Raw genomic sequence first — 108,855 nt, 5'->3', positions numbered from 1 at the left:
GTTCGTGGTGCACGAGCCGTTCGACACGACATGGTGGTCGGTCTTCAGTTCGCGGTGGTTCACGCCATAGACGATGGTCTTGTCGGCGTTCTTGGCCGGGGCCGAGACCAGCACGCGCTTGGCACCGCGGCCCAGGTGGACGGCGGCCTTGGCGCGGTCATTGAACTTGCCGGTGCATTCCAGCACGACGTCAACACCATCCCAGTCCAACTCGTCCGGATTGTAGGTGGACATCACTTCGATCGGGCCGTGGCCGAGGTCAAGCGTCTTGCCTTCGACCTTCACCGGACCACCGAAACGGCCGTGAACCGAGTCGTATTTCAGCAGGTGGGCGTTGGTCTCGATCGGGCCGGTCGCGTTGATCTTGACCACCTGCACGTCATTGCGCGCGGCTTCCGCGATATGGGCGAGGGTGCAGCGGCCGATACGACCAAAGCCGTTGATCCCGATGGTGACGGTCATAGCGCTCTCCTGAACTGGCGAAATGAGGCGGCCTTCGTGCGATGAGTGCCGATCGCATGGCGATACCACGCTCTGTGCCCTCGGAAAACCCGGCGTTTCTGGATGATAGCGGAAACATGCGCTGATGGCGGTAACGTTAGCGATGGTAATTGGCCCGGATTGCAGACCAGTTGTGCATTTGGCGCGGCAATGGCGGGGCCGAGCCAAGCGCTGAGTCGGGAGCTCACGCGGCGCAATGGCCGCTGAACGGCGCCTGCGGCGCGGGTCGTACGGGTGCGCCCGCGGGCGCGTGTCATTCCTCCTCCGGGGTGATCAGAGTGATCTCGCCTGCCATCTGCAACGTGCGGATTGCGGCGACCACCGCGGCCATGGCCTCCTCGGCATCGCGCGGTTTGACCGACCCGCGCGCCTCGATCTCTTCGCGCAGTGTTGCGGCCATGCGCTGCGAGATATTCGCCAGAATGAAGGCGGCGGACGGATCCTCAGCCCCGGCGGCGGTCAGGGCCGTCACGAGGCGCGGCTGCTCGACCGCGCGCAGGATCTTGGGGATGTCGCGCGGCTCGATCCGGGCGGGGATATTAGCGAAGGTGAAGATCGCCTTGCGCACCTGCTCGGCGAAGGCGGCATCCTGTTCGTCCAGACCGCTCAGCACATCGTCGCGTGTCCCCGCTGCGGCATGGTTGAGGATGGCGCCGACCCGCTCGACCGGGCCGCTGACGAAGGCCTTCGGCGGCACGGCATCAAGCTGTTGGATCAGCGCAAGCCCGATCCGTCGCACGGTTTCGGGCGCCACGTTTCCGGTCAGCGACACGAGATAGGCCACCCGCCGCGCCTTGTCGCCGGGCAGCTTGCCAAGCACCTTGGCGGCCTTCGCTACCGAAAGCTTGGACAGGACAACGGCGCAGACCTCGGCGCTTTCGGCTTGCAAGAGCGGCTCGATTGCCTCGGAGGGCAGCGCCGCGATCCGCTCCCACGGGTCGGCCGAGGGGCTGGCGGCGGCGATCCGGCGCAGGCGGCTGGCGGCAGAAACCGAGATTTGCCCGTCGAGGAGCGAAAGCGCGCCCTCGAGCCCACCCGGAAAGGCAAGGCCGATCGCGCCGATCTCGGCGCAGAATTCTTCGACCACCTCGCGCAGCGTGTCCTTGCCGATCAGGCTGAGCGCGGCGATCTGTTCGGTCAGAATGGTTTGCTGATCTTCGCTTAGCTGCGCGAGGGGCAGGCGCGCCCCCTCGGACGACAGAAGGCGCACGATGATCGCTGCCTTCTGCTGCTTGCTCAGCTTGACTGCCCCGGCGCGCGCCTTTTCGGGCGCAGCCGTCGGCTCGATCTGTGCGATCGCGTTCACCCCAACCTCCGATTCCTGCTTGTGGCAGGCTGGCATGGGGCGGGTTAAGGGCCGGTTACGCCGGCCCTGTTTCGCTTAGCTCGACTGGATCACACAGGCCTTGGCCTGCGCATCCCATGCCTGCCCCTGCGGGCAGCTCATCGCGGTCTTGTCTTTCCAGGGGCACTCGGCCAGTGCCGCGACCGGCAGAAGGGCCAAAGCGATGGAAGCGAGGATCGTCTTCATGGTCGGCTCCTTTCCTTAAAGGAACAGCAGACCACGAATCAGGCCGATCCCCGCTTCACGGATGCGTGATCACTCGCCGAAGACGCGGCGGAAGATCGTGTCCACGTGCTTGGTGTGGTAGCCGAGGTCGAACTTTTCCTCGATCTCCGCCTGGGAAAGCGCGGCGGTCACTTCGGCGTCTTTCAGGAGCTCTTCCTTGAAATCCGCGCCCTGTTCCCAGACTTTCATCGCGTTGCGTTGAACCAGACGATAGGAGTCCTCACGCGACACACCGGCTTGGGTCAGCGCCAGAAGAACCCGCTGCGACATGACCAGGCCTTTAAACTTGTTCATGTTGCGCAGCATGTTCTCGGGGTAGATCACCAGGTTCTCGATCACGCCGGCCAGACGGTTCAGCGCGAAGTCGAGGGTAATGGTCGCGTCGGGGCCGATGCCACGCTCGACCGAGCTGTGCGAGATGTCGCGCTCATGCCAGAGCGCCACGTTCTCCATCGCGGGCACGACGCACATGCGCACGAGGCGGGCGAGGCCGGTGAGGTTCTCGGTCAGCACCGGGTTGCGCTTGTGCGGCATCGCCGACGAGCCCTTCTGGCCCTTCGAGAAGAACTCTTCGGCCTCAAGAACCTCGGTGCGCTGCATGTGGCGGATCTCGATGGCGACGTTCTCGATCGACGAGGCGATGACGCCGAGCGTGGCGAAGAACATCGCGTGACGGTCGCGCGGGATCACCTGCGTGCTGATCGGCTCGGGGCGCAGGCCCAGTTTCTCGCAGACATGCTCTTCGACCGCCGGGTCGATGTTGGCGAAGGTGCCGACCGCGCCCGAGATCGCGCCGGTGGCGATTTCCCAACGGGCTTTTTCGAGGCGGTTCTTGTTGCGATCCATTTCGGCGTAGAAGCGCGCGAAGGTCAGGCCCATGGTGGTCGGCTCGGCGTGGATGCCGTGCGAGCGGCCGATGCGGACGGTGTCCTTGTGCTCGTAGGCGCGCTTCTTCAGCGCGGCCAGAACGCGGTCCATGTCCTTCAGCAGGATGTCGGCAGCGCGCACCAGTTGCACGTTCAGCGTGGTGTCGAGCACGTCCGACGAGGTCATGCCCTGGTGGACAAAGCGCGCCTCGGTCGAGCCGATGTGTTCAGCCAGGTGGGTCAGGAAGGCGATGACGTCATGCTTGGTGACGGCCTCGATCTCGTCGATGCGGGCAACGTCGAATTCCACGTCCTTGGCGGTCCAGACCGCCTCGGCGCTGGCCTTCGGGATCACGCCCAGTTCGGCCTGCGCGTCGCAGGCATGGGCCTCGATTTCGTACCAGATCTTGAACTTGGTGGCGGGTTCCCAGATGTCGACCATCTCTTTGCGGGCATAACGCGGGATCATCGGAGGCCTCTTGCTTGTGACGGGTTTGGCGGGCTTCTAGACTGCGGGGGCCTGTGGGGCAAGGCGGAGGGAAGCGCGATGGCGCCAAAACTGGTGGATTTTGAGGGAGAATGGCGCATCGAGCGTATCATTCGCGCGGTCGGCCAGCCCGAGGCGCGGTTTTCCGGCCATGCGGTCTTTCGCCCCGAAGGCGCGGGGCTGCTTTACCGCGAGGAGGGGGAGCTGACCATGCCCGGAGCGCCCTCGATGCGAGCCGAGCGCGTCTATCGCTGGTCCGAAGGTGGGGCAGGGATTGTCGTGACCTTCTCCGATGGGCGCGCGTTTCACGATTTCGATCCCGCTGCGCCCAGGGCCACACATTGGTGCGACCCCGATGACTACCGCGTGGCCTATGATTTCTCGGGCTGGCCGGTGTGGCGGGCCGAGTGGCGGGTACGCGGCCCGCGCAAGGATTACGTGATGGTCTCCGACTACCGCCGTTCCTGAGGTGCAATGTGCCGCAGTGCGGGGGCTTGCTTTGGCGTATGAACAGCGGCAGCGTGACACCATGAGCGATATCCGTCAGAAAAGCCTGCCCTTCGCCCCCTGGGTCGATCCGCGCACCCGGCGCCTGCCGGGGATCATGCCGATTTCCATGGAGGACTGGCTGCAGATCGACGACGCCTATGCCGCGCAGATGGCGCTGCGCGAACGGCTGATCTCGGAAAGCCCCGAACGGGTTCTGGCCCTGTCCGAGGCCGCGCGCCCTGCGGCGGAAGAGCTTTACGATCTGGTGCTGCCTCTTCTGCCAGCTATGGGCTTCACGATCACGGCGACAGAGGCCACGCGTCCTGATGGGGTGAGCGTGGTGCTGGACTGCGCAAATCCGCTCGCCACGCTTGGGCGGCTTGTGCAGGAAGACCTGTGCCTGATGGAGGATGGCCCCGATGGCCATATCCTGACCGGCGCGGTGCTGTGCTTCCCCGCAGGCTGGACGCTGACCGAGAAATTCGGCCGCGCGATGTTCGGCATTCACAAGCCGGTCAAGGTCTACACCGAGGATATTGGCAGCCGGGTCCAGCGCTTGATGGATGGTGTGCAGCCCGGACGCCCGCTGATGCGCGGCACGGCGCACCACTCGAACGCGCCGCTGTTCAATCCGCGCCGGGAAGAGCAGGGCCGCGCGCCCGAGGGCGAGTTGCCCTTCATCCGGGTTGAGCGGCAGGGCCTCGTGCGCCTGCCGCAGACACGCGCCGTGGCCTTCTCGATCCATACCTATGTGGTGGAGCCCTCGGCGCTCAGCCCCGAACAGGCGGAGTTGCTGGCCGAGTTCCCGATCCGCGATGCCGCCTGATCAGGGCAGTTCGCGCGCCAGTTGCCAGCGCAGGTCGTCGTTGTCGCGCTCGATCATGCCGGGGATCAGGAAGGCGTCGATCAGCCACCACAGGCCCACAACCGCCAGCGGCAGGTAGCCCACAAGGATGACGCTTAGCGCCGAGCCGATCCCGAACAGGATCAGCATCAGCAGGGCCGAACTCCACCGCCCCAGATAGAAGCGGTGCGCGCCGAGCATGCCGAGGAAGAACCACAGCAGATAGGCAACGAAGGGGGAGCTTGCCTCGTTCGCGACGCGTTGCTCAATGTAAAGGGCGCGGGTATCTGTCATGTTAACCTCCATAACATGACGCGATATGGGAGTTGCTGCGCGCCGTTCAAGGGGCTCAGAACAGCTTCTTGTCGAGCCGCAGCCAGATCAGCGCCTGCGTAACCAGTAAAGCGCCGATGACCGCGATCAGGAAGACCTCGGCGCGGGGTAGGGTGAAGTGCTTGCTGAGCGTGATGACAAAGCCGACATGGATGAAGTAGATGCCGGTCGAGTAGGTGCCAAGCGGCAGTCGTGCAACCCAGCCGGGCAGGGCGGCCTTGACTGCGGCGATGATCAGCATCGGGCAGGCAAGCAACGCGGCGATCAGCGTCTCGGGCGCCAGCGGGAATTGCGGGTGCGCGAACTGGCGCAGCGTCCAGGATTCGAGCATCGCAAGGCCAAGCCCGGCAAGGCCAAGCGTCAGTGCCGTGCCAAAGCCCACCCGCGCGGTCAGGCCCGCGCGGCGCACGACGTAGCCCAGTAGGAAGAAGGGCAGCCCCAGAAGGATGCCGTTGCGCACCTCGGCGGGCCAGTAGCCGCGCGGGATGATGCGCAGCATGATCGCCTCCTGAATGCCGTAGCCGATCAGGAAGGTGGCCGCGCTAAGCGCGATGATTGACCCCAGCCGCCAGCGCCACACCAGCGAGGCGGCCAGCACCGTCACCGCCAGCCCGGTCAGGAACCATAGGTGCCACCAGCCGAAGATCCACCAGTTCAGGTATTGCTTCAGCCCGCCCGCCGCGACCGAGGGCCACCAGAAATAGATATAAAGCGTCAGCCAGATCAGGTGCAGCTTGAGATAGCGCCAGACCAGCTGCATTGAGCGACCCGGAACCTCGGGGCGGAAGTTGAACCCGGCGATCACGAAAAAGCCGGGCACCGCGACCCGCGCGACGCCGTTCCCGAGCAGCCAGGTGCCGATCTCGGACACATCCCTGAGCGGGTTTGCGTGGATCGTCACGACCAGCAGAGCAAGGCAGAACTTGAGCAGATCCAACGCGACCAGGCGCTTGCCGGGATCGTTCGGGGGGAGATGGGACGACATGGCCGCCACGATGCACCTGAGAGTACGGCCCGCGGGCCATTGCGAGAAACGTGAGGGGGATCCCCTACGAAAAAGGCCCCGCCAGAACGGGGCCTTTTCCTTATATGTCAGTTGATTATGATTTGGCGAGATTGCGCAGCACGTAGTGCAGAACGCCCCCGTTCTTGAGGTATTCGATCTCAACCTCGGTATCGATGCGCGACTTGATCTGGATGGTCTTCCTCGAGCCGTCCTTGTACTCGATGGTGCAGGGCACGAGGCTGAGCGGCGTGATGTCGCCTTCCAGACCTTCGATGGTCACCACCTCGTCACCGGTCAGGCCGAGCGTCTTGCGGTTGTCGCCGCCGGTGAACTCGAACGGAACGACGCCCATGCCGATCAGGTTCGAGCGGTGGATGCGCTCGAAGCTCTCGGCGATCACGCCCTTGACGCCGAGCAGGTTGGTGCCCTTGGCCGCCCAGTCACGCGACGAACCCGCGCCGTATTCGATGCCACCGAAGATGACGAGCGGAGTGCCCGCCGCCTGATATTCCATCGAGGCGTCGTAGATTGAGGTTTGCTCGCCGTTCGGGCCCTTGGTGTAGCCGCCTTCGACGCCGTCCAGCATCTCGTTCTTGATGCGGATGTTGGCGAAGGTGCCGCGCATCATGACTTCGTGGTTGCCGCGGCGCGAGCCATAGCTGTTGAAGTCCTTCGGTGCGACCTGGCGCTCGGTCAGGTATTTGCCGGCCGGGGTGGTCGGTTTGAACGAACCCGCGGGCGAGATGTGGTCGGTGGTGATCATGTCACCCAGCACGGCCAGAACGCGGGCCGAGTTGATGTTCGAGATCACGCCCGGCTCGGCCGACATGCCGCGGAAGTAGGGCGGGTTCTGGATATAGGTCGACGAGGCCGGCCAGTCGTAGGTTTCCCCTTCCGAGGTCTCCACGCCCTGCCATTTTTCGTCGCCTTTGAACACGTCCGCATATTTGCGGATGAAGGCTTCGCGGATCACGGTCTTCTCGACCAGCTCGGCGATCTCGGAGTTGGTCGGCCAGATGTCCTTGAGATACACCGGCTTGCCGTCTTTCGAGGTGCCGATCGCATCCTTGGTGATGTCGATGTTCATATCGCCAGCCAGCGCATAGGCCACCACGAGCGGCGGCGAGGCGAGGTAGTTGGCACGAACGTCGGGCGAGATACGGCCTTCGAAGTTGCGGTTGCCCGACAGGACTGCGGCTGCGATCAGATCGTTCTCGTTGATCGCCTTCGAGATTTCCGGCTGGAGCGGGCCCGAGTTGCCGATACAGGTGGTGCAACCGTAACCGACCAGGTTGAAGCCGATCGCATCCAGGTCTTCCTGAAGGCCTGCGGCCTCAAGGTATTCCGAGACGACCTGCGAGCCGGGCGCCAACGAGGTTTTGACCCAGGGCTTGCGGTTCAGGCCAAGCGCTCGCGCCTTGCGGGCCACGAGACCCGCGCCGATCATCACGTAGGGGTTCGAGGTATTGGTGCAGGACGTGATCGAGGCGATCACGACCGAACCGTCGCGGATCTCGTAGCTTTCACCCTCAACCTTGGCCGACTTGCGGATCTCGACCGGCTTGGTGGTGGTGTTGCCTTCCTCGGCCATGTCCGATGCGGCGGCCGAGATGTCTATGCCACGATAGCCCGCAACGACCTTGGCGAAGGACGGGGCGGCGTCGGTCAGCGGCAGATAGTCCTGCGGGCGCTTCGGACCCGAAATCGCCGGAACGATCGAACCCATGTCGAGTTCGAGCTGCGACGAGTAGATCGGCGCGTAATCCGCACCGCGCCACAAGCCGTTTTCCTTGGCGTAGGCTTCAACGAGGGCGATGCGATCCTCGTCACGGCCGGTCTGACGCAGGTAGCGCAGGGTCTCGCCATCGATCGGGAAGAAGCCGCAGGTCGCGCCGTATTCCGGGGCCATGTTGGCGATGGTCGAGCGCTGCGCGATCGGCAGATTGTCGAGGCCGTCGCCATAGAATTCGACGAACTTGCCCACAACGCCATGCTTGCGCAGCATCTGCACGACCTTGAGCACGAGGTCGGTGCCCGTCGTGCCTTCGACCAGCTCGCCGGTCAGCTTGAAGCCGACGACTTCCGGGATCAGCATCGAGATCGGCTGGCCCAGCATCGCGGCCTCGGCCTCGATACCGCCCACACCCCAGCCCAGAACCGCAAGGCCGTTGACCATGGTGGTGTGGCTGTCGGTGCCAACAAGGGTATCCGGGTAGGCCACGGTTTCTCCGGTCTGGTCGGTGTCGGTCCAGACGGTCTGCGCCAGATACTCGATGTTCACCTGGTGGCAGATGCCGGTGCCCGGGGGAACCACGCGGAAGTTGTCGAACGCGCCCTGACCCCACTTGAGGAACTGGTAACGCTCCATGTTGCGCTCATATTCGAGGTCAACGTTCTTCTGGAAGGCGCGCGGGTTGCCGAACTCGTCGATCATGACCGAGTGATCGATCACGAGGTCAACCGGAACCAGCGGGTTGATCTTCTTGGCGTCGCCGCCAAGCGCCTTGATGCCATCGCGCATCGCGGCAAGGTCAACTACGGCCGGAACGCCGGTGAAATCCTGCATCAGCACGCGGGCCGGTCGGTAGGCGATCTCGCGCGGGTTCTTGCCGTCGTTGGCGCCCCATTCGGCGAAGGCCTTGATGTCATCGACTGAGACGGTGAAGCCGCCATCCTCGAAACGCAGCATGTTTTCCAGAACGACTTTCAGCGAAGCGGGCAATCTTGAGAAATCGCCCAAGCCCGCCTGTTGCGCAGCGGGGATCGAATAGTAGGAAACAGTCTTGCCGCCAGCTGTCAGTTGACGACGGGTGCTGGCGGTGTCCTTGCCGGTAACAATGGGCATCAGATGGCCTCCCTTTGGCTGTGTCGGGTGTCGCTGGCCAGTTCTTGCCCCATCGAAAAGAGTCGATCAAGGTCGGGAAGGCACCTAGTGTATACTGTGGTATACAAATCTCCGTGTCTTTCCACGCGTCCGGCTTCCTTGGGGCCCGAGTTCGGGCGCAAACATGGCCAAGATCGCAAAACCTTGATTGGCAAAGGCAGGGATCGCGTCATAGGAAAGAAAGGAACCTGGACGGGGCGGCATGACACCGACGATCATCAGCATATCACGCGCGGCGACTTTGAGCATGGTGTTTAGCCTTGCACTGTCGTCTTTTTCCTTCGCGCAGGTGGTGCCCGGCGAGGCTGCCGACCCGGGGCTTGCAGGGGCTGCTGGTGCCCGTATCCAGTCTTTTGCCGCGACCGCTCAGAATGGGGCTACCGATATCGCCGAGGCAGCGCGCGTCGGCGCCGAGGCTCTGGCGGGGGCGCTGGCGGCTGAAACGGCATCGGTTCTCAAGGCGAACCCGGCTGCGGCTGCCGCGACAGCGCAACCCAGCCCGGTCGTGATCGAGCTTTTCACCTCGCAGGGCTGTTCGTCATGCCCTCCGGCGGATGAGCTGCTGGCGCAGATCGCGCCGCGTCAGGATATCATCGCGCTCGCTCTGCATGTGGATTACTGGGACTACCTGGGTTGGGAAGACCCGTTCGCGCAGCCCGCCTTCACCGCCCGCCAAAAGGCCTATGCCCGCGCTGCGGGGGAGCGGATGATCTACACCCCTCAAATGATCATCGGCGGAAGCGAGACGCTTGTGGGTCCGTCCGCCGAGGCGCTTGAAGCAGCTATCGCCAGCCAGGCATCGGTCAAGCAGCCGGTCGCCATGACGATCAGCGGTGGCGGTGGGCAGTATGAGATAGAACTGCACGCCGATCCGCCGCTGGAGCAGGGCACCATCGTGCAGATCGTGCGTTATGCCCCGCAGGCCCGTGTCGAGATCCTGCGCGGCGAGAATGCCGGGCTTGAGATGGACTACGCCAATGTGGTCACGGCCTGGCATGCGGTCGCCGAGTGGGACGGTCGCAAGCCGACCCGTCTGACCGCGAAGATCCAGGGTGAGGAGCCCGCCGTGGTGATCGTGCAATCCGCTCGCCCCTCCAAATCCGCACCTCTGCCCGGTACGATCCTTGCTGCGGGACGTCTGAACTGATCAGCCGCGCGGCGCGCGCTTCTTCCAGCGGCGGTGGATCCAGAACCACTGATCCATATGTGCGCGCACCTTGCGCTCAAGCGCATCGTTGAAGAGCTGAGACATGGTTTCGGCGTCCGACGGGGGGATCGCTTCCTCAACCTCGATGGAGAACGACAGGCCGTCCTCTCGCCGCACGGCGAAGATCGGGATCATCGGCACATCGTATTTCAGCGCAAGCTCGGCCGCGGAGAGCGGTGTCCTGGCCTCCAGCCCGAAAAAGGTGCAAGGGGCGCCTGCCTTGAAATACTGATCGATGGCAAGGCCGACCATCCCGCCATCGCGCAGGTAGCGCAGCATCCGCGCCATGCCGCGCTTGTCGCGGGAGAAAAGCGGCTCGGCGATCCCCTCGATCGCCTCCACATATTGCGCATTGAAGGCGCGGTTATTCATTGGCCGATAAAGCGCGCCGATGCGGTAGCCCCGTGCATGGAGCGCGCCGCGCCAGGCGTCGTAGTTTCCGAAATGCCCGGTCACCAGAACGGCCGACTTGCCCTCGGCGCGCAGGGCCTCGAGATGCGCGGCGCCTGGCCCGGTCAGGGGCAGGTCCCGCACACGTTCAAGAAACTCATCGCCCGAGTAAATCTCGGCCAGCGAGCGGCCGATGTTGTCGGGAACCCGACGGATCAGGCGTTCGACCTCGGAAGCGGGAAGATCGGGGCAGGCCATGCCAAGGTTGACGCGAACGCGCCTCCTCCAGCCGGCAAGCGGCGCGATCACGCCCGACATCGCCCGACCTGCCAGAGCAACGCGCCGCTCATAGGGCAGGGCGCGCAATACGCGCATCAACCCGGAGAAGACCGAGGCGCTGATACGGTCGGAGAGGGTCGGGCTTTCTTCGGTGTCGTTCATTGGATCGGTTCGGATTTCGCCGCCGCGCGGTGTTCTCTGGCCCAGACATAAAGCCCGGCCGCCACGATCACAAGCGCGCCGCTGATCGTCCAGCGATCGGGAAGCTGGTCAAAGAACAGCCAGCCCCAGATGCTTGAGAAGATCAGACCGAGATAACCGAAGGGCGCAAGGGTGCCGGCCTCGGCCATGCTGAAGGCGCGGATCAGCAGCGCCTGGCCAACGGTGCCAAGCGCGCCGCAGGCGACGAAGGCCCAAAGATCCTGCACCTCGATCGGGGTCCAGACGAAGGGCAGGGCGAGTGAGGTGACGATGCTGCCAACCAGCGCAGACCAGATCAGCGAGGTCGCCGTGCTGTCGAACCGCACGGCGCGGGTCAGCAACGCACCGCCGGCATAGGTGAAGGCCGCAGCCAGCGCCAGAAGCGCGGCAGGCTCGAACACGCCCGCGCCGGGGCGGATGATGATCATCGCGCCGACGAACGAGACGGCGATGCCGATCAGGCGGCGCGGGCCGAGCTTTTCGCCCAAGAAAAGCGCCGCGCCGAGGGTGATCAGAACGGGGTTGAGGTCGGTTAGTGCAGCAGCCTCGGCCAGGCCGATGTGGCGGATGGCCCAGAAGAACAGGATCACCGTGGCCAGCTGCATCAGGGCGCGGGCCAGTTGCAGCCCCGGCTGGCGCGCGCGGATCAGGCGCGGCAGGCGCGCACGGAAGATCAGCGCCAGCAAGGCCGCGTTGACGACGAAGCGCGCCCAGACGACCTGCGCCGGGTGATAGCCCGTGCCCAGATGCTTGGCTGCCGCATCCATCAGCGTGAAGAACCCGAGCGCACCGATCAGCAGCGCGATCCCGAGGCCCGGCCGGTTGACCGGAATGACAGAGGGGGCCGCGACCGGCCCCCCCTCGATAATCTGGCTGGTCTCCCGCCTCACAGCAGGCTCTTGACCTTCTCGGCGACCGCCTCGGGGGTGATGCCGAACTCGGCATAAAGCCGCTCGGCCGGGGCCGAGGCGCCGAAGCTGTCCATGCCGACGAAGCCCGCTTTCTTCTCGGTGCCGCGCTCGCCCAGAAGCCAGCGATCCCAGGGCTGACGCACGGCGGCCTCGACGGCCACGCGCACCGCGCCGGGCGGCAGGATCTTGCGGCGGTAGGCCTCGTCCTGCGCTGCGAACAGCTCCATGCAGGGCATGGAAACCACGCGCGTGCCGATGGCCTGAGCTTGCAGGATGTCGCGGGCCTTGAGCGCGATCTCGACCTCGGAACCGGTGGCCATGATGATCGCCTGACGCTTGCCCGCGGCCTCTTCGATCACATATGCGCCCTTGGCGACCATGTTCGTGTTGGTGTGGGTCTTGCGCAGCGTCGGCAGGTTCTGACGGCTAAGCGCCAGCACCGAGGGGGTCTTCTCGGCCGAGATGGCCAGCTCCCACGCCTCGGCGGTTTCGATCACGTCGGCGGGGCGGAAGGTCCAGGTGTTGGGTGTCGCGCGGCAGATCGCCAGATGCTCGACCGGCTGGTGCGTCGGGCCGTCTTCGCCCAGACCGATCGAGTCATGGGTCATGACATAGACCGCCGGAACGCCCATCAGCGCCGACAGGCGCATCGCGCCGCGGGCGTAATCGGTGAAGCAGAAGAAGGTGCCGCCATAGGGGCGCGCGCCACCGTGCAGCCACAGCCCGTTCATCGCCGCGGCCATGCCATGCTCTCGGATCCCGTAGCGCAGGTAGCGGCCCTTGCGGTTGTCGGGCATGAAGTCCGACATATCGGCAGTCTTGGTCAGGTTCGAACCGGTCAGGTCAGCAGAGCCGCCGATGGTTTCCGGCACGACCGGGTTGATCGCCGCCAGCACCATTTCCGAGGCCTTGCGGGTCGCAACCTTCGGCGCGGCTTCCGAGTTGGCCTTCTTGAAGGCGCGGATCGCCGAGGCGAGCTTTTTCGGCACACCGCCCGCCATCTGGCGCTCGAACTCGACCTTCTTGGCAGCCGAAAGGCCGTTCAGACGGGCTTCCCACTCGGCGCGATCGGAAGCGCCCTTGGAACCGATGGCTTCCCACTCGGCCTTGATTTCCGCCGGGATCTCGAACGGGCCATAGCCCCAGCCATAAACCTCGCGGGTCAGCGCGATCTCGGCGTCGCCAAGCGGCGAGCCGTGGACCGAGTAGCTGTCGGCCTTGTTGGGCGAGCCGAAGCCAATGATGGTCTTGCAGTCCACCAGAACCGGGCCCTTGGCCTTCTTGGCCTCGGTCAGCGCGCGGTCGATATCGGCGGGGTCGTGACCGTCGCAAGCAAGCGTGGTCCAGCCCGAGGCCTCGAAACGCTTGTGCTGGTCGGTGATGTCCGAAACCGTCACGCGTCCGTCGATGGTGATGTTGTTGTTGTCCCAAAGGACGATCAGGTTATCGAGTTCCTGCTTGCCCGCCAGGCCGATCGCCTCTTGGCTGATGCCTTCCATCAGGCAGCCGTCGCCCGCGATGACCCAGATCTTGTGATCGACGACCTTCTTGCCGAAGCGCGCGGCCATCGACTTTTCGGCAATCGCCATGCCGACGGCGGTCGAGATACCCTGACCGAGCGGGCCGGTGGTGGTCTCGACGCCCTCGAGGTGGCCGTATTCCGGGTGACCCGCCATGCGCGAGCCCCACTGGCGGAAGTTCTTCACTTCGTCCAGCGTCGCCTGTTTGTAGCCGGTCAGGTGCAGCAGCGCGTAAAGCAGCATCGAGCCATGGCCCGCCGAGAGGATGAAACGGTCACGGTCGGCCCAGTTCGGCGCCGAGGCGTCGAATTTCAGGTGGTTGCGATAAAGGACGGTTGCCACGTCGGCCATGCCCATCGGCATCCCGGGGTGGCCCGAATTTGCCGCCTGCACGGCGTCCATCGCCAGCGCGCGGATCGCGGTGGCAAGCTTCCAGTGGTCGGGGTGATTGGCGCGCAGCGTAGCGATGTCCAAGGCTCTGTCCTCTTCGCTATTGATAACGGTAACTTGCGCCCCTGATAGCAGGGATCGGGGCAAGATCAAGCGCAGCACCCAAGTCATTGATGCAAAAGGGTGGGCTATCCCCCCGTATGTTGGGTAAACTTGCGCAATAAGGGCAGGCGCGCGATTCGGTCGCGCAGACGATTTCATCAGGGACTTACGGACGGGGCGGGCAGATGACAGATATTGCCGAGTATGAACGCCGGATCAGTTTCGCGCTGGAGCGGATCGCGCGCGGGGTCGAGACTTTGACGGCGGGCGGCGGTGTCTCGATCAGCGAAAGCCTTGTGGTCGAAGTTCCCGAAGACGATGCCAGCGCCGCCCAGATCGCGGAACTGCGCGACGCGTTGGAGGCCGAGCGCACCGCCAATGCGCAACTGTCCGAGCGCGTGCGCGCGATCCGCGAAAAGCAGGAAACCACGCTTTCGACGATGGAAAAGCGTTTGGCGCAGGCCACGCGCAGCTATGAAGGCGCGCAGGTTGAATTGGCGCGGCTCAAGCGGGCCAATGCCGATCTGGCCGAAGCCAATCGCGCGTTGATCGAGGCGGGCAACGATCTTGCCCCGCATCTGATCAACCGCGCGCTTCAGGCCGAGCTGGAATCGCTGCGTGCCGCGCGCGCGGCCGAAGTGGCGGAGCTTGGCGACATTCTCGACAGCATCGAGCCGCTAATCGAGGCGCAGGAACAGATGGGGGCCGGGGACCATGCCTGAGATGAAAGTTACCATCGGGGGGCGCGAGTTCGACGTGGCCTGCCAGCCCGGAGAGGAACATTTCCTGAGCGCTGCGGCGTCGCTGCTCGACGCAGAGGCCAGCGTTCTGATCAACCAGATCGGCCGGATGCCTGAGGCGCGGATGCTGCTGATGTCGGGCCTCATGCTGGCCGACAAGACGGCGGGGGTCGAGGATCAGTTGCGCGCAGCGCTCGCACGCGTGGCCGAACTGGAGGTCGAGATTGCTGAGGCGCGCGAAAACCCGGCCATGGTCGAGGTGCCGGTGATTCCGACCGCCGTGTCGGATACGCTGGCCGAGATCGCCGCGCGCGCCGAGGCGCTGGCCGACAAGGTCGAAGAGACGCTGTGAAACGGGTCGCGGCCCTGATGGCGTCGGGCGCACTTGCCGCGGGAGCCTGGGCGCAGGAGCCTGCGACGGTTCCCCTTGATTACCAATGCGAGAACGGGGCGCGCTTTGCCCTTGCGCTGGATCGACAGGGCGACCTGATTTACGGCGCGATCCTCGGGCGCCCGGTGCTGCTGGAGCATGTCATCTCGGGCTCGGGTGCGCGCTACGCCGAGCGCGATGCCGCTGATCGCGGCGGACGATACGAGTTGTGGATGAAGGGCGATGAGGCGATGCTGAACTGGACGACCGAGGAAGACAGCCTCACCTTGCTCAGCGGCTGCCGGATCATCGAATAAGGCTCATCAACGCAAAACGCGCGGACAGTGCCGCGCGTTTTCATTCTTTGTCAGAGCCTTACTCGGCGGCTTTCATCTCGAAGCCCTGCGCAATCTTGTCCGAAGGGGCAATCGGATACTCGCCCGAGAAGCAGGCGTCGCAATACTGCGGGCAGCTCTTGTCGCGCCCCTGCGCCTCGCCGGCCGCGCGGTACAGGCCGTCGAGCGAGATGAACTTGAGGCTGTCCACCCCGATCCAGTCGCGCATCTCTTCTTCGCTCATGCGCGCGGCCAGCAGTTTCTCGCGGTCGGGCGTATCGACACCGTAGAAGCACGGCCAGGCGGTCGGCGGGGAGGCGATGCGGAAGTGCACCTCGGCGGCGCCCGCATCGAGGATCATCTCCTTGATCTTGCGCGAGGTGGTCCCGCGTACGACCGAGTCATCGACCAGGATCACGCGCTTGCCCTTGATCAGGCCTTTGTTGACGTTGAGCTTGAGGCGCACGCCCATGTTGCGGATCTGCTCGGTCGGCTCGATGAAGGTGCGACCCATGTATTGGTTGCGCGTGATGCCAAGCGCGAAGGGGATGCCCGAGGCATGGCTGTAACCGATGGCCGCGGGCGTGCCCGAATCCGGCACCGGACAGACGAGATCGGCCTCGACCGGTGCTTCGGCGGCCAGTTCCACGCCGATCTGATAGCGCGTCTCATAGACCGAGCGGCCGCCGATGATGCTGTCGGGGCGCGAGAAATAGACATGCTCGAAAATGCAGAAGCGGCCTTTCGACGGGCCGAAGGGGCGCGAGCTTTCGATCTTGCCAGCCTGAATGACGACCATTTCGCCCGGCTCGATCTCGCGCACGAAATCGGCGCCGATGATGTCGAGGCCACAGGTCTCGGACGACAGCACGTAACCATTGTCGCCCAGACGGCCGAGCACCAGCGGGCGCACGCCAAGCGGGTCGCGGACACCGATCAGCTTGGTGCGCGTCATCGCCACCACAGAGAATGCGCCCTCGACGCGGCGCAGCGCATCGGCGATCCGGTCGGCGTGGTGCTTCTGGATCGAGCGGGCCATGAGGTGGATGATGCATTCCGAATCCGAGCTGGACTGGAAGATCGCGCCGCGTTCGATCAGTTCCATCCGCAGCGCGTCGGCATTGGTCAGGTTGCCGTTATGCGCAATCGCCGCGCCACCCATCGAGAACTCGCCGAAGAAGGGCTGCACGTCGCGGATCACGGCGGCCTTCGAACCAGCGGTCGAGTAGCGCACATGGCCGATCGCCAGCGGACCCGGCAGGGTCTCCATCAGCGAGGCTTTGGTGAAATTGTCGCGCACATAGCCGAAACGATGGGCCGAGTTGAAACCCTTCTCGGGGTGGTGGGCAACGATGCCGCCCGCCTCTTGCCCGCGATGTTGTAGCGCGTGCAGGCCAAGGGCCACGAAGTTCGCGGCATCCGCCACGCCGATCACGCCGAAAACGCCGCATTCTTCCTTGAGCTTGTCGTCGTCGAACGGATGCGAAAGGAAGGGCTTGGCCGGTTGGGTCATGGGAGGTGTCCTTGGTCCGGTGGGGCTTGCGTGGCCCATTTACTGCGAAACGGGAGGGGTGTTAAGCCCTCCCGTCCCGAAAACCGTCATCTGGATGTCACTATTTCGAATAGTGATCAGTTCGACGCTGCCGCAGGGGCAGGCGCGGCGGCCGGTGCCTCGCCCGTGGCCGAGCATTTCGCCACCAGTTCCTCGTAGCGGGCGACAATCCAGCCGGGCGCATCGGCGGGCATGGTTTCGTCCATCTGGCCGCTCAGGCGCTGGAAGACCGAGGCCGAGCGCGAGCTGTCGATCATCGGCATCGAGTCGTCCACCATCACGCGGTCATAGACCACGAATGCGACGGCCACGATCACGATGCCGCGCAGCACCCCGAACAGGAAGCCCAGGCCCTGGTCGATCCCGCCAAGCGCCGAGCGTTGCACGGCCGACGAAAACAGCGGCGTGATTATCGAGAACACAATCAGCGCCAGCGCGAAGACCGCTGCGAATCCGGCGATCGTTGCCAGTTCGCAGCTATCGGCCAGAAACTTGTTGAGCACCGGCAGCTGCGCGATCAGCGGGCGCGCGGCATCGGCGAAGATATAGGCGACGACCGCCGAGGCGATCCAACCCGCGATTGCAAGCCCCTCGCGGACAAAGCCGCGGCTATAGGCGAGAATTGCCGACAGAATAATGACGGCCGCCACAATGGCATCTACGATGGTAAAACCTTCCATGCGTTCCTGCGTCCCTTTGTGGCGCTAGCCTGCGCCGAACATGTCCCCAACGAATGTCACAAGATCAGGCAGCTTGCGCAACCGCATCCCGGCGCCGCCCTCGACCTTGGTCCCTTGCGGCGCGATCGCCTGTGAGAAACCAAGTTTCTCTGCCTCTTTCAACCTGTTTTCCGCCTGACCTACGGGCCGCAGCGCCGCAGACAGGCTGATTTCGCCGAAAATCACCAGATCGGGCGGAAGTGCCACATCTTCGCGTGCCGAAAGCAGGGCGGCGGCCAGCGCCAGATCGGCTGCGGGTTCCAGAACCTTCATGCCGCCCGCGACGTTAAGGAAGACATCGAGCCCGGTGAAGGGAATCCCACAGCGGCTTTCAAGCACGGCAAGGATCGTGGACACGCGCCCCGAGTCGAGGCCTACCACCGTGCGCCGCGGGCTTGCTAGCGACGAGGGCGCGACCAGCGCCTGGATCTCGGTCAGAACGGGCCGGGTACCCTCGATCCCGGCGAAAACGGCCGAGCCGGGCGCGGCCTGTCCGCGCTCGGACAGGAACAGCGCCGATGGGTTCGCGACCTCGGCCAGACCCGCGCCGGTCATCTCGAAGACGCCGATCTCGGAGGCCGGGCCGAAGCGGTTCTTAACCGCGCGCAGGATGCGGAATTGGTGGCCGCGCTCGCCCTCGAAATAGAGAACGGTATCGACCATGTGCTCGACCACGCGAGGGCCGGCGATCTGGCCTTCCTTGGTGACGTGCCCCACGAGGATGACCGAGACGCCACGGGTCTTGGCGAAGGTCACCAACTCATGCGCGGCGGCCCGCACCTGACTGACCGAGCCGGGCGCGGCCTCGACCATATCCGCCCACATCGTCTGGATCGAATCGATGACCACAAGGTCGGGCCGCTCGGCTTCCAGCGTGGTCAGGATATTGCGCAGGTTCGTTTCGGCGCCCAGTTGCACGGGGGCCTCAGACAGGCCAAGTCGCCCGGCGCGCATCCGTACCTGCGCCGAGGCTTCCTCGCCAGAGATATACAGGCATTTCAATCCACTACGGGCGAAATTTGCCACGGCCTGCAGCAGCAGCGTGGATTTGCCGATGCCCGGATCGCCGCCGACAAGAATGGCCGAAGCCGGAACCAGCCCGCCGCCCAGAACCCGGTCGAACTCGATCATCCCCGAGCGCGTGCGCGGCGGCGGCGCCTCATCCGCTGCCAGTGTGCTCAGCTCAATCCGGCGGCCCTTGGCCGCGCCGAGCGTTTTCGACGCCGGGCCGGTGGACAGCGGCGCTTCCTCGACGATCGAATTCCACGCCCCGCAGGCATCGCATTTGCCCGCCCATTTCTTGTGGGCGGCGCCGCATTCGGTGCAGGTGAATTGGGGGGATGCTTTGGCCATGGCTCTTTGTGTCAGAGCTTGCCGCGCGCGACAAGGGCGCCCGCTCAGCGCCCGCGTTCGGCCCTGTGGGAAAGGGCCAGCGAGGCGAGAATGCAGAAGGTGAAGAGGTAAAGCCCCCAGCCAGTCTCAACCCGCCCGAGGCCGACGCCCTTGGCCAGCACGATGTAAAGTGCGATCAGGAAGATATCGGCCATTGCAAGGCGGCCCATGGCCTTAAGTACGGGCAGATAGCGCGCCGAGGTCACGCCAAACTGGATCAGCGCCAGCCCGGCGATCTTCGCGAGCGGCGCGACAAGGGCGAAGAAGGTCACAAGGGCGGCAAGGAAGATGTCCTTCTCCCACAGCGCCACAAGGCCGGACATGACCGAGATCGCATCGAGATCGAAGAAGGGCAGCAGACCGGCACGCAGAAGCGGCGCGAACCACGACACCGGCAGCAGGACCAGCAGCACGAGGTTGGCGTATTTCAGCATCTGTCGGCTCATACCGCCCCCGATTCAGCGCAGCGCCGCAATCGGCCCCTCGGCGCGGCCGTGGATGAACTGCTGCACGTAAGGATCTGATGTTGTGTCCATTTCAGCGATGCTGCCCGCCCATTGCACACGTCCGTCATGCAGCATGGCGACCTGATCGGCAATCGCCCGGACCGAGGTCATGTCGTGCGTGATCGTGATGGCGGTCGCGCCCATCTCGGTCACGATCTCGCGGATAAGCTGGTTGATCACCCCGGCCATGATCGGGTCGAGACCCGTTGTCGGCTCATCGAAAAAGATCACCTCTGGGTCGGCGGCGATGGCGCGGGCAAGGCTGACTCGCTTTTGCATCCCGCCCGAAAGCTCGGCGGGGTAGAGATCTAGAACCTCCTCGCCCAAGCCGACCCGGCGCAGCTTTTCAAGCGCGATCTCGCGCGCCTCGGCGCGGGGGCGCTTGAGCGAGCCGCGCAGCAGGCGGAAGGCGACGTTTTGCCAGACCGGCAGGCTGTCGAACAGCGCGCCGCCCTGAAACAGCATCCCGAAGCGCGCCAGAAAGGCATCGCGCGGGGCCTCGCGCACGTCCTGTCCGTCAAGGCGGATCACCCCATCGTCGGGTTGAATAAGGCCGAGTATGCATTTGAGAAGAACAGATTTTCCGGTGCCGGATCCGCCGATCACGACAAGGCTCTGGCCGCGCCCGACCGACAGGTTCACGCCGCGCAGAACCTGCTTCCTGCCGAATGCCTTGGTGATGCCCTCTAGCTCGATCATGCGCTGAAGAATGCCTCCGTCAGCAGGTAGTTCGCGGCAAGGATGGCGATCGAGGCGGCGACTACGGCGGATTTGGTCGCGCGACCCACACCCTGCGCGCCGCGCTCGGAGTTCATGCCGTAATAGCAGCCCATCAGCGCGATGATGAAGCCGAAGGCCGCGCCCTTCACGAGGCCCGAGCCGACGTCCCAGAACTCAAGATACTCCCAGGTGTTCTTCAGATACGTGGTCGAGTTAAACCCGAGGCGCCCAGTGCCGACCATCCAGCCGCCCATGATCCCGATGATATCGCCCACGCCGACCAGTATCGGCACGCTGAGCGTCGCGGCCAGCAGGCGCGGCGCGGTCAGGTATTTCATCGGATGGGTCGAAAGGGTCACCAACGCGTCGATCTGCTCGGTCACCTTCATCGTGCCGACCTCGGCCGCGATGGAGGAGGCTACGCGCGCTGCCACCATTAGTCCGCCCAGAACCGGACCCAACTCGCGCACCATGCCGATCGCGGTGATCGAGGGCACCACGGATTCCGCCGAGAAGCGGCTTGAGCCGGCATAGATCTGCAAGGCAAGCGCAGCGCCGGTGAAAACGGCGGTCAGGCCGACGACGGGCAGCGAGAGCCAGCCGATTTGCAGCAGGGCCTGAAGGAACTCACGCGGGTAGTAGGGCGGGCGCAGCAGATGCGCCACGCCCGAGCCAGCATAAAGCGCGATGCGCCCGATGCCCGCCAGCGCCGCCAGCGCGCCGCGCCCGAGGGCTGCAAGCGCGTGCGTGATCATCAGGCCGTCCCCTCGATATACTGGCGCTGATAGCGCTGGCCGAGCGAGGTGAGGATCTCGTACCCGATGGTGCCTGCCACATCGGCGAGGTCATCGACGCCCTGATGCGGGCCAAGAATATCCAGCGCGACGGGCGCCTCAGGCAGGTGCGTCACGTCAACGGTGATTAGGTCCATCGAGACGCGGCCAATGACCGGGCAGGGTGTGTCGCCAGCCCAGAGCGTCGCCTTGGAGCTGAGCGTGCGCATCAGCCCGTCGGCATATCCGGCGGCGATGGTCGCAATACGCGTCTCGGTCTCGGCCTGCCAGGTGTTGGAATAGCCGACGGTTTCGCCCGGCGCGACATCGCGCACCTGAACCACCGGCAGCGAGAGGCGCACGACGGGGCGGGCGTCTTCGAACGGCAACCCGCCATAGAGGCCGATCCCCGGCCGCGTGACGTCGAAATGATATTCGGGGCCAAGCAGGATGCCGCCGGTCGCCGAGAACGAGCGTGCCACGCCACAGCCATCGGTCATGCGCCGGAACTCGGCCCGTTGCCGGGCGTTCATCGGATGCGCAGGCTCGTCAGCGCAGGCAAGGTGGCTCATGATCAGATGCGGGTTGGCGCCCAGAACGATCGGCGCCACGGCCTCCCATTCGGCGGTTTCCATGCCCAGACGGTTCATGCCCGTATCAAGCTGCACGCCAAAGGGCGCGCCGGGCAGGGCCTCGAAATGCCGGGTGACCTGCTCAAGCGAGTTGAGCATCGGCGTCAGGCCGCGTTCGGCGATCATCTGCGTGTCGCCAGCCATATGGCCGGAAAAGACGAAGATCTGCGGCCCCACGCCAAGCGCCTGACGCACGGCGGCGCCTTCCTCGGCGGCAGCAACGAAGAACTTGCGCACGCCTGCCCGGGCAAGTGCCTGCGCGACGCGCTCCGCCCCCAGCCCGTAGCTGTTTGCCTTGACCACGGCGCCGGTTTCCGTGGAGGGGCCAGAGAGTGCGTCCAGCGCCCGCCAGTTGGCGAGCACGGCGTCGATGTCGATACGAAGAGATGCAGTAGCCATGGCCGAGTTCTTGAACCCCGCGCCGCCAAGGTCAAGCGCAATCTGGCCAGGTGCCGGGCGCCTAAGCGAAAAGTGGCGCTGCGGGCAAGGAAAAGGGGGCCGAAGCCCCCCTTAGAACCCTTCTTCCCCTTCGCCCTGCCAAGGCCGGGCGAGGTCGGAGAAGCGGGTGAAGCGGCTCTCGAACGCCACTTCGACCGTGCCGATCGGACCATGGCGCTGCTTGCCGAGGATAACCTCGGCCTTGCCATGGACACGTTCGGCCTTCTGGATCCACTCGGCGAACTTCGGGTCGTCCTCCGGTGGTTTTAGGCGTTCGTGGTAATATTCGTCGCGATAGACGAACATCACCACGTCGGCGTCCTGCTCGATAGAGCCCGATTCCCGCAGGTCCGAAAGCTGGGGCCGCTTGTCTTCTCGGCTTTCCACCGTCCGGCTGAGCTGCGAGAGCGCAATAACAGGGATATTCAATTCCTTTGCGATGGCCTTGAGACCCATCGAGATCTCGCCGATCTCCTGCACGCGGTTGTCAGTGCGGCCGGTGCCACGCAAAAGCTGAAGGTAGTCGACGATCACCACATCAAGCCCATGCGTGCGCTTGAGGCGGCGGCAACGCGCGGCCACCTGGCTGATCGGCAGGGCCGGGGTGTCGTCGATATAAAGGGGGCAGGTTTCGAGCGACTTCGCGGCCTCGACGAAGCGGCGGAACTCGGTCTCGGTCATGTCGCCGCGGCGGATCTGTTCCGAGGGCACCTCGGAGGCTTCCGACAGGATACGCGCGGCCAGCTGTTCGGCCGACATTTCCAGCGAAAAGAAGCCCACGACGCCGCCCTCGACCGCGCCTTCCACGCCGTCATGGCGCATCCCGCGCTTGTAGGCCTTGGCGACGTTGAAGGCGATGTTCGTCGCGAGCGAGGTTTTCCCCATCGAGGGACGCCCGGCGAGGATCAGAAGGTCGGACGGATGCAGCCCGCCCAGCTTCTTGTCGAGATCGCGCAGCCCGGTCGAAACGCCGGCCAGCCCGCCATCACGCTGATAGGCCGCGTTGGCCGATTGAACTGCCTCAGTTACGGCCTTGAGAAAGCTCACAAAACCCTTCTCGGCGGTGCCAGTCTCGGCCAGCTTGTAAAGCGCGCCCTCAGTGCGCACGATCAGCTCTTCGGGTTCGGTGCCGACATCAAGCTTGGTGGCCGAGGCCGACAGATCCTTGCCCAGACGGATCAGCTCGCGCCGCAGGGCGAGGTCATGGATCATCTGCGCATAGTCCCGTGCCGCATAGGCCGAGATCGCAGCGCCCGCGAGGCGCGCGAGGTAGGCCGGGCCGCCCAGTTCCTTCAGCCCCGGATCGTCCTCAAGATAGCCCTTAAGCGTGACCGGCGAGGCCAGCGCGTTCTTCTGGATCCGCGCAATCGCGGTTTCATAGATGCGCCGGTGAACGGGTTCGTAGAAATGCTCGGCCCGCACGATCGAGGCGATGCGGTCGTAGATGTCGTTATTGGTCAGGATTGCGCCAAGCAGTTGTTGCTCGGCCTCGATATTGTGCGGGTCGTTGTCTTCCGCGCCTGCCGCTGGTTCGGCAGTGTCGTTCTGGATCGCTGCGACGCTGTTCATCTCTGCCTCTTCCCCCACAAAGCGCGCTCATAACCGATCTGAGCGGCGCAAAGCTATCGGGATAATTATGTGGATAACCGCAGCCTTCCAGCTACGGTTAGCGCCTTCTTGGTGTCGGGCTTTGACTAAGCCTACCACATGTTGCGATGCCAAGGGAGGGGGCGCGATTCGACGCGCCAATTGCCCCCAAGCCGCCCACAGGCTTATCCACAGAAATCTGAAAAGGGCTCAGCCCTTCTTGCGCGCTTCCTGCCAGGGGCGCGGATTGGTCAAGAAGGCCTCGACCTCGTCCAGCGTCTCTTTCGAGAAGTGCCCCTGTTCGCGCGCCTCGGCCAGAACGTCCCACCAGGTGCACAGGTAATGCAGCTTGACGCCATGCGCGTCGAGGTTCGGGACGGTTTCCGGGAAGATGCCGTAATAGAAGATCACGGCGGTATGGCCGCAGCTGGCGCCGGTGTCGCGGATCGCATCGACGAAGCTCAGCTTCGAGCCGCCGTCGGTCGTCAGATCCTCGACCAAGAGGACGCGCTGGCCCTCGGTCATGGCGCCCTCGATGCGGGCGTTGCGACCGTAGCCCTTGGGCTTCTTGCGCACATAGGTCATCGGCAGAGCCAGACGCTCGGCCACCATGGCGGCGAAGGGGATGCCCGCAGTCTCACCGCCCGCGATATTATCAAAGGCCTCGAAGCCTGCCTCGCGCATCACGGTGACCGACAGGAAATCCATCAGGGTCGAGCGGATGCGCGGGTAGCTGATCAGCTTGCGGCAATCGATATAGGTCGGCGAGGGCAGGCCCGAGGCCAGCGTGAAGGGCTCGTCGGCATTGAAATGCACGGCCTTGATTTCCAGAAGCATCCGCGCAGTGAGGCGGGCGATTTCTTCTTTCGAGGGGAAGCTGGAAGGGATCATGTCTCGCGTCCTTTCTTGCTCTCACCCACCCGCTGGCCCGGCGTTCGATCGCGCGCGGCCGCGGGTCGGCGACAAGCTTAGTTTTTCACATGCCAGTGGACCGGGAAGCCCGGGTTGAAAACGGTGACGGGGCCGGCGCCGGTGATGATCTTCTCGGGCCAAAGCGCGGGCTCGTCGCTCTTGACCAGCGTCATCTGCTCGGCGTTGACCGGCAGGCGGTAGAAGCGCGGGCCGTTTTGCGACGCGAAGGCCGCCAGATTGTCCAGCTTGCCCTCTTCCTCGAAGACATGCGCGAGCAGTTGCATGGTGTTCGTGGCGGTGAAGCACCCCGCACAACCGCAGGCGTTTTCCTTGAGGTGATCGGCATGGGGCGCCGAGTCGGTGCCCAGGAAGAACCGTGCCTCGCCGCTGGTGGCGGCTTCGCGCAGGGCCAGGCGGTGCTCTTCGCGCTTGGCGACGGGCAGGCAGTAGTAATGCGGCTTAATCCCGCCCACGAGGATGTGGTTGCGGTTGATGATCAGGTGGTGCGTGGTGATCGTCGCGCCCAGATCGTCACCTTGCGAGCGCGCGTATTCTGCGCCGTCGCGGGTCGTGATGTGCTCCATCACCACGCGCAGGCCGGGGGTGGCGCGGCGGATCGGGTCGAGCACGGTCTCGATGAACACGGCTTCGCGGTCGAAGATATCGACCGAGGCGGTCGTGACCTCGCCATGCACGCAGAGCGGCAGGCCGATCTCGGCCATCTTTTCCAGCACGCCGCGCACCTTGTCGAAATCGCGCACGCCCGAGTTCGAGTTGGTCGTGGCACCCGCCGGATAAAGCTTGACCGCCTTCACCAGACCCGAGGCATGGGCGGCCGCGACATCTGCCGGGTCGGTGTCCTCGGTCAGATATAGCGTCATCAGCGGGTCGAACTGCGCACCCTCGGGCAGGGCCGCCAGAATACGCTCGCGGTAAGCTGCGGCCTGAGCGCCCGTCACGACCGGCGGCACCAGGTTCGGCATGATGATCGCGCGCGCGAAATGGCGCGTGGTTTCGGGCAGGACACCTTGCAGCATCGCGCCATCGCGCAGATGCAGGTGCCAATCGTCGGGGCGGGGCAGCGTGATCTGGGTCATGTGCTTGCCCTACACCGGCTTCGGGGCCAAATCCAGTGGCATGATCGCGCCGATGTGACGCCTTGCCCGTTGCGGGCGGCGCGCGGGCGCGGCAGCATTGTAAAAACCCCTGAGGAGAGCAGTCGATGAAACCCCTTATGCCACTCGCCGCGGTGCTGGTGCTGGCGGCCTGTAACGATCCGGGCTTTCGCGGCGTGCCCGAAGTACGCACCGCCCGTGCCAACGAGGTCGCCGCGTGCCAGTTGGTGTCGAACATCTCGATGGAGCCCGGGGTTTATGGCCCCGTTCTGGCCGAGCAGGGGCTGCGCTATGCGCGCAACAAGGTCATGGAAACCGCCCGTCAGGATGGCGCGAATACCGTTGTCTTCGAGCAAGTCGAGCCGGGTAGCGATGTTTATTTGGTGCGCGCTCAGGCCTATCGCTGCTGAGGCCCCGCGTTGATCTTTCCGCAAGGGCGGTATGCGGCAGGTGGGCTAGCTAAGTCAGTATAGCTGACGTAAGTAGGGGGCATGGGAGGAAACAGACCTGAACCGAAATCAGGAGGTTTCCATGGCTTACACGATCAACGCAAACGCACGCCCGGCAGGTTTTCTGCGCGCTTTGACCCCGGTTTTCGCCTCACTTGGTGAGGCGCTGGTGGCCTATATGGAGCGCAACACCCGTCTGGACGAAATCCGCCGCCTTGAGGCGCTGAGCGACAGCGAACTGGCGGCGCGTGGGATCGCGCGCGATCGGATCGCGCATCACGTCTTCCGCGACAAGTTCTACGTCTGAGCGACCCGAAGCGCGGCGATCGCTATGACCGATTGCCGCGCTTGCGCTTGGTGCTTGCGGTAACGGGGCAGGGGCTAGATACTCGGGGTGCAATCCGTCACTTCGCAGACCCGAGGAACTCTCATGCCCCACAGAACCCACGACACGACCCTGATCGAAGTGCGCGGTGACCTGGTGCTTGCCGCGCTCTGCGTGGGTCAGTTTCGCGCGCCCTGCCAGATCGAGGCCGACCGGCTGATCGTGCGCGCGGGCGAACCGCTGACGCAGGCCCTGAACGCCTTGGGTCTTGTGCTGAGTGCGGCCGAGGCCGATCCCTTCACGCCCGCACCGCTCTTCGCCCCCGAAAGCGGTCATGCGGGGCGGCATGTGCATACCCATATTTCGCGCTATCACGATGACGAGGCCGCCGATGAGGATGACTCGCGCGGCTCGAACGCCTGAGGCGCTGATCAGGCGTGAATACGTCTAAGGCCCGGCAGGTCCACGCCTTTCGCGCGCAGCCCGTCTTCAAGGCTTGTCAGGCGCGCACGGATCCGCAGCCCCTCGAACCGATCAAGCGCATGGCGGCAGACTAGGGCCTCAAGGTAGGGGCGCTCCTCGGCCTCTAGCCGCGCGATCAATGCGCGCAGGTAGCGCGGCATGTCGCGGCGCGCGCGGTAGAGCCGCCAGAAGGCCTGCGCGTCGAACTCCCCTCGGCAGGCGAGCGTCAGGATCTGGTGCAGGATATCCATCTCGCGCAGCATCCAGCCGACATGGCCGCCAAGATTGCGGCAGGGCAGCAGCGTGACATGCGGGCGCGCGAACATCGCGGCATGCATGGCGTCGAGCGTCTCATGCGGGTCGAACAGGATATAGGCCGCGCCGGCGCCGTCGATCATATCCGGGGCAAAGCCGTAACGGTCGGTGAAACTTGTGCGCCGCATCCGGGGAAAGCGCGTATCCCATCCGGTCAGGCGCGGCGAGAGCGTCGCCTGCGGCTGGATCGCGATCACGGTCGCGCCGGGGGCGGCAACCGCGAAGGCGGCGGCGGCATATCCGCCTGAGCCCTCGCCGTAAAACACGACCCGGTCGAAATCCTCGAAGAACGCCTCATCCACCAGCCGGTCCACATAGGCATAGACCGATGGGTCGCGAAACCAGCTTTCCTCGTCCGAAATCAGCGTCAGGCTCGACCAGCCTTGCGCGCGCGCGACGCGGTAGCCGAGTGGTAGTTCGTCAGGCGCTCCGGTGCGGATCGAGGCGCGGGTCTCGAACGTCACCAGCAGGACCGGGCCTTCATCAGACAGCATCGCGTGATGACGCTTGCCCAACGGCTCGTAGTATCCGGCCTCTTCGCCGAGTTCCTCGATCCGTTGCAGCCACTCGCCATCTGTCAAATCGCGCATGGGTGAATGCATGTCCAATACCGTCATCCTGCGCGCCTCCCTTGGCCGTTTTGCCAAAGGTGGCGCACCTTCCTTAATCTAACACTATCACGCGGCGGGGCCAGACGAAGAAAATCCTTGTGATCAAGGGGATTGTGCGGGTGGCCTCGGCAATGTCACGCGCCGTCACGCATTGTTTCCCGGCCCCGCTCGTGTCGCACGCCACGCAGGCCCAGGGTGACCATCCGGCGCGCCAAATGTGGCGAAAGCGGCTGTGAGGGGGGGGTGATCAGCAGTCTTCCAAACAGCGCACGGTAGTCTTCGCTCAGTAACAATTCCTCGATCCGGGCCTTGCGCCAGACAACCGCCTGCGCGTGAAGGGCGCCAAGGGCCGGATCGGCCATCAATTTGCGCAGGATCGGGGCCACGCGCGAATCATGGCGCAGGATCGACTCGTCGGTTTCGGCGCAGAAATTGCGCTCCACCCAATAGCCCATGTCGAAGGCCGCGCCCTCGCGGTTGGCGCGACCGCGCGCGCATTTGAGCAGATAGCTCTGCATCGCGCCAAGCGCGTAGTGGTTCAACTGGACCAGTTCGTGATTGTTCTGACCAAGGGGCGTGAAGATGCGCCCGCGCCGGTAGCTGGCGGGCAGCTCGCGCCCCGATCCGTCGAACCAGCGGCTTGCGTCAATGCGCTTCGGGTCGGGCTGGCGGGGGCGATGGACGCCCAGTTTTCCGTAGCTGCCATTGTTGCGAAACAGCGTCTTGAACAGGCCCGACCGCCAGGGCCAGGCCATGACCGAGGGGGCGGCAAGCCGGAACTGATCGCGCAGCGGGCGATCTTCATAGTCGATCACGCCGGCATTGCCGAAAAGCCGCCATGTCAGCGTGATCGCGGTGGCCTCGGGCAGAGTGTCGGTCAGTGCCGTCAGCGTGCCGTCGCCCGTGTGAATGTTGACGAACTCGTCGATGTCGAGCACCGCGATCCAGTCGGCGGTTTGGCGCAGCGGGTGCTTGTCAGCGGCCTTCAGCGCGGCCCATTGCGGCCCCTCGCGCCACGGGCCCGGATTGCGCACATGCGTCAGCCATCCCAACTGCGCCAGCCGGTCCAGCATCGCATCCGTTCCGTCGTCGCAATCGTTGGAAAACACGAGGAAATCGGTGAACCCCACCGCACGGTGGTGGGCCAGCCATTCCAGCAGGAAGGCTGCCTCGTTCTTGACGGTCAGGATTGCCAGAAAACGCATGGCACACCCTTGCACCCTTGGGCAGGGATTCGCAAATGCGCGGAGACATCAAGCTGCGCTCGCCAAAATGTCGCAGGCACCGCCGCAGCGCAATTGACCTAAGTCAAAGAGAATGGACAAAGCCAGTCGTATCAGAAGGCTATCAGGTTCCTGATCTCCCTGAACCGCGGCCTAGCCGCACGAACCTGATAAGCGGACCTAGGACGTTCTCCCTCGTCCCGTCCCTAAAATGCGCTGCGGGCCTCCCTCCCGCAGCGCTTTAATTTTTTGCGGTGCCCGCGCAATTTTCACTGCCGGTCCGTGCGCTTGTCCTGAGCCATCAACTGGCTGACAAGCGCATCGGGAAGGGCGTCTTGGGCATAATCGAAGGTGCCAGAGTCGCGCACCTCCTGTGCGGCGCGCATCAGGGCGCCAAGTGCCGCGCGGGCGAAGGAACCGCCGACGCTGATCCGCCGAACGCCCGCTTCGGAAAGCTCTTGCACCGTGTAGCTCCGGCCTTTCAGGCCCATCACCACGTTTACGGGTTTGTCCACCGCACGGCACACAGTTCTGATCGCTTCAATGTCCGGCAGACCCGGTGCGTAAAGCACATCCGCCCCGGCCTCGGAGAAGGCTTGCAGGCGCTTGATCGTGTCGGACAGATCCGGTCGCCCCCAGAGGTAGTTCTCGGCCCGTGCCGTCAGCAGGAACGGCAGGTCGCGCGCGGCCTCTGCAGCGGCCTGAATGCGCTCAACCGCTTGGGAAAGATCGCAAATCGGCGCGTCGTCGTCGCCGGTTGCATCCTCGATCGAGCCTCCGACGAGGCCGGCCTCGCAAGCCATCCGGATCGTCTCGGCGCAGATCTCGGGCTGCGCGCCGAAACCGTCCTCAAGATCGGCCGACACGGGCAGGTCGGTCGCGACGACGATCTCGGCCGCGTTCGCGATAATCTCGTCGCGCGTCAGGGCAGAGAAGGAATCCCGCTTGCCTTTTGAGAAGGCATATCCGGCGCTGGTGGTCGCAAGCGCTTCAAAGCCCAAACTGGCCAGCAACCGCGCAGAGCCCGCGTCCCAAGGGTTGGGAATAACGAACGCGGTGTCGCGGTGATGCAGTGCTTTCAGGCGTTCGAACTTTGTGCGCTGATCCGGCATGACATACTCCGAGGCTGAATTCCTCAGAGTATAGCCAGTTCAGAACATAACGCGAACAAATTTTCCCGCTCAGGGACAAGCCGCTAGATGATCTTGACCTGCGTGCCTGTCGGGCAAAGGGCGTAGAGCTCTTCGATCTGCTCATTGAAAAGACCGATGCAGCCTGACGAGCTCTTGCGGCCGATCTTGCGGGTGTCGTGGGTGCCGTGGATGATATAGGCGGGCCAGCTTAGATAGAGCGCATGGGTGCCAAGCGGATTGTCGGGGCCGGGCGGCATGTAGCGCAGGCTCGGGTCGCGTTCGAGCATCGAGGGCGTGGGCGTCCAGTCGGGGCCGATGCGCTTGCGCACGATCTCGGTATAGCCGCGCTTGGTCAGGTCCTCGCTCATCGGGACCGAGGTCGGGTAGAGGCGGTAATCCAACCCATCCTTGGCCCAATAGTGCAGCGCGCGCGAACTCGTGTCGGCGATCAGGGTGGCGCGGTCGAGCTGCTCGAAGTGATCGCGCCAATCGACCAGCCGAAAGGCCGAGATGTTGCGCCGTTCGGACGGGGCCACGATGGCGGGTTGCAGGGCCATGGGCGTGTCTTGCGTCGCCGCACGGGCCAGGGCGGGGCTGAGCAGGGCGGCCCCGCCGGCAAATATCGCGGCGCGTCGGCTCAGCATCGGTGCGCGTGGGGTGGTCATCGGGTCGGCTCCTGTTTCCTGTTCGCGGCAGAATCCCATCCCGATGCCGCAGGTGCAAATCACGGCTGCTCACGCTTGGGCGAGCGCGTAACAAAAAACCCTCCCGCAGGGGGAGGGTTTTGAAATCTCGACTGTCGGCCGATTACTTCGGCGCGATCATCATGATCATCTGGCGGCCTTCGAGCTTGGGCATCGACTCGATCTTGCCGGCATCGCCCACGTCATCCTTGACGCGGTTGAGCAGTTCCAAGCCAAGCTGCTGGTGCGCCATCTCGCGGCCGCGGAAGCGCAGGGTGATCTTGACCTTGTCGCCGCCCTCAAGGAACTTCATGACCGAGCGCATCTTGACCTCATAGTCATGTGTGTCGGTGCCGGGGCGGAATTTGACTTCCTTGATCTCGATGATGTGCTGCTTCTTGCGGGCCTCAGCCTCGCGCTTCTGCTGCTCATATTTGAACTTGCCATAGTCCATGATCTTGCAGACCGGCGGCACGGCCGTCGGCGAGATCTCCACGAGGTCCAGCCCGGCCTCATCGGCCATCATCATCGCGCGCGCGGGGGTCACGACTCCGACGTTCTCACCATCCGCGCCGATCAGACGGATCTCGGGGGCACGGATACGGTCATTGACGCGGGGGCCGGTGTCGCGTTGCGGCGGGGCGTTGTGCGGTCTGCGGGCTATGGCTGTGTTCCTTCTGTGGCCATCTCTGATTGGCGCGCAAAATAGTTCCGGGTTTCTCAGCTTTCAACCGGAATCGCGGGGTGCGGGGGCGCATCCGGTGGCAATCTTGCCGATTAGGGGGAAAAGCCGGGCTTTCTACACCTTCCATCTGGCGCAGATCCCTCCCATATGGTGGCCACGAGCACGATCCGTGCCGACATTGGGAGAAAAAGTATGAACAACAAGGTTCTTGGTCTGGTCGTCGCCATCGCTGCCGTTGCGGCCGGGGCGTGGTATTTCACTCGCTCGCCCGAAGTGCAGCCCGAGGCAACCGCCACCACCGAGGCGCCCGCCGCCGAGACGAGCGCCACCGATGCCGCGGCGCAAGCCGCCGCCGAGGCTGCCGCCGCAGCCACCGAGGCTGCGCAGGCTGCCGGTGAAGCCGCGAAGGCCGCGGCCGATGCTGCCGCAGAGGCGGTGAACCAGGCCGCGACCGATGCGGCTGCCGCTGCGGCCGAAGCCGTCAACAACGCGGCCGCCGCCGCGTCCGATGCCGCCAATGCTGCCGTCGAAGGCGCAGGCGAGATGATGGACTCCACCAAGGCGCTGACGGTCGAAAGCTTCGACGCCGACAAGGTGATCGAGATGATCGAGACCTCGACGCTGGCCGAGGAAAGCAAGGCCGCGCTCAAGGCCGTGGTCGAAGGCGCGCGCGCCAATCCGGGCCTGGTCTCGGGTGCGATCGAGCAGGTCAAGGCGGCGCTTGGCCACTGACGCCGGGCCGATCAGCCAAAACGACAAAAGGCCGCGATCGCTCGCGGCCTTTTTCATTTGCTGTGCAGCAGGTCTTAGATGCCGTCGCCGACGAAGGCTTTCTCGACCACGTATTCGCGCGGCTCCGAGTTCGCGCCTTCGCGCAGGCCAAAGCTTTCCAGCACCGCCATCACGTCCTTGTTGAACGCAAGCGAGCCGCAGACCATGGCGCGGTCATGCTCGGCGTCCATCGGCGCGATGCCCAGATCCTCGAACACCTTGCCCGAGCTGAGGTTGTCGGTGATCCGGCCCATGTGGTGGAACTCTTCGCGCGTGGTGGTGGGGTAGTATTTCAGCTTGCCCTCGACCATCTCGCCGATCAGCGGGTCGTTCACCAGATCCTCCACCAGTTTGCGGCCGTATTCGAGTTCCTCGACGGTGCGGCAGGTGTGCATCATGATGACCTCTTCGAATTTCTCGTAGGTCTCGGGTTCGCGCATCAGCGAGGCGAAGGGCGCGATGCCGGTGCCGGTGGCCAGGAACCACACGCGCTTGCCGGGTAGGAGCGCGTCGATCACCAGCGTGCCGACGGGCTTGGGACGCAGGATGATCTCGTCGCCCACCTCGATGTGCTGAAGGCGCGAGGTCAGCGGGCCGTCAGGCACCTTGATCGAGTAGAACTCAAGCTCTTCGTCCCAGGCGGGCGAGGCGATCGAATAGGCGCGCAGCAGCGGTTTGCCCCTGTCGTCCAGCAGACCGATCATCACGAACTCGCCCGAGCGGAAGCGCAGGGTTTGCGGGCGGGTCACGCGGAACGAAAACAGCCGGTCGGTCCAGTGCTTGACCTCGGTCACGGTCTGCGCGTCGGGCAGGTGCTTGGGGGCAGGGATGGTGGCGGTCTGGGTCACGTCGATCTCGTTTTGTCAAAGGCCCCGGAGAGGGGGGCGATGCGGGCCCGGCGAAGGGGCGGCGTAAATATGCACCGCAAATACCTCTTCGCCGAGCGCAGATTCCTTGATTTGGCTCAAGTCGGCTTGGATTTGGGTTCTAAGCCGGTTCGTCCGGGCTGAAAAGCGACAATCAGCCGCGCAGGCGGGCGCGATATTCATGCGCCTGCCAGTCGGCACGGGCTTTCCACTGCGCCTCGGGCTGGCGCGCGGCCAGCTCGTCCGAGATCTCGACCTCGTCGAAGCCCGAGCGGCGCGCCATCGCGTATTGATCCGCGATGACGTGGCCCGCGGCGCGCAGGCGCCCGGTGAAGCCAAGCGCGCGCAGGCGCCGCCCAAGTGTAAAGCCGCGCCCGTCCGAGAAGGCCGGGAAGGCCACGCGCACCAGATCCGCACCCGCCGTCAGCGCGGCCAGCTCGCCGGCATCGGTATCGGGCGCAAGCTCGACCACCGCGCCTGCCCAGTCCTCGGCATGAAAGCCGTCGTCACGCACGATCACGCTCATGCCACTTTCTCCTCGGTCTCGATGTCGGTCTTCACGCGCACCGGCTTGCCGCCGATGAAGTGGATGCCGCATTCGGTCTTGGTCTGGCCGCGCCAGCGGCCCGCGCGGGGGTCCTCGCCGGGTTTCACGGGGCTGGTGCAGGGGGCGCAGCCGATCGACGGATAGCCCTTGGCCACCAGCGGGTGACGGGGCAGGCGGTTCTGGACGATGTATTCCTCCAGATCCTCGCGGCCCCAATGCGCCAGCGGGTTGATCTTCATGCGGGTGGGGGTCTCCACCTCGAAGAAGTCGATGGTCGAGCGGGTGTCGCCCTGATACCGCTTGCGGCCCGTGATCCAGGCGTCATAGCCCGAGAGCGCGGTTTCCAGCGGCACCGTCTTGCGCAGGTTGCAGCAGGCGTCGGTGTTGAACTGGTGCAGCGTCCCGTCCGGGTCGTCGAGCTTCAGCGCAGCCTCGCTGGCGGTGATGTTGCGCACATTGGTCAGGCCCAGCTTGGCGGCCACATCGCGCTGATAGTCGAGCGTTTCCTGGAACAGCAACAGCGTGTCGATGAACAGCACCGGCGTGCCCGGCGCGATGATCGAGACCATGTGCAGCAGCACGACCGATTCCGCCCCGAAGGACGAAACCAGCGCAACTTCGCCCGTATCGGCGTCTTTCAGGGCCTTTTCCATGACCGAGACCGCCGCGTGGTGGCGGTAGCGATCATTCAGCGCGGCAACCCGCAGTTCGATATCAGGCAGCATCACGGGCCTCGCCATAGAGCGCTTCCTTGAACGGCGCGGGGCCGAGGCGGCGGAAGGTCTCGATAAAGGTTTCCTCGCGGCCCGCGCGGATCGCCAGATAGGCGCGCAGGATGCGCTCGATCGCCGGGACGACCTCGTCATAGGCAAAGCCGGGGCCCGCGCGCTCGCCGATGGCGGCCAGCGGACCGGCGTCACCACCGAGCGTGATCTGGTAGTTCTCGACGCCAGCGCGGTCGAGCCCGAGAATGCCGATATGGCCCACGTGGTGGTGGCCGCAGGCGTTGATGCAGCCCGAGATCTTGATCTTGATCCCGCCGATCTCTTCCTCAAGGCCAAGCGCCTTGAAATGGGTAGCGATCTCCTGCGCGACCGGGATCGCGCGGGCTGTTGCCAGCGCGCAGTAATCCATGCCGGGGCAGGCGATGATGTCGGAGATCAGTCCGACATTCGCGGTGGCAAGGCCGGCGCGCAGCAACTCGGCATGGATCGCGGGCAGGTCGGCCTTGGCGACATGCGGCAGCACGACGTTCTGCTCGTGGCTGATGCGCAGCTCGCCATAGCCGTAGCGGTCCGCCAGATCGGCCAGCAGGCGCATCTGATCGGCCGAGGCGTCACCCGGCGTCGCGCCATGCTCCTTGATCGAGACGGTGACGATGGCGTGGTTCTCGACCTTGTGGGCGGCCAGGTTCTGCTTGGCCCAGGTCTTGAAAAGGGGATCGACCTCAAGGCTCTTTTCATAGAACTCGACAGGCGTGTTCTTGAAGGCGGGCGGCGCGAATTGCGCCTCGATCCCGGCCAGAACCTCCTGGTCCACGCCTGAGAACGCGGGGCGGATGCGGGCGAATTCTTCCTCGACCGCGGCGCGGAAGGTGTCGAGACCGTTCTCGAAGACGGTGATCTTGATACGCGCCTTGTACTTGTTGTCGCGGCGGCCCATCAGGTTGTAGGTCGAGACGATCGCCTCAAGGTAGGGCAGCAGGTCGGCCTTGGGCAGGAACTCGCGGATCACCGGGGCCAGCATGGGCGTGCGGCCAAGACCACCGCCGACAAGCACCTTGAAGCCGATCTCGTCGCCGCGCTTGACCAGTTCGAGGCCCACGTCATGGGCGCGGATCACCGCGCGATCCTCGGCCGAGCCGGTGATCGCGATCTTGAACTTGCGCGGCAGGAACTGGAACTCGGCATGGTCGGTGGACCACTGGCGGATCAGTTCGGCCACCGGGCGCGGGTCGGCGACCTCATCGGCGGCGGCACCGGCGAAAGCGTCGGTGGTCACGTTGCGGATCGTGTTGCCCGAGGTCTGGATCGCGTGCATCTGCACATCGGCCAGCGCGTCGATGATGTCCGGAATATCGGTCAGCTTCGGCCAGTTGAACTGGATGTTCTGGCGCGTGGTGAAGTGGCCGTAGCCCTTGTCATAGGTCTCGGCGATATGGGCGAGCTGGCGCATCTGGTCGGCGCGCAGCGTGCCGTAGGGGATGGCCACGCGCAGCATGTAGGCGTGCAGCTGCAGATAGACGCCGTTCATCAGGCGCAGCGGGCGGAATTCGTCTTCCGTCAGCGAGCCGTCCAGACGGCGCTCGACCTGCGCGCGGAACTGCGCGGCACGGGTGCGGACAAAAGCCTCATCGAAGTCGGAATAGTTATACATTTGCCGCCTCCTGCTTGCCGTGGGCGTAGTTGGACGGGCCGCGGGTGCGGAACACCTCGCGGAAGTGGATGGGTTCAGGGCCTTTGAGGCCGGGCTTCGCATCGGCCAGATAGGCGCCAACGATGCGGTCGCCTTGGCCAAGCGCCTTGAGCAGGCGCAACTCGGCAATCGCCTCGTCTTCGATCAACTCGGCCTCATGGTGATGCATCGACCAGGAGCCGGTCTCGGTCATGTAAATCACGCAGCCCTCGCGCAGATCATTCGCGGTAACGACTTTGGGCGTGAACTTGCGGCTCATGGCGGCCTCCGGCAGGTGATTTCTGTTCTGTAATATAGGAAATTTTCCCCTGTTTTCGCCATACACCCTTGCGAATAAGGATCATTGTTCTATCCTGCCCGAGCTTTGGAGCGATTTTCCCGCCAAGAGGAGGAAATGCGGATGGCTGTCCGTCTTGATGATATGGATCGAAAAATCCTCTCCCATCTGCAAGAGGATGCCAGCCAGTCGCTGGACGAGATCGCGCGCAAGGTGGGCTCGTCCAAGACCCCGGTCTGGAACCGAATCCGCAAGATGAAAGACCTTGGCGTGATCGGCCGTCAGACCGTTCTGCTCGATGCAGAATCACTGGGGCTGGAGGCCTGTTTCTTCGTGCTGATCCGTACCTCCGAGCACGAGGCCGAATGGCAGCAGAAATTCCTTGCCACGCTGCGCGCCCGTCCCGAGGTGCTAGAAGCGCACAGGCTGGCCGGCGACATCGACTATATCCTCAAGGTCCGGGTCAAGAACGCCCGCGCCTACGATCAGTTCTACCAGGCGCTGATTTCAGAGGTGAAGATCCACAACGTCACCGCGCTTTTGTCGATGGAAGAGATCAAATCGACGACGCTGCTGCCGCTCTGAGGCGCTCAGTAGCGGACCAGCAGCCGCTCCAACCCGTGGAAGTGATAGAGGTTCGCGTAGCGCGGGGCCTCGGCGAGGCGCAGCTCTGGTAGGCGCTGGAACAGGATCGGCAAGCTGGCGGCCAGCTCCAGCCGCGCAAGCGGTGCGCCGATGCAGAAATGAGCGCCCGCCCCGAATGCGAAATGCGTCTGCACCGGGCGGGCAGGGTTGAAGCGCGCGGGTTCCTCCCAGGGGCCGGGGTCGCGATTGGCGCCAGCCAGTAGCAGCCCCACGCGATCGCCGCGCTTGAATTCGGTTCCGGCAAGGCTGAGGTCTTCATAGACCCACCGGGTGAACAGGTGCAGCGGCGGGTCGTGGCGCAGGATTTCCTCGACCGTGCCATCGACGCGGCTTTTCGTCAGCCAGTAGCCGCCGAAGCCGCCTTCGAGCAAGGTCTTGATCCCGTTACCAATCGTATGCACCGTCGCTTCGTGCCCGGCATTGAGCAACAGGATGCAGGTGGTGATCATCTCGTCTGTGCTCAGATGCTCACCCGCCTCTTCCACCGCGATCAGATGCGAGATGAGATCATCGGCGGGGCGCGAGCGGCGCTCGGCGATATATCCGCGCAGGAAATCCACGAACTCCTCGGTGGCGCGGACGGCGGCGTCCTCGGTCGCGCGGGTGCGGCCCGCCTGATACATGCCGACCATGGCGTTCGACCAGCGCAGCAGGTCCGGTGCGCGGTCCTCGGGCACGCCCAGAAGCCGCGCGATGATGATGACGGGCAGAGGTTTGGCGAAATACTCCAGCAGGTCGCAGCCGCCGGGGGGCATGCGGTCTATGAGGGTGTTTGTCAGTTCGGCGATCTCGGGGGCGAGGGCGGTAATCCGGGCAGATGTGAAGGCGCGTAGCACCAGCCGCCGCAGGCGGGTGTGGCGTGGGGCCTCCAGTTCCAGCATCGAGTGTTTCTCGACCGCGTAGAAGGGGGCAAGATGCGGCGGGATCGCGGGGGCGAACTCGGGCGGGGCCTCGCGGCCAAGGCGCCGGTCGCGCAGCGCCGCGCCGACAACGGTCGCACGTGCGGTGACGGGGATGCCGTATTCCTCCCACAGGACAAAGGCGCCCTCGGCCCGCACCGCGTCGTAAAACGGGTAGGGGTTCTGTACGAAGCCAGCTTCGGTCGGCGATTGGGAAAGGCGGCGCATCGGGTCACTCCTCCGTCACGCCCAGAAAAGAACGAGAGTTCAGGTGCTTGCAAGCCCCCGCTTGATTTATCCCGCCGATTGCTGTGCTACTGGCTCAAAGGAGTTCGCCGATGAGCATCACAATCCGTCCGGTCTCGCCCTCCGCTCGCGCCGCCTGGGAGGCCCTGTTTCGTGGCTATGCCGCCTTCTACCGGACCGATCCGGCCCCGGCGATCGAGAAGGTCTGGGCCTGGATCAACGACGCTAACGAGGACTACTGGGCCGATATCGCCTGGGGGGCGGATGGCATGGCGCTTGGCCTGGTGCAGTATTCGCTGATGCACCGCTCGCTTTCGGGTGCGCAGGTGGTTTACCTCTCCGACCTCTTCACCGTGCCCGAGGCGCGTGGGCAGGGCGTAGGCCGCGCGCTGATAGAGCATGTGCGCGCCTTCGCACGTGCGCGGGGCTATAGTTCGGTGCGCTGGCTCACCGCCGAGACGAACGAGGCCGCGCGCAAGCTCTACGATACTTATACCCCAGCCAGTGGGTTCATCCTTTATGCCATCAGCCCCTGATAACGCGCGCACGTCAGAACCAATCGTCCAGCGCCTGCTCGTCCTGGTGCTGGCGCTTGGTGCGATCCTGTGGGTGGCGGTCGTGGTATGGCAATCGGCCTTGCACACGGGGCTTGCGCAACTGGCCGAGCGCGGGCGGGCAGACCTGCGGTTAGCCTCGGACCGAATGGTATCCTCGATGCTCAGCTTCCGCGAAGCAGCGGTGATGACGGCGGACCATCCCTTTGTCGTTGCGCTCGCACAGGGTAGCGACGGCGCCGATCCGCCCGCTGTGTCAGAGGTTTTGCGGCGGATTTCGGATCTGACGGGTGTGCAGGAGTTGACGCTGGTGGATCGCGCGGGCCGCGTTTTGGCCAGCTCGACCGAGCGGCTGGGGGTTCTTGATCCGGCCCCTGATCTGGACCGCGCGGCACGGGGGGCCACGGGGTCGTTTCATCTGATCGACCGGCAGACGGGCGAACGGATGTTCCGCTACGCCGCGCCGGTCTTTGCCTCCGACGGCCCGGTGATCGGCGCCATCGTACTCAGCTTCGATGCCGAAAAGGTCGAGGCTCCGGGGCGCGGCGATCCGGTCCCGGTCTGGTTCGTCGATGACGATCTCGTCGTTTTTGTCGCCAACCGCTCCGAGATGGTTTTCGAGACCACCACGGGCGCCACACCCGACAGCCGGATCTATCCTGCCGGCACCGACCTGCATCCCGGCCGTATTCGCCCCTCCAATCTGGGGTCCGGGCTTGTGCGCGGCGGCGCCTATCTGCCCGAGATCGGGCTGCCCGTCACGCTCCCTCTGCCGGTGATCGGCATGACCGGCCATGCGCTGGTCGATGCCGGGCCAGTCCTGCGGATCGCGCGCGCACAGGCGGTTTCCGTGGCGCTTGCGCTTATCGGGTTCGGCGCGGTCATCCTGGCGCTGTGGGAGCGGCGGCGCACCCTGGCAGATCAACTCGCCGCCGAAGCGCGTGCCAATGCCGAACTTGAGCACCGCGTGGCCGAGCGCACCACCGAACTGCGCGAGACCAACGAACAGCTGCGCCGCACGCAGGCCGAACTGGTGCAGGCGGGCAAGATGTCTGCGCTTGGCCAGATGTCGGCGGGCATCAGCCATGAGCTGAACCAGCCGCTGATGGCGATCCGCTCTTTTGCCGATAACGCCGAGTTGCTACTGGAACGCGGCCGGACCGAGGAGGCTGGGCAGACCCTCGGGCGGATCTCGGAGATGGCGCGGCGCATGGGGCGCATCATCAAGAACCTCCGCGCCTTCGCCCGTGCGGAGACCGAACCCGCCAGCCGCGTGGGCCTTGCCTCGGTCGTCGAGCAGGCGCTGGAGCTGCTGGAGGCGCGCATCGCGCAAGAGCATGTGACGATCGACTGGCAGCGCCCCGAAGCTCCGGCGATCGTGATGGGCGGCGAGGTGCGACTGGCGCAGGTGGTGGTCAACCTGCTCTCGAACGCGATCGACGCGATGGAGGGGCAGGAACGTAAGCGCATCACCATCCGCATTCACCCCGAGGGCGCGCGCACCGTGCTGACCTTGCAAGACACCGGCCCCGGCATCGCCGAGCCTGACCGGATTTTCGACCCGTTCTACTCGACCAAGGAGGTCGGCAGCGCCGAGGGCATGGGCCTTGGCTTGTCGATTTCCTATGGACTGGTGCAAGGCTTCGGCGGCACCCTGAGTGGCGGCAACGCCCCCGAGGGCGGCGCCATTTTCACCGTCGCGCTGCGCGCGGCGCCCCAGCCCGGAAACGGAGGCAAGGTTTGATCCGCAAGGTGCTCTTGGTCGATGATGATCGCGCGGTGCGCGAGGCTTTGGGGCAGACGCTCGATCTGGCCGGGTTCTCGCCCATTCTGGCCTCAAGCTATATCGAGGCCAAAGATCATGTCGGCCTGGATTTTCCCGGTGTCGTCGTGTCGGATATCCGGATGCCGGGCAAGGATGGTTTTGCCCTTCTGGATCTGGTGCGAAAGCGCGACCCGGAGCTGCCGGTGATCTTGCTGACCGGCGAGGGCGATGTGCCCATGGCGGTGCGCGGAATGGCGGGCGGAGCCTTTGATTTTCTAGAGAAACCCTGCGGCCCCAAAGAGTTGCTGGCTGTTGTTGAGAAGGCGTTGCAAACGCGCGCCTGGGTGATGGAGAATCGCGCCCTGCGCCGGGAGGCCAAGCGCGGCGATGCGGCGACACGGCTTCTGGTGGGCGCTTCGCCCGTGGCCGAAGCGCTGCGCGAGTCCGCGCGGGCAGCGGCGCGCTCGGGTGCCGAGGTTCTGATCACCGGGGCGCCGGGTGCGGGCAATTCCAAGGTGGCCGAGGTGATCCACCTTCTGTCGGCCGCCGCACCGCGCGCCTTCGTCAAGCTGCCCGCGGCAGGGCTGACGCCAGAGGCGCTAGAGCAGGGGTTCGCGCGCGCTGATGGCGGGACGCTTTATCTCGACGAGGTTGCCGACCTGCCGCAACCGGCGCAGTTTGCGCTGATCGAATTGCTCGAGGCACTCCCCTCGACCCGGCTGATCGCCGGCACCTATCGCGATCTGGCTGCCGAGGCGCGCGCGGGCCGCTTCCATCCGGATCTTTACTGGAAGCTTGAGGGGGTCAAGCTGCGCATCCCCTCGCTGTCCGAGCGGCCCGAAGACATTCCGATACTGTTTCGCCACTACGTTCAGCTTGTCTGCGAACAGTCGAACCTCCCGATGCCCGAGATCACCCCCGCCGTCGCTGCACGCCTTATGGCGCGCGAATGGCCGGGCAATGCGCGGGCGCTGATGTCCGAGGCCCTGCGTTTCGCCACCGGGATGGGTGCAGAGCCGGAAGAAGAAAGCCTCGGTCTGGCGGAACGCATGGCGCGGGTCGAGCGGTCGCTTCTGGCCGAGGCGCTCCAGCGCGCCGGGGGCAACGCGACCGAGGCCGCGGCGCAACTCAAGCTGCCGCGCAAGACCTTCTACGACAAGCTCGCGCGCCACGGCCTGCGCCCCGAGGATTTCCGCGACGCCTGAGGCACTGAGTCCATTTCCAACGTGCGACATTTCGCCCGAATGGCGCTAACAGCTGTGCGGATTTTCGCACAGCAAGAACTTATCCGTCTGATCAAGAAATCTATAATGCATTGTAATATAGTAATAAAATAGGCATTTTCGCGAGCTATCACGAAATTGTTGATCGGGTATGCGTTAAGCGGTTGGCTTGTTCTGGGCGCCCGAGGGGGGCGCGGATACCGGGAGGACATCCATGAAACGCTTTACCGCCGCTATGACGGCTCTTGCCCTTGTAACCTCGGCCAGCGCCGCGATGGCGCAGTGCGACGAAGGTGAGATGGTCGTCAAGTTCGCGCATGTGACGAACGCCGACAAGCATCCCAAGGGGATTGCCGCCAGCCTCTTCGCCGAGCGCGTCAACACCGAGATGAACGGCAAGGTCTGTGTCGAGGTCTATCCGAACTCGACCCTTTATGATGATGACCAGGTGCTGGAAGCGATGCTTCAGGGCGACGTGCAGATGGCCGCGCCTTCGCTGTCGAAGTTTGAGGCCTTCACCAAGGTCTTCAACATTTTCGACCTTCCGTTCATGTTCAAGAACATGGCCGCGGTCGATGCCTTCCAGAACTCGGACACCGGTCAGGCGATGAAGGGCTCGATGGAGCGCCGCGGCCTGAAAGGGCTAGAGTTCTGGCATTCGGGTATGAAGCAGTTCTCGGCCAAGAAGCCGTTGCTGATGCCGGAAGACGCCAAGGGCCTGAAGTTCCGCGTTCAGCCTTCCGACGTGCTCGTTGCGCAGATGCAGGCGCTCGGCGCCTCGCCGCAGCCGATGGCCTTCTCGGAAGTTTACGGCGCGCTGCAGACTGGCGTTGTCGACGGTCAGGAAAACACCTGGTCGAACTCCTACGGTCAGAAATACTACGAGGTGCAGGACTCGATCACCGAGACCAACCACGGTGTGCTTGACTACCTTGTCGTCACTTCGACCGACTGGTGGGACAGCCTCGACCCGGCAGTCGCCGAGCAACTGGCAACCATCATGCACGAAGTCTCTGTCGAGCGGAACGCCGCCGTCAGCGACGTCGAGATGCAGGCGCGTCAATCGATCCTCGACGCGGGCGGCAAGATCAACGAGCTGACCCCCGAGCAGCGCGAAGCCTGGGTCACCGCGATGAAGCCGGTCTGGGCACAGTTCGTGGATGGTATTGGCCAAGAGAACATCGACGCGGCGCAGGCGATCAACGCCCAAAACTGATCGTCTGATCCCGTGTGCGCGCGCGGAAGCCCATATCTGCGCGCGCATCCATTCAACCATGTAGAGGGACTGACCATGAGCGCGAAATATGCGCCGAAAACAGCCTTTGGCTGGGCTGTCCATCACGCCGAGGAGACTGCGATTGCAGTGACGCTCGGGGTGATGACGCTGATTACCTTCGTGAACGTGGTGCTGCGCTACGTCTTCGCCCACTCGATGATCTGGGGGCTCGAGGCGACGCTGATCCTGTTCGCGTGGCTTGTGCTGCTTGGCATGTCCTACGCCGTCAAGGTGACCGCCCATCTGGGCGTCGACGCGGTTCTGGGCTTGGTGGGGCCGGGGATGCGCCGCATCCTGGCAATCGCCTCGGCGGTGCTTTGTCTCATCTATGCGTTCCTTCTTCTGAAAGGCGCATGGGATTACTGGGCCCCCTTTGGCGGGTTCGAGCAGACCGGCGGGCGCTGGTTCCCCGAGGGTTTCATCAAGACCCGGGATCAGGCCTGGTATGAGACCGAGACCATCCCGATGCCGGACTGGCTGCGCTTCATCGAAGGCCCGATGAACCAGGGAGAGGCCTACAACAAGCTTCCGCGCTTCATCCCTTACTTCATCCTGCCGTTCGGTACGGCGCTGCTGTTCTTCCGGATTGCCCAGGCAAGCTGGGACATCCTGCGCGGCCGCCGTGAAGCGCTGATCGTCAGCCACGAAGCCGAAGAAGCCGTCGCCGAAGTGCGCCACATGAACGCCGAGGACTGATCCATGGAAACCGTCATTCTATTCACCATGGTGGTCGGCTTCATGCTGATCGGCGTTCCGATCGCCATCTCGCTCGGCCTCAGCTCGATCCTGTTCCTCCTGTGGTATTCTGATACCTCGCTGGCCTCGGTCGCGCAAACGCTTTACCAGTCGATGGAAGGGCACGCGACGCTGCTGGCCATTCCGTTCTTCATCCTGGCCTCCAGCTTCATGTCCACCGGGGGCGTGGCGAAACGGATCATCCGCTTTGCGATCGCCTGCGTCGGGCACCTGCCGGGCGGCCTGGCCATCGCGGGCGTCTTCGCCTGTATGCTCTTCGCGGCGCTTTCTGGTTCGTCGCCCGCGACCGTGGTTGCCATCGGTTCCATCGTCATCGCGGCAATGCGTCAGGTGGGCTACTCCAAGGACTTCGCGGCAGGCGTGATCTGTAACGCCGGTACGCTCGGCATCCTGATCCCGCCCTCGATCGTGATGGTGGTCTATGCCTCGGCCACTGACGTTTCGGTCGGGCGCATGTTCCTTGCCGGCGTCATTCCGGGCCTTCTCGCGGGCTTCATGCTGATGGCGACGATCCTGATCATCGCGATCCGCAAGAACCTGCCCAAGGGCGAGTGGCAGGGCTGGGGCGAGATATTCGACTCGTTCAAGGATGCCTTCTGGGGCCTGATGCTGATCGTCATCATCATGGTGGGCCTCTACGGCATCCCGGGCATCACCGCGGGTATCTTCACTCCGACCGAGGCCGCCGCCGTCGCCGCCGTCTACGCCTTCTTCGTCGCGAACTTCATCTACCGCGACATGGGGCCGCTGGACGAGGGCGAACAGAAACTGCCGCTGTGGAGAAAACCGCAGGCGATCATCACCGCCTTTTTCCACCCGGCAACCAAGGCGACCCTGTTCGAGGCCGGCAAGCTGACCGTCACCTTGATGTTCATCATCGCCAACGCCCTGATCCTCAAGCACGTCCTGACCGACGAGCAGATCCCGCAAAAGATCACCGAGGCGCTTCTGGGCGCGGGCTTGGGTAAGATCATGTTCCTCGTGATCGTCAACGTGATCCTGCTGATCGGCGGGCAGTTCATGGAACCCTCGGGGCTGATCCTGATCGTCGCGCCGCTGGTCTTCCCGATTGCGATCGAACTGGGCGTGGACCCGATTCACCTCGGCATCATCATGGTGGTGAACATGGAGATCGGGATGATTACCCCGCCCGTGGGCCTCAACCTCTTCGTGACCTCGGGCGTGGCCGGCATGCCGATCATGCGGGTCGTGAAGGCGGCGCTGCCCTTCCTTGCGGTGCTCTTCGTCTTCCTGATCCTGATCACCTATGTACCCTGGCTCAGCACGGTGCTGCCGACGGCCGTCATGGGACCCGAAGTGATCGTGAAATAAGGCTCCGCACCCGCGAGCTTCAAGAAAAGGAAAGGGCCCCGGCGCGAAACCGGGGCCCTTTCTCCTTGTCCAAATACCTCGGGGGTGAGGCCCGCAGGGCCGAGGGGGCAGCGCCCCCTTTCCCTCAGGCGCGCTCCAGCGCGCCGATGATCGCCCCGAAATCGGCAGCCTTCAGCGAGGCGCCGCCCACCAGCGCCCCATCGACATTCGAGGTTGCAAAGATTTCGGCCGCGTTCGAGGGCTTGACCGAACCGCCATAGAGCAGCCGGATCTGCGCGCCTTCCGACCCGAAACGACCGTTCAACTCCGAGCGCATGAAATCATGCACCTCGGCGATCTGCTCCAGCGTCGGCGTGCGGCCGGTTCCGATCGCCCAGACGGGTTCATAGGCAATGACAGTATTGACCCCGGTCGCCCCGTCGGGGGTCGAGCCGAACAGCTGCCGCCCGATCACTTCAAGCGTGGTTCCCGCGTCGCGCTCGGCCTCGGTCTCGCCAATGCAGATCACGGCTACCAGCCCTTGGGCGCGCGCGGCCTCGGCCTTGGCGCGGATCATCGCGTCGCTCTCGCCATGATCGGCGCGGCGCTCGGAATGGCCAACGATCACATGGCTTGCACCCGCATCGGCCAGCATCTGCGCCGAGATGTCGCCAGTATGCGCGCCGGTCAGTTCCATGTGGCAATCCTGCCCACCAACCGCAATGCGCCCCGCCGCAGTCGCGGCCATCGCCGAAACGAGCGTCGCCGGGGGACAGAGCAGCACGTCACAGCCGGGATTGGGATGCGCTCCGATCAGCGCCTCGACCTCGGACAGGCTGGCGGCCAGCCCGTTCATCTTCCAGTTGCCCGCCGCGAGTTTCTTGCGCATGTGCCCCCTCCCATGAGTTTGCGCCACATTAGGGCAGGGCGCGGGCGGGCGCAAAGGGCAATTGGATCAGCCCGCCTCGGGCATGTCCTTGAACTTGATGGATTCCCCGCACCCGCAGGCCTCGGCCACATTCGGGTTGCGGAACTTGAAGCCGGATTCGAGCAGGCCGACCTCATAGTCGATCTCGGTGCCCAGAAGGAACATCTGCGCCATGGGCGCGATCAGAACGCGCGCCGGGCCTTCCTCGACCACCATATCCATGGGGCCAGCCTCTTGCGCGACTTCCATGGTATATTCCATGCCCGCACAGCCGCCCTTCTTGACGCCGATGCGGAAGCCCGCGGCGTGCTCGCGCTCCATCAGCCGGGCAATTTGCTGCACGGCGGCCGAGGTGAGCGTAACGGGCGGTTTGCCGGGAATGGCGAACATGGCGGTCTCCTGAGGTCCAGCGCCAAAGATAGGGGCCGGGGTGGGGCGCGGCAAGGTGCGCGCCCGGATGCGCTTACATGAAGCCCAGTTCCAGCCGCGCTTCGTCGGACATCATGTCCATGCCCCATTGCGGGTCGAAGGTCATCTCGACATCGACGGACTTGATACCATCGACACATTCGACCGCATCCTGCACCCAAGTCGGCATCTCGCCGGCCACCGGGCAGCCGGGCGCCGTCAGCGTCATAATGATCTTCACATCGTTCTCGCCGCTGATCTCGATCGTGTAGATCAGCCCGAGGTCATAGATGTTCACCGGAATCTCGGGGTCGAAGACCGAGCGGCAAGCCTCGACCACGCTATCGTGCAGCGGGTGCTCGGTCGTCGAAGGCTTGATCAGAGGAGTGCCTTCAAGGGGGGGCTGGGCATCGGTTGTCATGGAAAAGTCCGGTTCTCGCGAAAGTCGAGAGTTTATATAGGGAATGGCGCGGCCAAGGTAAAGGCAGCGATTGCCGCAGGCTTGACCGCAGCGCACTTCCGCGCCAAACCGCTGGCATGGTTCCGTTCGACAAACTCGCCCAGATCACGCAGCGCTTCGAGTATCTCGAGGCCAGGCTGAACTCATCCGCAGCGCCCGCTGAGATCGCGGCGCTGTCGCGCGAATATTCCGAACTGCGCCCCGTGGTCGAGGAAATCGCCGCCTACCGGCAGGCGCTTGACGACGTGCGCGAGGCCGAGGGCTGGCTGTGCGACCCTGAGATGAAGGATCTGGCCGAGGAAGAACTGCCGCGCCTGCGCGCCCGCATCCCGGAGATGGAGCAGGCCCTGCGCCTGGCCCTTCTGCCCAAGGATGCCGCCGACGCGCGCCCCGCGATCTTGGAAATCCGCCCCGGCACCGGCGGCGAAGAGGCCGCGCTGTTCGCAGGCGACTTGCTGCGGATGTATCAGCGCCACGCCGAAAGCCACGGCTGGCGGTTCGAACTCATGGACTTCACCGAGACCGAACTTGGCGGCGTCAAGGAGGCCGTCGCGCGGATTGAGGGCGAGGGGGTCTTTGCCCGCCTGAAATACGAATCCGGCGTCCACCGCGTACAGCGCGTCCCCGAGACCGAAGCCGGCGGGCGCATCCATACCTCGGCCGCGACTGTCGCCGTGCTGCCCGAGGCCGCCGATGTGGACATCGACATTCCCGCCTCGGACATCCGGATCGACACGATGCGCAGCTCGGGCGCGGGCGGGCAGCACGTCAACACCACCGACTCGGCCGTGCGCATCACCCATATCCCGACCGGGATCGTCGTGACCTCGTCCGAGAAATCCCAACACCAGAACCGTGCCAATGCCATGGCCGTTCTGCGTGCCCGGCTTTATGAGGCCGAGCGCGAACGGTTGGCGACCGAGCGTGCGGCCGACCGCAAGGCGCAGGTCGGCTCGGGCGACCGGTCCGAACGGATCCGCACCTACAACTTCCCGCAGGGCCGGATGACCGATCACCGCATCAACCTGACGCTTTATGCGCTGGCCCAGATCATGAACGGCGACCTCGATGAGGTGATCGACGCGCTGACCGCGCATGATCAGGCCGAGAAGCTGGCGGAGATGGAAGCGTGAAGGCGCAGGCCGCCCTTGTTCATGGCACCCGGCGGCTTGTCGCAGCGGGGATTGAGGGAGCGGCGCTCGATGCGCGCCGCCTGATGGCCCATGCTCTGAATGAGGCACCCGACCGGCTGACGCTGCGCCTTCAGGACGATCTGACCGAGACCGAGCGAGCGGCCTTTGACCGCGCCATCACCGCGCGCGAGGCCCGTCAGCCGGTCGCGCAGATCACCGGGCGGCGGCTTTTCTGGGGGCAGGAGTTTCGCGTGACGCGCGACACGCTCGACCCGCGCCCCGAGACCGAGATCCTCGTGGCCGCGGCCCTTGAAGAGCCTTTCGCCAAGGTGCTCGACCTTGGCACCGGGACCGGCTGCATCCTGATCTCCTGCCTGAAGGGGATGCCCTTCGCCGTCGGCACCGGCACCGATGTCTCGCCCGGAGCACTTGCTGTCGCACAAGACAACGCTACCCGGCTTGGTGTCGAGAAACGCACACGTTTCGCGGTGTCCGACTGGTTCGCGGCGATCAATGGGGTCTTCGACCTGATCGTCTCGAACCCGCCCTATATCGCGCAAGACGAGATGGCGGGCCTGTCGGTCGATGTGCGCGAATGGGAGCCCCTTGGCGCGCTGACCCCCGGCGGCGATGGGCTTGATGCCTACCGCGCTATCGCGCGTGGCGCCGCGCCGCGCCTGATGCCGGGCGGGCGGGTCTTGCTGGAGATCGGCCCGACACAGGCGCAGCAGGTCAGCGATCTGCTGGCCGCGCAGGGGCTTGAGCGGGTCGAGGTGCGCCAGGATCTCGATGGCCGCGATCGCGTGGTGATCGCGCGCAAGCCTCTCGAGGACGGGGGCTGCGGCTGCGCCTGATCGGCCGGCTGTGGCACGTCTGCGCATATCGGCGGGAAAAACCCGCCAATTCGCGTCCTCGGTGCAGATTTTTGCTTGCGAGTCCTGCCATCCCATGATTAGTCAAACTTGTGCAGGGCGGATGTCGATCCACCGCACGGCTCAGCTTCACACTGCGGGTCACTTGGTTTCAGGCGGGCACTTGCCCGGTTTCCGAAGGACCAGCCCGCAAGGAACGGCCAGTATCCGCTTTCCGGATCGCAGCCCAGACGTCAGCAGCCCCACGGGGCAAAACGAACGAAAGCTCATGAGATCTTCGAAATCCCGTTCGCGCAACAAGTCGAACCGCCAACGCTCGATCGGCAATATCATCAACCGGGTTTTTGATAGCTCGGGCCCCGAGGGCAAGGTGCGCGGCACGCCGCAGCAGATCATCGACAAGTATCTGATGCTTGCTCGCGATGCGCAGCTGTCGAACGACCGCGTGGCCGAACAGAACTTCCTTCAGCACGCCGAGCATTACACCCGTATGCTGGGCGAGGCGCAGCGCGAAATGGCGCGCGAGCAGGAAGAGCGTCAGCGTCAGAACCAGCAAAACGGCCATGGCCAGCGCGAGCGCGGTGAGAACCGCAGCGACGATCAGCCGCGCGACGATCAGCCCGAGCCGCAGCCCGCCGCAACGCCCGAACCGCAGGAGCAACCGGACGAAGGCTCGACCCTGGTCGAAACGCCGGAGATGCGCGCCGAGGCGGTGATTGCGGCGGCGCCTCCTGCCGCCGAGGGCAAACCGGCCAAGCCGCGCAACCGTCGTGCGCCTCGCAAGCCGCGCGAGCCGAAGGGTGAGGATGCGCCCACGCCCGACGCGCCGAGCGAAGCCCCGATCGAAGAATGAATGCCAGAACCGCGCCCCAACCGGCGCGGTTCGCATTTTCAGGGTGCTCAGCTGCGCGCCGCTGCGACCAGGCGCGCGAGGTGGCAGAACTGCGCAAGGCTGACCCGCTCCGCGCGTTCCGTCGGCGCGATACCTGCCTCTTCCAGCAAACTCTCGATTTGCGGATGAATACCCTTCAGCGAGGCGCGCAGCATCTTGCGGCGCTGGTTGAAGCCCGCCGCGACCACCCGTTCCAACACCTTCGGATCGGCCGGAAAACGCGGTTCGGGCAGGGCGCGCAGATGCACGACGGCGGAATGAACCTTGGGCGCGGGCGTGAAAGCCTCCGGCGGCAGGATCATCACGATCTTCGCCTCACAGCGCCACTGCGCCAGAAGCGCGAGGCGCCCGTAATGGTTCGAGCCGGGCTTGGCCACGATCCGCTGGGCCACTTCTTTCTGGAACATGAGCGTCAGGCTCTCCCAGAACGGCGGCCATTCCTTGGGCGTGAGCCAGCGCACCAGAAGCTCGGTCCCGACATTATAGGGCAGGTTGGCCGCAATCCGGATCGGCGGGGTCAGATGCGCGCGCACATCGACTTCCAGCGCGTCTCCGTTGATCACCTCCAGCCGCCCGGGATAATGCGCGGCAATCTCGGCCAGCGCTGGCAGGCAGCGCGCATCCTTCTCGACGGCGAGCACCTTGCGCGCCCCTTCCGCGAGCAATCCGCGCGTCAGCCCGCCCGGTCCCGGCCCGACCTCCAGCACATCATGCCCGGTCAGATCCCCAGCCGAGCGCGCGATCTTAGCCGTCAGGTTCAAATCCAGCAGAAAGTTCTGCCCAAGGCTCTTCTTCGCAACCAGCTCGTGATCGCGAATGACCTCGCGCAGCGGAGGAAGCCCGTCGATAGCCGCCATCTGTGCCTCCTGCCTTCAATGTGGTCCAAATATCCTCGGGGGTCCGGGGGCAGACAGCCCCCGGCCTCATCATTGCGCCGGGGATAGGGCATTCGCGCCGCACGGGCAAGATCAGCCCGCGCGCGCCGCCCCCATCTGCGCCGCCAGCTTCAGCGCGGCAATCAGGCTTGAGGGATTGGCGCGCCCGGTCCCGGCGATATCGTAGGCGGTGCCGTGATCGGGCGAGGTGCGCACGAAGGGCAGGCCAAGCGTGACGTTTACCCCCTCGTCAAAGGCCAGCGTCTTGATCGGGATCAGCGCCTGATCGTGATAGGCGCAAATCGCGGCGTCGTAACGCGCGCGCGCGGCGGCATGAAACATTGTATCGGCAGGCAGGGGGCCGGAGAGCGCAAAGCCCTCGGCGCGCAAGGCCTCCACCTCCTCCCGCATCCAGTCGATCTCTTCACGGCCCATCGCGCCGCCTTCGCCCGCGTGCGGGTTCAGCCCGGCAATCGCGATGCGCGGATTGTCGATCCCGAAATCGAGCCTCAGCCCCTCGGCGGTGATCCGCACCGTCTCGCGCAAAACGGCCGGAGTGAAGGCGCGCGGCACATCCGACAGCGCAATATGGATCGTTGCGGGCACGACGCGCAGCGCGGGCGCAGCCAGCATCATCACGACCTTGGCGCCCCCGGCCAGATGCGCGAGGTATTCGGTATGGCCGGGAAAGGCAAATCCGGCCCCGTCTTTGAGCGCCTTCTTGTGGATGGGTGCGGTGGTCAGCGCCAGCCCCTCGCCGCGCATCACCAGATCGACACCCTTTGCGATCACGTCGATGACGCCCTTGGCATTGGCAGGATCGGGCTTGCCCGGAAGGGCCGCCGCCTCGAACGGATGCGGCAGCACCGGCAGGGCGCTGCCCGCATGTGTCATTGCCTCGGAAAGCTCCGAGACTTCGCGCACACGGGTGCCGCGCGGAAGATGTGCCGGGTCGCCGATCCAGACGAAAGGCAGGCTTGCCCCAAGGGCCTCCCAAGCCTTGGCGGCGATCTCGGGCCCGATGCCCGAGGGGTCGCCGCAGCTCAGGATGACGGGCCGGTCGCTCATGGGCGAACGATCACCGCGCCCGCAAGCAGATCCGCCATGTCGGATTCGGAATAGGCGTTGAGGCGCTCGTTGCTCAGGCGCTGGCCGATCTCTTCACGGCTCGGCGCGGTCTCACCCTCGGCCACGGTCTTCTCACGCTTGCACAGCATCACGAGTTCGGTGTTGGCGCCGCGTTGGAGTGCGCGGGTCTCGTTTATATCCATGCTCGCCAGCGCGATGGCGATATCTTGCGGGATGGCGCCCTGCGGTTGGGTTTCCCGGATCAGCCGATCCTCGGGCAGCCCCTTGGCGACCCCGTAAAGGTCATCGCACCGATCGATGCGCGCCTCGATCTCGGCCACCTGACGCGCGCTGTCTGCGATGCCCGCAGGCTCCACGACAAAACGCGCGTATTCCAGCGTCTGCGCGCTCGCAGGCGCTTTGCCGCCCTCATCGATCGAGCGCAGCATGAAGACCGCGACAGCGTTGGGGATCTCCATCGGCGCACTCGCCTGACCGGGCTTGAGGCCCAGGATCACCGAGCGCAGTGCGGGCGGCATGTTTGAGATCTCCATCCAGTCGAGATGGCCTCCACGCGGCGCAGATTCGGTCGCCGAAAGCTCGCGCGCAAGCGCGCTGAAGCTTGCATCGCCCGAGGCCGTCGAGGCGCGTCGGGCGGCAGCCATCGCCTCGGCTTCCTGGCCGGGCGGGGCGGGAATGATGATCTCCGAGATCAGCACGCGCGTGGTCTGCCCACGAGCGCTTTCGACGAGCATGGCGCGGTCGATATCGGTGGCCGTGATGCGGATGCGGTTGGCGTATTTCGCCCGAATGGTTTCGCGCCACAGCAGGCCCGCGCGCACGAAATCGCGGAATGTCTGCGCCTCGACGCCGCCCTTGCCAAGTTCCTGCACGAACTGCTCTGTGGTCATCTTGCCGCGGCTGGCAAACTCGGCCATGCCCTGCTCAAGCCCCTCTTGCGAGACGGTGATGCCTGCCTGACGCGCGGCGCTTTCGCGCAGGCGATCCTCGATCAGGGCCTTCTCCGCCTCGGCCCGCAGATCGCCGGACTGGCGCAGCAGGGCCAAGAACTTCATGCGCTGTTCAATTTCGAAGGCAGTGATGCCGAGATCGTTGACCATGATCACCGGCGCGAAGGGTGAAGTCGACTGCGCATGTGCCGCGCCATGTCCGGGCTCTTGCATCAGAACAGAGCCACAAACCATGGCAAGGATGGGAAGAATTCGCTTCATCGTTCAATCCGTCGTCTGCCTGTTTCGTTCATCGGGCTATGGGGGCGATCAGCGCGTGCAGACCCGGCGCTCGGCCCCCGAGGCCGCTTTCGCGCCGAAACCCGCAAGCTGCACGGACAGCCCGATCCCGGTTTCGGGCTTCACACTAGAGGAGGAAGTGAATCTGCGCGAGAGGGAAAGATCGACCGTCACGCATTCGGTGGCATATTGCAGCCCAAGTGAGGCCCGGCTTGCCCGGTCGGCCGTGAAATCGTAGCGCGCGTCAAACTTGCCTGACCATCCGCGACCCAAGCCCCAACCGCTTTCGAGTTGCAGCTCCGAGATTGCGTCATCGCGCCCCTCGTCGGGGTTTTCCTCCATCCAGAGGTAACCGGCGCCGATCTGGTAGCGATCGGCGGCATAGGCCAGCCGCAACTCGTCGCGCGAGAAATTCAGATCGTCGTCGAACAGCGCGCGGTTCGACAGCATCAATCCGTTGGCCCCGCTCAGATGCGCGGCCACAAGCCAGTCCGAGCGTGTGCCCGACAGCCCCGATCCGGTCGAGAACTGCCCGAGATCCTCGGCATGGAACACCCGCCCCGCCGTCACCCCGAGCGACCAGCCCGCCGCGTCGTTGCGCGTCCAGCTTAGGCCCAGGTTGGCGCGCAGTCCGCGTTCACGCATGTCACCACCCGGAAAGCGCGAGAAGGCGAACAGGTTGCCCTCGTCGAACTCGGTCAGCCAGCTGTCCTCGTTGGGCAACTCGTCAAGCGAGTCGCGGCTCCAGATCAGCTGAGCCACGGGTTCGATGACATGGGCCGCGGCACCAGAGGTCTTGACCCAGGGCCAACGCAATTCAAGCCCAAGTGAGGGCAGGGCGCGCAGGTTGGTCGTCTCGTAGTTCGGGTCCTGGTTGACCACCGCCGCATCAAAGGCAAGCTCCGCCTCGGTCGAGGCCAGGATGCCACCGCTCAGCAGCCAGTTGCGGCGCCAGTCGGCGACCAGCGAGGCGCGCACCCGGTCGCGGCCGTCCGGTATCAAATCGAGATCACCGCCGTCCAACTCGGAATCGGCGGCACGCCGCAGCGCGCTGAGCTGCCATTCAAGCGTCGCTTCGCCGCCGATCAGGCCGGGACGGAACATCTGTATCCATTGCGCATCGCCCGCCAGCATCGGCTCGGTCGAGTTGCTTTCCCCTTCGCGCAGCGAGTGGGTGTTGCCGATGCGCGCCCAGATCAGCTCATCCCGGCGCACGCGATCGAGCGTGACGCCTGACCAGAGGCGGTCGTCATCGGTGATGTCGTAATCGACCAGATAGGCATCGTCGCTGGTCAGGCGCAGCTGGAGACCCAGGTTGAAATCGTCGGGCAGCGCAAAGCGGCTGTCGATAAACAGGTAGCCGCGGTCTTCGTCTTTCAGAATATCGTCGCGTGAGAAGGCTCCGTTGACCTCAAGCGTGCCGTCGTCGAACGCCCGGCGATACCGCATCCCCAGCGTCACCGTTTCCGAGGTGGACAGATAGGGCTCGACCGTCAGGTCGGCGCTGTCGCCAAGCGTGAAGAAATAGGGAACTTTGATCCCTGTGCCGAGGTTCGAGGTTGTCCGGACGCTCGACATCAGGAATCCCGACATGCGCTCGACCGTCGGGTCGGGCATCCGCATATGCGGGAAGTAGAAGACGGGCGCCCCCATGACGCGGAACTGCGCCCCGTCGAAAACCAGCTGGCGCGCTTCGGCATCATGGGTGATCTGGCGCGCGCGGATCTCCCACAGCGGCGTCGGATCGGTGACGCAAATCTCGCAAGATGAGGCTACGACCTGGCTGAAGGTGGTGATCCGGCCGTCCTTGCGCTCAATCCGCGCGGCGGCCAGTTGCAACTCGCGCGCCATGACCATGCGCGCGCCCACCATGATGCCGTTTTGCAGATCGCGTGACAGCTCGGCCTGATCGGCCAGAAGCACGTTTCCGGCCTCGCCGGGTTCGATCAGGCGGATCGGGCCTTCGATGGTCAGCCGGTCGGCCTTCTTGTCGTAGATCAAGCGAGAGGCACTGAGCCGGTTCGAGCGATAGTAGATCTCGACCGCGCCCTCGGCGATCAGCTGATCGCTTGCGGTCAGCAGAATGCGGTCGGCCAGTAGCGTCGCGGCCTCATCGACGGCGGTCGCCGCGGTTGCACTCTGCGCGAAGGCGCGCGGCACATAAACGCCGCCAAGCGCGGTGCCAAGCGCAAGCACGGCAAGAAGCGTAACGGGGGCGCTGCGGAAAAAGCCCATCAGCCGTCCTCCAGGTGAAGAATGAGCGCCGTGGACAGCATCAGCGCGATGGCAGGCGGCGCCCAGGCCGAGAGGATCACCGGGATCTGGCCGTTATCGCCCAGGACCTGCGCGATATTGCGCAGGAAAAACACCGCAAGCCCCGCTGAAAGCGCCAGCAGAACCATCGTTCCGCTCCGCCCGAAACGGACATGCCGCATGGTGAACCCCGCTCCGATCAGAACCATCGCCGCCAGAATCAGCGGCTGCGCCAGCTCCATGTTGAACCAGACCTGATGGCGGCGCGCGGAAAATCCGGCGTTCTCGAGCGAGGCGATGAATTTGGGTAGATCCCAGATTGGCACGGCCGAGGGGGTGCCGAAGCTGTCGCGGATGCGCGCGGCGGTCAGATCGGTGGCGATGCTCAGGCTTTCTGCGCTTGTGGCGTCACGCTCGGGGTTGGTCGAGGCGCCGATCGGCCAGTCCTTGGCTTGCGTCAGTTGCCATGCGCCGGGGGTCAGTAATGCGCTTGTGGCGTCGATGCGCCGGATCGGGCCGCGGTCGGGGGCCACGATCAGGAAGGTCACGTCGTAAAGTTCGGTTGCGTCGAGGTTGGCTCGCGCGGCACGGATCACCGCCTGACCGCCGGGGATCTCCTCGGTGCCCTGGCGCATCCATACGCCTTCCCGCCCGATCGAGACCGTGTCCGCCCCGGTCTGGCGGTAGCGGTTCGCGAGTTCCTCATAGCGTTTGGATGTGGCCGAAACGATGGGGTTTCCGACTGCAACCATCAGCGCGCCGAACAACAGCGCGACGACGACAGGGGTTGCCAGCATCCGCATCGCAGAGAGGCCCGAGGCGCGGATCACCACCAGCTCGGACGAGCGCGCGAGGCCAAGAAACAGTACCACCGCGGCAAGGATCACGATAAGCGGCAGGATGGTATAGACCGAGGCCGGGACGCTGAGCGCCGACAGCAGGGCTGCCTCTTTCAGGCCGACCTGCTCGGCGCTGAAGCTGCGGATCTTCTCGACCATCTCGATCAGGAAAAGAATACCCCAGAACGCGCCCAAGACCATCAGCAAGGCGCGCAGGAAACGGCGGGCGAGGTAGATGGACAGCGTCATGCCGAGGCGCCCTCCGCCAGCAGCGTGGCCGAACGGGGGCGACGGCGAGGCCGCCCCGACCACCACAGCAAGAGCCCCGTCACGCAAAGGGCCGTGGCCGCGGGCAGGTAATTCAGCCACCAAGCCTCGGGCGCCGATTTGGTGGCGCTGTCAACGGCGTTGGTCAGGAACTGCAACATGATCAATCCAAAGATGGCCCCGCCGATCTGGCGCCAGAGACCAAAGCGGGAATAGCCGCCAAGCATCAGGAACGCGAAGCCCAGCAATGTCGCCGCCGGAGCCAGCAGGGGTTGCGCAAATCGCTGGTGGACGACGCGCGTCAACCCGGCGGCATCCTGATGGGTTTGCTCCATCACGGCTTCGGGGGTGCGCAGGATTGGGATGGTCATGATCTCCTCGATGCTGCGGCGCGTACGCGCGCTGACCGCCATCAAGGCACCGATATCATAGGTAAAATCGGCAAAGCGCATCGTTGCGAGGCTTTGGTCGGAGAGCCGAAGCGTCTGCGCCATGCCGTCGAACATCACCAGCTTGGGGCCGCTTTCAGAGGGCACGATCAGCGCCCGCTCGGCGGTGTAGGTGGTGCGGGTGCTGCCGGCACGCGCATCCGACAGGAAGATGTCCAGCAACTCGCCCAGTTCCGAGATCTGACGGATGTAGATGGTCACGCCGTTTGCCGGGTGCTGGAACGACCCCTCGACCAGGAAACGCGCGGTGACGTTCTCGGTCACTTGTTGCTGGCGCTCGGCCATCTGCGCGCGCGAGGCAGGGACAAGGAAATGCACCAGCAAGGTCATCATCACGGCGACGATCAGCCCGAAGACGGCCACCGGCCAGGCAAGCCGCCAGGGCGAGGCGCCCGTGGCCTGCATCACCACCAACTCACTATCCTGGCTGGCACGGTTGACGGCATAGACCCCGGCTGCGAAAGCCGCGACCGGCAACACCACGCGCACAACATTGGGAAGGGTGAGGGCGGTGAACTCAAGCACGACCCATGCGGTCTGGCCATCGGAAATGAGCCGGTCGAAGAGCCGGACCGCCTGGTTGACCCAGTAAACCGACACCAGAACCAGCGCGAAAAAGCCGAATAATGCCATCAGCTGAGAAAGCAGATATCGGTCCAGACGCGTCAAACTCGCTCATCCCCCGGGATGTTTCACCCTCTCTAGCGCGTCGGGGCGGCGCGCGAAAGGCCCCGGAGCGGGGCGCTTTTCATTTTCGCGCGTGCACCGTAGGCTCGGCGCGGAAACCCGCCGGTGCAATCCGGCCGCAAGAACTCCGAGGACCGCCATGACCCATCCCGTCGCCATCCGCTTCGTCGAAACCGAGCTTGATGATCTTGCCGCGCGCGAGGGGCGCATCGCGGTGCTGATCACGCCCGAAGGCAAGCTTACGGCGGCGTCGCGGCGGCTCGACCGGCTGACGCGCGGGGCGGTGGCGCGGGCAGTGGGCTCGCCCGCCTGGGGCAAGCTCAAACCCGGCGAGGGCATGGTCATCGGCTGGCCCGGCGGGCTGGCCGCTGAGGCGATGGTGCTGATCTCGCTGCCGCGCAAGGCTTCGCTGGCCGAGGCGCGCAAGGCGGGGGCCACCGTCGGCAAGGCGCTCGACGAAAAAGGCGCGCTGGTGATCGCCGAAAACCACCCCTCGGCCGCCGAGATCGCCTTTGGTCTTGCGCTGCGGGCTTACCGTTTCGACTATCTGAGCGAAGAGAAAAAGCCCTTCGGCCCGGTGTCGATGATGGTCGCCCACCCCGAGGAGGTCGCCGCCAAGGCCGCCCCCCATGCCGCCCTGGCCGAGGGCGTGTTCTTCACCCGCGATCTGGTGAATGAACCCGCCAACATCCTGACCACCGACGATTTCGCCGCGCGTCTGGCGGCGATGCACGAGTTGGGGCTGGACGTGCAGATCCTTGAGGAAGACGAGTTGAAGGATCTGGGGATGCGCGCGCTTCTGGGCGTGGGGCAGGGCTCGGAAAGCCCCTCGAAGGTCGTGGTGATGCAGTGGAACGGACTTTCTAAGCCCGCCAATGGCGACGCCGAGGAAGAACCGCCGCTGGCGCTCGTGGGCAAGGGGGTGTGCTTCGACACCGGCGGCATCTCGATCAAGCCCGCTGCGGGGATGGAAGAGATGACCATGGACATGGGCGGCGCGGCCGTGGTGGCGGGCGTGATGCGCACGCTTGCGCTGCGCAATGCGCCGGTGAATGTCGTGGGCCTTGTCGGGCTGGTCGAGAACATGCCCGACGGCAAGGCACAGCGCCCCGGTGATATCGTCAAGTCGATGAAGGGTGACACGATCGAGGTGATCAATACCGACGCCGAGGGGCGTCTCGTGCTGGCCGACGTGCTCTGGTATGCGCAGCAGAAGTTCCGCCCGCGCGCAGTGATCGATCTTGCAACCCTGACCGGCGCGATCATCGTGGCGCTTGGGCACGAAAACGCGGGCGTATTCGCCAATGACGACGGCTTCGCGCAGGATGTCGTGCAAGCTGCGCGGGCCGAGGGCGAGGGCGCCTGGCATATGCCGCTGCAACCCGCCTATGACAGCCTGATCAAGTCGCGCCTTGCCGATATCAAGAACACCGGCGGGCGTTGGGCAGGGGCGATCACCGCGGCGGCCTTCCTGAACAAATTCGTCAACTCCGAAACGCCCTGGTGCCATATCGACATCGCGGGCGTGGCCCTTCCGCCCGGCGAAACGGCGCTGTCGCCGAAGGGCGCCAGCGGCTGGGGCGTGATGACGCTCGACCGCCTGATCCGCGACAAGTTCGAGGCCTGATCGCGTGCCCGCGCTGTTCTATCATGTCACCCAATCCCCGGTGGAGGAGGTCGTCGCAAGCCTTCTCCAACGCGCCTTGGGGCAGGGCTGGCGGGTGGAGTTGCGCGGCACCGACGCGGCGCGGATGGACTGGTATGACCAGCGCCTCTGGCTAGGGGGCGACGAGGCCTTCCTCCCCCATGGTCTCGCGGGCGGGCCGCATGACGATCTGCAACCCGTCCTCCTGACCACCTCGCCCAAACCCGAGGGGATGCAGGCGATCATGGCGCTTGAAGGTGCCGAGGTCAGTGTGGACGAGATCGCGCAGAAGGAACGCGTCTGGATCCTGTTCGACGGCCGCGATCAGCAGGCGCTGGAGCGGGCCCGCGCGCAATGGCGCGACCTGACCGGCGCCGGGGCCAGTGCGCAATACTGGAGCGAGGAAGGCGGCCGGTGGGAGAAGAAGGCCGAGAAGTGACCGGCGCATCCGCCAATCGGTTCTTCCCATCCGCCCCCATACGCGCTACATGCCCGCCCTGATCCAGGGGAGCACCCTCATGACCCAGAAATTCGGCTTCACGCTTCACGCCACCGACGGCAAGGCTCGCACCGGTGTGATCCACACCCCGCGTGGCGAAATCCGCACGCCCGCCTTCATGCCAGTGGGCACCGCCGCGACCGTCAAGGCGATGATGCCCGAAAGCGTGGCCGCGACCGGCGCGGACATCCTTCTGGGCAACACCTACCACCTGATGCTGCGCCCCACGGCCGAACGGATCGACCGCCTCGGCGGGCTGCACAAGTTCATGAATTGGCAAAAGCCGATCCTGACCGACTCGGGCGGTTTTCAGGTCATGAGCCTTGCGAGCCTGCGCAAGTTGACCGAGGAGGGGGTGCGCTTCGCCTCGCATATCGACGGCTCGAAGCACATGCTGACGCCCGAACGCTCGATGGAAATCCAGAAGCTGCTCGGCTCGGATATTGTGATGGCCTTTGACGAATGCCCGGCGCTGCCCGCGACCGATGAGGAGGTCGCGAAATCCATGCGCCTGTCGATGCGGTGGGCGCAGCGGTCACGCGATGCGTTTGGCGACCGGCCGGGCCACGCGCTTTTCGGCATCATGCAGGGCGGCGTCACGCGCGATCTGCGCGAGGAAAGCGCCGAGGCGCTGAAGAAGATCGGCTTCGAGGGCTATGCTGTCGGCGGCCTCGCCGTGGGCGAGGGGCAAGAGGCGATGTTCGGCGTGCTCGATTACGCGCCGGGTTTCCTGCCCGAGGACAAGCCGCGCTATCTGATGGGCGTGGGCAAGCCCGACGATATCGTCGGCGCGGTCGAGCGCGGCATCGACATGATGGATTGCGTGCTGCCCTCACGCTCGGGGCGCACGGGGCAGGCCTGGACCCGCCGCGGGCAGGTCAATATCAAGAACGCCCGCCACATGGACGACCCGCGCCCGCTGGACGAGCATTGCACCTGCCCGGCCTGCCGCAACTACTCGCGCGCATACCTGCACCACGTCTTCAAGGCGAGTGAGATGATCTCGGGGATGCTGCTGACCTGGCACAACCTGCATTACTATCAAGAGCTTATGCAGGGTCTGCGCGACGCGATCGCGGGGCAGCGGCTGGCGGCCTTCGTGGCCGAGTTTCATGCGCAGCGCGCCGAGGGCGATATCGAGCCGCTCTGAGCCTTTGGCTCAGGCGCCGAATACCACGAAATCGGCCGCGCGGTTTTCCCTGCGGATCAGGCGGCCGTTGGGCAGATCGTTTTCCTCGATCTTGCGGCGGGCCTCCTCGGCCGGCAGATCCTTCCAGCGTCGGGCAAGGCGCGCGCGCAGTTCGTCCTCGGGCACCTCTAGGCGGATCGACAGGTCGTAAAGCGGGAAGAGGTCGCGCCACTCAGGTCGCGTCAAAAGCAGGTAGTTGCCCTCAATCAGCACATAGCGCGTCGCGGCGGGCACAAGGCCGCCATGCGGGTTGGGCTCGTCAACCTCTCGGTCGAAGGTCGGCACCGTCACATCGGCGCGGGCCGCGCGCAAAGTTGTCAGAAGGTCGTTCAGCCCGGCGACATCGAATGTCTCGGGCGCGCCTTTGTGGGCCAGCAGGCCAAGCTCCTCGAGTTCGGCATTGCTGCGGTGAAAGCCGTCCATGCCGACCACGGCGGCCGAGCCGGGCGTATGCGCGTTCAGTTGCGCGGCCAGTTCCTCGGCCAGATGCGATTTGCCAGACCCCGGAGCGCCCACGATCGCGATCAGGTTTCGCGCGCCGTCCAACTGGCGGATATGGGCGGCAAGATCGGCGCGGTCCACACGCAGCTCGCTGTCCATGAAGGCGCCCACATCGCCCATTGGGCCGTTGGAATCGCCTAGCCAGAACTCGGCCATCAGCCCATCGCCGCGATCAGGCGGCCAAGGGCGGCGGCCGGATCGTCTTGCGACCAGATCTCTTCGCCGCCGCCGAAGAAGTCGGTGACGGGCGCAAGCTCGCGCACGAGATCAAGCGTCAGCGCGCCCTCGGCGACGACGGGCACCTCGATCATCTCGGACCACCAGGCGAACAGATCGCGCTCGGCGCGCTCGCCGCTGCCAAGGCCGGTTTCGCCGACGGGGCCAAAGCTGACGTAATCGGCGCCGGCTTCGCCCGCGTTCATGCCGTCATGGCGCGAGGTGCCGCAGAAGGCGCCCACGATGGCATCCTGCCCAAGCGCCTTGCGCGCCGCGCGAACCGAGCGCGCGCCATCCGTCAGGTGCACACCGTCAAGGCCGTGACGCTCGACCAGCTGGACGTGGTTCTCGATCACCAGCGCCACGTCATGCTCATGCGCCACCAGACGCACGGCATCCGCCGCGCGCATCACCGCATCCTCATCGCGCGTGGCCAGGGCCAGGCGGATACAGGCCACCTCATGCGCGCCCAGAACACTGCCAAGCAGGTTGGGGAACACGTCCAGATCGAAGCTCGGGGGCGTGACGAGGTAAAGCTGCGGGCGGTCCTGATCGGGCATCGGGCATCCTTGCGTTTCGGGGCCCGGCTGCCCGGGCAATGGTTGGATGCGTCATAGCGCATGGGGCGCAGCCTTGCCAGAGGGGCCGTGCACGCGTATGGGGGCGGGGAAAGGACCAGCCATGACAGAAACCCCCGTTTTCATCCTCGTTCGGCCCCAGATGGGCGAGAATATCGGCGCTGCCGCGCGCGCGATGCTGAACTTCGGCCTGACGCGGATGCGGCTGGTGGCACCGCGCGATGGCTGGCCTAACCCCAAGGCGGTGGCCATGGCCTCGGGCGCGGCGGGCGAGGTGCTGGAATATGCGGGTGTCTTTCCGAGCGTTCCTGACGCGATCAGCGATTGCGACTTTGTCTTTGCCACGACCGCGCGCGGGCGCGAGCTGACGAAGCCGATCTACACCCCGGAGACCGCGATGGACGAGGCACGCAAGCGCATCGCCGCCGGGCAGAAGGTTGGGGTGCTGTTCGGACCCGAGCGGACCGGGCTTGAGAATGACGATGTCAGCCGGGCAAACGCGATCATCACCGTTCCGGTCAACCCGGCGTTCCCTTCGCTCAACCTTGCGCAGGCAGTGCTGCTGACGGGCTACGAGTTCATGCGCCAAGAGGTCGGGGCCGTCCCGGTCGACCCGGGTCTTGCCGGCGCGGATGTCGCGAGCCGGATCGAGATCGAGAAACTCGGCGATCACTTCGAGGAACGCCTTGAAGAGGTTGGTTTCTTCTTCCCGCCTGCGAAGGCGCCGAACATGAAACTCAACCTGCGCAACCTGTGGTCGCGGATGCCCTTTACCCGTGCCGATGTGCAGACGCTGCACGGGATGCTGCGGCAAATCACCCGCCAGCGCCGCTGAGACTTGCCCGGCCCGCGCGTCCTGACCAGAGTGGGCAAATGATGCGGCCTTTGCGGACAGTCCTGATCGCCTTGCTGAGCGGCGCGGCCCTCGGGCTGCTGGCGCTTATGTGGTTTTTCCCAGTGCTGCGCGGCGCGGCCTGCCCACCCTGCGCGGGGCTTGAGCGCGCAGAGGCGGGCCTTTGGGTCGAGGCCGAGATGCCCGAACATGCGCGCGCGGCGCTGGCCGCGCAGATCCGGGCCGCGCGCGGGCGGGTCGCGACCTTTTACGGTGCACCGCAGGCCCGGCTGATCGTTCTGGCCTGTATGAGCGAAGCTTGCGACCGGCGCCTTGGCGGGCGCGGGGCTGCGGCGGTGACCTACTCGCTCGGCGCGCGCTCGGTCGTGCGTATCGCGCCAAGCGGGCTGTCGCCAGTCGTGCTGACCCATGAATTCGCCCATACCGAGACCCACGCGCGCCTTGGTATCTTTGCGCAGATCACCGGTCGCATGGCGACCTGGTTCGATGAGGGGCTCTCGGTCCTGATCTCGAACGATCCGCAGTATCTGCACCCGGGTTTCGGGCGAGGCCGCTGCCTTGTTCCTCCAGCCGCCGATCTGCCAAGAACCCCACGTTCATGGGCGCGTCAGGCGGCCCGCGACCCGACGCTTTATGCGCAGGCCGCTTGCGCCGTCCTGCTTTGGGCCGAAGCGAATGGCGGGCTTGCGCAGATCCGCTCCGAACTGGCGGCGGGGCGGCGGCTTCCCTGAGGCCGCAAAGCCTGCTTCGGGCGGCCCGCTCCCTCTTGCTCCTGCCCCGGCAGCGGCCTAGGTTCGGCCTGAGCCAGAGGGAGGCACGGATGAGCCAGAAGCGCAGCATTTTCGAAGAGGTGGGGCAGGCCGGTGCCGCGCCCGCGCCACGCGGCGGCATGATCGACCAGCGTCCCAAGGGCGCGCGCGCGGCGATCCGACTGTGGCTCTTCGTGCTGTTTGCGCTGGTGGTGGTGATGATCGGCGTTGGTGGGGCTACGCGCCTGTCGGACGCCGGGTTGTCGATCACCGAATGGAAGCCCGTGACCGGCGCCCTGCCGCCGATGTCCGAGGCGGACTGGCAGGCGGAATTCCAAAAATATCAGCAGATTCCGCAATTTACCCTGCAAAACCCGAATATGACCCTACCCGAGTTCAAGGGTATCTACTGGTGGGAATGGGGCCATCGTCAGCTCGGTCGCGTGATCGGGCTGGTCTGGGCGGCGGGCTTCCTTGGCTTCTGGGTGACCAAACGCATCCCCAAGGGATGGGCACCGCGCCTGCTTGGGCTTGGCGTTCTGGGCGGGCTGCAAGGCGCGATTGGCTGGTGGATGGTGGCCTCGGGGCTGGAAGGCAAGATGACCTCGGTCGCCTCTTATCGCCTCGCGATCCATCTGGGGCTTGCCTTCGCCATCCTTGGGCTGATCGCCTCTTACGCCTTCACCCTAGCGCGCAGCGAGTCCGACCTGATGCAATCGCGCCGCGTGGGCGAGCCGGCGCTGGCCGGTCTTGCCACCGGGGTGCGGCATCTTGCCTTCGTTCAGATCCTTCTGGGGGCGCTGACCGCCGGGATCGACGCCGGGCGTGGCTATATCGACTGGCCGCTGATGGGGGGAGAGTTCTTCCCGTCCGAGGCGTTCGCCTATACGCCGCTCTGGACGAATTTCTTTGAAAATCCGGCCCTTGTGCAGTTCATTCACCGCATGGCGGGCTATTTGCTGCTGGCCTTCGGGCTGTTCGTGGCATTTCGCGGGCGCCGCTCGGCTCATGCCGTCACGCAAACCGCCTTCGCCTGGGTCGGCGCGATGCTGCTGTTGCAAGTTGCGCTTGGCATCGTCACGGTGATGCATGCAGCGCCGATGGGGCTGGGGCTGGCGCATCAATTGGGTGCGGTCGTCCTGTGGGTGCTGACCATCCGCGCCCAACACCTTGCCCGCACGCCTGTCGTGCAATCAATCCGGGGGTCGAAATGACAGCTTTTCAGGAACTCATCGCCTATCAACGCGAGACCGAGGCGCTGTCGCATATCTCGGAGCGTCTTGGCTGGGACCAGGAAACCATGATGCCGCGCGGCTCTGTCGAACAGCGCGCCGAAGAAATGGCCGCGCTTGAATCGGTTCTGCACGCGCGCCGGACCAATCCGCGGATCGAGGTTTGGCTAACCCGCGCCGAGGCGAAAACCCCCGAAGAGGCGCGTTTCATCGACCTTGTGGCGCGCAGCTACAACCGAGAGACCCGCATCCCCGCGCGACTGGCCAGCGAGCTTGCGCGCCTGACCTCGCTCAGTCAGGGGATCTGGGCCGAGGCCCGCGCCGCCGAAGACCCCTCGGCCTTCCTGCCCACGCTCGAAGAGGTCGTGCGCCTCAAGCGCGAGCAAGCCGCCTGCCTCTCCGAAGGCGATCTCTACGACGCGCTGGTCGATGATTACGAGCCGGGTGTGACGCATGGCGAGCTTGGCGAGATGTTCGACCGGATGCGTCCGCGTCTGGTGGCCCTGCGCGAAAAGGTGCTTGGCGCCGATCGCAAGGTGGCCAAGCTTGACCACGTCTTCCCCGAGGCCACGCAACTGCGCCTTGCGCGCACGGCGGCGGCGGCTTTTGGTTATGACTGGACGCGCGGGCGCCTTGATATGGCGGTGCATCCGTTCTGCTCCGGCTCGGGCAACGATGTGCGTATCACCACCCGCGTCGTCGAGAGCGACCCGTTCAACTGCATCTATTCGACCATCCACGAAACCGGCCATGCCTGCTACGAGCAGGGTATCGACCGGCAGCACCTGTTCTCGCCGCTCGGGCGTGGGGTGTCGATGGGGGTTCACGAAAGCCAGAGCCGGATCTACGAGAACCAACTGGGCCGCTCGGCCGCGTTCGCGGGTTGGCTGTACACGCGCATGGTCGATGCCTTCGGCGATTTCGGCGTCGATAGCCCCGACGCGTTCTACGCCTGCGTGAACCGGGTCAATCCGGGTTACATCCGCACCGAGGCGGATGAGCTGCACTATAACCTGCACATCATGATGCGCTTTGATCTGGAGCGTGAACTGATCGCCGGAAATCTTGAGGTCGCGGATCTCGAAGAGGCCTGGAATGCCCGGTTCGAGGCCGATTTCGGCGTCAAGGTTGACCGGCCCTCGCACGGGTTCTTGCAGGATGTGCATTGGTCGGTGGGCCTGTTTGGCTATTTCCCGACCTATAGCCTTGGCAATGTCTATGCGGGCTGCCTCAACAAGGCGATGCGCAGCGCGGTTCAGGGGATCGACGCGGCGCTGGCCGAAGGCTCGGCCAAGCCCGCTACCGACTGGCTGCGCGACAATCTGCAGTGCTTCGGCGGCCTGCGCCCGCCGCGCGAGACGATCGAGCACGCCTGCGGCTTCGCCCCACGCGAAGAGCCGCTGCTGGACTACCTCGAAGAGAAGTTCGGCGCGATCTACGGCCTCTGAGCACGGCGCGGCGTCAGCCGCAGCCATATCCCGTCCTTGCCGCGCACCGTGAGTTGCGCGATGGGGACGGGGGTGCGTCCCGCGACCGGCTCCAGCACGAAATCCCGCGCGATCATCGACAGTAGCAGCGGCCCCTCGGCCATGGCAAAGCCCGCGCCGGGGCAGACGCGCGGGCCAGTGGAAAACGGCAGATAGGCGCAGCGTGCGGCGGTCCGGGCGTTCTCGGTCTCCCACCGGGTGGGGTCGAAGGCGTCGGGCGCGTCCCAGATGCGTTCGTGGCGGTGCAGGTGCCAAGGGCTGATGACGATCTGGTCGCCGGGGCGGATCGGACGTTCGCGGAAGGTCTCGGGGCAGGTGGCCTCACGCACGAGCATCGGCACGGGCGGGTAGAGGCGCAGCGCCTCGCGAAACACCGCTCGGCTCAGGCGTAGCGCGCCAAAGACGGCGAAGTCGCCCGGCGCGGTGTCGAGCGCGCTTGCTTCTTCGGCGACGCGCTCCTGCCATTCCGGGTAAAGCGCCAGCAAGTAAAGCGCCCAGGCCAGCGCCGAGGCCGAGGTCTCATGCCCCGCCAGAAAGAAGATCGCGACCTGATCGACCATATCATCTGTGTCGAAGCCGCGCCCGGTCTCGGGGTCGGGCGTTGTCATGATCTTGGTGGCCAGATCCTCGGGGGCGGTGCCTTCGGTGATCTGCTGCGCGCGTTCGGCGGTCAGGTGGGTGATGAGGCGGCGAATGTGCTGCGCGGTGGCCTTGGTCTTGTGTGCGTGAAAGCGCGGAAACCAGCGCGGCAGCGGGAAAAATGCCCCGAGGTTCAGCACCGGCGCGGTGCGCTGATGCGCGCGGAAGGCGTGAAAGACCGCCGAGGCGGTTTCATCCTCGATCGGGATCGAGAACAGAGTGCGAAAGATCACATCTGCCGCGACGTGCGATGTTTCCTCTTCAATATCAATCGCCTGCTTGTCGATCTTAAGGTGCAGTCGCGCGACGCTGGCCGCGCCTGCTTGCCACATCGCGGGGAAGCTGTCGCGCAGCTTGCCGCCCTCGAAGGCCGGGTCGATGATGCGGCGCTGGCGCGCCCATGTCTCGCCATTGGTCAGGAAGACGCTGTTGCCCAGAAGCGGCCGGAGCCCCTCACGGATCCGGTTCGACTTGGGGAAGTCCTGCGGGCGGTCCTTGAGGACGCGGGAGACAAGCTCGGGGTCGTTGCACAGGTAGGAGCGGAAGAAGGGGGTGCGGAACTCGGCCATCCATGCGCGGTAAAGGCGCGCGGGCTGTGCCGAGAGGATGTCTTGCCGAAACAGCCGCAGGTAGCGCCAGAGCGAGACGCGATCGGGGCGGGCGGCGGGTTTGGGCGGCAGGGTCATGCGAGCGAGGTATGGCGGTTAACGGGATGCTCGATCCGGCTTTTCGAAGGCGCGCGACCGGCGAAGCGATCCCCGAGGGTTTCTGGGCCTGCGGTGATACGGAAATAGTCGTAGTCGTGCGGCTGCTCAAAAGCGCAAAGATACTGAAAATGCAGCCGGAAAAAGCGCCAGCGCAGACGGGCCCATGTCTCGGGCGCAAGCGTCTGCGTGAAGGCCGCCGACAGGATCAGCGGCCAGCGCTGATCTTCGGGCACGACGCCCGATACCTTGACTGGATCGCAGAGCGCAAAGGCGCAGCCATCGCCTGGCGCGGTGACGTCGACCCAGGCGATATCCTTGTGTGCTGACAGAAAGGCTAGGTCGCGCCGCAGACGCTGCGCATCGGGCAGGAAGGAAATCATCGGCACGACTTGGCCGAGTGTCAGCAGCGACAGACCGGTGGGCTTACCGTCCGCGCGCAGAAGGTCGGACAGGATCGACACGGCCAGATGCGCGCCCGAGCTGTGGCCGACCACAAGCACCTCGTCCCAATCCTCAAGCAGGGCGCGGGCGATGGTGTCGCGGAATAGCGCCATCCGGGCCTCAAGCTCGGGCGGGTAGGCACCGCGCCAGCGCGCCGAGAAGGCGAAGTCATGCATGAGGTAATAGGCGAAGACATGGCGATCCATCGCGCGGAACCATCTCAGGAGAAGCGCCGCAGCCGCAAGGCCAATGAGAGCGGCGGGGATCGCGCCAAGCAGACCGCACGTCAGTGCCGCCGCAGCCCAACCAAGCGCCATGGCGATCATGGCCTGCAACAGCAGGGCCGCCACCGGATAAAGCGCCGCGATGATCGGCCCCTTGCGCAGCCGCATCAGGCGAAACAGCGCGCCGCTCGTGGTGTAGATCCAAGCGGTGCGCAGCAACTGCCCGTAGGTTGCCGGGATCGAGGCACCCATCGAGCCACGCACGATATCGGACCACAGCAGCACCTCGAACTCGGTCTCGACCGTGTTGCCGTCTTGCGTCGATTGCACCTGCCAGCCATGCGATCCGCCCTCGCGCGCGGGCGAAAGCGCGATCTGGTAGCCCGAGATCGCGGCCTGCCGGGCGCTTTCGCTGCGGTAAAGCTCGCGGTAGCGGCGCGGGGGAAAGGGGTCGTAGCCGGGGATGTAGAACACCCGGCGCCGGCGCACGCGTTTGGGGGCGGTTTCACTCATGACGGCCTCGTTTCGCGGGACCGTAGCGGAAGCGCGCGGCGAAGGTAAGCCGTTACGCGGCACCCCACCGCTGCGCATTGGCCTTGATCGCCGCGACGCGTCGTGGCGTCTTGGGGTGGGTCAGAAGCCAGGCGGGGACGCCCTCTCCGGGGTTCTTGGTCAGTGCGTCGAGTTTCTCGAACAGCGAGATCTGCGGCTCGACTCCGATCCCGGCCTTGATTAGCAGGGCCGAGGCGAACTCGTCCGCCTCGAATTCATCGCGCTGGCTGAGGCGCGCGGCCAAGGCTGTCGTCAGCACATTGGCGATCCAGATACCGATGAAGGGCAGCAAGCGGCCAAGCAGCGTCATCAGCAAGATGCGCAGGGCGTTCTGGCCGGAAAAATCGATCATCCGCCGCCGCGAATGGCCGCGGGCGACGTGACCCAACTCATGCGCCACGACCGAGCCGATCTCTTCGGGGGTCACCTCGCCTGCGCGGTATTTCTCCATGAAGCCTTCGGTCAGGAAGATCCGCCCGTCGGGCGCGGCAAGCCCGTTCACAGGGGCGATCTGAAAGACGTGGACGGGCAGGTCGGGCACACCAAGCGCCTCGGCCAGCCGGTCGAGCACCGGCTGCAGCCGCGTGTCGCGCAGGCGGCGTGAGTTTTGATCCAGCTGGCGCTTGAGCGACCAAGCCGAGAAGTGCCACAGCGCCAGGCCGTAGGCGATCAGCAGGATGAAGGGAAGAAAGCGGAGCATGGGCAGAATATGGGGCGCGGGGGCGATGCGGTCAACGATGCCGCCAGAGCCACCAGCCAAGCGCCACGGCCAGCGCGCCCGCTGCGAGGAAGCCAAGCGCGTTCGCCGCCAGATCCGCTGCGGCATCCAGATTGGCACCGAAGACGATCCCAAGCCCCACGTAAAGCGAGACCCAGACGGCCTCGCCCAGGGCGCCAGCAAGGCTGAAGCGGGGATGGGCATAACCCGAGGCCCCGGCTGCCAGATTGACCCAGGGGCCGAGCGCAGAGAACATCCAGCGCGAGAGGAAAACCGCAATGGCACCTTTCTTCTCAAGCTGGTTGAGCGCGCTCGCTACCAGCTTGCCGCGCTTGGTCTCGGGGCTTGGCAGCACCCTCTGCGCGCGCCGCCCGACCCAGAAGCCAGCCTGATCGCCGACGACCGCCCCAACGTAGGCCGCCCCCGCCACGCTAGCCAGTTGCAGATCGCCCGAGGCAACGAAGGCGCCCGAGGTGATCATCATCAGCGAAGACGGAACCGGGATCGCAAGGCAGCTGAGGAAGGTTGTGATGCCAAGCAGCCAAGGCCCATAGACCGGAAGCTGCGCCATCAGCCAGTCGGTGACGCCCACACCTGTCATCGATCCGGCGTCGCCAGTTGGGGCAGGGCCGTGTCGAGCTTTTCAATCAGCTCCGCAACGGGCACGTTCAGCACTTCGGCGATATGCTCCAAGGTGGGCGGACCTGAGCCGACAAGCTCGGGGCCATTGCTGATGCCGATGACGGCGTCGACCTGATCGACCTGCAGATGCCAGCTTCGGGCGATGTAGCGAGGAGTCATCCAGGCTTCGGGGTGCTGCTGGCGATGCTCCGGGTCGGCCCAGTAGATCGCGCGCGCCACCATCCGGCCACCGAAGAACAGCGTCAGCCCGACCGCGAGCGCGAAAACGATCACAACAAGGCGCTGTTCGTGCCAGAGGCGGCGCAGGCGCCTCATCCCAACACCTTCATCGCCCGGGTGATCCCCTCAAGGGTCAGCGGATACATGCGGTTCTCGAATATTTCGCGGATGAGTCCGATGGACTGGGTATAGTTCCACAGCCGCTCCGGCTCGGGGTTGAGCCAGACATTGTCGGGCCATTGCTCGCGCGCACGGGTCAGCCACAGATGCCCTGCCTCCTGGTTCCAGTGCTCGTTGGCGCCACCTGCGTGGGTGATCTCATAGGGGCTCATCGAGGCATCGCCCACGAAGATGCATTTGTAGTCAGGGCCATAGCGATGCAGCACGTCCCAGGTGGGCGTAACCTCATCCCAACGGCGGCGGTTGGATTTCCAGACGCCCTCGTAGAGGCAATTGTGGAAATACCAGTATTCGAGGTGCTTGAACTCGGCCTTGGTGGCCGAGAACAGCTCTTCGACCAGCTTCACATGGGCATCCATCGAGCCGCCGACATCGAGAAACAGCACCACCTTCACGGCGTTGTGCCGCTCGGGCCGGGTCTTGACGTCGATATATCCCGCCTCGGCCGAGGCGCGGATCGTGCCGGGCAGGTCGAGTTCCTCCGCCGCGCCGTGGCGCGCCCATTGCCGCAGCCGCTTGAGCGCGACCTTGATGTTGCGGGTTCCAAGCTCGATGTTGTCGTCGAAATCGCGGAACTCTCTTTTGTCCCAGACCTTTACGGCGCGCTTGTGACGTGACTCGTGCTGCCCGATGCGGATGCCTTCGGGGTTGTAGCCATAGGCACCGAAGGGCGAGGTTCCGGCCGTGCCGATCCACTTGTTGCCGCCCTGATGGCGGCCCTTCTGCTCTTCGAGGCGCTGCTTGAGCGTCTCCATCAGCTTGTCGAACCCACCAAGCGCCTCGATCTGCGCTTTTTCTTCCTCGGTCATGTGGCGCTCGGCCAGCTTGCGCAGCCAGTCTTCGGGCAGATCGACGGCATTCAGGACGTCATCTGAGCTTATGGCTTCAAGGCCCTGGAATGACTCGGAAAATGCGCGGTCGAAGCGGTCCAGGTAACGCTCGTCCTTGACCAGCGCGGCGCGGGCGAAATAGTAGAACTCATCGACGTCATAGGTGCAAAGACCGGCTGCCAACCCTTCGAGAAAGCTGAGATATTCGCGCAGGGAGACCGGCACCCCCGCGCGTCTGAGCGTATCGAAAAACGGCAGGAACATCTCAGATCGCCCGGTCGATCAGGATTGTGACAATAACGCCCAGGGCGCCAAGCGCAATCGCGTGGACGGCAGCATATTGCGCCTTGTCGAACCCGTTTCCGCCCGCGCGGGCCGCCTTGCGGTAGCCCCAGATCGCGCCGATCAGAACCGCTGCGATAACAATCATTCCGCCTCCTAGCGGGCGCCAAGCGCCGCTCAATTCACCTGCGCGCCGGCCTTGGCCAGTAGCGCGATTTCGGTCGCCCGGGCACGTGCCGCTGCATCCGAACCAAAGCCATAGCGCGCCCAGTTGGCCGAGTCGAGCCGCGCCTGCCGCGACGCCTCGGGTTGTCCAAGGCGCGCAAGTGCCTCGGCCCGGATCAGCTGGATGGTCGCAATCAGTGCGCCATTCTGCGCAGCCTGAACCGCCGGAAGGGAACGATCGGCGAGCGTCAGCGCCTGCTCCGCGCGCCCGGTGCCAAGCGCCACGGCGGCAAGCTGCACATCGACATGGGCGATATGGATCGCGGTGCCCGGAATGCCTGCGTAGACCGAGCGGGCGTTCGACAGCGCCTGCACCGCCCCCTGCGGATCGTCGCGCATCGCGAGGCGCCCAAGCGCGAACCAGGCGAAGGCCGCGCGCGTATCGTGCCAGCCCTCGGCCCGGGCGATGCGGAGCGCCTCCTGTGCCGAACCAAGGCGCCGCGAGGGGTTCGACTGAGCACCCAGTGCAGCCTCGATGGCGCTGATATAGGCGCGTGGGGTAGGGCTTGAGTAAGTCTCGAACACCGGCCCGCCGCCGGGGTTGATGCGGGCCAGAACCGTGGGAAGTTGCGCGGCCACCGCGCCTTCGGTCATACCGGAGCGCAGTTCGGGGGCGTTGTAGGCGCGCAGGATCAGCATATCAAAGCGCGTCAGCACAGTGTGGAAGTTGTCGTCATTCCACACCGAATAGGGCAGCCGATAGAGATCGTTCAGCGGGCCGAGGGCCTGGCTGAGCTCTTCATGCAGGCAATCGCGGATCTCTTGCTGCGGCGCGTTGGCGGGGATGAACACGCTGGCGAGGCGCCGCGTCGTAACCTGAGTCCAGTCGGTGCTTCCGCCGCGCCGGTTGCGGCGGAAATCGTCCCAGCCATCGACATTGGGCGCGACGAAACAGGCCGCGTTCGGGACGCTCGATTGCAGCTGGCGCTCCGAGACGAAGGCCACCGTGATGCGGTTGGCCTGACCGGGTGCGGTGGTCACGCTCAGCCCGGCTTCGTTGCGCAGTCGCGCGATCAGACGCTCCAACTCTTCGCGCGCGCCAGAGGGGGCGCCGGGGGCGAGGGTGATCGACACGGGCCCCTCGAAGCGGCTGAAATAGGTCAGATCGCGGCCGGTTTCGAGCGCGAAGGTCAGGTCAAGGAAATCGCGCGCCAGTTGGGCATTGGAAGGCATCGCCGCGCGTGGCGCAGCGGGCGCGGCCATCAGATCCGCTCCGATCTCGGGGATGACATGGCGCGGCTGACTGGCGCGGGTTGAGGGCTGCCTGTCGCCCTGCGGCACGCAGGCGGCAAGCGTGATCGCAATTGCTGCGAGCTGCAAGAACCTTGGGAAGCTGCGCTGGATCACTGAACTGCCATGCGATTCAATCCCGCCCGGATCTGAGTTTCGGTTTAATTGCGACCCGTAACACGCTGATAAATCGTGATTGGTTGCGTCGGGGGCTGTCCTTGCCCCGATCCTCCCACCATCGCATTGCCATCGTCAAGCCTGACACATCGGATCGGTGTGCACAAAAGCACGACGCCCCGAGGTTATCCTCGGGGCGTCGTGTTCGATTCATGAAGAACGCGAGGGATCAGCCCCGTGCGCGGCGCCGACCGCGGCCACCGCCAGCCGCCGCTGCTGCGGCCGAGGCTTCGGCGAAGCTCGCACCTTCCTTCATGGCTTCAAGCACCTTGGCCAGCTTGATCCAGTCGGTGCCGTTGGCGTCGTGATCCATCAGCAGGTTGGCGGCGCGGATGGCCTCCATCTCCTGGCTGCGGACCGGGTTCATGATGGCCGAGGTCATGCCCGCGCCAATCGCCATGGGCAGGAAGGCCGCGTTGACGCCGTGACGGTTGGGCAAGCCGAACGAGATGTTCGAAGCGCCGCAGGTGGTGTTCACGCCCAGTTCGGTGCGCAGGCGCTGCACCAGCGTGAAGACCTGACGGCCCGCCGTGGCCATCGCACCCACTGGCATCACCAGCGGGTCAACCACGATGTCATGCGCGGGAATGCCGAAATCGGCGGCGCGCTCAACGATCTTCTTGGCGACGGCAAAGCGCACGTCGGGGTCTTCCGAAATGCCGGTATCGTCGTTCGAGATCGCCACGACCGGAACGTTGTATTTCTTGACCAGCGGAAGAACCAGTTCCAGACGCTCTTCCTCGCCGGTGACCGAGTTCAGCAGCGGGCGGCCCTCGGCGGCCTCTAGGCCCGCGGCCAGCGCGGCGGGGACTGAGCTGTCGATGCACAGCGGCACGTCGGTGATCGCCTGAACGCGGGCGATCAGTTCGGCCATCAGCGGCGGCTCGACAAAGTTGTTGTCGGCATAGCGCGGGTCTTCGGCCATCTTGTTCGAGAATACCGCACCCGAGTTGATGTCGAGCACCGTCGCACCGCAGGCAACCTGCTCCAGCGCGTCCTTTTCGACGGTCGTGAAGTCGCCCATTTCCAGCTCGGCGGCCAGCTTCTTGCGGCCGGTGGGGTTGATCCGCTCACCGATGACGCAGAAGGGCTCGTCAAAGCCGATCACGACAGTCTTGGTTTTGGACTCGATTACGGTGCGGGTCATGATCAGCCTTTCGTGTGGTCCGCGATCCAGGTCGCGTTGGTCGTGATACCCCCGAGGGGGAAGAAATGCACGGCCTCAATACCGAAGTTCGGATTGGCGGCCTTGTGGGCGGCAAGTTCGGCCACCAGTTCGGTCGGCTCGAAGGGCATGAGCAGCTTGGTCACGTCCTTGGCGCGCTTCTGCAGCACGCGCAGCGAGGGGCCGACGCCGCAGGCGATGGCGAATTTGAGCAGCGTTTGCAGCTTGGCCGGGCCCGCGACGCCGATATGGATCGGCATGTGGATGCCATTGGCGGCCAGGTGGTCGGCCCAGGCGATGATCGGCTTGGCCTCGAAGGCGAATTGCGTGACGATCGCCATGTCGGCATCGGTGCGCTCGGAATAGGCCTGCTTCCAGCGCAGGGCCTCCATCACCACGCGGTCGCCGCCATCGGCGTCGATGTCGCGGTTGCCTTCCGGGTGGCCGGCGATGTGCAGGCGCGAGAAGCCGTTGAAGGCGCCGCTTTCGATCAACTGCATCGAGTTGTCGAAACTGCCCGCCGGATTCTTGACGCCGCCACCGAGCAGAAGCGCCTGATGCACACCAGCCTCGCCCTTGTAGCGGGTGACCCAGTCGTTCAGCGTGGCCTCGTCCTTGATGATGCGCGCCGGGAAATGCGGCATCGGCTCGAAGCCTTCCTCGCGCAGGCGCTTGGCCGTGGCGAGCATCTCTTCGATCGGCGTGCCTTCGATATGCGCGATATAGACGCGCGTGCCCTTGGGCAGGAGCGGCCGGAAATCGTCGATCTTGGACGCGGTGCGCGGCATTACCTCGATCGAGAAGCCTTCCAGGAAGGCGGTCACGACCCCGTTGGTGGGGGCTTCGGGCTCGCGGCGGAAGTTCAAAAGCGCCATTCCTCTCTCCGTCAGGCAGGCGGGGAAGCTTCCCAGCCGTCGTTGTTGATCAGCGCGGCGATGCGCGCCGCGTCGTAGTCAGAGAGAATCCGGGCGAGCTCGGCCTCGGCGGCCTCTTCGTCCGAGCCTTCGCGCAGCCCCATGACGACTTTGCGCCACTCGGCCAGATAGGCGTCGCTATCACGGGCGCCGATCTTCATTGCGCAGCGGTCGATAGCCTGTTCGAAGCGCTCGGGCAGGGGCTTCTTGACCCCGCGCCGCCCTTTCCCGGCGATGATCTGTGCCGGGATGTCGCGCCAGAAGACGATCGTGATCTCTGCCATGATGATTCCCTCTCTCTCAACAGATACGCCCGGATGCGACGCGCCCGATGACGGATTTCGACATTTGACGAGGGGTTGGCGACCTCGCTGCATTTGCTTAGCCAAAGCGCGGCTTTCTTGCCACCGCAGGGGATCGGAAAAATTCGCATCATAAAGATGAGGATGCCTCATGGCGTGAAAGGGCGCCGACACGGATACGACACCTTGAACCGTGACGTGCAAGCCGCTACCTTGAGGGTAACTTGAAATCGGAGGGCGTGAATAATGGCGCCCAGGCGTCCCCGGTCCGCGGGCGCGTTCCCGAAAACGGTTGAGCCGACCGCGACCCAAACCGCCGAGAAGGGCGAGCTTTATGCTGCGCTCGATCTTGGCACCAACAGTTGCCGGATGCTGATCGCCCGACCGAAGGGCAATCAGTTTCAGGTCATCGACAGCTTCTCGAAAGCTGTTCAGCTGGGTCAGGGCCTTGAGGCCTCGGGCCGGCTTTCGCGCAGTTCTATGGCGCGCACGGTTCAGGCCCTGCAAATCTGCCGTCGCAAGATCGAGTCACATGGCGTCAAGCGGATGCGCCTTGTCGCGACCGAGGCGTGCCGCCGTGCCGGTAACGCGCGTGATTTCATCCGCTTCGTGCGGCGTGAAACCAGCCTGCCGCTGGAAATCATCCCGCCTGAAGAAGAGGCGCGGCTTGCGGTGATCTCCTGCGCTTCGCTGGTCAATGCGCGCACCGAGCAGCTTCTGGTCGTGGATATCGGCGGCGGCTCGACCGAACTGGTGTGGATCGACATCTCGCATGTGCCACCGGTCGAGCGCGCGCGGGCCATCATGCGCCTGTCGGGCGGCTTCAATCAGCCCGAGGGCCCCGAGCCTGCCGCCCGCGTGGTCGACTGGATCTCGGTTCCGCTTGGCGTGGCGACACTCAAGGACCAGTTCGGCGATGTCGAGGATGACGCCGCGCGCTTTGCCCTGATGAGCTGGTTCTTCGAGGAGAAGCTTGCCGATTTCTCGCCCTACAGCCTTGGCAGCCCGCATGAGGGCTTTCAGATCATCGGTACCTCGGGAACCGTGACAACGGTGGCCGCCTGCCATCTGGGGCTGAAACGCTACGACCGCACGCGGGTCGATGGTCTGACGATGACCTCGGACCAGATCGACACCGTGATCCGCAGCTTCCTTTCGCTCGGCCCCGAGGGGCGCCGGGCCGACCCGCGCATCGGGCGTGACCGGCACACGCTGATCATGTCGGGCGCGGCAATCTTGCAAGCCCTGATGCGGGTCTGGCCGACCAACCGGATGTCGGTGGCCGACCGCGGACTGCGCGAAGGGCTGCTTTACGCACAAATGGCCGCCGATGGCGTGCTCGAAGAATTGGGACCGATCAAATGACCAAGACCCCCACCGGCAAGAATACCTCTGGCCGTGGCCAGCGCGACCTGCGGGTGCGCGTCAAGACCGCCAAGGGGCGCAAGCTCAGCTCGACGCTCTGGCTGGAGCGGCAACTGAACGACCCCTATGTGGTGCGCGCCAAGAAAGAGGGCTATCGCGGCCGCGCCGCCTACAAGATCCTTGAACTGGACGAGAAATACCGCTTCCTCGTGCCCGGCGCGCGGGTGGTGGACCTTGGCTGTGCGCCCGGCGGCTGGTGCCAGGTCGCGGTCAAGCGGGTGAATGCTCTGGGCGAGAAGTCGGGCAAGAAGGTCGGGACCGTGCTGGGGGTGGACCTGCAAGAGGTCACGCCGATCGCCGGTGCCGAGATCCATCAGCTCGATTTTCTTGAAGAGGGGGCCGAGCAGCGCGTCAAGGATTGGCTGGGCGGCAAGGCCGATGTGGTGATGTCGGACATGGCGGCTTCGGCCTCGGGCAACCAACAGGTCGATCACCTGCGCATCATCTCGCTCTGCGAGGCCGCCGCCTATTTCGCCTTCGACGTGCTGGAAGAGGGCGGCACCTTCGTCGCCAAGGTTCTGGCGGGCGGGGCTGAGCAGGAATTGCTGACCGTTCTCAAGAAGAACTTCGACAAGGTCGCCAACGTCAAGCCGCCGGCCTCGCGCAAGGATAGTTCCGAGAAATTCGTCGTTGCGCAGGGTTTCCGTGGCAAGCGCCACGAGGAAGGCGCCCCGAGTGCCGAGGACTAAGGTCTAACACGATCTGCGACCTACGGCGTTGCGCCGCGGCTGGAACTGGCTAATCTCTGGTCCGGGACGGGTCAGAGAGAGGGGAGGCTTTCGCCATGACGTCGCATAATCGGAACGCGGCACGTAATCACGTCGAGATCGTGCGCTCGGTCGTTGCCTCCTCCGCCGCCCTCGGGCGCGCGGGTTTTGCGGCAAGCTGGCGCCGCTCGATGATCCATCACAAGCTCGACCCCGGTCAGCACCGCGCGCTGGAGCGCCTCTCGCAGCCCGAAATGCGCGCGCGGCGCGAGGAGTCGGGCCTGCTGGTGCAGATTGCGGCACCGGTGCTGGACCGGCTGGCCCGCGCGGCCTGCGATGCGGGGTGCTCGGTGCTGCTGTCGGATGCGGACGGGCTGGTGCTGGATGAACGGGTGCGCGACGGCGACCGCGGGCATTTCCATGCGTCGAACCTCGTGCCGGGGTCGGACTGGTCCGAAGGGGCCGAGGGCACGAACGGTATCGGCACCTGTCTGGCCGAGGGGCGGCCTGTCGTCGTCTGGCGCGACCAGCATTTCCGCTCGACCAACACCGGGTTGACCTGCATGGGTGCGCCGGTCTTCGGGGCCTCGGGCGAGTTGGCTGGCGTGATCGACGTAAGCTCCGCCCGCGCGGATATGACCGAGGGCTATGCGCGCCTTGTCGCGCTGACGGTGCAGGACGCGGCGCAGCGCATCGAAGCCGATCTGTTCCGCGCGTCTTACGAGGGGGCGCGAATCCTCTCGACCGGCGCGGGTGAAAGCGCGCCGCAGGGGGTGATGCTCTTGGCGCTGGACCGCGACGATCTGGTGATCGGCGCCACCCGCGCGGCGCGGCGCCATCTGGGGATCGAGGAGAACCAGATCGGTCGTCTTCCCGCGAACGACCTTTTCGATCTTGGACGTCGCGAGACGCTGAGCGGCCTGGACGAGGCGCAGCGGGCCGCGATGGCACGGGCCTTGGCGCGCAATGGCGGCAATGTCTCGGCGGCTGCGCGCGATCTGGGGATTGGCCGCGCGACCTTCTATCGCAAGGCCAAGGCGCTTGGGCTCGAGGTCTAGAGCGCCAGAACCAGCCCGAGCCCCGTCACCGAGACGAAGACCCAAGCCAGCGCACCCAGTGCCAGCGGCCGCAGGCCCTTGAGGCGCAGCTTGCCAATATCGGTTTCCAGCCCCATCGCGGCCAGCGCAGTGGTCAGTAGGAAGGCAGAGGTGCTGGCAATCGGGCCGTGCAGCGCGTCGGGCAGGATCGCGGCGGAGTTCAGCGCGACCGCGCCCACGAAGCCCAGAACGAACCACGGCATCGGTGCGCGCCCCGTGGCCTCGCAGCGCCCCGAGCGACGCGCGAGCGCGCCAAGGCTGAGGATCAGGGGCGCGAGCAGCATCACCCGGCTCAGCTTGGCGACGGTTCCGGCCTGACCCGCAGCCTCTCCCTGCGCGAAGGCAGCGCCGACCGCCTGCGCGACCTCGTGGATGCTGGCGCCCGCCCAGAGGCCATAGGGTTCGGCGGCCAGATGCAACACTCCTGCGAGCAGCGGAAAGCCCAACATCGAAAGCGTGCCGAAGACGGTGACACAGGCGATGGCATAGGCCGCGTCCTCATCGCGCGCGCGGGTGACGGTGTTCACCGCCAGCACCGCGGAGGCGCCGCAGACGGCGCTGCCCGCGGCGATCAGCTCGGACAACTTCCGATCCACGCCAAGCACATGGCCAGCCGCCTTGGTGAACAGGAAGGTCGCAACCAGCGTCAGGGCAATGGCCATTAGCCCCGGGACGCCGACCTCGACCAGTTGTTCAAGCGTCAGGCGAAAGCCGAGCAGCACGATCCCGGCGCGCAACACGGGCCGCAGCGCGAAGGCGATGCCGGGTGCCGCCGCGCCGGGCACACCGCGCGCATTGCGGATAAGGATGCCCGCCAGCATCGCCAGTACCATCGGGTTCAGCGCCGCGATGCCAGAGGCCTGCTGCGCCAGTGTTGCAACCGCAGCGATTCCGGCAGCAAGCGCCAAGCCCGGCGCGAGCCGGGAAAGCAGAGGGGCGGGAAGGGCGGTGGTCTGGGACATGATCGGCTCCGTCAGGGTAGAGCCATCATGGTGCAGGCATGGTCATTCAATCCAATTTATTATTCTTGCTTAATTAATCGGAATTGTGAATGAATTACGTATGACCCTTGATCAACTTCGCATCTTCCTGGCGGTGGCCGAGCGCGGACATATGACCCGCGCGGCTCAGGCGCTTGGCCTGACGCAGTCCGCCGTCTCTGCGGCTATTGCCGCGCTTGAGGCGCAGCACGGGGTGCGGCTGTTCGACCGTGTCGGGCGCGGGATCGAGCTGACCGAAGAAGGCCGCAGCTTCATTCCCGCCGCGCGTGCGGTGCTCAGTCAGGCGGAATCGGCGCGGCTGATGCTGGACGATCTGGCCAGCCAGACGCGCGGGCATCTGCGCATCTTCGCCAGCCAGTCGGTCGCAAGCTACTGGCTGCCCGCGCGCCTTGTGGCGCTGCGCGAACGCCATCCGGGGATCGAGGTCACGCTGAGCGTCGGCAACACGCATCAGGCCGCGCAGGCCGTGACCGAGGGGGCAGCCGATCTGGGCTTTGTTGAGGGGGATCTTCCGCCAAGCGATCTGCGCCGTCAGGTGGTTGCGCGCGATGAACTGGTGCTGATCATGGCGCAGGACAATCCGCTTGCCACCCGCCCGGCGCCCGGCGCGTCAGATTATCCGGCGCTGCGCTGGATCCTGCGCGAGACGGGCTCGGGCACGCGCTCGGTCTTCGAGGCGCATCTGGCGACCCTTGGGCTGACGGTCGCGCAGCTTGAGGTCGTGCTGGAACTCCCCTCGAACGAGGCCGTTCTGGCCGCCGTCGCCGCAAGCCGCTCGGTCGCTGTTGTCTCGGCGCGGGCGGTGGGGGCCGGGCGCGGGCAGGGGCTGGCGGTGCATCGACTGGCGGGAGATGCGCGCCCCGAGCGGCCCTTCGTTGTCCTCTCGCACCCCGAGCGCCACCGGACCCGCGCGGTCAGCGCGATGCTCACGTTGATCGACGAGATGCGCGAAACCCGCGCCTGATCCCGCGACTAAAGATGAATCCCCTGCAGAATTCCGGGTTTCTGCGGCTGCAACTGTCTCGCCCCTGAGACAGTCGGGCCATGCCGCAGGTGCAGCCCTGCTATTCAGATTGGGCCCGATGCCACAGCCTCAACTCGTCCCGGGCCCATGGAGGGTCCGTCACTGAGGGAGGATAAAACCATGGCCAATGATATGGCTTCCGAATTCCAGGGCGTTCATGTTTCGCCGTTCAAGGCGCGTTACGACAACTTCATCGGCGGCAAGTTCGTGGCGCCGGTCAACGGCCGCTACTTCGACAACGTCACCCCGATCTCGGGCGAGAAGGTCTGCGAAGTCGCCCGTTCCGACGCGGCCGATGTCGAGCTGGCGCTCGATGCCGCCCATGCCGCGAAAGAGGGCTGGGGCACCACCTCGGCCGCGCATCGATCGAGCGTCCTGCTGAAGATCGCCGATGTGCTTGAGGCGAACCTCGACCTGCTCGCCGCCGCCGAGACCTGGGACAACGGCAAGCCGATCCGCGAAACCACCTTCGCCGACATCCCGCTGTCGGTTGACCACTTCCGCTACTTCGCGGGCGTGCTGCGCAGCCAGGAAGGCTCGATGTCGGAAATCGACAACGACACCGTTGCCTATCACTACCACGAGCCGCTCGGCGTCGTTGGCCAGATCATCCCGTGGAACTTCTCGATCCTGATGGCGGCGTGGAAACTTGCCCCGGCGCTGGCCGCCGGTAACTGCATCGTGCTGAAGCCCGCCGAGCAGACCCCGGCCGCGATCATGGTTCTGGTCGAGCTGATCGCCGACCTGCTGCCCCCGGGCGTGCTGAACGTCGTCAACGGCTATGGCGCCGAGGTTGGCGCGCCGCTGGCCAAATCGTCGCGCATCGCCAAGATCGCCTTCACCGGCTCGACCGCGACCGGCCGCAAGATCATGCAAGCCGCGACCGAGAACCTGATCCCGGTCACGCTGGAACTGGGCGGCAAGTCGCCGAACATCTTCTTCTCGGACGTGATGGCCAAGGACGATGCGTTCCTTGACAAGGCGGTCGAAGGCTTCGTTCTGTTCGCCTTCAACCAGGGCGAGGTCTGCACCTGCCCGTCGCGCGCGCTGATCCAGGAAGACATCTACGAAGCCTTCATGGAGCGCGCCATTGCCCGCGTGAACGCCATCAAGCAGGGCGATCCGCGCCTGATGGAAACCATGGTCGGCGCGCAGGCCAGCCAGGAGCAGCAAGACAAGATCCTGTCCTACCTGCAGATCGGCAAGGAGGAAGGTGCCGAGGTTCTTTGCGGCGGTGATGCGGCGCGCTTCAACGGCGATCTGGCGAACGGCTTCTACATCCAGCCGACGATCCTCAAGGGCCACAACAAGATGCGCGTGTTCCAGGAAGAGATCTTCGGGCCGGTCGTCTCGGTGACCACCTTCAAGGACGAGGAAGAGGCGCTGCACATCGCCAACGACACCATGTATGGCCTGGGCGCTGGCGTGTGGTCGCGCGATATCAACACCTGCTACCGCTTCGGCCGTCACATCCAGGCCGGTCGTGTCTGGGTGAACAACTACCACGCCTATCCGGCACACGCGGCTTTCGGCGGCTACAAGCAGTCGGGCATCGGTCGTGAGACCCACAAGATGATGCTCGACCACTACCAGCAGACCAAGAACATGCTGGTCAGCTACAACCCGAACAAGCTGGGCTTCTTCTAATACCTCCTCGCCCGGCTACTGGGCCGTCCCTTACGGGGCGGCCCTTTTGCTTGGCAAGGCGGAAGAAAGAAGGGGTTAACCCGTGCGGCGGAACTGCGAGGGCGTCTTGCCGATCTTGGTCTGGAAGGCGCGGGTGAAATAGGCCGGGCTGGTGAAGCCGAGCGAATTCGAGATCTCCTTGACCGGCAGGCGCGTGTCGACCAACAGGCGGCGGGCCTCGAACATCTTGCGGTCTTGCAGCAGGTCAGAGGCCGCGCGTCCGCAGGTGGCCCGGCACGAGCGCGTCAGATGCGTCGGAGTCACCCCCAGTTCGGCGGCGAAATCGGCCACTCCGTGACCCGTGCGGAAATCGCGTTCCAGCAGGGCGGCGTAGCGCGCCACCAGCCGCTTGGCAGCCGAGGGTTTCGGCGCCTCGTCCGCCGCGGTGCCCAACTGCCGCTCAAGCCAGACGCTGAGCAAGCCAAGATAGTGCTTGGCCGCGCGGTCTGATCCGGGGCTGTCGCTGTTCATCTCACGCTGGACCGAGTCGAGAATGCCCGATAGCTCAACCTGGCGCGAGTTCTCGCGGATGCGCAGGTGATGCGTCGCATGGGGCAGGGTGACGCCATGGTCGCGCCCGAAGAACAGCGCCACGCCATGGGTCTGCTGGCTGATCTCGAAGCCATGCATGACCCCGGCGGGGATGAAGATCGCGTTGTGCGGGCCATAGCCGCGCGTGACGCCGCCAATGGTGATGCGGCCCTGACCACGGGTGAACCACAGCAGGCACGGCTCGGAAAGCGCGCGCATCGCCTCGACCCGCCAGCGCCCACCATGGGCAAGGCGCGTGATCGGCATGACGCGGATGTCCGAGGGCGTCTCGGGCAGGGTAGTGGCGCGCGCCGTGGGTGCGGTCGCTGCCTGCGTCTTGGGTTTCGCAAATTGCGACAGGGGCGGTGCGCTGAACAGTTTCAACGGTCGGACTTTCGCTGGGGCCGGTCTGGCGTGCTCGATTTTTTCTGAAGAATAGGCGCGAAGCCCCTTATTTCCAACAGATTTCGCCAAGCATTGGCGGAGCGTTGCCGGTTCTCCTCAGGGTCGCACGATCTTGTGCCAGTCCCGCATTCGGGCACGAAACCAAGTACGCTGGCGCTTGGCATATTGGCGCGAAGCGGCCTGCGCACGGGCGCGAGCCTCGTCAAGATCGCAGTCGCCGCGCAGATAGTCGACCAGTTCAGGCGCGCCGATCGCCTTTGCCCAAAGCGCCTCCCGGTCCCAGATCGGCAGGATCGCGCGGACCTCGTCCAAGGCGCCTTGCTCCAGCATCAGATCGAAGCGGCAGTCGATCCGCTCGGCCAGCCAGTCGCGGTCAGCCTCGATCACCAGCGGCACGCAATCGGACAGCGGCAACAGCGGCGGCGGCGTGTCGTCCTGCCATGCGGCCAGTCCGCGCCCGGTCGCGCGCATCACCTCCCATGCGCGCTGAACCCGCATCGGGTTGAGCGGATCAACCCGGCCTCGCGTCTCGGGGTCCAGTTCAGCCAGCATCGCCTCGTGACCCTCACGGGTACGGCGCGCGTCCGCCTCGGCGCGCACCTCTGGCGGCGTGGCGGGAATGTCCGCCAGCCCCTCGGTCAGCGCGGTCAGGTAAAGCCCGGTGCCGCCCACGATGATCGGTCGCGGCCCACCCGCGCGATGCGCCGCGATCAGGGGCTGCGCCTCGCGTAGCCAGTGCCCGACCGAACAGTCCTCGCCCGGCTGCTTATGGCCATAAAGCACATGCGGCGCGCTGGTTTCGTCCTCGACCGAGGGGCGGGCCGAAAGCACCCGCCAGCAGGACCAGATCTGAAGCGCATCGGCATTGACGATCACCCCGCCGCCGTCCCGCGCGATCTCCAACGCCAGAGCGGATTTGCCGCTGGCAGTGGCGCCGGCGATCAATACCGGCGCATCGGAGCGGATCTGGGGCAGGTTGTCGTTCATATCCTTACGTCTTTTCAGTGGGTTGTGCAGGCTGCGTCAAAATCCCCGGGTCATGCCGCAATCCCGAGGTTGAACCTGCCCGTCATTTGCGACATTTTGCGCGGCAATGACAACCTGCAGATTTGGGGGCCCGGGATGACTGTCGATGCAGAGCCGACGGTGAAATACAAGCGTGTGCTGTTGAAGATCTCGGGCGAGGCATTGATGGGCGATCAGGGCTATGGCCTGCATCCGCCGACCGTTGCCCGCATCGCGCGCGAGGTCAAAACCGTCCATGACATGGGCGTCGAGATCTGCATGGTGATCGGCGGCGGCAATATCTTCCGCGGCCTCGCAGGCTCCGCCCAGGGGATGGAGCGCACGACCGCGGACTACATGGGGATGCTCGCCACCGTCATGAATGCTCTTGGCATGCAGGCGCAGCTTGAGGCGCTTGGTATCCACACCCGCGTGATCTCGGCGATCCCGATGGATCAGGTTTGCGAGCCCTATATCCGCCGCCGCGCCGTCCGCCACCTCGAGAAGAAGCGGATCTGCATCTTCGCGGCGGGCACCGGCAACCCCTATTTCACCACCGATACGGCCGCCACCCTGCGCGCCAATGAGATGAACTGCGAAGCCATCTTTAAGGGCACCAAGGTGGACGGGGTCTATGACAAGGACCCGAAGAAATTCTCCGACGCCAAGCGCTACGATACCGTCAGCTATGACGAGGTGCTGCAAAAGAACCTCGGGGTGATGGATGCTTCGGCCATCGCGCTCGCCCGCGACAACAACCTGCCGATCATCGTCTTCTCGCTCGACGAGCCGGGCGGCTTCCGCGGCATTCTGGCCGGTCAGGGCACCTACACGCGGGTTCAGGGCTAACTATCCCGTTCTTCTTGGCCAAAATACCTCGGGGGTTCGGGGGCGGCGCCCCCGTTCTACCCCTACCCATCGGGCGTAAAGCCCGCTAAAAAGACACACGATCAAAGACCCGGGAGGACCCATGTCCGACGATATCGAAATCGACACCGACGACCTTGAACGCCGCATGGATGGCGCGATGGCCGCGCTCAAACACGAATTTGGCACCCTGCGCACCGGTCGCGCCTCGGCCTCGATGGTTGAGCCGATCATGGTCGACGCCTACGGCTCGCTCGTCCCGATCAACCAGGTGGGCACGATCAACGTTCCCGAACCGCGCATGGTCACCGTGAACGTCTGGGACAAGGGCCTGATCAACAAGGTGGAAAAGGCGATCCGCGAGTCGGGTCTGGGGATCAACCCGCAGACCAACGGCCCGATCATCATGCTGCCGATCCCCGAACTGAACGAAGAACGCCGCCGCGAGCTGACCAAGGTCGCCGCGCAATACGCCGAGCAGGCCCGCATCGCCATCCGCAACGTGCGCCGCGACGGCATGGACCAGATCAAGAAGGCCAAGGGCAACGGCATGTCGGAAGACGACGTGAAGTTCTGGGAATCCGAGGTCGAAGATCTGACCAAGAAGCACATCGGGGTTGTCGATAAGGCGCTCGAGGCGAAACAAGCCGAGATCATGCAGGTCTGACCCCCGGGTCCGACCGTCGATCCGCAGCGAAAGGCGGCCCCATGGTGCTCAGCGCCTCCGACCAGCCAGATCCGGGTACGCCGGCCGCCATCAGCGGCGTCGATTATGGCGTTTCCCATGTGGCGATCATCATGGATGGCAACGGGCGGTGGGCCGTCAACCGCGGCTGGCCCCGTCTGGCGGGGCACCGCCGTGGCGCCGAGCGCGTGAAGGAAATCGTCCGCGCCGCGCCCGAGATGGGGGTCAAATACCTCACCGTCTATGCCTTCTCCACCGAGAACTGGAAACGCTCGACCGAGGAAGTTCTGGGTCTGATGGCGCTGTTCGGGCGCTACATCGAGAAAGAGGCCGACGGTCTCTCGCGAGAGGGGGTCCGTCTGCGGTTCATCGGCGAGCGTGGGCGCCTCGACAAGCGGCTCGTGAAGCTGATGGAGGGGATCGAGGAGCGCACGCGCGCCAATACCCGCCTGACACTGACCGTTGCTATCAATTATGGCGGGCGCAACGAGCTGGCCCGCGCGGCTGCGCAACTGGCGCGCGACCATGCCGAGGGCCGCATCGGCGCCGAGGGCCTGACCGAGGCGGCGCTGGCCGAGCGTCTCGATACCGCAGGTCTGCCCGACCCCGATCTGGTGATCCGCACATCGGGTGAGACGCGCACATCGAATTTCCTGCCCTGGCAGGCGGCCTATTCCGAATATGAATTCACCCCGACCCTGTGGCCCGATTTCAGCCCGCAGGAGCTTGCCGCGATTCTGAGCCGTTTCGGCGCGCGCGAACGGCGCTTTGGTGGAGCCACCGCATGAGTGCACCGCAGGCGACAAATGGCGGTGGGCGTTGGGGCGATCTGCGGGCGCGGGTGCTTTCGGCCGTTGCGATGCTGGTACTTGGCGCTGGCGCGATCTGGTGGGGCGGGCTGGTCTTCGCCGAGCTGGCCATCGTCGTTTCGGGCCTGATGATCTGGGAACTCAGCGCCATGACCGCGCCCGAGCGCAAGTTCGAGGCGCGCCTTCTTGGGGTTCTGGCGTCGCTCATCCTTGCTGCGGTGCTTTGGCTGCACTCGCCGCTGGCGCTGGTTCTGCTGATCCTGCCCTCGGTGATCGGGGCGCTGACACAGCGGCGCGACCGGGCGATCTATGCCGTTTATGCGCTGGCGGTGATGTTGACCGGTTACGGTCTGGTCGCCTTGCGCGCAGGACACGGGCTTGGCGCGATTACCTGGATCATCGCGATCGTGGTGGTGTCTGATATTTCGGGTTACTTCGCCGGGCGCACGCTTGGAGGTCCGAAGTTCTGGCCCCGCATCAGCCCGAAAAAGACCTGGTCGGGCACCGTTGCGGGCTGGATCGGTGCGGCCATCGTTGGCTGGATCTTTGTTTTGTTCGGCGGGGGGCACGGCCTTATCTGGCTCTCGCCGCTGCTGGCTTTCGCCGGTCAGATGGGCGATATCGCCGAAAGCTGGATCAAGCGGCGCGCGAGCATCAAGGACAGCTCGCACCTGATCCCGGGGCATGGCGGCGTGATGGATCGCTTCGACGCGCTGATCGGCGCGGTACTGATGCTGCTCCTGATTGCACAGATCATGCCGCTGCCGCTGTCAGAAGGGTAAGGGATGCGCAGGGTTTCGGTTTTCGGCTCCACCGGCTCGATCGGGGTCAATACGCTTGATCTGCTGACGCGGCAGGGCGGGGCCGAGGCCTATCAGGTTGTCGCGCTTAGCGGCGGGCGCAATGTCGATCTGCTGGCCTCGCAGGCGCGTTCGCTTCGCGCCGAACTGGCTGTCACCGCGCATGAAGACTGCCTTCCGGCGCTGCGCGCGGCGCTGCATGGCTCGAGTATCGAGGCGGCGGCGGGGCAGGCGGCACTGGTCGAGGCCGCCGCGCGCCCGACCGATTGGATCATGAGCGCAATCGTCGGCGCGGCGGGCCTTGCGCCGGGCTTTGAGGCGCTGCGCCATGGCACGACGCTGGCACTGGCCAACAAGGAAAGCCTTGTAACGGCAGGCCCGCTTCTGCTGGCCGAGGCCGAGCGTCACGGCGCGCGCATCCTGCCCGTAGACAGTGAGCATTCGGCGGTATTCCAGGCGCTTGTCGGCGAAGAGATGGAGGCGGTCGAGCGCATCATCATCACCGCCTCGGGCGGCGCCTTCCGCGACTGGCCGCTGGATCGTCTGGCTACGGCAAGCGTGGCCGAGGCGTCGAGCCACCCGAACTGGGCGATGGGCCAGCGGATCACCATCGACTCGGCTTCCATGTTCAACAAGGCATTGGAAGTCATTGAAACTAAGGAATACTTCCGCGTCGACCCTGAGATGATCGAGGTGCTGGTGCATCCCGAAAGCCTGGTGCATGCGCTGGTCGGTTTCCGCGACGGCGCGCTGATGGCGCATCTGGGCGCGCCGGACATGCGCCACGCCATCGGCTATGCGCTGAACTGGCCCGAGCGGGCCGAACTGCCGGTCGCGCGGCTCGATCTGGCGCAGATCGGTAGGCTGAGCTTCCGCGCCCCCGATCTGGCGCGTTTCCCGGCCCTGCGGCTGGCGCGCGAGGTGATGGAGATCGGCGGCACGGCGGGCGCCGCGTTCAACGCCGCCAAGGAGGCCGCGCTTGATGCCTTCATCGACGAGCGCATCGGATTTCTCGACATGGCACATCTGGTCGAGCGGGTGCTCGCGCAGATGTCAACGCGTCAGGGCCTTGGAAATATTACCGTCAGCCTCGATAACGTCATGGCGACGGATGCGGAGGCCCGCGCCCTTGCCAGTGAATTTATTTCGACCGGAAGGATCTGAGTATTGGATTTCCTGAGCAGCATCCTCGGAGCGGGCTATACCATCGCCTCGTTCGTCATCGCGCTTTCGATCATCGTCGCGGTGCATGAGTTCGGCCATTACATCGTCGGGCGCTGGTCGGGCATCAAGGCCGAGGTCTTCTCGCTTGGCTTCGGGCCCAAGCTGATCTCGCGCGTGGACAAGCGCGGCACGCGCTGGCAGATCGCGGCGATCCCGCTTGGGGGTTATGTGAAGTTTCTGGGCGACGCGAATGCGGCCTCGGCCGGTGTCGATCAGGAAGAGATTGCGCAGCTAAGCCCCGAAGAGCGCCGCCACACGATGCATGGCGCACCGCTTTGGGCGCGCGCGGCGACGGTGGCTGCGGGGCCGATCTTCAATTTCATCCTGTCGATCGGCGTGATCTCGGGGTTGATGCTGTGGTCCGGAACGGCGACCGAGCAACCGACCATCGGCGAGGTCGTGGCCCTGCCGCAAGGCACCGGAGCGCTGCAGACGGGGGATCGCCTGCTTGCGGTCGAAGGAATCGAGACGCCCGATTATCTCTCGCTTGACGCGGCATCGAAGTCGGTGCCCGCGCGCGAGTGGCTGAATTACGTGGTCGAGCGCGACGGCGCTCAGTTGGAGCTTTCGGGGCCGCAGCTGCTGCCGACGCGGATGGCTGGGGTGGCCGCGCAATCGGCCGCCTACGAGGCGGGGCTCGAGGCGGGCGATGTGATCGAGACGGTCAACGGAGCGCCGGTCTGGCAGTTCCGCGAGTTGCAGGACGCGGTGAAAGCCGCCGATGGCGCTCCACTGACCATTGGCATCTGGCGTCCGGCCAAGGATGGGCAGGGCACGCGATTCGAGGTGACGCTGTCGCCCAAGCGCACCGATCTTCCGTTGCCCGAGGGCGGGTTCGAGACGCGCTGGTTGATTGGTGCGAGCGGGTCGTTCTTCTTCACCCCGGAAACCCGACCCACGTCGATCACCGAGGCATTGCGCGGCGGCGCGACCCAGACCTGGGGGATCATCTCGCAATCGGTCTCGGGGCTGTGGCATATGGTCACCGGGCAGATTTCCTCGTGCAACCTGCGCGGCGCCATCGGGATTGCCGAGGGATCGGCCGCGGCGGCAAAATCGGGGATGCCTGATTTCATCTGGTTCATCGCGCTTCTGTCCACGGCGGTCGGATTTCTCAACCTGTTTCCGATCCCCGTGCTCGACGGCGGGCACCTCGTTTTCCACGTCTGGGAAGCTGTTGCGGGCAAGCCGCCTTCGGATCGTGTGCTGAACGGGCTGATGGCCGTGGGCATGGCGCTTGTGCTGACGCTGATGCTGTTTGGCCTGTCGAACGACCTCTTCTGTCCTTGACGGATTGCGCCACGCGAGGGCCGCATTTCAGCCATATTGGCGGGCTAGTTTCTATCCGTGAACCTTTTGGAGGAGGTCCGGAGATGCAACTCGTTCTGTCCCACGGATATCGCAGCCTGTCGATGATCTATGATCTGGCCATCGACCGTGTTTTGCCTCCGCTCGTGATCATTCTGGCTCTGGCAGCAGCCGGGGTGATCGGGGTTCATCTGGTGGAATATTTTGACGCCGGAGCCATTCCCGGCCGGATTTGACGCGGGCACCCCATCCCAAGTGAAATTCTGACAGGGCGCAGGTCAATCCTGCGCCCTGTGCTTTTGACAAGATCGGGCTTTCCCGATAGTCACTTTGGGGAAGAGAAATGCCAAGGGGCGGGGTGAGGGCAATGAACAACTGGCTGCAACGTGGGGTCGGGCTGTCTGCTGCTAAGACGCTTTCCAAGAAAGCGGCAATTTTGCTTTCCGTTGCAATGGTTTGGACGGCTGCGCCGCAGTTCGCCACCGCGCAGGATTACCAGTTCAGCAAGCTTGTGATCGAGGGGAATGAGCGGATCGAGCCGCAGACGATCATCACCTTCGCCGGAATCGGTAAGGGGCAGGCGGTCTCGGCCGGTGGGCTGAACGATGCCTATCAGCGCCTGCAGGCCTCGGGCCTGTTCGAAAAGGTCGAGTTGGTGCCGCAAGGCAACACCCTTGTCATCCGCGTTCAGGAATACCCGACGGTCAATATCGTCAACTTCGAAGGCAACAAGCGCCTGAAGGACGAGGATCTCGCGCAGATCGTTTCCACCCAGTCGCGCAAAGTCTATTCGCCTGCCACGGTGGAGGCCGATGCGAACAAGATCGTTGAGGCATATTCGCAGGCTGGCCGTTTCGCCGCGCGTGTCGATCCCAAGGTAATCCGCCGTGACGGCAACCGCGTGGATGTGGCCTTCGAGATCAAGGAGGGTAAGGTCTCCGAGGTCGAGCGCATCTCGTTCACCGGCAACCGCGCCTACTCCGACCGCAAGCTGCGCAACATCCTGTCGACCAAGCAGGCGGGCCTGTTCCGCCAGATCATCCAGCGCGACACGTTCATCGCCGATCGCGTGGAATATGACCGTCAGCTGCTGACCGATTTCTACCGCTCGCGCGGCTATGTCGATGTGCAGATCACCGGCGTTTCCTCCGAGATGACACGCGAGCGTGACGGCTTCTTCATGACCTTTAACGTGCGCGAAGGTCAGCAGTTCAAGTTCGGCAGCATCTCTACCGTTTCCGAGGTCGGAGAACTCGACGCCGAGGAATTCCAGAAACAGGCCAAGATCCGCTCGGGTGTCGTCTATTCGCCCAATGCCGTGGATCTCGCCATTACGCGGATGGAAGAGCTGGCGCTGCGCAAGGGTGCGCAATTCGTCCGCGTCGAGCCCCGCGTGACCCGCAATGACCGCGATCAGACGCTGGATATTGAGTTTGCGCTGGTGCGCGGCCCGCGCATCTTCGTTGAACGGATCGACATTGAGGGCAATACGACCACCCTCGACCAGGTGGTCCGGCGCGAGTTCCGCACCGTCGAAGGCGACCCCTTCAACCCGCGCGAGATTCGCAACTCGGCCGAGCGTATCCGTGCGCTTGGGTTCTTCTCGAACGCCGATGTGAACTCGCGTCAGGGTTCGTCCTCCGACCAGGTGATCGTGGATGTGAACGTGCAAGAGCAGCCCACCGGCTCGTTCGGGATCGGCGCAAGCTACGGCGTCGAGGCGGGCTTTGGCGTGACGCTGGATCTGCAGGAATCGAACTTCCTCGGTCGCGGCCAGTATCTGGGGTTCTCGCTTAGCACCAGCTCGGACAACCAGCAAAACCGCCTGACCTTCGTCGAGCCCTATCTCTTCGGGCGCGACCTCAAGGGCCGGTTCAGCGCCTGGTACACGACGTCGGAAAACGACAACAGCTACTTCTCGACCAGGCGCATGGGCATCACTCCGGCGATCGAGTTCCCGATTTCGCGCAACGGCCGGCTTGAGACGCGCTATACCTATTCGCGCGACAAGCTCTATGACATCACCACCGAGTCGTCCGAGATCCTGCAGCGCGAGGCCGGAGAGCGCGACCGCTCGTCCTTCGGCTATACCTATACCTACGATACCCGGACGAGTTCGATCGACCCGCGGTGGGGTATGACCTTCCGCTTCAGTCAGGATCTTGCGGGCTTTGGCGGCGATGTCGAAGCACTGTCGACGAACGCGCTGGCGCGGGTTGAGCGCAAGGTGCTCCAGGAAGAGGTCACCCTGCGTGCCGAGCTGGAAGGCGGGGCGATCCATGCGCGCGGCAAGACCGACCTGACGATTCTCGACCGTTTCTCGGGCAACGGGAAAGTGCGCGGTTTCGAAAGCTGGGGCTATGGTCCGCGCGACGTCAATGCAGAGAATGAAGATGCACTGGGCGGCAAATACTATGCCGCGATGCGCGTTGAGTCCGAGTTCCCCCTGGGGCTGCCCGAGGAATATGGGATCACGGGCGGTCTGTTCTGGGATGTCGGTTCGGTCTGGGGGCTTGACGATACGCTCGGGACGGGCGGAAACGAGGTGGATGATAGCTTGAATTGGCGCTCCTCGATCGGCCTGTCTGTGTTCTGGACGACGCCCATCGGTCCGCTGCGCTTCAACATCGCCAAGGCGCTCAAGAAAGAAGATTACGACGAAGAGCAGGTGTTCGACCTGACGATCTCGACCAAGTTCTGAGGTCGGACGTGGGTCTGATCACCGTACAGTCGGTACTGCGAGCGGCGCTTCTGGCGGCGCTCGTTGCCGTTTCCGGGGGCGCGTCGGCGCAGCAGGCCCCGGTGCCGACGTCTCAGCAGATCGTCACGCTGGATTGGGAGCGCCTGTTCGAAGGCTCGAAATGGGGTTCGCGCGTGAAGAGCGATCTGGCCGAGGCTTCGGCAAAGCTGAACGCCGAGAATAGCCGCATCGCCGAGGAACTGATTGCAGAAGAGCGCGCCCTGACCGATCAGCGCGCGACAATGCAGCCGGAAGCCTTCCGCGCGGCCGCAGAGGCTTTCGACAAGCGCACGACCGATATTCGCAATGAGCAGCGCAACAAGGCGCAGGCGCTCTCGCGGTTGCTGGAAGACGAACGGCAGGCGTTCACCGCGCAGGTGCTGCCCTTGCTCGACGAATACCTCGAAGGCAATGGCGGCGGGATCGTCATCGACACCCGCGCCGTGATCCGCGCGCTTTCGCGGCTCGATGTTACCGACGAGATGATTGCGCTTGTCGATGCGCGTCTTGGCGCGGGCGCGCCGCCGCCTGCCTCGGGGTCCGAGACAACCACCCGCCCGTCGTCCGAGTAAGCGCCCGATCCTTGCCAAGGGGGCGCGCGATTGCTAGCAAAGTCAGCGACGTGCCATTCCGGCCAACTGTATTCGAAGGAGGTCTCATGACCGAACCCGCCCCCCATACCTCGGCCGATCTGGACCTGATCAAGCAGATCATTCCGCACCGCTACCCGTTCCTGATGATCGACAAGGTGCGCGATATCGTGCCGAACGAGACCGCGGTCGGGATCAAGATGGTGACCTGCAATGAGCCGCATTTCGAGGGGCATTTCCCGTCGAAGCCGATCATGCCGGGCGTGCTGATCGTCGAGGCGCTGGCGCAGACGGCGGCGGTTCTGGTGGGCGTGTCGATGGATGTCATCGGCAAGGATCTGCTGACTTATTTCATGGGCATCGACAAGGCCAAGTTCCGACGCATGGTGGTGCCGGGCGACTGCCTTGAGCTGCACGTCAAGGCGCTGCGCGGCGGCGGCAAGATCTGGAAATTCGAAGGCATCGCCAAGGTCGGCGACGAACTTGCCGCCTCGGCGGAATTTACCGCGATGATGGACCTGAAGGGGTAAGCGCATGGCCATTGACCACAGCGCGGTCATCCATCCCTCCGCGGTGATCGAGGAAGGGGCGGTCATCGGCGCGGGCTGCCATATCGGACCGTTTTGCCATATCGGCCCCGAGGTGGTGCTTGCCGCCGGGGTCGAGCTGAAATCGCATGTCGTCATCACGGGCTGGACCGAGATTGGCGAGGGCACGACCGTGTTTCCCTTCGCCTCGCTCGGGCAGATCCCACAGGATCTGAAGTTCAAGGGCGAACGCACCCGCTTGGTGATCGGCGCGCGCAACCGTATTCGCGAATATGTCACGATGAATGCCGGGACCGAGGGCGGCGGCGGGTTGACCAGTGTTGGCGACGACTGCCTGTTCATGGCCAACAGCCACGTGGCGCATGACGTGCAGATCGGCAATCGTGTGATCCTGGTGAACTCGGTCGCGATTGCAGGGCATTGCCATCTTGAGGATGACGTGATCGTCGGCGGTCTGTCGGGCGTGCACCAGTGGGTGCGCATCGGGCGCGGCGCGATCATCGGGGCGCTCTCGATGGTGACGGCCGATGTCATCCCGCACGCGCTTGTGGCCGGTCCGCGGGCGGGGCTCGAAGGGCTGAACCTTGTCGGGTTGAAGCGGCGCGGCACTGCGCGGGCCGAGATCAGCGCCCTGCGTGAGCTTTACATGGCGCTGTCCGAGGGCAACTTCCGCGAGCAGGCCCGCAAGCTCAATGAAGAGGGCATTGACAGCGATCTGGCGCGCGAGGTGCTCGATTTCATCCTCGGTCCGTCGGACCGCAGCTTCCTGACCCCGCGATGAGCAGCGCGACGGCGTTGATCGCCGGGACCGGAACCTTACCCCGCCTGCTGGCTCAGGCCGCGCCGGGGATGCTGATTTGCGAGTTAGACGGATTCGCCTGCGAGATCCCGGGCGCCGAACCGTTGCGCTTCCGGATCGAGCGGCTGGCCGTCTTTCTGGACGCGCTGGTGGATCGCGGAATCGAGCGGGTCTGTTTTGCCGGAGCGATGCGCCGCCCGCGCCTTGAGGCCGAGCTGTTCGACATGCGCACCGCAAGCCTCGTGCCGCGCCTTCTGCCGGCCATTCAGGCGGGCGACGACGCGACGCTGCGGGCGGTGATCGAGCTGTTCGAGGAATGGGGCCTGACGGTTGCTGGTGCCGATGAAATCGCGCCTGAACTCGTGCCCGGTGCGGGTATCCTGACTGGCGCGCCCTCGGATGCGGATCTGCGCGATGCAGCCCGTGGCGCCGAGATCGTCGCGGCGCTTGGCGCGGCCGATGTGGGGCAGGGGGCGGTTGTCGCGCAGGGGCTTTGCCTGGCGACCGAGGCGTTGCCCGGAACCGACGCAATGCTAGAATTTGCGGCACTGCATCAAGGGCTTAAGCCCGATCCGAACGGGGCGCGCGGGGTTTTCTACAAGGCGCCGAAACCCGGGCAGGATCGCCGGATCGACCTGCCCGCGCTTGGCCCGGAAACCGTTGCCCGCGCCGCTGCGGCGGGGCTTGCCGGGATCGCTTTCGAGGCGGGTGGGGTGCTGTTGCTCGACCGCGACGCGACGATAGCGGCGGCCGAAGAGGCCGGGCTTTTCCTTTGGGCGCGCGAACCATGAAGCTGTTCTTGATCGCGGGGGAGGCTTCGGGGGACAAACTCGGCGCGGCGCTGATGGCCGGGCTCAAGTCCCTCGCCCCCGAGGTCGAGTTCCACGGCATCGGCGGGCCGCTGATGGAGGCCCAGGGGCTGACCTCGCTCTTCCCGATGGAGGAATTGTCGGTGATGGGCCTGACAGAGGTCTTGCCGAAGTACCGCCACCTCAAGCGCCGTATTGCCGAGTCGGCTGAGGCCGTGACGCGGCTTGCGCCTGACGCGCTGATCACCATCGACAGCCCCGATTTCTGCCTGCGCGTGGCGCGGCTGGCCCGCGCGGCGCAGCCCCGTCTGCGAACCATTCATTACGTCGCGCCCTCGGTCTGGGCCTGGCGTCCGGGGCGTGCAGCCAAGATGGCCGAGGTGATCGACCACGTCCTCGCGCTGTTGCCGTTTGAGCCGCCCTATATGGAAGCCGCCGGGATGAGTTGCGATTTCGTCGGCCACCCCGTCGTGGCCGAGCCGCGCGCATCGGATGAAGACGCCATCGCCTTCCGCGCGGCCCATCAGATTGCCTCCGACCAGCCGCTTGTCGTCTGCCTTCCCGGTTCCCGCGCGGGTGAGGTGAAGCGCCTTGCCCCGCGCTTTGATGAGGCGCTGATGCGCCTGCGCGATCGCGAGCCGGGCCTGCGCGTCATCCTTCCTACGGTGCGGGGCGTCTCGGACATGGTGCGCGAGATGTCGGCGCGCTGGCCGGTCCCGCCGATTGTGGTCGAGGACCCGGTGGCCAAGCGCGCGGCCTTTGCTGCGGCGGATCTTGCGCTTGCGGCCTCGGGAACGGTCAGTCTTGAGCTGGCCGCCGCGCGCACGCCGATGATCATCGCCTATGATGCGAATTTCCTGACCTGGCATATCGCCTCGCGCATGCTGCGGATCGACACGGTGACGCTGGTCAATCTGGTGTCCGAGACCCGCGCGATTCCCGAATATCTCGGGCCGCGCTGCCGCCCCGGACCGATCGCGAAAGCGATGCTGGAACTGCTCGAGCATGACGACCTGCGTCAGCAACAGTTGGAGGCGATGGAACTGACGATGCGGCGCCTTGGAGAGGGCGGCGAAGACCCCGGTCTGCGCGCGGCGCGCTCGGTTCTTTCGGTGCTTGAAAAGCCGCGAAAGGCCGGGTGATGCGGCGGGCCGCATTCGCCTTGCTATTCGCCGCAGCGCCCGCCTGGGCCGCCGATCCGATCGCGGGAGAGGCCGCATATCAGCGCGCCTGCGCGCGTTGTCACCGCGACCCTTCGGTCATCCTGACCCGACTGGGGCCGGATTTCGCGGCCAGCGACAGCGCTGCCCGCGCGGCGCGATTGGAGGCATTCATCGCGACGCATCACTCTCCGGGCGCTCAGGCGGCTGATATCGCGGCGTGGCTTGCCGCGCGCTAAAGTGCGCGCAGCGTGACCCCCGCGCTTTCCAGCCTTGCGCGCAGCGCGCGGGCCATCGCGACCGCCTCGGGCGTGTCGCCATGCAAGCAGATCGTGTCGATGCGCGACGGAATACGGTGGCCGTTTTCTGCGATGATCGCGCCTTCGCGTAGCATGGACAGGATACGCTCGGCCGCAAATTCGGGGTCATGCAGGACTGCGCCGGGCAGGCTGCGATCAACCAGCGTTGCGTCGGGGTTATAGGCGCGATCGGCGAAAATCTCGGCGGCGATCTGTTGCGTCAGTGCTCGCGCGGCTTGCTCTTGCGCGGTTGCGGCCAGCACCATCAGTACCAGATCGGGCTGCACCGCCAGCGCGGCGCGGTAACAGGTATCGGCCATCTCTGCATCTTCCGAGGCCATGTTCGCCAACGCGCCATGCAGCTTGAAATGACGCAGTTTCAATCCGTTGGCCTGCGCGGCGGCCAGTGCGGCGCCGGTCTGATAGGCGATCAGATCTGTCAGTTCGGTGGCAGACAGTTGCATCCGGGAGCGGCCGAAATTTGCGCGGTCGTCAAAGCCCGGATGGGCGCCAAGGCCGACGCCCGCCGCGGCCGCCGCGCGCAGGGTTTGCGCCATCAGCCCTGCGCTTCCGGCGTGCAGCCCGCAGCAGATATTTGCAGAGGTAATGACCTCAAGCAATTCTGCGTCCGAGCCGCTGCCCTCGCCCATGTCGGCGTTCAGATCGACCTTCATGTTTCCTCCTCATCGCCGCGCACCATGCCCGAGATCAACTGATAGCCAAGCAGGTCGGCGATGTCATGCGCGCTGCGGGTCAGCGGCTGGCACGCCCGCCGAAGCGGCGCCAGCCACTGGCTTTCGGGCGGGCTGACAACTTCGGCCTCGCGCAGGCCAATTTCGCGAAAACGCAGCGTGGTGCCGGGGCTCGCCTGCGCCAGGATCGGCAGATCGACGGGAAGGATGGTGCCAAGGCGGGGATAGCCGCCGACGGTCTGGCATTCGGCTAGCAGCACCATCGGCACGCCCGCGCCAGTCATCTGAATATCGCCTGCGGTGATCAGGTCGGAGACGAGGCTGCCTGCCGCGTCTGGCGCGAAGGGCGCGCCGGGATGGGCCAGCGTGACGCCCTGACGATTGCCGCGAGTGACCGTGAAGGCTGTGTCGAGGAATCGCGCGCGCTCTGTCGCGCTAAAAAGCGCGGTCTGCGGGCCGGGAATGACTCGCAGAGTCCCGCCCGAGAGGCGCGGCTCGGGAATCAGCGCGAGGCTCGGGGCGTCGGGTGTGGGGTCGGCAACAAGGGGTAGTCGGGTGGCCGCTTGCAGCCGTTCCCCGATGCCCGCCGCAAGATGCGCAGACTGGGCACCGATCAGAGGCGCACAGGCGAGCCCCCCGCCAAAGCTGAGATAACCGTAGGCGCCGCCTTCGCAGGGTCCAAGCTCGAGCACTGACCCGGCGGGCAGCAGATGCGAGGCGTTCCAGCGCAGCGGTGCACCCTCAAGCAGCGCGCGCATCGGCGCGCCGGTCAGCGCGATCCGGGTATCAAGCGTTGTCCGAAACCGCCCACCCATTCCCGCCATCTCAAGGCAGGCGCGCGGGGCGGCTTGGCCAAGAAGCGCCGCCGCCTCGTAAAGCGCACGGCGGTCGGCCGCACCCCCGGGGCTGAGCCCCTGTGCCAGATGCCCCGGACGGCCGAGGTCTTGCACAGAGACACTGGGGCCGATGCTCAGGATGTCGAGCCAGCCGGTCATGATGTGCGTTCCAGCCGGGCGCCGCCCATCGGGTCGCCCGTCGCCTCGATCGCGGAGAGTGCGCTGTGGTCGACGGGCGTAAAGCGCACGCCATCGCCTGCGCGCAGCGGCACCGGGTTATCCGCACGCAACTGGAAGGGACGGAAGGCGCAGCGCCCCAGCCAGCGCCAGCCGGTGGGCGAGGCATTGGCAAACAGAACGATCTGACGGATCGCTGTCACGATGGCCCCGGCGGGAACCTCGGGGGTCAGGGCGCTCAGGCGCGGCATCTCCCAATTCTCGGGCAGAAGGCCCAGGTAGGGCTGGCCCGGTGCGAAACCGATCGCCAGAACGTCCAGCGGTGTTGCGCACAGCTGATCGACCAGCGCGCCCTCGCCAAGTCCGGCGATCTGCGCAACCGGCGCAAGCTGCGGGCCGTTTTCGCCGCCGAAACTGGCCGGGATGTGCCAGATCCGGTCGAGGCGGTTCGGAGCGCTTTGGATGTTGTGAAGCCGTTCGCTCAGCGCCGCTTCGATTGCCGCGCGCGTTGTCGTCATGCGGTCGAACCGTACCAGAACCGAGGCCAGCGCCGAGACGCATTCGACCTGGCCGGGCAGGGGGGCGGCCTCAAGTGCCGCGGAAAGCGCGCGGGCGGCGCGGTTGGCCCGCGCCTCGAAGCGCAGCGCAAAGCGCACCAACACGCCATCGAGCCCGAGCGGCAGGATCTCGGGGGCGGGCGCAGCAGTGGGGGCAGAGGCATGTGTCATCGCGGCTATCAAACGCGCAATCCGCGGCGGCTTCAACCTTTGTCGAGGGGCGCGACGTTGATGGCCAAAAAAGGCCGACAATCGGCTTGATGCGCCGGATCATCTTTGAAAATCAAGGGGAAGTGGCGGAGAGACAGGGATTCGAACCCTGGGTGGGCTCACACCCACAACGGTTTTCGAGACCGCCCCGTTCGACCGCTCCGGCACCTCTCCGCATCGGTGGTCGTCGTGTGGGCGGGATTTAGCCTGCCAATAGGGCGGTTGCAACCGCTTTTTGAAACTTTTTTTACGGCTGGATTTCGCCCCTGCGGCGAAGTGGTCTCGACCTTGTGTTCGTTGGGGTTTGGGGTTTTCCTTGCAGGCTATCCGGCGCAAGGTGGCGATGGACAAGGGCTTTCTTGGGGCTGCGGATGGCTTGGCGATTCTTGAAGGCAGGGCGGGGGATGCTGGCGCAGGTGGCGCTGGCTTTGCTGGTTTCAGTGATCCCCATGGGGGCGCTGCGGGCCGATCCCGCGCGGATTTCCGATCTGTTGCACACGGGCGAATTGTTCGACGTGCTGCAGCAGGAGGGCTTGGCCTATGGCGATGATCTGATGCAGGAAATCATGGGGGCGCCCGGCGATGCGCTATGGGAGCGCGAGGTTTCCGATATCCACGATCCGGCTGCCCTGCGCCCGCACTATGACGCCTTGCTGGCCGAGGGGCTTGCCCAGGCGGACCAGCCCGCGATTGAGGCCTGGCTTACCTCGGATCTGGGGCAGCGCATGATCGGGCTGGAGATCTCGGCGCGGCGCGCGTTGCTGGACCCTTCGGTCGAGGACGCGGCGCTGTGGGCCGCCGAAGAGGCCGATGCCAAGGGCGATCCGCGCCTTGCCGCAGTGCGCGGGATCATCGAGGCGGGCGATCTGATCGAGCCGAACGTGATGGGCGGGTTGAACGCCAATCTGTCCTTCTATCGCGCCATGGCCGAGGGCGGTGCCTTTCCCTATGAGGTGACCGAGACCGACATGTTGGCCGATGTCGCGGCGCAGGAGCCCGAAATCCGCGCCGACGTGACGCATTGGATCGAGGGCTACCTGTTCATGGCCTATTCGCCGCTCAGCCTTGAGGAGATGACCCAGATCGCCGAGTTCAGCGCCTCGAAGCCCGGTCAGGATCTGATGCGGGCGCAATTCGAGGCGTTCGATGTGGTCTATGAGGAAAGCTCGGCCGCGCTTGGCGCGGCTCTGGCACGGCGGTTGATCGGGCAGGAACTGTAGGCCTGCCCGAACCCGCTCAGCGCATCCGCAGCGCGCCGTCGAGGCGGATGACCTCGCCGTTCATGTAGCCGCAGGAAATGATGAAACCGGCGAGGCGCGCGTATTCCGCCGGATCGCCGAGCCGCTTGGGGAAGGTGACCTCGGCGGCGAGGCTGTCCTGAACCTCTTCCGGAAGGCCCTTCATCATCGGGGTCGCGAAGATGCCCGGCGCGATGGAGCAGACGCGAATGCCCTGTGCCGCCAGATCGCGCGCGAGCGGCAGGGTCATGCCTGCGATTCCGCCCTTCGAGGCCGCATAGGCTGCCTGGCCCTTCTGGCCGTCGAATGCTGCGATCGAGGCGGTGTTGACGATCACCCCGCGCTCGGGGCCGGGGTTCTGGGCCATTTCGGCTGCCGCAAGTCGCAGGACGTTGAACGAGCCGATCAGGTTGATATTGATCGTGCGCGCGAAGGTCTCAAGCCGGTGCGGGCCTTCGCGGCCGACAACGCGCTCTCCCGTCGCGATGCCGGCGCAGTTGACGACCGTGTTGATCGCTCCCATCGCCGCTTTCGCCTGGGCGATGCCCGCCAGAACCGAGGCCTCGTCGGTCACGTCAACCTCGGCAAAGCTCGCGCCGATCTTTGCCGCGAATTCGGTGCCGCGCGCACTGTCGCGGTCGAACAGGCAGACCTTGCCACCCATCTCGCGGATATATTGCGCGGTTGCGGCGCCCAGACCCGATGCCCCCCCGGTAACGATCGCACAGACTTGGCCGAGTTCCATTCCGTCCTCCCATGAAATGAACGTATGTTCATTTACGACCAAGGGGTCGCTTCTGTCCAGACTCATATCACAAAACGCTCCGCATTTCGTGAAATGACGTGACGCCGGAACGGGAAAGCACTGGCGTATAGTCCCCACTGGTCGCGCTAGTTGCGGCCAGCGTCTTATAGGAGAAATGCGATGAAACGGATTATGGTGGCTGGCGGAATGATGGCCCTGATGGCGGGCGCAGCGCAGGCTGGCGGCTATACCGCTCCGGTTGTCGAGGCTGCTCCGGTGGTTGCGCAACCCGTCGTGGCCGCGACCGGCGACTGGACCGGTTTCTACGCCGGTGGCCAGCTTGGCTATGGTGACAGCGATTTCGGTCCCGGCAGTGGCGATGGCGCTTTCGGCGGTGTCCATGCTGGTTACCTCTATGATCTTGGGCGCTTCGTGACCGGGGTCGAGGTGGATTACAGCGCGGCCGATCTGGACTTCGGTCAGGGCAATTCGGTCGACCGGATGGGCCATATCAAGGCTATCGGCGGTATCGACCAAGGCGACTGGCTGCTCTACGGCAGCATCGGCGCCGCCTATGTGCACGCAGATATTGGCGGCACGGGCTACAATGATGTGATCCCGGCCGTGGGCCTTGGCGCGAGCTACAAGATGAACGACGCCTGGACCCTGGGTGGCGAGTTGATGTACCACAAGGGCGACAACTTCGACCGCTCGGGCGAGGATCTCGAGATGACGACCCTTTCGATGAAGGCGTCCTTCAACTTCTGATCTATCCGGATCATCGCGACGGCGGCCCCAGTGGCCGCCGTTTGCATTTACCAGCGACCGCTGGCGCCGCCGCCCGATGAGCGCCCGCCACCGAACGAGCCTCGGCCACCTGATCCCTTGCGCTGGATCGTGAAGGGCTTGGTGCGCGTCCAGTCACAGTTCGGGCAGCTTTCATCCCAATGCCCCCGTCCGGCCGAGGTCCGGTCTGCAGGCGTATCGATAACGCGGTTGCGCGTGATGCCACGACGACCGCAGCTGGGGCAGGGGGTGACGCGCCCCATCGCCCGCCAGATCCGGTTGCGCATCGCCAGAAGCGCGGCAAGCCCCATCGCGATCAGTGCGACAAAACTGGCATCGCCCTTCGAGGTCTTCGGAACCGAGCCGGGCGGCAGGCCATCGGCGTAGCGCTCGGCGATTTCGCTGATGACCGCGTCGGTTCCACCCTCGATCCCCTCGGACATGCGCCCGTCTCGGAAGGCGGGCAGCATGATCCGGTTGATGATGTCCTGCGCGGGAATGTCATATTCTGGGTTGTATCCCGCGCCCAACTCGATCCGCATCGCGCGGTCGGCGCTGATCACGAGGATCATGATCCCGTCGCTGCGCGTGGGGTCGCCAATCCCCCAGCCGTTGAACAGGCGCGTTGCGAAGGTCTCCAGCGAGGGTGCCGGGTCGTAGGCGTCTTGCGAGACGAGCGTGACCACAGTCGCCTCGATCCCGGTCCGTGCCCGCAGGTCGGCCAGCTTCTGATCCAGCCGCTGTTCGACCTCAGCCGGCAGGAGGTCGGCGAAATCGTTCACCGTCAGGCTCTGATACTCGGGGAACGGCTCGGCCGTGGCGATGCCCGCCCAAAGAAGCAGAATCAGTGCAGAGATCATGCGCATGGCGAGGCCTTTCGCTGTAAGCCCGCAAATTGGGCATGGCGGGGTGGGGGCGGTCAATGGCAGCACGGGAAGAATTGCGGAATCCGGCGCGGAGGAGGTATTGGCGCCGGACGTTTTGCGGTGCAGTGAAAAATGCTATGGAAAGTGCATAATTCGAGAAATATTCCTTAATGATGACGAGAGCGCCGCAAGGATTGCCGAGATGGATGACGTTGACCATAAGATCGCGATGCTGCTTGGGCAGGATGCGCGGCTCTCGCTTGCGCAGATCGGGGCGCAGGTTGGCCTGTCCACCTCAGCCGTGAATGAGCGGATCCGCCGGTTGAGCGAGCGCGGCGTGCTGCGCCGCATGATGGCCGATGTCGCGGCTGAGCAGATCGGGCTTCCGGTCGCGGCCTTTGTCTGGGTAGCACTTGCGCCGCAAGCAGATGAGCCTGCGTTTCGCCTTGCCATGGCGGAGCACCGGAGCATCACCGCCTGCCACCATGTCACCGGCCCGTGGTCCTACCTCGTGCAGATCCGCGCCCCCAGCCTTGATGGCGTCGAGGCCTTCCTGTCCGAGTTGAAGGCGGGTGGCTGGATCGCGCGGTCCGAGACGAACCTCGCGCTTTCGAGCGTGGTCGAGCCGCCCTTCCGCTACCGGGGGCTGGTATGAGCACTGCTTTGCTTCTGGGGAAGTCCATTGCGATGGGCGTGGCCATCGCAGCGCCGCTTGGGCCGATCGGGGCCTTGTGCATCCAGCGCACACTTGCGCGAGGCTTTGCGTCAGGTGTCGCGGGCGGGCTGGGGACGGCGCTGGCCGATGCCGCCTATGCGGCGGCCGCTGCGGCGGGGTTCGCCACATTCGCGGCTGTGTTGCAGAAAATCAGTGGGCCGCTCGGGCTGGTTGGCGGAGTGTTTTTGCTGTGGCTGGCCTGGCGTGGCTGGCCGCGCGGGGGCGGGGGCGCTGTGCGTGCCGCCGCCGCGCCCGAGCCGCGCGGGCTTTGGGCCACCACGCTCACCACCTTCGCGCTGACCATGACCAACCCGGCGACGATCCTCAGTTTCGCCGCGATTTTTGCCGGTCTGGGGTTGGCGCGTACGGCCTCGGTCGGGGCCTCAGTCACTGTCGTGGCAGGCGTTTTCGCGGGTTCGATGTTGTGGTGGATCTTCCTGTCCGGGCTGGTCGCGGCGCTGCATCACCGCCTGCCCGAGGCCTTCGCGCAATGGACCGCGCGGATCTCGAGCGTGATGATGGGGGCGTTCGGGATCTGGGCGCTGTGGCACGCGCTGGCCTAGGGCGCTCAGCTATCGGGTGGCAACAGCCCGAGACCACGCAGATAGATGCCGATACCGGATTCGAGCAGCGCCTCTGGGTCGTAGGGTGCGCGCGAGCCGGGGGCGGCGCGTGCGTGCAACTCCACCACGCCATGCGCCATCGCCCAGACATGCGCGGCCACCATCTGCGCGGGTGGGCGGCGGCCTTCGGGAATGGCGCGCAACAGCGCCTCGGTCGCGCGTAGCATGGCGGTTTCGGCGCGCTGCGCCTGCGCCGATAGCTCTGGCGTCCGGTTCGGCACGACGCCGCTTTCGAACATCGCCATGTAATGCCCGGGGAACTTGCGGGCGAAGGCCAGATAGGCCCTTCCGACCGCACCGAACGCGGCCAGAGACGAGGGTTTCCCCGCGTTCCAGGCATGTTCGAGCAGGTCGGCGAAGATCGCATAGCCCTGGCGCGCGCATTCCGCGATCAGATCGTCGCGCCCGGCGAAATGGCGATAGACGGCGGCGGGGGTCACGCCCGCATCCTTTGCTGCCTCGGACAGGGTGAAGCCGGTCGGGCCGCGCTCGGCGATCAGGAGTAGCGCGGCCTGCACCAGCGCCTGCCGCAGATTACCGTGGTGATAGCCCTGCTTAGTCATTCAGGATGCCGGGGCCGCCGCAGATGTTTTCATCAATATCGCCAATGGCCTGCGCGTCTTTGTTCGCGTAATCTACGCGATGCAAAACGGTCTGGATCGCCGCAATCCGGGCGCGCATCTTGTCGTCTGAGCGGATCACCGTCCAGGGCGCGTGCGCGCTGTGACTACAGGTCAAGGTTTCCTTGATTGCCTCGGAATAGGCGTCCCATTTCTTGAGGCCCTCGACGTCGATCCAGCTGAGTTTCCACTGTTTCAGCGGGTCTTTCTCGCGGTCGAGGAAGCGCTGCAATTGTTCGGCGCGATCGACGCTCAGCCAGAGCTTGACCAGAATGATGCCTTCCTCAATCAGCATCTTCTCGAAATCGGGGAGTTGGGCGAAGAAATGCGCGCGCTGTTCGGGTTTGCAAAAGCCGAAGACATGCTCGACCACGCCGCGGTTATACCAGGATCGGTCGAACATCGCGATCTCACCCGCGGCGGGCAGCCAATCGACGTAACGCTGGAAATACCACTGAGAGGATTCCCGCTCGGTCGGCTTCGGCAGCGCGACGACATAGGCCGAGCGCGGGTTCAGGTTCTCGCTCATCCGGGCGATGGTGCCGCCCTTACCGGCGGCATCGCGCCCCTCGAAGATCACGGCAAGGCGCTTGCCTGTGGCCTTGAGATCCCAAAGCATCTTGACCAGTTCGACCTGAAGCGCCTCCATGTGGCGCTCATAGGTCTTTTTCGACATCTCTTCCCGGTAGGGATATGATTTCGAAAGGATTTCGTCTTTCTTCGCGTTCTTGATCGCGGCGCGCACAGGCTCGGGCGCTTCGTCGGTTAGATAGCGGGTAATGTCGCCGACAAAGGGGATGTCGGCGGCCAGCGGTGCGGGCGTCTTGGCGTCGCTGTCGGGTTTGTCGTGTTTCTTGCCCATCTGCCGCTCCTGATGTGAACCAGATTCACTATAGAGCGCGCGGGACGCACCGCAAGCGCGTCCCCGGCCTCAGACCGAGTGCGCGCCCGCGGCCAATGCGGCGACCTTGGCAAGCACTTCGGCAACCGGTTTGCCCGCTCCGATTTCCTTGACGATGGCGGACCCCACGACGCAGCCGTCGGCCACGCTGGCGATGGTTTGCGCGGCTTCGGGCGTGTTGATGCCGAAGCCGACGATCACGGGTAGGTCTGTGGCGCGCTTGATGCGAGCGACCTCAGGGCCAACCTCGGCAGCCTGCGCGGCCTGGCTGCCGGTGATGCCGGTGACCGAGACGTAATAGACGAAGCCCGAGGTGTTTTGCAGCACCTTCGGCAGGCGCTTGTCGTCGGTGGTGGGCGTGGCGAGACGGATGAAGTTCAGCCCGGCCTCGCGCGCGGGCAGGCACAGCTCGCTATCCTCTTCGGGCGGCAGATCCACCACGATCAGCCCGTCGACGCCTGCGGTCTTGGCATCCGCCAGGAACTTGTCCACGCCGCGGTTATAGATCGGGTTGTAATAGCCCATCATTACGATCGGGGTGGTCGCGTCGGTCTTGCGGAAGGCGGCAACCATATCGAGCGTCTTTTGCAGCGTCTGACCGCCATCGAGCGCGCGCTGGCCCGCCAGTTGGATCGTCGGGCCGTCCGCCATCGGATCGGTGAAGGGCAGGCCCAGTTCGATCACGTCCACGCCAGCCGCAGGCAGCCCCTTCATCACCTCAAGCGAGGTCTCCAGATCCGGATCGCCCGCCATGATATAGGCCACGAAGGCGCGTTTACCTTCGGCTTTGAGCGCGGCGAATTTGGCGTCGATGCGAGTCATGGCGTCCCCTTGGAATTCATCCCAAGCGGTTTGCGGCATGGGGACGGGAAAATCAATGCCGAAAGGGGGCGCGGCTTGCCTTGAGGCCCTTGCCCGCGTATGAGGCGCGCAACGATTGAAAGGGAAAGATCATGGGCTTCAAGATGGGGATCGTCGGGCTGCCGAACGTTGGCAAATCGACGCTGTTCAATGCGCTGACGAAGACGGCCGCCGCGCAGGCCGCCAACTTCCCCTTCTGCACCATCGAGCCGAACGTGGGCGAGGTCGCCGTGCCCGATCCGCGCCTCGACAAGCTGGCAGCGATTGCAAGCTCCAAGCAGATCATCCCGACGCGCATGACCTTTGTGGACATCGCGGGCCTCGTGAAAGGGGCGTCGAAGGGGGAGGGGCTTGGCAACCAGTTCCTGGCTAACATCCGCGAAGTCGATGCCATCGCCCATGTGCTGCGCTGCTTCGAGGACGGGGACGTGACCCATGTCGAAGGCCGCGTCGATCCGATCGCCGATGCCGAGACCATCGAGACCGAGCTGATGATCGCCGATATGGAGTCGATCGAGAAGCGCCTCGCCAATATCTCGCGCAAGATCAAGGGCGGCGACAAGGAAGCGGTCGAGCAGGAAAGGCTGCTCAAGGCCGCGCTGGCCGTGCTGGAATCGGGCAAGCCCGCGCGCACCGTCCAGGTCTCGGAAGATGACCGCAAGCAGTGGAACATGCTGCAATTGCTGACCGCCAAGCCTGTGCTGTTCGTGTGCAACGTCGAGGAAGCCTCGGCCGCCAGCGGCAACAGCCAGTCTGAGCGCGTCGCCAAGATGGCGGCAGAGCAGGGGATGGGGATCGTCGTCATCTCGGCCAAGATCGAGGAAGAGATCAGCCAGCTCGACGACGAGGAAGCCGAGATGTTCCTGGGCGAGATGGGTCTGGAAGAGGCGGGCCTCGACCGGCTGATCCGCGCCGGTCACGCGCTTCTGGGGCTCCAGACCTATTTCACCGTCGGCCCCAAGGAGGCCCGCGCCTGGACGATCCGCAAGGGCACCCTCGCGCCGCAGGCCGCCGGTGTGATTCACGGTGATTTCGAACGCGGCTTCATTCGCGCCGAGACCGTCGCCTATGACGACTACATCGCCTACAAGGGCGAGGCGGGTGCCAAGGAGGCTGGCAAGTTCCGCGTCGAAGGCAAGACCTACGAGGTCAAGGACGGCGACGTGCTGCATTTCCTGTTCAACGCCTGAGCATTGGGGCGTCAGCCGATCTTCCACTGGGGGCCTTCGGGCCCCCTTTGCTTTTCGCCACAAAAACAGCGCGCTCGGGTACGAGTTTGCCCTTGCCCGCCCCCGACACTCCCGCTAAACGGGTCGGCGGAGTGGTGGCCGAGTGGTCGAAGGCACACCCCTGCTAAGGGTGCAGGCGGGAAACCGTCTCGAGGGTTCGAATCCCTTCCACTCCGCCACCCACCCATCTCGATTTCCCTGTTTCGGCGTCTCCGACGAATTTCGCCCGCGTTTCCGCGGGTTAGCGCCCTGTGTTTCACTCAGAGACGCGCGTAGCTCGCATTGATCTCAGCAA

115 protein-coding genes and 2 tRNA genes (1 of these 117 only partly in view) are annotated in these 108,855 nt (G+C 65.1%); 52 read left to right on the top strand and 65 right to left on the bottom strand.

The window, feature by feature from the left end:
- From gap to purB, 4 genes are all read right to left on the bottom strand, one after another.
- Positions 1-462, bottom strand: partial view of a type I glyceraldehyde-3-phosphate dehydrogenase gene (gene gap, locus N3C64_RS12355; RefSeq protein ID WP_218629726.1) — the 5' portion only. 540 nt of this gene lie to the left of the window's left edge; only the first 462 of its 1,002 coding nucleotides appear in the window; it begins with the start codon at positions 460-462; its stop codon lies beyond the left edge, outside the window.
- 292 nt (positions 463-754) lie between these two features.
- Complete coding sequence (locus N3C64_RS12350) at positions 755-1,807, bottom strand: flagellar motor switch protein FliG (protein ID WP_375546116.1); 1,053 nt, start codon at positions 1,805-1,807, stop codon at positions 755-757.
- A 75-nt stretch (positions 1,808-1,882) separates the two neighbouring features.
- On the bottom strand, positions 1,883-2,032 hold the full coding sequence (locus tag N3C64_RS12345) for a hypothetical protein (RefSeq protein WP_218629728.1): 150 nt from the start codon (positions 2,030-2,032) through the stop codon (positions 1,883-1,885).
- A 69-nt stretch (positions 2,033-2,101) separates the two neighbouring features.
- Positions 2,102-3,406: an adenylosuccinate lyase gene (purB, locus tag N3C64_RS12340; RefSeq protein WP_260014709.1), complete on the bottom strand. Its 1,305-nt coding sequence runs from the start codon at positions 3,404-3,406 to the stop codon at positions 2,102-2,104.
- Positions 3,407-3,484: 78 nt separating this feature from the next.
- Between purB and N3C64_RS12335 the strand changes: the two genes are divergently transcribed.
- Both N3C64_RS12335 and N3C64_RS12330 read left to right on the top strand, forming a co-directional pair.
- A complete protein-coding gene (locus N3C64_RS12335) occupies positions 3,485-3,892 on the top strand; it encodes a DUF6314 family protein (protein ID WP_260014708.1) in 408 nt (135 codons plus the stop codon).
- A 61-nt stretch (positions 3,893-3,953) separates the two neighbouring features.
- Entirely contained in the window at positions 3,954-4,739 is a 786-nt protein-coding gene (locus N3C64_RS12330; protein WP_260014707.1) for a heme-dependent oxidative N-demethylase family protein, read from the top strand.
- On the opposite strand, the gene N3C64_RS12325 is transcribed toward N3C64_RS12330, so the two are convergent.
- The 3 genes from N3C64_RS12325 to acnA form a co-directional block, all read right to left on the bottom strand.
- Complete coding sequence (locus N3C64_RS12325; protein ID WP_260014706.1) at positions 4,740-5,051, bottom strand: TM2 domain-containing protein; 312 nt, start codon at positions 5,049-5,051, stop codon at positions 4,740-4,742. It abuts the gene before it with no gap.
- Between the two features lie 55 nt (positions 5,052-5,106).
- Positions 5,107-6,075 carry an acyltransferase family protein gene (locus N3C64_RS12320; RefSeq protein ID WP_260014705.1) on the bottom strand — a complete coding sequence of 323 codons (969 nt, stop codon included), beginning with the start codon at positions 6,073-6,075 and terminating at the stop codon, positions 5,107-5,109.
- A 115-nt stretch (positions 6,076-6,190) separates the two neighbouring features.
- The gene (acnA, locus tag N3C64_RS12315) at positions 6,191-8,941 is read right to left on the bottom strand and encodes an aconitate hydratase AcnA (protein WP_260014704.1); all 2,751 of its coding nucleotides are present in this window, start codon (positions 8,939-8,941) and stop codon (positions 6,191-6,193) included.
- A gap of 241 nt (positions 8,942-9,182) precedes the next feature.
- Here acnA and N3C64_RS12310 point away from each other — a divergent pair, with 241 nt between their 5' ends.
- A complete protein-coding gene (locus N3C64_RS12310; RefSeq protein WP_260014703.1) occupies positions 9,183-10,127 on the top strand; it encodes a DUF1223 domain-containing protein in 945 nt (314 codons plus the stop codon).
- On the opposite strand, the gene N3C64_RS12305 is transcribed toward N3C64_RS12310, so the two are convergent.
- The 3 genes from N3C64_RS12305 to tkt are packed head-to-tail and all read right to left on the bottom strand — an operon-like array spanning position 10,128 to position 13,962.
- A complete protein-coding gene (locus N3C64_RS12305; protein ID WP_260014702.1) occupies positions 10,128-11,018 on the bottom strand; it encodes a lysophospholipid acyltransferase family protein in 891 nt (296 codons plus the stop codon).
- Positions 11,015-11,947 carry a DMT family transporter gene (locus N3C64_RS12300; protein WP_218629736.1) on the bottom strand — a complete coding sequence of 311 codons (933 nt, stop codon included), beginning with the start codon at positions 11,945-11,947 and terminating at the stop codon, positions 11,015-11,017. Before N3C64_RS12300 ends, N3C64_RS12305 begins: the two co-directional genes overlap by 4 nt.
- Positions 11,944-13,962: a transketolase gene (gene tkt / locus N3C64_RS12295; protein ID WP_260014701.1), complete on the bottom strand. Its 2,019-nt coding sequence runs from the start codon at positions 13,960-13,962 to the stop codon at positions 11,944-11,946. Before tkt ends, N3C64_RS12300 begins: the two co-directional genes overlap by 4 nt.
- A 203-nt stretch (positions 13,963-14,165) precedes the next feature.
- Between tkt and N3C64_RS12290 the strand changes: the two genes are divergently transcribed.
- Genes N3C64_RS12290 through N3C64_RS12280 form a run of 3 tightly spaced genes read left to right on the top strand, consistent with a single transcriptional unit; the run spans position 14,166 to position 15,407 of the window.
- On the top strand, positions 14,166-14,702 hold the full coding sequence (locus tag N3C64_RS12290) for a hypothetical protein (RefSeq protein WP_218629738.1): 537 nt from the start codon (positions 14,166-14,168) through the stop codon (positions 14,700-14,702).
- Entirely contained in the window at positions 14,695-15,072 is a 378-nt protein-coding gene (locus N3C64_RS12285; protein ID WP_218629739.1) for a cell division protein ZapA, read from the top strand. The genes N3C64_RS12290 and N3C64_RS12285 overlap by 8 nt, the downstream gene beginning before the upstream one ends.
- Positions 15,069-15,407: an MliC family protein gene (locus tag N3C64_RS12280; protein WP_260014700.1), complete on the top strand. Its 339-nt coding sequence runs from the start codon at positions 15,069-15,071 to the stop codon at positions 15,405-15,407. The genes N3C64_RS12285 and N3C64_RS12280 overlap by 4 nt, the downstream gene beginning before the upstream one ends.
- Before the next feature lie 58 nt (positions 15,408-15,465).
- On the opposite strand, the gene purF is transcribed toward N3C64_RS12280, so the two are convergent.
- The 10 genes from purF to pyrC all read right to left on the bottom strand — a co-directional run bounded on the left by purF (position 15,466) and on the right by pyrC (position 25,753).
- Positions 15,466-16,938, bottom strand: a complete 1,473-nt coding sequence (gene purF, locus N3C64_RS12275; RefSeq protein ID WP_260014699.1) for an amidophosphoribosyltransferase — start codon at positions 16,936-16,938, stop codon at positions 15,466-15,468.
- A 116-nt stretch (positions 16,939-17,054) separates the two neighbouring features.
- A complete protein-coding gene (locus N3C64_RS12270; protein ID WP_260014698.1) occupies positions 17,055-17,657 on the bottom strand; it encodes a CvpA family protein in 603 nt (200 codons plus the stop codon).
- Positions 17,658-17,681: 24 nt separating this feature from the next.
- The gene (gene radA / locus N3C64_RS12265; RefSeq protein ID WP_260014697.1) at positions 17,682-19,049 is read right to left on the bottom strand and encodes a DNA repair protein RadA; all 1,368 of its coding nucleotides are present in this window, start codon (positions 19,047-19,049) and stop codon (positions 17,682-17,684) included.
- Between the two features lie 44 nt (positions 19,050-19,093).
- Positions 19,094-19,522 (bottom strand): paraquat-inducible protein A, encoded by a 429-nt coding sequence (locus N3C64_RS12260; protein WP_260014810.1) that lies wholly within the window; start codon positions 19,520-19,522, stop codon positions 19,094-19,096.
- Between the two features lie 24 nt (positions 19,523-19,546).
- Positions 19,547-20,293: an ABC transporter ATP-binding protein gene (locus N3C64_RS12255; RefSeq protein WP_218629745.1), complete on the bottom strand. Its 747-nt coding sequence runs from the start codon at positions 20,291-20,293 to the stop codon at positions 19,547-19,549.
- Positions 20,290-21,069 carry an MlaE family ABC transporter permease gene (locus N3C64_RS12250; RefSeq protein WP_260014695.1) on the bottom strand — a complete coding sequence of 260 codons (780 nt, stop codon included), beginning with the start codon at positions 21,067-21,069 and terminating at the stop codon, positions 20,290-20,292. The genes N3C64_RS12255 and N3C64_RS12250 overlap by 4 nt, the downstream gene beginning before the upstream one ends.
- The gene (alr, locus tag N3C64_RS12245) at positions 21,069-22,118 is read right to left on the bottom strand and encodes an alanine racemase (RefSeq protein ID WP_260014694.1); all 1,050 of its coding nucleotides are present in this window, start codon (positions 22,116-22,118) and stop codon (positions 21,069-21,071) included. The genes N3C64_RS12250 and alr overlap by 1 nt, the downstream gene beginning before the upstream one ends.
- Positions 22,119-22,229: 111 nt before the next feature.
- Positions 22,230-23,726 carry a replicative DNA helicase gene (locus tag N3C64_RS12240; protein WP_260014692.1) on the bottom strand — a complete coding sequence of 499 codons (1,497 nt, stop codon included), beginning with the start codon at positions 23,724-23,726 and terminating at the stop codon, positions 22,230-22,232.
- Positions 23,727-23,954: 228 nt separating this feature from the next.
- The gene (locus N3C64_RS12235; protein WP_260014690.1) at positions 23,955-24,635 is read right to left on the bottom strand and encodes an orotate phosphoribosyltransferase; all 681 of its coding nucleotides are present in this window, start codon (positions 24,633-24,635) and stop codon (positions 23,955-23,957) included.
- 77 nt (positions 24,636-24,712) lie between these two features.
- Positions 24,713-25,753 carry a dihydroorotase gene (pyrC, locus tag N3C64_RS12230; RefSeq protein WP_260014688.1) on the bottom strand — a complete coding sequence of 347 codons (1,041 nt, stop codon included), beginning with the start codon at positions 25,751-25,753 and terminating at the stop codon, positions 24,713-24,715.
- 125 nt (positions 25,754-25,878) lie between these two features.
- Between pyrC and N3C64_RS12225 the strand changes: the two genes are divergently transcribed.
- From N3C64_RS12225 to N3C64_RS12215, 3 genes are all read left to right on the top strand, one after another.
- The gene (locus tag N3C64_RS12225; protein ID WP_260014686.1) at positions 25,879-26,181 is read left to right on the top strand and encodes a hypothetical protein; all 303 of its coding nucleotides are present in this window, start codon (positions 25,879-25,881) and stop codon (positions 26,179-26,181) included.
- A 121-nt stretch (positions 26,182-26,302) separates the two neighbouring features.
- Positions 26,303-26,527 carry a hypothetical protein gene (locus tag N3C64_RS12220; RefSeq protein WP_260014685.1) on the top strand — a complete coding sequence of 75 codons (225 nt, stop codon included), beginning with the start codon at positions 26,303-26,305 and terminating at the stop codon, positions 26,525-26,527.
- A gap of 123 nt (positions 26,528-26,650) precedes the next feature.
- Positions 26,651-26,968 (top strand): hypothetical protein, encoded by a 318-nt coding sequence (locus N3C64_RS12215; RefSeq protein WP_218629753.1) that lies wholly within the window; start codon positions 26,651-26,653, stop codon positions 26,966-26,968.
- 8 nt (positions 26,969-26,976) lie between these two features.
- On the opposite strand, the gene N3C64_RS12210 is transcribed toward N3C64_RS12215, so the two are convergent.
- From N3C64_RS12210 to infC, 5 genes are all read right to left on the bottom strand, one after another.
- Positions 26,977-27,912, bottom strand: a complete 936-nt coding sequence (locus N3C64_RS12210) for a phosphoadenosine phosphosulfate reductase (protein WP_260014684.1) — start codon at positions 27,910-27,912, stop codon at positions 26,977-26,979.
- A gap of 155 nt (positions 27,913-28,067) precedes the next feature.
- Complete coding sequence (locus tag N3C64_RS12205; RefSeq protein ID WP_260014683.1) at positions 28,068-29,138, bottom strand: glycosyltransferase family 2 protein; 1,071 nt, start codon at positions 29,136-29,138, stop codon at positions 28,068-28,070.
- Positions 29,139-29,425: 287 nt separating this feature from the next.
- Complete coding sequence (locus tag N3C64_RS12200; RefSeq protein WP_260014682.1) at positions 29,426-30,268, bottom strand: isocitrate lyase/PEP mutase family protein; 843 nt, start codon at positions 30,266-30,268, stop codon at positions 29,426-29,428.
- A gap of 83 nt (positions 30,269-30,351) precedes the next feature.
- A complete protein-coding gene (locus N3C64_RS12195) occupies positions 30,352-30,954 on the bottom strand; it encodes a L,D-transpeptidase (RefSeq protein ID WP_260014681.1) in 603 nt (200 codons plus the stop codon).
- Positions 30,955-31,096: 142 nt separating this feature from the next.
- On the bottom strand, positions 31,097-31,636 hold the full coding sequence (gene infC, locus N3C64_RS12190; RefSeq protein ID WP_218629840.1) for a translation initiation factor IF-3: 540 nt from the start codon (positions 31,634-31,636) through the stop codon (positions 31,097-31,099).
- Between the two features lie 213 nt (positions 31,637-31,849).
- Between infC and N3C64_RS12185 the strand changes: the two genes are divergently transcribed.
- Complete coding sequence (locus N3C64_RS12185; RefSeq protein ID WP_218629757.1) at positions 31,850-32,389, top strand: hypothetical protein; 540 nt, start codon at positions 31,850-31,852, stop codon at positions 32,387-32,389.
- Between the two features lie 74 nt (positions 32,390-32,463).
- Here N3C64_RS12185 and N3C64_RS12180 read toward each other — a convergent pair whose 3' ends face one another.
- The 5 genes from N3C64_RS12180 to N3C64_RS12160 form a co-directional block, all read right to left on the bottom strand.
- Positions 32,464-33,276, bottom strand: coding sequence for a ferredoxin--NADP reductase (locus N3C64_RS12180; protein WP_311201877.1), 813 nt, complete (start codon positions 33,274-33,276; stop codon positions 32,464-32,466).
- Between the two features lie 172 nt (positions 33,277-33,448).
- On the bottom strand, positions 33,449-33,820 hold the full coding sequence (locus N3C64_RS12175; RefSeq protein WP_260014680.1) for a DUF934 domain-containing protein: 372 nt from the start codon (positions 33,818-33,820) through the stop codon (positions 33,449-33,451).
- Positions 33,817-34,581, bottom strand: coding sequence for a phosphoadenylyl-sulfate reductase (locus tag N3C64_RS12170; RefSeq protein ID WP_375546115.1), 765 nt, complete (start codon positions 34,579-34,581; stop codon positions 33,817-33,819). Before N3C64_RS12170 ends, N3C64_RS12175 begins: the two co-directional genes overlap by 4 nt.
- Positions 34,556-36,217, bottom strand: coding sequence for a nitrite/sulfite reductase (locus N3C64_RS12165; RefSeq protein WP_260014677.1), 1,662 nt, complete (start codon positions 36,215-36,217; stop codon positions 34,556-34,558). Before N3C64_RS12165 ends, N3C64_RS12170 begins: the two co-directional genes overlap by 26 nt.
- Positions 36,210-36,515 (bottom strand): DUF2849 domain-containing protein, encoded by a 306-nt coding sequence (locus tag N3C64_RS12160; RefSeq protein WP_218629761.1) that lies wholly within the window; start codon positions 36,513-36,515, stop codon positions 36,210-36,212. The genes N3C64_RS12165 and N3C64_RS12160 overlap by 8 nt, the downstream gene beginning before the upstream one ends.
- Positions 36,516-36,656: 141 nt before the next feature.
- Between N3C64_RS12160 and N3C64_RS12155 the strand changes: the two genes are divergently transcribed.
- Positions 36,657-37,118, top strand: a complete 462-nt coding sequence (locus tag N3C64_RS12155; protein WP_218629762.1) for an Lrp/AsnC family transcriptional regulator — start codon at positions 36,657-36,659, stop codon at positions 37,116-37,118.
- A 5-nt stretch (positions 37,119-37,123) separates the two neighbouring features.
- On the opposite strand, the gene N3C64_RS12150 is transcribed toward N3C64_RS12155, so the two are convergent.
- Positions 37,124-38,305, bottom strand: a complete 1,182-nt coding sequence (locus N3C64_RS12150; RefSeq protein WP_260014674.1) for a cytochrome P450 — start codon at positions 38,303-38,305, stop codon at positions 37,124-37,126.
- A gap of 110 nt (positions 38,306-38,415) precedes the next feature.
- Here N3C64_RS12150 and N3C64_RS12145 point away from each other — a divergent pair, with 110 nt between their 5' ends.
- The 6 genes from N3C64_RS12145 (at position 38,416) to N3C64_RS12120 (ending at position 45,229) form a co-directional block, all read left to right on the top strand.
- Entirely contained in the window at positions 38,416-38,859 is a 444-nt protein-coding gene (locus N3C64_RS12145) for a GNAT family N-acetyltransferase (RefSeq protein WP_260014672.1), read from the top strand.
- A 46-nt stretch (positions 38,860-38,905) separates the two neighbouring features.
- Positions 38,906-40,621, top strand: a complete 1,716-nt coding sequence (locus tag N3C64_RS12140) for an ATP-binding protein (protein WP_260014670.1) — start codon at positions 38,906-38,908, stop codon at positions 40,619-40,621.
- Entirely contained in the window at positions 40,618-41,847 is a 1,230-nt protein-coding gene (locus N3C64_RS12135) for a sigma-54-dependent transcriptional regulator (protein WP_260014668.1), read from the top strand. The genes N3C64_RS12140 and N3C64_RS12135 overlap by 4 nt, the downstream gene beginning before the upstream one ends.
- A gap of 232 nt (positions 41,848-42,079) precedes the next feature.
- Positions 42,080-43,081: a TRAP transporter substrate-binding protein gene (locus N3C64_RS12130; RefSeq protein ID WP_218629767.1), complete on the top strand. Its 1,002-nt coding sequence runs from the start codon at positions 42,080-42,082 to the stop codon at positions 43,079-43,081.
- Between the two features lie 75 nt (positions 43,082-43,156).
- Complete coding sequence (locus N3C64_RS12125; RefSeq protein ID WP_218629768.1) at positions 43,157-43,837, top strand: TRAP transporter small permease; 681 nt, start codon at positions 43,157-43,159, stop codon at positions 43,835-43,837.
- 3 nt (positions 43,838-43,840) lie between these two features.
- The gene (locus N3C64_RS12120; protein WP_218629769.1) at positions 43,841-45,229 is read left to right on the top strand and encodes a TRAP transporter large permease; all 1,389 of its coding nucleotides are present in this window, start codon (positions 43,841-43,843) and stop codon (positions 45,227-45,229) included.
- Positions 45,230-45,353: 124 nt separating this feature from the next.
- On the opposite strand, the gene tpiA is transcribed toward N3C64_RS12120, so the two are convergent.
- From tpiA to N3C64_RS12105, 3 genes are all read right to left on the bottom strand, one after another.
- On the bottom strand, positions 45,354-46,097 hold the full coding sequence (gene tpiA, locus N3C64_RS12115; RefSeq protein ID WP_260014665.1) for a triose-phosphate isomerase: 744 nt from the start codon (positions 46,095-46,097) through the stop codon (positions 45,354-45,356).
- Between the two features lie 66 nt (positions 46,098-46,163).
- Positions 46,164-46,526 (bottom strand): HesB/IscA family protein, encoded by a 363-nt coding sequence (locus N3C64_RS12110; protein WP_218629771.1) that lies wholly within the window; start codon positions 46,524-46,526, stop codon positions 46,164-46,166.
- Positions 46,527-46,599: 73 nt separating this feature from the next.
- The gene (locus tag N3C64_RS12105; RefSeq protein WP_218629772.1) at positions 46,600-46,965 is read right to left on the bottom strand and encodes an SUF system Fe-S cluster assembly protein; all 366 of its coding nucleotides are present in this window, start codon (positions 46,963-46,965) and stop codon (positions 46,600-46,602) included.
- A 116-nt stretch (positions 46,966-47,081) separates the two neighbouring features.
- Between N3C64_RS12105 and prfA the strand changes: the two genes are divergently transcribed.
- The 3 genes from prfA (at position 47,082) to N3C64_RS12090 (ending at position 49,862) form a co-directional block, all read left to right on the top strand.
- Complete coding sequence (gene prfA, locus N3C64_RS12100; protein WP_218629773.1) at positions 47,082-48,137, top strand: peptide chain release factor 1; 1,056 nt, start codon at positions 47,082-47,084, stop codon at positions 48,135-48,137.
- Positions 48,134-48,991 carry a peptide chain release factor N(5)-glutamine methyltransferase gene (prmC, locus tag N3C64_RS12095; RefSeq protein ID WP_260014662.1) on the top strand — a complete coding sequence of 286 codons (858 nt, stop codon included), beginning with the start codon at positions 48,134-48,136 and terminating at the stop codon, positions 48,989-48,991. Before prfA ends, prmC begins: the two co-directional genes overlap by 4 nt.
- Before the next feature lie 286 nt (positions 48,992-49,277).
- Positions 49,278-49,862 carry a DUF4167 domain-containing protein gene (locus tag N3C64_RS12090; RefSeq protein WP_260014660.1) on the top strand — a complete coding sequence of 195 codons (585 nt, stop codon included), beginning with the start codon at positions 49,278-49,280 and terminating at the stop codon, positions 49,860-49,862.
- Between the two features lie 47 nt (positions 49,863-49,909).
- Here N3C64_RS12090 and rsmA read toward each other — a convergent pair whose 3' ends face one another.
- From rsmA to lptF, 6 genes are all read right to left on the bottom strand, one after another.
- Positions 49,910-50,758, bottom strand: coding sequence for a 16S rRNA (adenine(1518)-N(6)/adenine(1519)-N(6))-dimethyltransferase RsmA (gene rsmA, locus N3C64_RS12085; RefSeq protein WP_260014659.1), 849 nt, complete (start codon positions 50,756-50,758; stop codon positions 49,910-49,912).
- Between the two features lie 111 nt (positions 50,759-50,869).
- Positions 50,870-51,844, bottom strand: a complete 975-nt coding sequence (pdxA, locus tag N3C64_RS12080) for a 4-hydroxythreonine-4-phosphate dehydrogenase PdxA (protein WP_260014657.1) — start codon at positions 51,842-51,844, stop codon at positions 50,870-50,872.
- Complete coding sequence (locus tag N3C64_RS12075) at positions 51,841-53,076, bottom strand: peptidylprolyl isomerase (RefSeq protein WP_260014655.1); 1,236 nt, start codon at positions 53,074-53,076, stop codon at positions 51,841-51,843. The genes pdxA and N3C64_RS12075 overlap by 4 nt, the downstream gene beginning before the upstream one ends.
- Positions 53,077-53,124: 48 nt before the next feature.
- Positions 53,125-55,329, bottom strand: a complete 2,205-nt coding sequence (locus N3C64_RS12070; RefSeq protein WP_260014654.1) for an LPS-assembly protein LptD — start codon at positions 55,327-55,329, stop codon at positions 53,125-53,127.
- Positions 55,329-56,435 carry an LPS export ABC transporter permease LptG gene (gene lptG / locus N3C64_RS12065; RefSeq protein ID WP_260014653.1) on the bottom strand — a complete coding sequence of 369 codons (1,107 nt, stop codon included), beginning with the start codon at positions 56,433-56,435 and terminating at the stop codon, positions 55,329-55,331. Before lptG ends, N3C64_RS12070 begins: the two co-directional genes overlap by 1 nt.
- The gene (gene lptF, locus N3C64_RS12060) at positions 56,432-57,571 is read right to left on the bottom strand and encodes an LPS export ABC transporter permease LptF (RefSeq protein ID WP_260014652.1); all 1,140 of its coding nucleotides are present in this window, start codon (positions 57,569-57,571) and stop codon (positions 56,432-56,434) included. Before lptF ends, lptG begins: the two co-directional genes overlap by 4 nt.
- Before the next feature lie 157 nt (positions 57,572-57,728).
- Here lptF and N3C64_RS12055 point away from each other — a divergent pair, with 157 nt between their 5' ends.
- From N3C64_RS12055 to tgt, 3 genes are all read left to right on the top strand, one after another.
- Entirely contained in the window at positions 57,729-59,216 is a 1,488-nt protein-coding gene (locus tag N3C64_RS12055; RefSeq protein WP_260014651.1) for a leucyl aminopeptidase, read from the top strand.
- Between the two features lie 4 nt (positions 59,217-59,220).
- Positions 59,221-59,673, top strand: coding sequence for a DNA polymerase III subunit chi (locus N3C64_RS12050; protein ID WP_260014650.1), 453 nt, complete (start codon positions 59,221-59,223; stop codon positions 59,671-59,673).
- Positions 59,674-59,752: 79 nt separating this feature from the next.
- On the top strand, positions 59,753-60,883 hold the full coding sequence (tgt, locus tag N3C64_RS12045) for a tRNA guanosine(34) transglycosylase Tgt (RefSeq protein WP_218629784.1): 1,131 nt from the start codon (positions 59,753-59,755) through the stop codon (positions 60,881-60,883).
- A 9-nt stretch (positions 60,884-60,892) separates the two neighbouring features.
- On the opposite strand, the gene N3C64_RS12040 is transcribed toward tgt, so the two are convergent.
- The gene (locus N3C64_RS12040; RefSeq protein WP_260014649.1) at positions 60,893-61,579 is read right to left on the bottom strand and encodes an AAA family ATPase; all 687 of its coding nucleotides are present in this window, start codon (positions 61,577-61,579) and stop codon (positions 60,893-60,895) included.
- A complete protein-coding gene (locus N3C64_RS12035) occupies positions 61,579-62,199 on the bottom strand; it encodes a thiamine phosphate synthase (protein ID WP_260014648.1) in 621 nt (206 codons plus the stop codon). The genes N3C64_RS12040 and N3C64_RS12035 overlap by 1 nt, the downstream gene beginning before the upstream one ends.
- Before the next feature lie 121 nt (positions 62,200-62,320).
- Between N3C64_RS12035 and N3C64_RS12030 the strand changes: the two genes are divergently transcribed.
- From N3C64_RS12030 to N3C64_RS12015, 4 genes are all read left to right on the top strand, one after another.
- Positions 62,321-63,052, top strand: coding sequence for an RNA methyltransferase (locus tag N3C64_RS12030; protein ID WP_260014646.1), 732 nt, complete (start codon positions 62,321-62,323; stop codon positions 63,050-63,052).
- 38 nt (positions 63,053-63,090) lie between these two features.
- Positions 63,091-63,801, top strand: a complete 711-nt coding sequence (locus tag N3C64_RS12025; protein ID WP_260014645.1) for a hypothetical protein — start codon at positions 63,091-63,093, stop codon at positions 63,799-63,801.
- An 89-nt stretch (positions 63,802-63,890) separates the two neighbouring features.
- A complete protein-coding gene (gene ctaA / locus N3C64_RS12020) occupies positions 63,891-65,033 on the top strand; it encodes a heme A synthase (RefSeq protein WP_260014644.1) in 1,143 nt (380 codons plus the stop codon).
- On the top strand, positions 65,030-66,499 hold the full coding sequence (locus tag N3C64_RS12015; RefSeq protein WP_260014643.1) for a carboxypeptidase M32: 1,470 nt from the start codon (positions 65,030-65,032) through the stop codon (positions 66,497-66,499). Before ctaA ends, N3C64_RS12015 begins: the two co-directional genes overlap by 4 nt.
- On the opposite strand, the gene N3C64_RS12010 is transcribed toward N3C64_RS12015, so the two are convergent.
- From N3C64_RS12010 to N3C64_RS11960, 11 genes are all read right to left on the bottom strand, one after another.
- Positions 66,487-67,863 (bottom strand): cytochrome P450, encoded by a 1,377-nt coding sequence (locus tag N3C64_RS12010; RefSeq protein WP_260014642.1) that lies wholly within the window; start codon positions 67,861-67,863, stop codon positions 66,487-66,489. The genes N3C64_RS12015 and N3C64_RS12010 overlap by 13 nt on opposite strands.
- On the bottom strand, positions 67,860-69,062 hold the full coding sequence (locus N3C64_RS12005; protein ID WP_260014641.1) for an alpha/beta hydrolase family protein: 1,203 nt from the start codon (positions 69,060-69,062) through the stop codon (positions 67,860-67,862). Before N3C64_RS12005 ends, N3C64_RS12010 begins: the two co-directional genes overlap by 4 nt.
- Positions 69,063-69,114: 52 nt before the next feature.
- Entirely contained in the window at positions 69,115-69,801 is a 687-nt protein-coding gene (locus N3C64_RS12000) for a M48 family metallopeptidase (protein WP_218629792.1), read from the bottom strand.
- Positions 69,802-69,832: 31 nt separating this feature from the next.
- Positions 69,833-70,420, bottom strand: coding sequence for a DedA family protein (locus N3C64_RS11995; protein ID WP_260014640.1), 588 nt, complete (start codon positions 70,418-70,420; stop codon positions 69,833-69,835).
- Entirely contained in the window at positions 70,417-70,776 is a 360-nt protein-coding gene (locus N3C64_RS11990; protein ID WP_260014638.1) for a hypothetical protein, read from the bottom strand. Before N3C64_RS11990 ends, N3C64_RS11995 begins: the two co-directional genes overlap by 4 nt.
- Positions 70,773-71,954 carry a vWA domain-containing protein gene (locus N3C64_RS11985; protein WP_218629795.1) on the bottom strand — a complete coding sequence of 394 codons (1,182 nt, stop codon included), beginning with the start codon at positions 71,952-71,954 and terminating at the stop codon, positions 70,773-70,775. The genes N3C64_RS11990 and N3C64_RS11985 overlap by 4 nt, the downstream gene beginning before the upstream one ends.
- Before the next feature lies 1 nt (position 71,955).
- A complete protein-coding gene (locus N3C64_RS11980) occupies positions 71,956-72,120 on the bottom strand; it encodes a hypothetical protein (protein WP_218629796.1) in 165 nt (54 codons plus the stop codon).
- Positions 72,121-72,149: 29 nt separating this feature from the next.
- Entirely contained in the window at positions 72,150-73,517 is a 1,368-nt protein-coding gene (locus N3C64_RS11975; RefSeq protein ID WP_260014635.1) for a DUF2927 domain-containing protein, read from the bottom strand.
- Between the two features lie 256 nt (positions 73,518-73,773).
- Positions 73,774-74,751: a methyltetrahydrofolate cobalamin methyltransferase gene (locus tag N3C64_RS11970; protein ID WP_218629797.1), complete on the bottom strand. Its 978-nt coding sequence runs from the start codon at positions 74,749-74,751 to the stop codon at positions 73,774-73,776.
- Positions 74,752-74,753: 2 nt separating this feature from the next.
- Entirely contained in the window at positions 74,754-75,644 is an 891-nt protein-coding gene (locus N3C64_RS11965) for a methylenetetrahydrofolate reductase (protein WP_260014633.1), read from the bottom strand.
- Positions 75,645-75,655: 11 nt separating this feature from the next.
- Complete coding sequence (locus N3C64_RS11960; protein WP_218629799.1) at positions 75,656-75,967, bottom strand: virulence factor; 312 nt, start codon at positions 75,965-75,967, stop codon at positions 75,656-75,658.
- A 264-nt stretch (positions 75,968-76,231) separates the two neighbouring features.
- Between N3C64_RS11960 and N3C64_RS11955 the strand changes: the two genes are divergently transcribed.
- The 3 genes from N3C64_RS11955 (at position 76,232) to N3C64_RS11945 (ending at position 79,175) form a co-directional block, all read left to right on the top strand.
- Entirely contained in the window at positions 76,232-77,350 is a 1,119-nt protein-coding gene (locus tag N3C64_RS11955; RefSeq protein WP_218629800.1) for a Ppx/GppA phosphatase family protein, read from the top strand.
- Positions 77,347-78,099, top strand: coding sequence for an RlmE family RNA methyltransferase (locus tag N3C64_RS11950; RefSeq protein ID WP_218629801.1), 753 nt, complete (start codon positions 77,347-77,349; stop codon positions 78,097-78,099). The genes N3C64_RS11955 and N3C64_RS11950 overlap by 4 nt, the downstream gene beginning before the upstream one ends.
- Before the next feature lie 95 nt (positions 78,100-78,194).
- Positions 78,195-79,175 (top strand): GAF domain-containing protein, encoded by a 981-nt coding sequence (locus N3C64_RS11945; protein WP_260014630.1) that lies wholly within the window; start codon positions 78,195-78,197, stop codon positions 79,173-79,175.
- Here the strand turns inward: N3C64_RS11945 and N3C64_RS11940 are convergent.
- Positions 79,172-80,176 (bottom strand): YeiH family protein, encoded by a 1,005-nt coding sequence (locus N3C64_RS11940; protein ID WP_260014628.1) that lies wholly within the window; start codon positions 80,174-80,176, stop codon positions 79,172-79,174. The genes N3C64_RS11945 and N3C64_RS11940 overlap by 4 nt on opposite strands.
- Positions 80,177-80,276: 100 nt before the next feature.
- Between N3C64_RS11940 and N3C64_RS11935 the strand changes: the two genes are divergently transcribed.
- The gene (locus N3C64_RS11935; RefSeq protein ID WP_260014626.1) at positions 80,277-81,179 is read left to right on the top strand and encodes a LysR family transcriptional regulator; all 903 of its coding nucleotides are present in this window, start codon (positions 80,277-80,279) and stop codon (positions 81,177-81,179) included.
- A gap of 180 nt (positions 81,180-81,359) precedes the next feature.
- Positions 81,360-82,886, top strand: a complete 1,527-nt coding sequence (adh, locus tag N3C64_RS11930) for an aldehyde dehydrogenase (RefSeq protein ID WP_218629805.1) — start codon at positions 81,360-81,362, stop codon at positions 82,884-82,886.
- Positions 82,887-82,961: 75 nt separating this feature from the next.
- On the opposite strand, the gene N3C64_RS11925 is transcribed toward adh, so the two are convergent.
- Together N3C64_RS11925 and miaA are read right to left on the bottom strand one after the other, a co-directional pair.
- Positions 82,962-83,840, bottom strand: a complete 879-nt coding sequence (locus tag N3C64_RS11925) for an AraC family transcriptional regulator (RefSeq protein ID WP_260014624.1) — start codon at positions 83,838-83,840, stop codon at positions 82,962-82,964.
- A 117-nt stretch (positions 83,841-83,957) separates the two neighbouring features.
- Complete coding sequence (miaA, locus tag N3C64_RS11920) at positions 83,958-84,848, bottom strand: tRNA (adenosine(37)-N6)-dimethylallyltransferase MiaA (protein ID WP_260014623.1); 891 nt, start codon at positions 84,846-84,848, stop codon at positions 83,958-83,960.
- 135 nt (positions 84,849-84,983) lie between these two features.
- Here miaA and pyrH point away from each other — a divergent pair, with 135 nt between their 5' ends.
- The 14 genes from pyrH to N3C64_RS11850 all read left to right on the top strand — a co-directional run bounded on the left by pyrH (position 84,984) and on the right by N3C64_RS11850 (position 97,444).
- Positions 84,984-85,715, top strand: coding sequence for a UMP kinase (gene pyrH, locus N3C64_RS11915; RefSeq protein ID WP_218629807.1), 732 nt, complete (start codon positions 84,984-84,986; stop codon positions 85,713-85,715).
- A 121-nt stretch (positions 85,716-85,836) separates the two neighbouring features.
- The gene (frr, locus tag N3C64_RS11910) at positions 85,837-86,400 is read left to right on the top strand and encodes a ribosome recycling factor (RefSeq protein ID WP_218629808.1); all 564 of its coding nucleotides are present in this window, start codon (positions 85,837-85,839) and stop codon (positions 86,398-86,400) included.
- A gap of 41 nt (positions 86,401-86,441) precedes the next feature.
- A complete protein-coding gene (gene uppS, locus N3C64_RS11905; protein WP_260014622.1) occupies positions 86,442-87,206 on the top strand; it encodes a polyprenyl diphosphate synthase in 765 nt (254 codons plus the stop codon).
- Positions 87,203-88,009, top strand: coding sequence for a phosphatidate cytidylyltransferase (locus N3C64_RS11900; RefSeq protein ID WP_260014621.1), 807 nt, complete (start codon positions 87,203-87,205; stop codon positions 88,007-88,009). Before uppS ends, N3C64_RS11900 begins: the two co-directional genes overlap by 4 nt.
- Before the next feature lie 3 nt (positions 88,010-88,012).
- A complete protein-coding gene (gene dxr / locus N3C64_RS11895; protein ID WP_260014619.1) occupies positions 88,013-89,191 on the top strand; it encodes a 1-deoxy-D-xylulose-5-phosphate reductoisomerase in 1,179 nt (392 codons plus the stop codon).
- A 3-nt stretch (positions 89,192-89,194) separates the two neighbouring features.
- Positions 89,195-90,541, top strand: a complete 1,347-nt coding sequence (gene rseP, locus N3C64_RS11890; RefSeq protein ID WP_260014617.1) for an RIP metalloprotease RseP — start codon at positions 89,195-89,197, stop codon at positions 90,539-90,541.
- Between the two features lie 83 nt (positions 90,542-90,624).
- Positions 90,625-90,795, top strand: coding sequence for a hypothetical protein (locus N3C64_RS11885; RefSeq protein ID WP_218629813.1), 171 nt, complete (start codon positions 90,625-90,627; stop codon positions 90,793-90,795).
- Positions 90,796-91,010: 215 nt separating this feature from the next.
- On the top strand, positions 91,011-93,260 hold the full coding sequence (gene bamA, locus N3C64_RS11880; RefSeq protein ID WP_260014614.1) for an outer membrane protein assembly factor BamA: 2,250 nt from the start codon (positions 91,011-91,013) through the stop codon (positions 93,258-93,260).
- Positions 93,261-93,268: 8 nt separating this feature from the next.
- Positions 93,269-93,871: an OmpH/Skp family outer membrane protein gene (locus N3C64_RS11875; protein ID WP_218629815.1), complete on the top strand. Its 603-nt coding sequence runs from the start codon at positions 93,269-93,271 to the stop codon at positions 93,869-93,871.
- 86 nt (positions 93,872-93,957) lie between these two features.
- Complete coding sequence (fabZ, locus tag N3C64_RS11870; protein ID WP_218629816.1) at positions 93,958-94,419, top strand: 3-hydroxyacyl-ACP dehydratase FabZ; 462 nt, start codon at positions 93,958-93,960, stop codon at positions 94,417-94,419.
- Positions 94,420-94,423: 4 nt separating this feature from the next.
- Positions 94,424-95,218, top strand: a complete 795-nt coding sequence (gene lpxA, locus N3C64_RS11865) for an acyl-ACP--UDP-N-acetylglucosamine O-acyltransferase (RefSeq protein ID WP_260014610.1) — start codon at positions 94,424-94,426, stop codon at positions 95,216-95,218.
- On the top strand, positions 95,215-96,027 hold the full coding sequence (locus N3C64_RS11860; RefSeq protein WP_260014608.1) for an LpxI family protein: 813 nt from the start codon (positions 95,215-95,217) through the stop codon (positions 96,025-96,027). The genes lpxA and N3C64_RS11860 overlap by 4 nt, the downstream gene beginning before the upstream one ends.
- Positions 96,024-97,187 carry a lipid-A-disaccharide synthase gene (gene lpxB / locus N3C64_RS11855; protein ID WP_260014606.1) on the top strand — a complete coding sequence of 388 codons (1,164 nt, stop codon included), beginning with the start codon at positions 96,024-96,026 and terminating at the stop codon, positions 97,185-97,187. Before N3C64_RS11860 ends, lpxB begins: the two co-directional genes overlap by 4 nt.
- The gene (locus N3C64_RS11850; RefSeq protein WP_260014604.1) at positions 97,187-97,444 is read left to right on the top strand and encodes a hypothetical protein; all 258 of its coding nucleotides are present in this window, start codon (positions 97,187-97,189) and stop codon (positions 97,442-97,444) included. The genes lpxB and N3C64_RS11850 overlap by 1 nt, the downstream gene beginning before the upstream one ends.
- On the opposite strand, the gene N3C64_RS11845 is transcribed toward N3C64_RS11850, so the two are convergent.
- From N3C64_RS11845 to N3C64_RS11830, 4 genes are all read right to left on the bottom strand, one after another.
- Positions 97,441-98,178 (bottom strand): LamB/YcsF family protein, encoded by a 738-nt coding sequence (locus N3C64_RS11845; RefSeq protein WP_260014602.1) that lies wholly within the window; start codon positions 98,176-98,178, stop codon positions 97,441-97,443. The genes N3C64_RS11850 and N3C64_RS11845 overlap by 4 nt on opposite strands.
- The gene (locus tag N3C64_RS11840; protein WP_260014600.1) at positions 98,175-99,191 is read right to left on the bottom strand and encodes a 5-oxoprolinase subunit C family protein; all 1,017 of its coding nucleotides are present in this window, start codon (positions 99,189-99,191) and stop codon (positions 98,175-98,177) included. The genes N3C64_RS11845 and N3C64_RS11840 overlap by 4 nt, the downstream gene beginning before the upstream one ends.
- Positions 99,188-99,937 carry a 5-oxoprolinase subunit B family protein gene (locus N3C64_RS11835; RefSeq protein ID WP_260014598.1) on the bottom strand — a complete coding sequence of 250 codons (750 nt, stop codon included), beginning with the start codon at positions 99,935-99,937 and terminating at the stop codon, positions 99,188-99,190. Before N3C64_RS11835 ends, N3C64_RS11840 begins: the two co-directional genes overlap by 4 nt.
- Positions 99,938-100,060: 123 nt before the next feature.
- A tRNA-Ser gene (locus tag N3C64_RS11830) sits at positions 100,061-100,150 on the bottom strand.
- 197 nt (positions 100,151-100,347) lie between these two features.
- On the opposite strand from N3C64_RS11830, the gene N3C64_RS11825 reads away from it, so the two are divergent.
- Positions 100,348-101,196, top strand: a complete 849-nt coding sequence (locus N3C64_RS11825) for a DUF2059 domain-containing protein (RefSeq protein ID WP_260014597.1) — start codon at positions 100,348-100,350, stop codon at positions 101,194-101,196.
- 16 nt (positions 101,197-101,212) lie between these two features.
- Here the strand turns inward: N3C64_RS11825 and N3C64_RS11820 are convergent, their stop codons facing one another.
- Positions 101,213-101,959, bottom strand: coding sequence for an SDR family NAD(P)-dependent oxidoreductase (locus N3C64_RS11820; RefSeq protein WP_260014596.1), 747 nt, complete (start codon positions 101,957-101,959; stop codon positions 101,213-101,215).
- Between the two features lie 180 nt (positions 101,960-102,139).
- Here N3C64_RS11820 and N3C64_RS11815 point away from each other — a divergent pair, with 180 nt between their 5' ends.
- Positions 102,140-102,727 (top strand): outer membrane protein, encoded by a 588-nt coding sequence (locus N3C64_RS11815; RefSeq protein ID WP_260014595.1) that lies wholly within the window; start codon positions 102,140-102,142, stop codon positions 102,725-102,727.
- A 47-nt stretch (positions 102,728-102,774) separates the two neighbouring features.
- Here N3C64_RS11815 and N3C64_RS11810 read toward each other — a convergent pair whose 3' ends face one another.
- Entirely contained in the window at positions 102,775-103,605 is an 831-nt protein-coding gene (locus N3C64_RS11810) for a TPM domain-containing protein (protein ID WP_260014594.1), read from the bottom strand.
- Between the two features lie 208 nt (positions 103,606-103,813).
- Between N3C64_RS11810 and N3C64_RS11805 the strand changes: the two genes are divergently transcribed.
- Positions 103,814-104,266, top strand: a complete 453-nt coding sequence (locus tag N3C64_RS11805; protein WP_260014593.1) for an Lrp/AsnC family transcriptional regulator — start codon at positions 103,814-103,816, stop codon at positions 104,264-104,266.
- Positions 104,263-104,889, top strand: coding sequence for a LysE family transporter (locus N3C64_RS11800; protein WP_260014592.1), 627 nt, complete (start codon positions 104,263-104,265; stop codon positions 104,887-104,889). The genes N3C64_RS11805 and N3C64_RS11800 overlap by 4 nt, the downstream gene beginning before the upstream one ends.
- A 5-nt stretch (positions 104,890-104,894) precedes the next feature.
- Here the strand turns inward: N3C64_RS11800 and N3C64_RS11795 are convergent, their stop codons facing one another.
- From N3C64_RS11795 to trpA, 3 genes are all read right to left on the bottom strand, one after another.
- Positions 104,895-105,512, bottom strand: coding sequence for a TetR/AcrR family transcriptional regulator (locus N3C64_RS11795; protein WP_260014591.1), 618 nt, complete (start codon positions 105,510-105,512; stop codon positions 104,895-104,897).
- Positions 105,505-106,431 (bottom strand): polyphosphate kinase 2, encoded by a 927-nt coding sequence (gene ppk2, locus N3C64_RS11790; protein WP_260014589.1) that lies wholly within the window; start codon positions 106,429-106,431, stop codon positions 105,505-105,507. Before ppk2 ends, N3C64_RS11795 begins: the two co-directional genes overlap by 8 nt.
- A 69-nt stretch (positions 106,432-106,500) precedes the next feature.
- On the bottom strand, positions 106,501-107,292 hold the full coding sequence (gene trpA / locus N3C64_RS11785) for a tryptophan synthase subunit alpha (protein ID WP_260014586.1): 792 nt from the start codon (positions 107,290-107,292) through the stop codon (positions 106,501-106,503).
- A gap of 131 nt (positions 107,293-107,423) precedes the next feature.
- Here trpA and ychF point away from each other — a divergent pair, with 131 nt between their 5' ends.
- Both ychF and N3C64_RS11775 read left to right on the top strand, forming a co-directional pair.
- Positions 107,424-108,521 carry a redox-regulated ATPase YchF gene (ychF, locus tag N3C64_RS11780; protein WP_218629831.1) on the top strand — a complete coding sequence of 366 codons (1,098 nt, stop codon included), beginning with the start codon at positions 107,424-107,426 and terminating at the stop codon, positions 108,519-108,521.
- A gap of 128 nt (positions 108,522-108,649) precedes the next feature.
- A tRNA-Ser gene (locus tag N3C64_RS11775) sits at positions 108,650-108,739 on the top strand.
- Positions 108,740-108,855: the final 116 nt, after the last annotated feature.

It is taken from the genome of Sedimentimonas flavescens, assembly GCF_025154035.1.
Classification (GTDB): Bacteria; Pseudomonadota; Alphaproteobacteria; order Rhodobacterales; family Rhodobacteraceae; genus Rhodobacter; species Rhodobacter flavescens.
Note: the sequence above shows the minus strand (reverse complement) of the source record. Positions and strands in the feature narration are given on the sequence as shown.

Excerpts from the sequence above, each read along its gene's own strand:
- N3C64_RS11900 (WP_260014621.1), top strand. The coding sequence starts at position 87,203 with ATGAGTGCACCGCAGGCGACAAATGGCGGTGGGCGTTGGGGCGATCTG.
- N3C64_RS12215 (WP_218629753.1), top strand. The coding sequence starts at position 26,651 with ATGCCCCACAGAACCCACGACACGACCCTGATCGAAGTGCGCGGTGAC.
- N3C64_RS11860 (WP_260014608.1), top strand. The coding sequence starts at position 95,215 with ATGAGCAGCGCGACGGCGTTGATCGCCGGGACCGGAACCTTACCCCGC.
- purF (WP_260014699.1), bottom strand. The coding sequence starts at position 16,938 with ATGACCCAACCGGCCAAGCCCTTCCTTTCGCATCCGTTCGACGACGAC.
- N3C64_RS12090 (WP_260014660.1), top strand. The coding sequence starts at position 49,278 with ATGAGATCTTCGAAATCCCGTTCGCGCAACAAGTCGAACCGCCAACGC.
- N3C64_RS11940 (WP_260014628.1), bottom strand. The coding sequence starts at position 80,176 with ATGTCCCAGACCACCGCCCTTCCCGCCCCTCTGCTTTCCCGGCTCGCG.
- ychF (WP_218629831.1), top strand. The coding sequence starts at position 107,424 with ATGGGCTTCAAGATGGGGATCGTCGGGCTGCCGAACGTTGGCAAATCG.
- N3C64_RS12270 (WP_260014698.1), bottom strand. The coding sequence starts at position 17,657 with ATGGAAGGTTTTACCATCGTAGATGCCATTGTGGCGGCCGTCATTATT.
- fabZ (WP_218629816.1), top strand. The coding sequence starts at position 93,958 with ATGACCGAACCCGCCCCCCATACCTCGGCCGATCTGGACCTGATCAAG.
- tpiA (WP_260014665.1), bottom strand. The coding sequence starts at position 46,097 with ATGCGCAAGAAACTCGCGGCGGGCAACTGGAAGATGAACGGGCTGGCC.
- N3C64_RS11935 (WP_260014626.1), top strand. The coding sequence starts at position 80,277 with ATGACCCTTGATCAACTTCGCATCTTCCTGGCGGTGGCCGAGCGCGGA.
- N3C64_RS12200 (WP_260014682.1), bottom strand. The coding sequence starts at position 30,268 with ATGCCGGATCAGCGCACAAAGTTCGAACGCCTGAAAGCACTGCATCAC.
- miaA (WP_260014623.1), bottom strand. The coding sequence starts at position 84,848 with ATGAACGACAACCTGCCCCAGATCCGCTCCGATGCGCCGGTATTGATC.
- N3C64_RS11800 (WP_260014592.1), top strand. The coding sequence starts at position 104,263 with ATGAGCACTGCTTTGCTTCTGGGGAAGTCCATTGCGATGGGCGTGGCC.
- N3C64_RS12305 (WP_260014702.1), bottom strand. The coding sequence starts at position 11,018 with ATGAACGACACCGAAGAAAGCCCGACCCTCTCCGACCGTATCAGCGCC.
- pyrC (WP_260014688.1), bottom strand. The coding sequence starts at position 25,753 with ATGACCCAGATCACGCTGCCCCGCCCCGACGATTGGCACCTGCATCTG.
- N3C64_RS12075 (WP_260014655.1), bottom strand. The coding sequence starts at position 53,076 with ATGAAGCGAATTCTTCCCATCCTTGCCATGGTTTGTGGCTCTGTTCTG.
- N3C64_RS12345 (WP_218629728.1), bottom strand. The coding sequence starts at position 2,032 with ATGAAGACGATCCTCGCTTCCATCGCTTTGGCCCTTCTGCCGGTCGCG.
- N3C64_RS11845 (WP_260014602.1), bottom strand. The coding sequence starts at position 98,178 with ATGAAGGTCGATCTGAACGCCGACATGGGCGAGGGCAGCGGCTCGGAC.
- N3C64_RS12240 (WP_260014692.1), bottom strand. The coding sequence starts at position 23,726 with ATGAACAGCGTCGCAGCGATCCAGAACGACACTGCCGAACCAGCGGCA.
- N3C64_RS12260 (WP_260014810.1), bottom strand. The coding sequence starts at position 19,522 with ATGCTGAAATACGCCAACCTCGTGCTGCTGGTCCTGCTGCCGGTGTCG.
- N3C64_RS11945 (WP_260014630.1), top strand. The coding sequence starts at position 78,195 with ATGACGTCGCATAATCGGAACGCGGCACGTAATCACGTCGAGATCGTG.
- N3C64_RS12255 (WP_218629745.1), bottom strand. The coding sequence starts at position 20,293 with ATGATCGAGCTAGAGGGCATCACCAAGGCATTCGGCAGGAAGCAGGTT.
- trpA (WP_260014586.1), bottom strand. The coding sequence starts at position 107,292 with ATGACTCGCATCGACGCCAAATTCGCCGCGCTCAAAGCCGAAGGTAAA.
- N3C64_RS12110 (WP_218629771.1), bottom strand. The coding sequence starts at position 46,526 with ATGTTCGCCATTCCCGGCAAACCGCCCGTTACGCTCACCTCGGCCGCC.
- N3C64_RS12055 (WP_260014651.1), top strand. The coding sequence starts at position 57,729 with ATGACCCATCCCGTCGCCATCCGCTTCGTCGAAACCGAGCTTGATGAT.
- N3C64_RS12005 (WP_260014641.1), bottom strand. The coding sequence starts at position 69,062 with ATGAGTGAAACCGCCCCCAAACGCGTGCGCCGGCGCCGGGTGTTCTAC.
- tgt (WP_218629784.1), top strand. The coding sequence starts at position 59,753 with ATGACCCAGAAATTCGGCTTCACGCTTCACGCCACCGACGGCAAGGCT.
- N3C64_RS12330 (WP_260014707.1), top strand. The coding sequence starts at position 3,954 with ATGAGCGATATCCGTCAGAAAAGCCTGCCCTTCGCCCCCTGGGTCGAT.
- adh (WP_218629805.1), top strand. The coding sequence starts at position 81,360 with ATGGCCAATGATATGGCTTCCGAATTCCAGGGCGTTCATGTTTCGCCG.
- rsmA (WP_260014659.1), bottom strand. The coding sequence starts at position 50,758 with ATGGCGGCTATCGACGGGCTTCCTCCGCTGCGCGAGGTCATTCGCGAT.
- N3C64_RS12185 (WP_218629757.1), top strand. The coding sequence starts at position 31,850 with ATGAACAACAAGGTTCTTGGTCTGGTCGTCGCCATCGCTGCCGTTGCG.
- N3C64_RS11850 (WP_260014604.1), top strand. The coding sequence starts at position 97,187 with ATGCGGCGGGCCGCATTCGCCTTGCTATTCGCCGCAGCGCCCGCCTGG.
- lpxA (WP_260014610.1), top strand. The coding sequence starts at position 94,424 with ATGGCCATTGACCACAGCGCGGTCATCCATCCCTCCGCGGTGATCGAG.
- N3C64_RS12285 (WP_218629739.1), top strand. The coding sequence starts at position 14,695 with ATGCCTGAGATGAAAGTTACCATCGGGGGGCGCGAGTTCGACGTGGCC.
- N3C64_RS12125 (WP_218629768.1), top strand. The coding sequence starts at position 43,157 with ATGAGCGCGAAATATGCGCCGAAAACAGCCTTTGGCTGGGCTGTCCAT.
- N3C64_RS12120 (WP_218629769.1), top strand. The coding sequence starts at position 43,841 with ATGGAAACCGTCATTCTATTCACCATGGTGGTCGGCTTCATGCTGATC.
- N3C64_RS11970 (WP_218629797.1), bottom strand. The coding sequence starts at position 74,751 with ATGACCCGCACCGTAATCGAGTCCAAAACCAAGACTGTCGTGATCGGC.
- dxr (WP_260014619.1), top strand. The coding sequence starts at position 88,013 with ATGCGCAGGGTTTCGGTTTTCGGCTCCACCGGCTCGATCGGGGTCAAT.
- N3C64_RS12250 (WP_260014695.1), bottom strand. The coding sequence starts at position 21,069 with ATGATCACGCACGCGCTTGCAGCCCTCGGGCGCGGCGCGCTGGCGGCG.
- N3C64_RS11820 (WP_260014596.1), bottom strand. The coding sequence starts at position 101,959 with ATGGAACTCGGCCAAGTCTGTGCGATCGTTACCGGGGGGGCATCGGGT.
- N3C64_RS12325 (WP_260014706.1), bottom strand. The coding sequence starts at position 5,051 with ATGACAGATACCCGCGCCCTTTACATTGAGCAACGCGTCGCGAACGAG.
- N3C64_RS12025 (WP_260014645.1), top strand. The coding sequence starts at position 63,091 with ATGATGCGGCCTTTGCGGACAGTCCTGATCGCCTTGCTGAGCGGCGCG.
- N3C64_RS12335 (WP_260014708.1), top strand. The coding sequence starts at position 3,485 with ATGGCGCCAAAACTGGTGGATTTTGAGGGAGAATGGCGCATCGAGCGT.
- N3C64_RS11825 (WP_260014597.1), top strand. The coding sequence starts at position 100,348 with ATGGCTTGGCGATTCTTGAAGGCAGGGCGGGGGATGCTGGCGCAGGTG.
- N3C64_RS11955 (WP_218629800.1), top strand. The coding sequence starts at position 76,232 with ATGGCGCCCAGGCGTCCCCGGTCCGCGGGCGCGTTCCCGAAAACGGTT.
- ctaA (WP_260014644.1), top strand. The coding sequence starts at position 63,891 with ATGAGCCAGAAGCGCAGCATTTTCGAAGAGGTGGGGCAGGCCGGTGCC.
- N3C64_RS12000 (WP_218629792.1), bottom strand. The coding sequence starts at position 69,801 with ATGCTCCGCTTTCTTCCCTTCATCCTGCTGATCGCCTACGGCCTGGCG.
- N3C64_RS11965 (WP_260014633.1), bottom strand. The coding sequence starts at position 75,644 with ATGGCGCTTTTGAACTTCCGCCGCGAGCCCGAAGCCCCCACCAACGGG.
- frr (WP_218629808.1), top strand. The coding sequence starts at position 85,837 with ATGTCCGACGATATCGAAATCGACACCGACGACCTTGAACGCCGCATG.
- N3C64_RS11990 (WP_260014638.1), bottom strand. The coding sequence starts at position 70,776 with ATGAGGCGCCTGCGCCGCCTCTGGCACGAACAGCGCCTTGTTGTGATC.
- N3C64_RS11985 (WP_218629795.1), bottom strand. The coding sequence starts at position 71,954 with ATGTTCCTGCCGTTTTTCGATACGCTCAGACGCGCGGGGGTGCCGGTC.
- prfA (WP_218629773.1), top strand. The coding sequence starts at position 47,082 with ATGGTTCCGTTCGACAAACTCGCCCAGATCACGCAGCGCTTCGAGTAT.
- N3C64_RS12310 (WP_260014703.1), top strand. The coding sequence starts at position 9,183 with ATGACACCGACGATCATCAGCATATCACGCGCGGCGACTTTGAGCATG.
- N3C64_RS11815 (WP_260014595.1), top strand. The coding sequence starts at position 102,140 with ATGAAACGGATTATGGTGGCTGGCGGAATGATGGCCCTGATGGCGGGC.
- ppk2 (WP_260014589.1), bottom strand. The coding sequence starts at position 106,431 with ATGGGCAAGAAACACGACAAACCCGACAGCGACGCCAAGACGCCCGCA.
- lpxB (WP_260014606.1), top strand. The coding sequence starts at position 96,024 with ATGAAGCTGTTCTTGATCGCGGGGGAGGCTTCGGGGGACAAACTCGGC.
- N3C64_RS12130 (WP_218629767.1), top strand. The coding sequence starts at position 42,080 with ATGAAACGCTTTACCGCCGCTATGACGGCTCTTGCCCTTGTAACCTCG.
- N3C64_RS11795 (WP_260014591.1), bottom strand. The coding sequence starts at position 105,512 with ATGACTAAGCAGGGCTATCACCACGGTAATCTGCGGCAGGCGCTGGTG.
- N3C64_RS12030 (WP_260014646.1), top strand. The coding sequence starts at position 62,321 with ATGACAGAAACCCCCGTTTTCATCCTCGTTCGGCCCCAGATGGGCGAG.
- purB (WP_260014709.1), bottom strand. The coding sequence starts at position 3,406 with ATGATCCCGCGTTATGCCCGCAAAGAGATGGTCGACATCTGGGAACCC.
- radA (WP_260014697.1), bottom strand. The coding sequence starts at position 19,049 with ATGGCCAAAGCATCCCCCCAATTCACCTGCACCGAATGCGGCGCCGCC.
- N3C64_RS12155 (WP_218629762.1), top strand. The coding sequence starts at position 36,657 with ATGGCTGTCCGTCTTGATGATATGGATCGAAAAATCCTCTCCCATCTG.
- pyrH (WP_218629807.1), top strand. The coding sequence starts at position 84,984 with ATGACTGTCGATGCAGAGCCGACGGTGAAATACAAGCGTGTGCTGTTG.
- N3C64_RS11810 (WP_260014594.1), bottom strand. The coding sequence starts at position 103,605 with ATGATCTCTGCACTGATTCTGCTTCTTTGGGCGGGCATCGCCACGGCC.
- N3C64_RS11995 (WP_260014640.1), bottom strand. The coding sequence starts at position 70,420 with ATGACAGGTGTGGGCGTCACCGACTGGCTGATGGCGCAGCTTCCGGTC.
- alr (WP_260014694.1), bottom strand. The coding sequence starts at position 22,118 with ATGGCTACTGCATCTCTTCGTATCGACATCGACGCCGTGCTCGCCAAC.
- N3C64_RS12195 (WP_260014681.1), bottom strand. The coding sequence starts at position 30,954 with ATGACCACCCCACGCGCACCGATGCTGAGCCGACGCGCCGCGATATTT.
- bamA (WP_260014614.1), top strand. The coding sequence starts at position 91,011 with ATGGTTTGGACGGCTGCGCCGCAGTTCGCCACCGCGCAGGATTACCAG.
- N3C64_RS11980 (WP_218629796.1), bottom strand. The coding sequence starts at position 72,120 with ATGATTGTTATCGCAGCGGTTCTGATCGGCGCGATCTGGGGCTACCGC.
- N3C64_RS11840 (WP_260014600.1), bottom strand. The coding sequence starts at position 99,191 with ATGACCGGCTGGCTCGACATCCTGAGCATCGGCCCCAGTGTCTCTGTG.
- N3C64_RS11950 (WP_218629801.1), top strand. The coding sequence starts at position 77,347 with ATGACCAAGACCCCCACCGGCAAGAATACCTCTGGCCGTGGCCAGCGC.
- N3C64_RS12225 (WP_260014686.1), top strand. The coding sequence starts at position 25,879 with ATGAAACCCCTTATGCCACTCGCCGCGGTGCTGGTGCTGGCGGCCTGT.
- N3C64_RS12205 (WP_260014683.1), bottom strand. The coding sequence starts at position 29,138 with ATGCGTTTTCTGGCAATCCTGACCGTCAAGAACGAGGCAGCCTTCCTG.
- N3C64_RS12010 (WP_260014642.1), bottom strand. The coding sequence starts at position 67,863 with ATGACCCTGCCGCCCAAACCCGCCGCCCGCCCCGATCGCGTCTCGCTC.
- N3C64_RS12035 (WP_260014648.1), bottom strand. The coding sequence starts at position 62,199 with ATGCCCGATCAGGACCGCCCGCAGCTTTACCTCGTCACGCCCCCGAGC.
- N3C64_RS12070 (WP_260014654.1), bottom strand. The coding sequence starts at position 55,329 with ATGGGCTTTTTCCGCAGCGCCCCCGTTACGCTTCTTGCCGTGCTTGCG.
- N3C64_RS12145 (WP_260014672.1), top strand. The coding sequence starts at position 38,416 with ATGAGCATCACAATCCGTCCGGTCTCGCCCTCCGCTCGCGCCGCCTGG.
- acnA (WP_260014704.1), bottom strand. The coding sequence starts at position 8,941 with ATGCCCATTGTTACCGGCAAGGACACCGCCAGCACCCGTCGTCAACTG.
- uppS (WP_260014622.1), top strand. The coding sequence starts at position 86,442 with ATGGTGCTCAGCGCCTCCGACCAGCCAGATCCGGGTACGCCGGCCGCC.
- N3C64_RS11885 (WP_218629813.1), top strand. The coding sequence starts at position 90,625 with ATGCAACTCGTTCTGTCCCACGGATATCGCAGCCTGTCGATGATCTAT.
- N3C64_RS12150 (WP_260014674.1), bottom strand. The coding sequence starts at position 38,305 with ATGCGCCGCCTTTCCCAATCGCCGACCGAAGCTGGCTTCGTACAGAAC.
- pdxA (WP_260014657.1), bottom strand. The coding sequence starts at position 51,844 with ATGAGCGACCGGCCCGTCATCCTGAGCTGCGGCGACCCCTCGGGCATC.
- N3C64_RS12170 (WP_375546115.1), bottom strand. The coding sequence starts at position 34,581 with ATGGCGAGGCCCGTGATGCTGCCTGATATCGAACTGCGGGTTGCCGCG.
- lptG (WP_260014653.1), bottom strand. The coding sequence starts at position 56,435 with ATGACGCTGTCCATCTACCTCGCCCGCCGTTTCCTGCGCGCCTTGCTG.
- N3C64_RS12210 (WP_260014684.1), bottom strand. The coding sequence starts at position 27,912 with ATGCGCGATTTGACAGATGGCGAGTGGCTGCAACGGATCGAGGAACTC.
- N3C64_RS12105 (WP_218629772.1), bottom strand. The coding sequence starts at position 46,965 with ATGACAACCGATGCCCAGCCCCCCCTTGAAGGCACTCCTCTGATCAAG.
- N3C64_RS11835 (WP_260014598.1), bottom strand. The coding sequence starts at position 99,937 with ATGACACATGCCTCTGCCCCCACTGCTGCGCCCGCCCCCGAGATCCTG.
- N3C64_RS12165 (WP_260014677.1), bottom strand. The coding sequence starts at position 36,217 with ATGTATAACTATTCCGACTTCGATGAGGCTTTTGTCCGCACCCGTGCC.
- N3C64_RS11960 (WP_218629799.1), bottom strand. The coding sequence starts at position 75,967 with ATGGCAGAGATCACGATCGTCTTCTGGCGCGACATCCCGGCACAGATC.
- N3C64_RS12220 (WP_260014685.1), top strand. The coding sequence starts at position 26,303 with ATGGCTTACACGATCAACGCAAACGCACGCCCGGCAGGTTTTCTGCGC.
- N3C64_RS12015 (WP_260014643.1), top strand. The coding sequence starts at position 65,030 with ATGACAGCTTTTCAGGAACTCATCGCCTATCAACGCGAGACCGAGGCG.
- N3C64_RS12290 (WP_218629738.1), top strand. The coding sequence starts at position 14,166 with ATGACAGATATTGCCGAGTATGAACGCCGGATCAGTTTCGCGCTGGAG.
- N3C64_RS12235 (WP_260014690.1), bottom strand. The coding sequence starts at position 24,635 with ATGATCCCTTCCAGCTTCCCCTCGAAAGAAGAAATCGCCCGCCTCACT.
- N3C64_RS11805 (WP_260014593.1), top strand. The coding sequence starts at position 103,814 with ATGGATGACGTTGACCATAAGATCGCGATGCTGCTTGGGCAGGATGCG.
- N3C64_RS12320 (WP_260014705.1), bottom strand. The coding sequence starts at position 6,075 with ATGTCGTCCCATCTCCCCCCGAACGATCCCGGCAAGCGCCTGGTCGCG.
- N3C64_RS12175 (WP_260014680.1), bottom strand. The coding sequence starts at position 33,820 with ATGAGCGTGATCGTGCGTGACGACGGCTTTCATGCCGAGGACTGGGCA.
- N3C64_RS12160 (WP_218629761.1), bottom strand. The coding sequence starts at position 36,515 with ATGAGCCGCAAGTTCACGCCCAAAGTCGTTACCGCGAATGATCTGCGC.
- N3C64_RS12040 (WP_260014649.1), bottom strand. The coding sequence starts at position 61,579 with ATGGCCGAGTTCTGGCTAGGCGATTCCAACGGCCCAATGGGCGATGTG.